General features: G+C 61.9%; 101 protein-coding genes and 1 riboswitch (2 of these 102 cut by a window edge). Of the genes, 66 read left to right on the plus strand and 35 right to left on the minus strand.

What is annotated here, in order from left to right:
- Positions 1 to 667 carry the 3' end of a histidine ammonia-lyase gene (hutH, locus tag GTP58_RS00830; protein WP_161075907.1) on the plus strand. It extends 872 nt beyond the left edge of the window, so the window shows 667 of its 1,539 coding nt (coding positions 873-1,539); the start codon falls outside the window, past its left edge; the stop codon is at positions 665 to 667.
- Here hutH and GTP58_RS00835 read toward each other — a convergent pair.
- The gene (locus GTP58_RS00835) at positions 627 to 2,246 is read right to left on the minus strand and encodes a sensor domain-containing diguanylate cyclase (protein WP_161075908.1); all 1,620 of its coding nucleotides are present in this window, start codon (positions 2,244 to 2,246) and stop codon (positions 627 to 629) included. The two genes, hutH and GTP58_RS00835, sit on opposite strands and share 41 nt — an antisense overlap.
- A 187-nt stretch (positions 2,247 to 2,433) precedes the next feature.
- On the opposite strand from GTP58_RS00835, the gene GTP58_RS00840 reads away from it, so the two are divergent.
- On the plus strand, positions 2,434 to 4,146 hold the full coding sequence (locus GTP58_RS00840; RefSeq protein ID WP_161075909.1) for a methyl-accepting chemotaxis protein: 1,713 nt from the start codon (positions 2,434 to 2,436) through the stop codon (positions 4,144 to 4,146).
- Positions 4,147 to 4,149: 3 nt separating this feature from the next.
- Here the strand turns inward: GTP58_RS00840 and GTP58_RS00845 are convergent, their stop codons facing one another.
- From GTP58_RS00845 to GTP58_RS00865, 5 genes are all read right to left on the minus strand, one after another.
- Positions 4,150 to 5,613: an aldehyde dehydrogenase family protein gene (locus tag GTP58_RS00845; protein ID WP_161075910.1), complete on the minus strand. Its 1,464-nt coding sequence runs from the start codon at positions 5,611 to 5,613 to the stop codon at positions 4,150 to 4,152.
- Between the two features lie 74 nt (positions 5,614 to 5,687).
- Positions 5,688 to 6,176: a Dps family protein gene (locus GTP58_RS00850; RefSeq protein ID WP_072781134.1), complete on the minus strand. Its 489-nt coding sequence runs from the start codon at positions 6,174 to 6,176 to the stop codon at positions 5,688 to 5,690.
- A gap of 80 nt (positions 6,177 to 6,256) precedes the next feature.
- Entirely contained in the window at positions 6,257 to 7,660 is a 1,404-nt protein-coding gene (locus GTP58_RS00855; protein ID WP_161075911.1) for an efflux transporter outer membrane subunit, read from the minus strand.
- Entirely contained in the window at positions 7,657 to 8,811 is a 1,155-nt protein-coding gene (locus GTP58_RS00860; protein ID WP_072781131.1) for an efflux RND transporter periplasmic adaptor subunit, read from the minus strand. The genes GTP58_RS00855 and GTP58_RS00860 overlap by 4 nt, the downstream gene beginning before the upstream one ends.
- Positions 8,801 to 12,040, minus strand: coding sequence for an efflux RND transporter permease subunit (locus GTP58_RS00865; RefSeq protein ID WP_161075912.1), 3,240 nt, complete (start codon positions 12,038 to 12,040; stop codon positions 8,801 to 8,803). The genes GTP58_RS00860 and GTP58_RS00865 overlap by 11 nt, the downstream gene beginning before the upstream one ends.
- A 296-nt stretch (positions 12,041 to 12,336) precedes the next feature.
- Between GTP58_RS00865 and GTP58_RS00870 the strand changes: the two genes are divergently transcribed.
- Positions 12,337 to 13,071 carry an alpha/beta fold hydrolase gene (locus tag GTP58_RS00870; RefSeq protein WP_161075913.1) on the plus strand — a complete coding sequence of 245 codons (735 nt, stop codon included), beginning with the start codon at positions 12,337 to 12,339 and terminating at the stop codon, positions 13,069 to 13,071.
- A gap of 84 nt (positions 13,072 to 13,155) precedes the next feature.
- Here GTP58_RS00870 and GTP58_RS00875 read toward each other — a convergent pair whose 3' ends face one another.
- The 3 genes from GTP58_RS00875 to GTP58_RS00885 are packed head-to-tail and all read right to left on the minus strand — an operon-like array spanning position 13,156 to position 15,240.
- Positions 13,156 to 14,511 carry a YncE family protein gene (locus tag GTP58_RS00875; RefSeq protein WP_161075914.1) on the minus strand — a complete coding sequence of 452 codons (1,356 nt, stop codon included), beginning with the start codon at positions 14,509 to 14,511 and terminating at the stop codon, positions 13,156 to 13,158.
- Positions 14,508 to 14,903, minus strand: coding sequence for a DUF305 domain-containing protein (locus tag GTP58_RS00880; RefSeq protein ID WP_161075915.1), 396 nt, complete (start codon positions 14,901 to 14,903; stop codon positions 14,508 to 14,510). The genes GTP58_RS00875 and GTP58_RS00880 overlap by 4 nt, the downstream gene beginning before the upstream one ends.
- Before the next feature lie 4 nt (positions 14,904 to 14,907).
- Positions 14,908 to 15,240, minus strand: a complete 333-nt coding sequence (locus tag GTP58_RS00885) for a CzcE family metal-binding protein (protein WP_161075916.1) — start codon at positions 15,238 to 15,240, stop codon at positions 14,908 to 14,910.
- Between the two features lie 128 nt (positions 15,241 to 15,368).
- Here GTP58_RS00885 and GTP58_RS00890 point away from each other — a divergent pair, with 128 nt between their 5' ends.
- The 6 genes from GTP58_RS00890 to GTP58_RS00915 all read left to right on the plus strand — a co-directional run bounded on the left by GTP58_RS00890 (position 15,369) and on the right by GTP58_RS00915 (position 20,518).
- On the plus strand, positions 15,369 to 16,040 hold the full coding sequence (locus GTP58_RS00890; protein WP_072781123.1) for a heavy metal response regulator transcription factor: 672 nt from the start codon (positions 15,369 to 15,371) through the stop codon (positions 16,038 to 16,040).
- Positions 16,040 to 17,431, plus strand: a complete 1,392-nt coding sequence (locus tag GTP58_RS00895) for a heavy metal sensor histidine kinase (RefSeq protein ID WP_161075917.1) — start codon at positions 16,040 to 16,042, stop codon at positions 17,429 to 17,431. Before GTP58_RS00890 ends, GTP58_RS00895 begins: the two co-directional genes overlap by 1 nt.
- 76 nt (positions 17,432 to 17,507) lie before the next feature.
- Positions 17,508 to 17,981, plus strand: coding sequence for a VOC family protein (locus tag GTP58_RS00900; RefSeq protein ID WP_072781120.1), 474 nt, complete (start codon positions 17,508 to 17,510; stop codon positions 17,979 to 17,981).
- Between the two features lie 13 nt (positions 17,982 to 17,994).
- On the plus strand, positions 17,995 to 18,408 hold the full coding sequence (locus GTP58_RS00905; RefSeq protein ID WP_072781118.1) for a YciI family protein: 414 nt from the start codon (positions 17,995 to 17,997) through the stop codon (positions 18,406 to 18,408).
- Between the two features lie 33 nt (positions 18,409 to 18,441).
- The gene (locus tag GTP58_RS00910; protein ID WP_161075918.1) at positions 18,442 to 19,254 is read left to right on the plus strand and encodes a YciI family protein; all 813 of its coding nucleotides are present in this window, start codon (positions 18,442 to 18,444) and stop codon (positions 19,252 to 19,254) included.
- Positions 19,255 to 19,285: 31 nt separating this feature from the next.
- Positions 19,286 to 20,518: an RNA polymerase sigma factor gene (locus GTP58_RS00915; protein WP_161077221.1), complete on the plus strand. Its 1,233-nt coding sequence runs from the start codon at positions 19,286 to 19,288 to the stop codon at positions 20,516 to 20,518.
- Between the two features lie 75 nt (positions 20,519 to 20,593).
- On the opposite strand, the gene GTP58_RS00920 is transcribed toward GTP58_RS00915, so the two are convergent.
- Positions 20,594 to 23,248, minus strand: coding sequence for a TonB-dependent receptor (locus GTP58_RS00920; protein ID WP_161075919.1), 2,655 nt, complete (start codon positions 23,246 to 23,248; stop codon positions 20,594 to 20,596).
- 260 nt (positions 23,249 to 23,508) lie between these two features.
- Here GTP58_RS00920 and GTP58_RS00925 point away from each other — a divergent pair, with 260 nt between their 5' ends.
- On the plus strand, positions 23,509 to 24,252 hold the full coding sequence (locus GTP58_RS00925; protein WP_161075920.1) for a GntR family transcriptional regulator: 744 nt from the start codon (positions 23,509 to 23,511) through the stop codon (positions 24,250 to 24,252).
- Here the strand turns inward: GTP58_RS00925 and GTP58_RS00930 are convergent.
- Positions 24,249 to 24,755, minus strand: coding sequence for a GAF domain-containing protein (locus GTP58_RS00930; RefSeq protein WP_161075921.1), 507 nt, complete (start codon positions 24,753 to 24,755; stop codon positions 24,249 to 24,251). The genes GTP58_RS00925 and GTP58_RS00930 overlap by 4 nt on opposite strands.
- Before the next feature lie 135 nt (positions 24,756 to 24,890).
- Here GTP58_RS00930 and GTP58_RS00935 point away from each other — a divergent pair, with 135 nt between their 5' ends.
- The 6 genes from GTP58_RS00935 to GTP58_RS00960 all read left to right on the plus strand — a co-directional run bounded on the left by GTP58_RS00935 (position 24,891) and on the right by GTP58_RS00960 (position 31,336).
- Positions 24,891 to 25,058: a hypothetical protein gene (locus tag GTP58_RS00935; RefSeq protein ID WP_161075922.1), complete on the plus strand. Its 168-nt coding sequence runs from the start codon at positions 24,891 to 24,893 to the stop codon at positions 25,056 to 25,058.
- A 79-nt stretch (positions 25,059 to 25,137) separates the two neighbouring features.
- A complete protein-coding gene (locus GTP58_RS00940) occupies positions 25,138 to 26,151 on the plus strand; it encodes a ligase-associated DNA damage response exonuclease (protein WP_161075923.1) in 1,014 nt (337 codons plus the stop codon).
- The gene (locus tag GTP58_RS00945; RefSeq protein ID WP_161075924.1) at positions 26,144 to 27,763 is read left to right on the plus strand and encodes an ATP-dependent DNA ligase; all 1,620 of its coding nucleotides are present in this window, start codon (positions 26,144 to 26,146) and stop codon (positions 27,761 to 27,763) included. Before GTP58_RS00940 ends, GTP58_RS00945 begins: the two co-directional genes overlap by 8 nt.
- Entirely contained in the window at positions 27,760 to 30,177 is a 2,418-nt protein-coding gene (locus GTP58_RS00950) for a ligase-associated DNA damage response DEXH box helicase (protein ID WP_161075925.1), read from the plus strand. The genes GTP58_RS00945 and GTP58_RS00950 overlap by 4 nt, the downstream gene beginning before the upstream one ends.
- Entirely contained in the window at positions 30,174 to 30,827 is a 654-nt protein-coding gene (pdeM, locus tag GTP58_RS00955; protein ID WP_072781103.1) for a ligase-associated DNA damage response endonuclease PdeM, read from the plus strand. The genes GTP58_RS00950 and pdeM overlap by 4 nt, the downstream gene beginning before the upstream one ends.
- Before the next feature lie 125 nt (positions 30,828 to 30,952).
- The gene (locus GTP58_RS00960) at positions 30,953 to 31,336 is read left to right on the plus strand and encodes a KGG domain-containing protein (protein WP_161075926.1); all 384 of its coding nucleotides are present in this window, start codon (positions 30,953 to 30,955) and stop codon (positions 31,334 to 31,336) included.
- Positions 31,337 to 31,387: 51 nt separating this feature from the next.
- On the opposite strand, the gene GTP58_RS00965 is transcribed toward GTP58_RS00960, so the two are convergent.
- A complete protein-coding gene (locus GTP58_RS00965; RefSeq protein ID WP_161075927.1) occupies positions 31,388 to 31,885 on the minus strand; it encodes a pyridoxamine 5'-phosphate oxidase family protein in 498 nt (165 codons plus the stop codon).
- A 156-nt stretch (positions 31,886 to 32,041) separates the two neighbouring features.
- Here GTP58_RS00965 and GTP58_RS00970 point away from each other — a divergent pair, with 156 nt between their 5' ends.
- From GTP58_RS00970 to GTP58_RS00990, 5 genes are read left to right on the plus strand one after another with little or no spacing between them, the layout of a single operon-like run.
- Complete coding sequence (locus tag GTP58_RS00970) at positions 32,042 to 32,689, plus strand: PepSY-associated TM helix domain-containing protein (protein WP_161075928.1); 648 nt, start codon at positions 32,042 to 32,044, stop codon at positions 32,687 to 32,689.
- An 18-nt stretch (positions 32,690 to 32,707) separates the two neighbouring features.
- The gene (locus GTP58_RS00975) at positions 32,708 to 33,217 is read left to right on the plus strand and encodes a DUF2271 domain-containing protein (protein ID WP_072781097.1); all 510 of its coding nucleotides are present in this window, start codon (positions 32,708 to 32,710) and stop codon (positions 33,215 to 33,217) included.
- A 9-nt stretch (positions 33,218 to 33,226) separates the two neighbouring features.
- Positions 33,227 to 34,066, plus strand: a complete 840-nt coding sequence (locus tag GTP58_RS00980; RefSeq protein WP_161075929.1) for a DUF4198 domain-containing protein — start codon at positions 33,227 to 33,229, stop codon at positions 34,064 to 34,066.
- A 7-nt stretch (positions 34,067 to 34,073) separates the two neighbouring features.
- Complete coding sequence (locus tag GTP58_RS00985) at positions 34,074 to 35,099, plus strand: FAD:protein FMN transferase (protein WP_161075930.1); 1,026 nt, start codon at positions 34,074 to 34,076, stop codon at positions 35,097 to 35,099.
- Positions 35,096 to 36,460: a sulfite reductase subunit alpha gene (locus GTP58_RS00990; RefSeq protein WP_161075931.1), complete on the plus strand. Its 1,365-nt coding sequence runs from the start codon at positions 35,096 to 35,098 to the stop codon at positions 36,458 to 36,460. Before GTP58_RS00985 ends, GTP58_RS00990 begins: the two co-directional genes overlap by 4 nt.
- A 96-nt stretch (positions 36,461 to 36,556) precedes the next feature.
- Here GTP58_RS00990 and GTP58_RS00995 read toward each other — a convergent pair whose 3' ends face one another.
- From GTP58_RS00995 to GTP58_RS01020, 6 genes are all read right to left on the minus strand, one after another.
- Positions 36,557 to 37,858, minus strand: coding sequence for a DUF2325 domain-containing protein (locus GTP58_RS00995; protein WP_161075932.1), 1,302 nt, complete (start codon positions 37,856 to 37,858; stop codon positions 36,557 to 36,559).
- A 14-nt stretch (positions 37,859 to 37,872) separates the two neighbouring features.
- On the minus strand, positions 37,873 to 38,205 hold the full coding sequence (locus GTP58_RS01000) for a hypothetical protein (RefSeq protein ID WP_072781091.1): 333 nt from the start codon (positions 38,203 to 38,205) through the stop codon (positions 37,873 to 37,875).
- 106 nt (positions 38,206 to 38,311) lie between these two features.
- On the minus strand, positions 38,312 to 38,512 hold the full coding sequence (gene hemP, locus GTP58_RS01005; protein ID WP_072781554.1) for a hemin uptake protein HemP: 201 nt from the start codon (positions 38,510 to 38,512) through the stop codon (positions 38,312 to 38,314).
- Between the two features lie 179 nt (positions 38,513 to 38,691).
- Complete coding sequence (locus tag GTP58_RS01010; RefSeq protein WP_072781552.1) at positions 38,692 to 39,483, minus strand: Crp/Fnr family transcriptional regulator; 792 nt, start codon at positions 39,481 to 39,483, stop codon at positions 38,692 to 38,694.
- Between the two features lie 205 nt (positions 39,484 to 39,688).
- The gene (locus tag GTP58_RS01015; RefSeq protein WP_072781089.1) at positions 39,689 to 40,333 is read right to left on the minus strand and encodes a response regulator transcription factor; all 645 of its coding nucleotides are present in this window, start codon (positions 40,331 to 40,333) and stop codon (positions 39,689 to 39,691) included.
- Between the two features lie 79 nt (positions 40,334 to 40,412).
- A complete protein-coding gene (locus GTP58_RS01020) occupies positions 40,413 to 40,880 on the minus strand; it encodes a universal stress protein (protein WP_161075933.1) in 468 nt (155 codons plus the stop codon).
- A gap of 267 nt (positions 40,881 to 41,147) precedes the next feature.
- Between GTP58_RS01020 and GTP58_RS01025 the strand changes: the two genes are divergently transcribed.
- The 20 genes from GTP58_RS01025 to GTP58_RS01120 all read left to right on the plus strand — a co-directional run bounded on the left by GTP58_RS01025 (position 41,148) and on the right by GTP58_RS01120 (position 62,655).
- Entirely contained in the window at positions 41,148 to 41,984 is an 837-nt protein-coding gene (locus tag GTP58_RS01025; protein ID WP_161075934.1) for a protein phosphatase CheZ, read from the plus strand.
- Positions 41,984 to 43,891, plus strand: a complete 1,908-nt coding sequence (locus GTP58_RS01030; protein WP_161075935.1) for a chemotaxis protein CheA — start codon at positions 41,984 to 41,986, stop codon at positions 43,889 to 43,891. The genes GTP58_RS01025 and GTP58_RS01030 overlap by 1 nt, the downstream gene beginning before the upstream one ends.
- Before the next feature lie 197 nt (positions 43,892 to 44,088).
- Positions 44,089 to 45,492 (plus strand): 3-isopropylmalate dehydratase large subunit, encoded by a 1,404-nt coding sequence (gene leuC / locus GTP58_RS01035; RefSeq protein WP_161077222.1) that lies wholly within the window; start codon positions 44,089 to 44,091, stop codon positions 45,490 to 45,492.
- Positions 45,493 to 45,537: 45 nt separating this feature from the next.
- A complete protein-coding gene (locus tag GTP58_RS01040; protein ID WP_161012757.1) occupies positions 45,538 to 45,663 on the plus strand; it encodes an entericidin A/B family lipoprotein in 126 nt (41 codons plus the stop codon).
- Between the two features lie 39 nt (positions 45,664 to 45,702).
- Positions 45,703 to 46,350, plus strand: coding sequence for a 3-isopropylmalate dehydratase small subunit (gene leuD / locus GTP58_RS01045; protein WP_072781079.1), 648 nt, complete (start codon positions 45,703 to 45,705; stop codon positions 46,348 to 46,350).
- Positions 46,351 to 46,362: 12 nt separating this feature from the next.
- A complete protein-coding gene (gene leuB, locus GTP58_RS01050) occupies positions 46,363 to 47,430 on the plus strand; it encodes a 3-isopropylmalate dehydrogenase (protein ID WP_161075936.1) in 1,068 nt (355 codons plus the stop codon).
- Positions 47,431 to 47,454: 24 nt separating this feature from the next.
- Positions 47,455 to 48,582: an aspartate-semialdehyde dehydrogenase gene (gene asd, locus GTP58_RS01055; protein WP_072781076.1), complete on the plus strand. Its 1,128-nt coding sequence runs from the start codon at positions 47,455 to 47,457 to the stop codon at positions 48,580 to 48,582.
- A 196-nt stretch (positions 48,583 to 48,778) separates the two neighbouring features.
- Positions 48,779 to 51,475, plus strand: a complete 2,697-nt coding sequence (locus tag GTP58_RS01060; protein ID WP_161075937.1) for a FimV/HubP family polar landmark protein — start codon at positions 48,779 to 48,781, stop codon at positions 51,473 to 51,475.
- Positions 51,476 to 51,526: 51 nt separating this feature from the next.
- The gene (truA, locus tag GTP58_RS01065; protein ID WP_161075938.1) at positions 51,527 to 52,330 is read left to right on the plus strand and encodes a tRNA pseudouridine(38-40) synthase TruA; all 804 of its coding nucleotides are present in this window, start codon (positions 51,527 to 51,529) and stop codon (positions 52,328 to 52,330) included.
- Positions 52,331 to 52,340: 10 nt separating this feature from the next.
- Positions 52,341 to 53,039 carry a phosphoribosylanthranilate isomerase gene (locus GTP58_RS01070; protein WP_161075939.1) on the plus strand — a complete coding sequence of 233 codons (699 nt, stop codon included), beginning with the start codon at positions 52,341 to 52,343 and terminating at the stop codon, positions 53,037 to 53,039.
- Positions 53,017 to 54,237: a tryptophan synthase subunit beta gene (gene trpB / locus GTP58_RS01075; protein ID WP_072781070.1), complete on the plus strand. Its 1,221-nt coding sequence runs from the start codon at positions 53,017 to 53,019 to the stop codon at positions 54,235 to 54,237. The genes GTP58_RS01070 and trpB overlap by 23 nt, the downstream gene beginning before the upstream one ends.
- 10 nt (positions 54,238 to 54,247) lie before the next feature.
- Entirely contained in the window at positions 54,248 to 55,045 is a 798-nt protein-coding gene (gene trpA / locus GTP58_RS01080) for a tryptophan synthase subunit alpha (protein ID WP_161075940.1), read from the plus strand.
- Between the two features lie 69 nt (positions 55,046 to 55,114).
- Positions 55,115 to 55,498 carry a BrnT family toxin gene (locus tag GTP58_RS01085; protein ID WP_161075941.1) on the plus strand — a complete coding sequence of 128 codons (384 nt, stop codon included), beginning with the start codon at positions 55,115 to 55,117 and terminating at the stop codon, positions 55,496 to 55,498.
- A 123-nt stretch (positions 55,499 to 55,621) separates the two neighbouring features.
- A complete protein-coding gene (gene accD / locus GTP58_RS01090; protein WP_072781064.1) occupies positions 55,622 to 56,494 on the plus strand; it encodes an acetyl-CoA carboxylase, carboxyltransferase subunit beta in 873 nt (290 codons plus the stop codon).
- Positions 56,495 to 56,575: 81 nt separating this feature from the next.
- Positions 56,576 to 57,865, plus strand: a complete 1,290-nt coding sequence (gene folC / locus GTP58_RS01095; RefSeq protein ID WP_161075942.1) for a bifunctional tetrahydrofolate synthase/dihydrofolate synthase — start codon at positions 56,576 to 56,578, stop codon at positions 57,863 to 57,865.
- A 22-nt stretch (positions 57,866 to 57,887) separates the two neighbouring features.
- The gene (locus GTP58_RS01100) at positions 57,888 to 58,886 is read left to right on the plus strand and encodes an SPOR domain-containing protein (protein WP_161075943.1); all 999 of its coding nucleotides are present in this window, start codon (positions 57,888 to 57,890) and stop codon (positions 58,884 to 58,886) included.
- Between the two features lie 14 nt (positions 58,887 to 58,900).
- Positions 58,901 to 59,389: a CvpA family protein gene (locus GTP58_RS01105; RefSeq protein ID WP_072781059.1), complete on the plus strand. Its 489-nt coding sequence runs from the start codon at positions 58,901 to 58,903 to the stop codon at positions 59,387 to 59,389.
- Between the two features lie 40 nt (positions 59,390 to 59,429).
- Positions 59,430 to 60,956: an amidophosphoribosyltransferase gene (gene purF, locus GTP58_RS01110; protein WP_161075944.1), complete on the plus strand. Its 1,527-nt coding sequence runs from the start codon at positions 59,430 to 59,432 to the stop codon at positions 60,954 to 60,956.
- Positions 60,957 to 60,958: 2 nt separating this feature from the next.
- Positions 60,959 to 62,203 carry a cystathionine gamma-synthase family protein gene (locus tag GTP58_RS01115; RefSeq protein WP_161075945.1) on the plus strand — a complete coding sequence of 415 codons (1,245 nt, stop codon included), beginning with the start codon at positions 60,959 to 60,961 and terminating at the stop codon, positions 62,201 to 62,203.
- A 2-nt stretch (positions 62,204 to 62,205) separates the two neighbouring features.
- Complete coding sequence (locus GTP58_RS01120; protein WP_161075946.1) at positions 62,206 to 62,655, plus strand: hypothetical protein; 450 nt, start codon at positions 62,206 to 62,208, stop codon at positions 62,653 to 62,655.
- Here GTP58_RS01120 and lexA read toward each other — a convergent pair.
- Both lexA and GTP58_RS01130 read right to left on the minus strand, forming a co-directional pair.
- Positions 62,582 to 63,220, minus strand: a complete 639-nt coding sequence (lexA, locus tag GTP58_RS01125; protein ID WP_072781051.1) for a transcriptional repressor LexA — start codon at positions 63,218 to 63,220, stop codon at positions 62,582 to 62,584. The two genes, GTP58_RS01120 and lexA, sit on opposite strands and share 74 nt — an antisense overlap.
- Positions 63,221 to 63,322: 102 nt before the next feature.
- Positions 63,323 to 64,042: a DUF5695 domain-containing protein gene (locus GTP58_RS01130; protein WP_161075947.1), complete on the minus strand. Its 720-nt coding sequence runs from the start codon at positions 64,040 to 64,042 to the stop codon at positions 63,323 to 63,325.
- 157 nt (positions 64,043 to 64,199) lie between these two features.
- Here GTP58_RS01130 and rpsF point away from each other — a divergent pair, with 157 nt between their 5' ends.
- The 7 genes from rpsF (at position 64,200) to GTP58_RS01165 (ending at position 68,922) form a co-directional block, all read left to right on the plus strand.
- A complete protein-coding gene (gene rpsF / locus GTP58_RS01135; RefSeq protein ID WP_072781047.1) occupies positions 64,200 to 64,580 on the plus strand; it encodes a 30S ribosomal protein S6 in 381 nt (126 codons plus the stop codon).
- A 21-nt stretch (positions 64,581 to 64,601) separates the two neighbouring features.
- Positions 64,602 to 64,907, plus strand: coding sequence for a primosomal replication protein N (priB, locus tag GTP58_RS01140; protein ID WP_161077223.1), 306 nt, complete (start codon positions 64,602 to 64,604; stop codon positions 64,905 to 64,907).
- A 15-nt stretch (positions 64,908 to 64,922) separates the two neighbouring features.
- The gene (gene rpsR / locus GTP58_RS01145; RefSeq protein WP_072781043.1) at positions 64,923 to 65,213 is read left to right on the plus strand and encodes a 30S ribosomal protein S18; all 291 of its coding nucleotides are present in this window, start codon (positions 64,923 to 64,925) and stop codon (positions 65,211 to 65,213) included.
- Positions 65,214 to 65,240: 27 nt separating this feature from the next.
- Positions 65,241 to 65,693, plus strand: coding sequence for a 50S ribosomal protein L9 (gene rplI, locus GTP58_RS01150; RefSeq protein ID WP_072781041.1), 453 nt, complete (start codon positions 65,241 to 65,243; stop codon positions 65,691 to 65,693).
- 122 nt (positions 65,694 to 65,815) lie between these two features.
- Complete coding sequence (locus GTP58_RS01155) at positions 65,816 to 67,201, plus strand: replicative DNA helicase (protein WP_161075948.1); 1,386 nt, start codon at positions 65,816 to 65,818, stop codon at positions 67,199 to 67,201.
- 62 nt (positions 67,202 to 67,263) lie between these two features.
- Entirely contained in the window at positions 67,264 to 67,890 is a 627-nt protein-coding gene (locus GTP58_RS01160) for a DUF47 domain-containing protein (RefSeq protein ID WP_161075949.1), read from the plus strand.
- A 21-nt stretch (positions 67,891 to 67,911) separates the two neighbouring features.
- Complete coding sequence (locus tag GTP58_RS01165; RefSeq protein WP_161075950.1) at positions 67,912 to 68,922, plus strand: inorganic phosphate transporter; 1,011 nt, start codon at positions 67,912 to 67,914, stop codon at positions 68,920 to 68,922.
- Positions 68,923 to 68,948: 26 nt separating this feature from the next.
- Here the strand turns inward: GTP58_RS01165 and GTP58_RS01170 are convergent, their stop codons facing one another.
- Together GTP58_RS01170 and GTP58_RS01175 are read right to left on the minus strand one after the other, a co-directional pair.
- The gene (locus tag GTP58_RS01170) at positions 68,949 to 69,401 is read right to left on the minus strand and encodes a hypothetical protein (protein WP_161075951.1); all 453 of its coding nucleotides are present in this window, start codon (positions 69,399 to 69,401) and stop codon (positions 68,949 to 68,951) included.
- Positions 69,398 to 69,814 (minus strand): hypothetical protein, encoded by a 417-nt coding sequence (locus tag GTP58_RS01175; RefSeq protein WP_161075952.1) that lies wholly within the window; start codon positions 69,812 to 69,814, stop codon positions 69,398 to 69,400. Before GTP58_RS01175 ends, GTP58_RS01170 begins: the two co-directional genes overlap by 4 nt.
- A 103-nt stretch (positions 69,815 to 69,917) precedes the next feature.
- Between GTP58_RS01175 and GTP58_RS01180 the strand changes: the two genes are divergently transcribed.
- On the plus strand, positions 69,918 to 70,295 hold the full coding sequence (locus tag GTP58_RS01180; RefSeq protein WP_161075953.1) for a hypothetical protein: 378 nt from the start codon (positions 69,918 to 69,920) through the stop codon (positions 70,293 to 70,295).
- Positions 70,296 to 70,670: 375 nt separating this feature from the next.
- Here the strand turns inward: GTP58_RS01180 and GTP58_RS01185 are convergent, their stop codons facing one another.
- From GTP58_RS01185 to GTP58_RS01205, 5 genes are all read right to left on the minus strand, one after another.
- Positions 70,671 to 71,405 (minus strand): immunity 52 family protein, encoded by a 735-nt coding sequence (locus GTP58_RS01185; protein ID WP_161075954.1) that lies wholly within the window; start codon positions 71,403 to 71,405, stop codon positions 70,671 to 70,673.
- Between the two features lie 4 nt (positions 71,406 to 71,409).
- A complete protein-coding gene (locus GTP58_RS01190) occupies positions 71,410 to 71,997 on the minus strand; it encodes a restriction endonuclease fold toxin 5 domain-containing protein (RefSeq protein ID WP_161075955.1) in 588 nt (195 codons plus the stop codon).
- Between the two features lie 4 nt (positions 71,998 to 72,001).
- Positions 72,002 to 72,202, minus strand: a complete 201-nt coding sequence (locus GTP58_RS31195; protein ID WP_229215389.1) for a hypothetical protein — start codon at positions 72,200 to 72,202, stop codon at positions 72,002 to 72,004.
- 124 nt (positions 72,203 to 72,326) lie between these two features.
- On the minus strand, positions 72,327 to 72,836 hold the full coding sequence (locus GTP58_RS01200; protein ID WP_229215390.1) for a DUF4123 domain-containing protein: 510 nt from the start codon (positions 72,834 to 72,836) through the stop codon (positions 72,327 to 72,329).
- Positions 72,833 to 73,252, minus strand: a complete 420-nt coding sequence (locus GTP58_RS01205; RefSeq protein ID WP_161075957.1) for a PAAR domain-containing protein — start codon at positions 73,250 to 73,252, stop codon at positions 72,833 to 72,835. Before GTP58_RS01205 ends, GTP58_RS01200 begins: the two co-directional genes overlap by 4 nt.
- Positions 73,253 to 73,903: 651 nt before the next feature.
- Here GTP58_RS01205 and GTP58_RS01210 point away from each other — a divergent pair.
- The 3 genes from GTP58_RS01210 to GTP58_RS01220 all read left to right on the plus strand — a co-directional run bounded on the left by GTP58_RS01210 (position 73,904) and on the right by GTP58_RS01220 (position 75,886).
- Positions 73,904 to 74,755, plus strand: coding sequence for a metallophosphoesterase (locus GTP58_RS01210; protein WP_161075958.1), 852 nt, complete (start codon positions 73,904 to 73,906; stop codon positions 74,753 to 74,755).
- A gap of 10 nt (positions 74,756 to 74,765) precedes the next feature.
- Positions 74,766 to 75,221: a GNAT family N-acetyltransferase gene (locus GTP58_RS01215; RefSeq protein WP_161075959.1), complete on the plus strand. Its 456-nt coding sequence runs from the start codon at positions 74,766 to 74,768 to the stop codon at positions 75,219 to 75,221.
- A gap of 89 nt (positions 75,222 to 75,310) precedes the next feature.
- On the plus strand, positions 75,311 to 75,886 hold the full coding sequence (locus GTP58_RS01220) for a hypothetical protein (RefSeq protein ID WP_139260328.1): 576 nt from the start codon (positions 75,311 to 75,313) through the stop codon (positions 75,884 to 75,886).
- On the opposite strand, the gene GTP58_RS01225 is transcribed toward GTP58_RS01220, so the two are convergent.
- Both GTP58_RS01225 and GTP58_RS01230 read right to left on the minus strand, forming a co-directional pair.
- Positions 75,769 to 78,093 (minus strand): GspE/PulE family protein, encoded by a 2,325-nt coding sequence (locus GTP58_RS01225; RefSeq protein ID WP_161075960.1) that lies wholly within the window; start codon positions 78,091 to 78,093, stop codon positions 75,769 to 75,771. The genes GTP58_RS01220 and GTP58_RS01225 overlap by 118 nt on opposite strands.
- Before the next feature lie 10 nt (positions 78,094 to 78,103).
- Positions 78,104 to 79,000: an MBL fold metallo-hydrolase gene (locus GTP58_RS01230; protein ID WP_161075961.1), complete on the minus strand. Its 897-nt coding sequence runs from the start codon at positions 78,998 to 79,000 to the stop codon at positions 78,104 to 78,106.
- A gap of 220 nt (positions 79,001 to 79,220) precedes the next feature.
- Here GTP58_RS01230 and GTP58_RS01235 point away from each other — a divergent pair, with 220 nt between their 5' ends.
- The 13 genes from GTP58_RS01235 (at position 79,221) to GTP58_RS01295 (ending at position 108,945) form a co-directional block, all read left to right on the plus strand.
- Entirely contained in the window at positions 79,221 to 80,840 is a 1,620-nt protein-coding gene (locus GTP58_RS01235) for an HD family phosphohydrolase (RefSeq protein WP_161075962.1), read from the plus strand.
- Positions 80,841 to 80,849: 9 nt separating this feature from the next.
- A complete protein-coding gene (locus GTP58_RS01240) occupies positions 80,850 to 83,129 on the plus strand; it encodes an adenylate/guanylate cyclase domain-containing protein (protein WP_161075963.1) in 2,280 nt (759 codons plus the stop codon).
- Between the two features lie 258 nt (positions 83,130 to 83,387).
- On the plus strand, positions 83,388 to 90,374 hold the full coding sequence (locus GTP58_RS01245) for a YDG domain-containing protein (RefSeq protein WP_161075964.1): 6,987 nt from the start codon (positions 83,388 to 83,390) through the stop codon (positions 90,372 to 90,374).
- A gap of 155 nt (positions 90,375 to 90,529) precedes the next feature.
- Positions 90,530 to 92,113: a ShlB/FhaC/HecB family hemolysin secretion/activation protein gene (locus tag GTP58_RS01250; protein ID WP_161075965.1), complete on the plus strand. Its 1,584-nt coding sequence runs from the start codon at positions 90,530 to 90,532 to the stop codon at positions 92,111 to 92,113.
- A gap of 15 nt (positions 92,114 to 92,128) precedes the next feature.
- Positions 92,129 to 97,279, plus strand: a complete 5,151-nt coding sequence (locus GTP58_RS31200) for a filamentous hemagglutinin N-terminal domain-containing protein (RefSeq protein WP_229215391.1) — start codon at positions 92,129 to 92,131, stop codon at positions 97,277 to 97,279.
- Positions 97,248 to 98,087 carry a FecR domain-containing protein gene (locus GTP58_RS01260; RefSeq protein WP_229215392.1) on the plus strand — a complete coding sequence of 280 codons (840 nt, stop codon included), beginning with the start codon at positions 97,248 to 97,250 and terminating at the stop codon, positions 98,085 to 98,087. Before GTP58_RS31200 ends, GTP58_RS01260 begins: the two co-directional genes overlap by 32 nt.
- 68 nt (positions 98,088 to 98,155) lie before the next feature.
- Positions 98,156 to 100,378, plus strand: a complete 2,223-nt coding sequence (locus GTP58_RS01265; protein ID WP_229215393.1) for a cation-translocating P-type ATPase — start codon at positions 98,156 to 98,158, stop codon at positions 100,376 to 100,378.
- The gene (cueR, locus tag GTP58_RS01270) at positions 100,375 to 100,761 is read left to right on the plus strand and encodes a Cu(I)-responsive transcriptional regulator (RefSeq protein ID WP_072781015.1); all 387 of its coding nucleotides are present in this window, start codon (positions 100,375 to 100,377) and stop codon (positions 100,759 to 100,761) included. The genes GTP58_RS01265 and cueR overlap by 4 nt, the downstream gene beginning before the upstream one ends.
- Before the next feature lie 52 nt (positions 100,762 to 100,813).
- A riboswitch (cobalamin riboswitch) is annotated at positions 100,814 to 101,035 on the plus strand.
- A 166-nt stretch (positions 101,036 to 101,201) separates the two neighbouring features.
- A complete protein-coding gene (locus tag GTP58_RS01275; RefSeq protein WP_161075966.1) occupies positions 101,202 to 101,798 on the plus strand; it encodes a MotA/TolQ/ExbB proton channel family protein in 597 nt (198 codons plus the stop codon).
- Position 101,799: 1 nt separating this feature from the next.
- Positions 101,800 to 102,135, plus strand: coding sequence for a DUF2149 domain-containing protein (locus tag GTP58_RS01280; protein ID WP_161075967.1), 336 nt, complete (start codon positions 101,800 to 101,802; stop codon positions 102,133 to 102,135).
- Positions 102,122 to 106,147 carry a cobaltochelatase subunit CobN gene (locus GTP58_RS01285; RefSeq protein ID WP_161075968.1) on the plus strand — a complete coding sequence of 1,342 codons (4,026 nt, stop codon included), beginning with the start codon at positions 102,122 to 102,124 and terminating at the stop codon, positions 106,145 to 106,147. The genes GTP58_RS01280 and GTP58_RS01285 overlap by 14 nt, the downstream gene beginning before the upstream one ends.
- Entirely contained in the window at positions 106,144 to 108,183 is a 2,040-nt protein-coding gene (locus GTP58_RS01290; protein WP_161075969.1) for a TonB-dependent receptor, read from the plus strand. Before GTP58_RS01285 ends, GTP58_RS01290 begins: the two co-directional genes overlap by 4 nt.
- A gap of 39 nt (positions 108,184 to 108,222) precedes the next feature.
- Positions 108,223 to 108,945 carry a glutathione S-transferase gene (locus GTP58_RS01295; protein ID WP_161075970.1) on the plus strand — a complete coding sequence of 241 codons (723 nt, stop codon included), beginning with the start codon at positions 108,223 to 108,225 and terminating at the stop codon, positions 108,943 to 108,945.
- Here the strand turns inward: GTP58_RS01295 and GTP58_RS01300 are convergent, their stop codons facing one another.
- From GTP58_RS01300 to GTP58_RS01310, 3 genes are all read right to left on the minus strand, one after another.
- Positions 108,946 to 109,146 (minus strand): heavy-metal-associated domain-containing protein, encoded by a 201-nt coding sequence (locus tag GTP58_RS01300; protein WP_161075971.1) that lies wholly within the window; start codon positions 109,144 to 109,146, stop codon positions 108,946 to 108,948.
- A 198-nt stretch (positions 109,147 to 109,344) separates the two neighbouring features.
- Positions 109,345 to 109,905, minus strand: coding sequence for a PEP-CTERM sorting domain-containing protein (locus GTP58_RS01305; RefSeq protein ID WP_161075972.1), 561 nt, complete (start codon positions 109,903 to 109,905; stop codon positions 109,345 to 109,347).
- Positions 109,906 to 110,019: 114 nt separating this feature from the next.
- Positions 110,020 to 110,307 (minus strand): type II toxin-antitoxin system HicB family antitoxin, encoded by a 288-nt coding sequence (locus tag GTP58_RS01310; RefSeq protein WP_161075973.1) that lies wholly within the window; start codon positions 110,305 to 110,307, stop codon positions 110,020 to 110,022.
- 280 nt (positions 110,308 to 110,587) lie between these two features.
- On the opposite strand from GTP58_RS01310, the gene GTP58_RS01315 reads away from it, so the two are divergent.
- A complete protein-coding gene (locus tag GTP58_RS01315; RefSeq protein WP_161075974.1) occupies positions 110,588 to 111,235 on the plus strand; it encodes a CCXG family PEP-CTERM protein in 648 nt (215 codons plus the stop codon).
- A 73-nt stretch (positions 111,236 to 111,308) separates the two neighbouring features.
- Here the strand turns inward: GTP58_RS01315 and GTP58_RS01320 are convergent, their stop codons facing one another.
- From GTP58_RS01320 to GTP58_RS01330, 3 genes are all read right to left on the minus strand, one after another.
- The gene (locus GTP58_RS01320; protein ID WP_161075975.1) at positions 111,309 to 113,120 is read right to left on the minus strand and encodes a PhoH family protein; all 1,812 of its coding nucleotides are present in this window, start codon (positions 113,118 to 113,120) and stop codon (positions 111,309 to 111,311) included.
- 256 nt (positions 113,121 to 113,376) lie between these two features.
- Positions 113,377 to 113,832 (minus strand): peroxiredoxin, encoded by a 456-nt coding sequence (locus GTP58_RS01325; RefSeq protein WP_161075976.1) that lies wholly within the window; start codon positions 113,830 to 113,832, stop codon positions 113,377 to 113,379.
- A gap of 21 nt (positions 113,833 to 113,853) precedes the next feature.
- Positions 113,854 to 114,691, minus strand: the 3' portion of a protein-coding gene (locus GTP58_RS01330) for a polysaccharide deacetylase family protein (protein ID WP_373924672.1). The gene runs 137 nt beyond the window's last position; the window shows 838 of its 975 coding nt (coding positions 138-975); its start codon lies beyond the right edge, outside the window; its stop codon occupies positions 113,854 to 113,856.

Below are 114,691 nucleotides of genomic sequence, written 5' to 3' on the forward strand. Positions count from 1 at the left end.
TGTGGCCAGGCAGGTCAACATCGAACTGGCTTCCGCCACCGACAACCCGCTGGTGACGGGAACGCCGGACAATTACCGTGTGATGTCGCAAGCGAATCCGCATGGCCAGTCGCTGGCGTTTGCAGCAGACTTGTTGACTATCGCGCTGGCGGAACTGGGCGGTATCGCCGAGCGCCGCATCGACCGTCTGGTGAATCCGCTGGTCAGCGGCCTGCCAGCCTTCCTGGTCGAGGACAGCGGCGTCAATTCCGGCCTGATGATCGTGCAGTATGTCGCCGCATCGCTGGTGGCGGAAAACAAGGTGCTGTCGCAGCCGATGGTGGTCGATAACTATGTCACGTCGGCGCTGCAGGAGGACCATCTGAGCCTGGCCACGCCAGCCGCGCTGAAGGCCTTGCAAGTCATCGAAAACAGTGAGCGCATACTGGCATTGGAATATCTGACAGCAGGGCAGGCATTGTCGTTTCATGCGCCGGAATCGCTGGCCCGTGGCACCCGTGCCGCATTGTCGCTGCTGCGCGAGCATGTGGAGGTGTACACGGAGGACCGCATCCTGGCGCCGGATATCGCTGCCGTCACTGCCATCATCCAGAGCGAAGAGGGCATAGGCCGCGTCGAAGCCCGGCTCACCGTACCCGGACAATCCGCTCCGCACCGACTGGATTGATGGCGTAGCCGTTGCGGCCTGCGGCCTTCACGCCGTACAAGGCCTGGTCGGCGGCGCGCATCAGGTCTTCGCTGGTCGCCATCGAATTGCCGCAGATGGCAATGCCGATGCTGGCGCGTACCTCGCGCTGTACGGTGCTGATGAAGAACGGCGGCTGCATGGCGTCGATGATGCGCTTGCCCAGTACATCCATTTCCAGGGTTGAAGACAGCTGCTCAAACACGATCACGAATTCGTCGCCGGCCAGCCGTGCCACCGTATCCGTGGTGCGTACCGTGGCTGTCAGGCGCCGCGCGAACTCGATCAGCACCTGGTCGCCACCGGCGTGGCCCAGCGTGTCGTTGATGTCCTTGAACTGGTCAATGTCCAGCATCGCCAGTGCCACCGGCTGGCCCGAGCGCGCAGCGCGTGCCAGCGCCTGCGGCAGAAACGCATCGAACATGCGGCGGTTATTCAAACCGGTCAGCACGTCGGTAGTCGCCAGCCGGCGCAATTCCTGCTCCGCCTCCGCGCGCCGTTGCGACAAGCCATAGAACGCCCGGCTCAAATGGCCGAATTCATCGCGGCGCGCGACGTCAAATACGGCGATATCGGCACGGCCGGCGCTGATGTCTTCCACATGGCGGTGCAGCCGCCGCAATGGACGCAGCAAGCCTTTGGTGATCGCCCAGCCGAACAGGCCTGCAATGACGGTCAGCATGGCAGCGCCCATCAGTGCGCGCAGACGCACGCTGAGCATGGACGAAAACGCACTGCGTACCGGATAAGACAAACCGATGACCCAGTCCACCTCGCGCAAGCGCTTGTGCACCAGCAGTACCGGCACGCCTTCATCCAGCACGCCGTCTTCCCAGCCTTCGTCGTTGCGTAGCACGGCTTCCAGCAGCGAGCCTGGCGCATCGTCGCTGGTCTCGAGTATGCGTGCCTTGTCCGGGTGGTGCACCATGACGCCTTTGCTGGTGACGATGAACAGATAGCCATCCGCACCGGCGCGCAGTGCATCCAGCTGTGCCGAAAATGAAGGCCGCAGCAGATCGATGGCGCCGAGGATGATGCCGATGACCTTACCGTTCGCGTCATGCAGCGGCTGCGTCAGTACCACTACCGGCTGTCCGGAAAGCGTGCTTTTGAAGGGCGCCGAAATCACGCCTTCATGCAGCTTGAGGGTGTCGCGAAAATATTCGCGTTCGGCGATGTTGATTTGCCGCGTCTGGCGATTGCGCAGGCTGGCGACAAGGTTGCCAGAGAGGTCGAAGGCGGTGACGTTGAAGAAGGCATCGCGCAGCGTCTCATGCGCTTCCAGCAGCGGCTGGAGTTGATCCACCGGCAGGCCGCGCGCGTCGATTTCTTCGCTGATGGCCTTGAGCAGCTCGTGTTTATCCTGCAGGTCGTTGTCGATGAACGCGGCGGCCCCGGTCAGCAGGGATAGCTCCTGACGGCCGATCACCTGCCGCAGTTCGGATTCGGCAATCAGCAGCGAGACGCCGCCAGCGCCTATGCCGGCAAACAACACCAGCGCAATCACCAGAGCGCTGATCTTGAATTTGAAGCTGTAAAAGAAACCGGGAATAGGCCGCATGCTCGCTCCTGACTTGCACGTCTATGGCTGGTAAAAACCAGTATATCGCTTTGCCGCGCCACCTAGCGCCGTGGTGGGCGCGGCGTTGCCGACAAATCTTCAACTAGTTTATTGATCTTGTTATATGGAAATTATTGGTTTAAGCTGGTTAAATGTTACACAACGCTTAAAACGATAGGAAACAATTATGTTTGCCAATTTGACCATTCGCACCCGCTTGATCGCCACCATGGCTTTGCTGGGAATTCTGATCATTTTCATTGGCACCCGTGGCGTGCTGGCGCTGCACACGTCGAACAATGTGCTGAAAGACGTGTATGCCAATTCCATGGTGTCGATGAAAGCCATTTACGAAGCGCAGATCCAGATTGACCGCGCCCGTTTGTCGCTGGACCGCGTGGCGCTGAAGCCGGATGCGGCCAACGCGCAGGAAACGCTGAAGCGCGCGCAGGACTTCATCGACGGGAATGAAAAATTCTGGAAGAGCTATCTGGCCCTGCCGTTCGGCGATGGCGAGAAGGCGCTGGCCGACCAGGTCGAGTCCACGCGCCAGGCCTTGCTCAAGGATGGCCTGCAAGCTGCCATCAAGGCGCTCGGCGACAAGAACCAGACTGAGATCGACCGCCTGATGCTGGGCGAGGTGACGCGCCTGTTCCGCCTGTATACGGATGCCTCCGAAAAGCTGACGACCTACCAGCTCAAGGCGACCGCCGAGCAGTATGACGAAAGCCAGGCCTCCTATGAGCGCAATATGATGCTGGCGATCGGCGCCATCGTGGTGGGGATTGTGCTGGCGGCCATCTCCGGCGGGCTGCTGCTGCGCGCGGTGATGGGGCCTCTGGACCAGGTGCGTTCGCACTTCCACGCCATGGCTGACGGTAATCTGTCCAACCATATCGAACAAGGCCGCAAGGATGAAATGGGCGAGATGATGGAAGGGCTGTCGCAGATGCAGGAGCGCCTGGCCGGCACGGTGCGCAGCGTGCGCGAAGGCAGCGATGCGATTGCGACTGCCAGCAGCGAGATCGCCGCCGGTAATCTGGACCTGTCGCGCCGCACCGAGCAGCAGGCCGCCAATCTGGAAGAGACGGCATCGTCGCTGGAAGAACTGACGTCCACCGTGCGCCAGAATTCCGAGAATGCGCGGCAGGCCAATGCGCTGGCGGTATCGGCGTCCGACATCGCCGTCAAAGGCGGTGAACTGGTGACGCGCGTGATTGACACCATGGGTTCCATCACCCAATCGTCCGACAAGATTGCCGACATCATTGGTGTGATTGACGGTATCGCCTTCCAGACCAACATCCTGGCGCTGAATGCCGCGGTGGAAGCAGCGCGCGCCGGTGAGCAGGGCCGTGGCTTCGCCGTGGTGGCAACCGAGGTGCGCAACCTGGCGCAGCGTTCGGCCGCAGCGGCCAAGGACATCAAGGCGCTGATTACGGATTCGGTGGAGAAGGTGGGCAGCGGCAGTGCGCTGGTCAACGAGGCTGGCGAAACCATGCACGACATCGTCAACAGCGTGCGCCGCGTGACCGATATCATCAGCGAGATCAGCCAGGCCGGCCGCGAACAGGAAACCGGCATCGAGCAAATCAATATTGCGGTGGCCGAGATGGATACGGTCACGCAGCAGAATGCCGCACTGGTGGAAGAAGCGGCGGCCGCATCGCAGGCCATGCAGGAGCAGGCCGTCAAGCTGGCAGAGATGGTGGCGGTGTTCCAGGTGGCGGGCAGCAGCGCGGTGGCACGCCGTCAACCGGCTGCGGCACGTTCTACTGCGGTTGCCACCACCCAGCCGCTGCGCCGTCCTGCACCGAAGGCCGCAGCGAAACCGGAGGCAAAGCCGGCCGCCAAGCCTGCATCCAAAGCGGCGGCAGCGGATGAGTGGGAAGAGTTCTGATCCCTACAGCATCGGCAGGCGCAGCATGTCCACCGTTTTACGGATGATGAAGTTGCGCTTGCTGGTGTAGGGCGGGAAGAACAGTTTGATCGTCATGATTGGCGACGACTTCAACACCGCCCGTTCGTGCGAGAAGGCCTTGAAACCATACTCGCCATGGGCGTTGCCGATGCCCGAGTTATTCACCCCGCCAAACGGCAGGTTCCCGTGCGCGAAATGCGCCACGCAGTGATTGACGCAGGCGCCACCTGAGCTGGTGCGCTGCAGTACCCGGTCGATATTGCCCTGGTCGCGGCTCCAGATGTACAACGCCAGCGGCTTCGGAGCGGCGTTGATGGTGGCGATGACCTGATCCAGATCTGTGTACGGGATGATCGGCAGCAGTGGCCCGAAAATCTCTTCCGACATGATCTCCGCATCGGCTGGCACATGCTCCAGCAGGGTTGGCGCCACATAGTGCGCGGCTTCATCGACCACGCCGCCGCAGCTGACTTTCGCGCCGCGCTGCACCGCATCCTGGAGCAGGCCCGCTACGCGCTGTGTGTGGCGCAGGTTGACCACGCGTGCGAGGTCCGGGCTCTGTTTCTGCTGCGCGTCCGTTTCGCCGTAGCGCGCTTGCAGCACTGCGCGGCAGGCGCTGACGAAAGCGTCTTTCACGGCTTCGTGCACATACACATGGTCGGGCGCCACGCAGGTCTGGCCGTTGTTGATGAACTTACCCCACATGACGGTTTCCGCCGCCAGTTTGAGGTTGGCCGTCTGGTCAACGATGGTGGGCGACTTGCCGCCCAGTTCCAGCGTCACGCTGGTCAGGTGTCTGGCAGCGGCAGCCATCACCAGTTTGCCGACGGCGGGTGATCCGGTGAAGAAGATGTGATCGAAGGGCAGGGCCAGCAGCGCTTGCGAGGTCTCCGCCGCGCCTTCAAAGATCGCAACTTCGTTTGACGGGAACACGTCCGCCATCAGCTCCACCAGCAAGGCCGATACGGCCGGCGTCATTTCGGAAGGCTTGATGATGGCCGTATTGCCTGCCGCGATGGCAGAGACCAGCGGGCCAAGGCAAAGGCTGAACGGGTAATTCCACGGCGCGACAATCAGTACGCGGCCGCGCGGCTGGTACTGCACCTTGGCCGAGGTGCCCAGCATGGTGCTGGTCGGCCAGACCTTGTGCGGTTTCATCCAGCGTTTGAGGCGGCCCAGCACGTGGCGGATTTCATCCAGCACCGGCAGCAGTTCGGACGCTTCCACCTCGGCGGGCGGCTTGCGGAAGTCTTTTTCAAAGGCGGTGTAGATTGCCTCGCGGCGGGCGAGGATGGCGTCGCGCAGGCGCTTGACGCGGGCCAGGCGTTCGGCCGCGGTGGACTCGCGCCAGCGTAATGCAGTAGCGAGTTGCGCGTCGAACGCGGTGGTGATGGTCTCCAGATTGGCGTTGGCCGTTGCAGCAAACGAGTCGCGTGGCTGGTTCATGCAAGCTCTCCTTATTATTGGAAGAGCAAGCGTAGCATGATTGCCACGCGCCAGACTGGCAGAAACCCTCTAAATTACTCTTCGAGCAGGCTACGCAACATCCATGCGGTTTTCTCGTGGACGTCCAGGCGCTGGGTCAGCAGGTCAGCGGTCGGCTGGTCGTCAGCCTTGCCGACGACAGGCAGCAGCTTGCGCGCGGTGCGGGCCGTGGCTTCCTGCGCGGCGACCAGGTGGCGCACCATGTCCAGCGCAGCCGGCACGCCTTCCACTTCCTTGATCGTGGCCAGCTTGGCGAATTGGGCGTAAGTGCCCGGCGCCGGGTAGCCCAGTGCGCGGATGCGTTCCGCAATCTGGTCCAGCGCTGCCCATTGTTCGGTGTACTGCGTCATGAACATCTGGTGCAGGGAGTTGAACATCGGACCCTTCACGTTCCAGTGGAAGTTGTGGGTCATCAGGTACAGCGTGTAGCTGTCGGCCAGCAGGCCAGACAGACCATCGGCGATGGTGGCGCGGCTTTTCTCGGAAAGGCCAATATCAATCTTGATCGCTTTAACACCCATCATGTAGCTCCTTGGTTGGTTACTGACCCAGCCATTGTAGCGCTATGCCGCCTTGTCTGCCTGTCCCGCTGGTCATAGCCTTCTCAGGCTGACCAGCCGCCACCGACGGCCTTCACCAGCTGCACGCCGGCCTGGCGGTAGCGCGTGGTCAGATCCAGTTCGCTGCGGCGCGCCTGCAGGTACGCCGTTTGTGCCGTCACCACCTCCAGGTAGCTGGCGGCGCCCTGGTCGTAGCGTTTCTTGGCCAGGTCCAGCGCGCGGCGCGCGGCATCGGCTGCTGAGTGGTCAAACTTGGCGGCTTCATCGTAGTTGTTGAGCAGCGCGAGCTGGTCTTCCACTTGCTGGAAGGCGGTCAGCACGACAGCGCGGTAACGCTGGCCCGCTTCGTCCAGCACCGCTTCGGCGCTGGCGATTTGCGCTTTGCGGCGGCCGCCGTCCAGCAGGCTGACAGCGATGGTCGGGCCGACTGCCCAGAACAGGTTGGACGCGCGCGCGAACTGGTCGAAATCGCTCGACTGCAGGCCGGCCTGCACGCCCAGCGTCAACGACGGGAACAGCGCAGTGCGCGCCACGCCTACCTGGTCGCTGGCGGCCGCCACGCGCAGTGCGGCGGCGGCGATGTCGGCGCGGCGCTGCAGCAGTTGCGATGGCAGGCCTACCGGCACCACAGGCGCGGTGAAACTGGCGTCGGGCGCGGGCGCCACCGTAAAGCTGGCCGCATTGGCGCCCACCAGCGCGGCAACCGCATGTTCCTGTACGCTGCGCTGCGCCTGGCGCTGGCGCAGCAGGGAGCGGGTGGACTCGAGCTGCGTTTCTGCGCGCGCCAGATCGAGGCCGGAAGCGGTGCCGCCGTCATGCCGCTGGGTCATGAGGTCGGCCTGGCGCTTGTAGGCGGCTTCGGTTTCGCGCAGCAGCTTGATGTCGGCATCGGCGCCGCGCAGTGCCAGCAGCGTATCGGCCAGCTGGATCTGCAGCGACAGGCGCGCTGCCGCGAGGTCCGCGTTGGCAGCACGTTCCTGCGCTTCGCCAGCGCTGACCTGCTTGCTGATGCGGCCCCAAAGATCGACTTCGTAGCCGAAGTCCAGCGTCAACGTGCCGCTGTTGTATTCAGCAGGCGAGGTGGCGCCACGCAGCGGCTTGAGATCGGACTGGCGGATGCGCTGGCCATTCAGCGAGGCGCCCAGCTGCGGCGATTCGGCCGAACGCAGTACGCCCGTTGCGGCCTGCGCCTGCTTGTAGCGCGCCAAGGCGCTGGCCAGGTCCGGGCTGTTGGCGATGAGCTGCTGCTCCAGCGCATCCAGCTGCGGGTCCTGGTACATGGTCCACCAGTCGGCTGGCATCAATGGCGTTTTGGCGTTGGCATCGGCCCAGCCTGCGGGAATGTCGCGGAAGCTGTCGGCCATCGGTACGGCAGGCGGCTGCTGCACCGGCGCTTGCGCACAGGCGGCCAGCGCCAGGGCTAAGGTAGTAGCGTAAATAATCTTCACAGCTTGGCCTTCGTCGTCGTGGCGGCGGCAGCCACGCGGACAGCGTCGCCGGTGGATACGCCATCTGGCGGATTGGCGATGACGCGGTCATTGCGGTCGATGCCGGAAGCGATTTCCAGCGCGCTGCCCAGGTCACGGCCGACGGTAATCTGCTTCATCACCACGCGGTTGTCATTGCCTACCGTCGCCACCTGCGTGCCGGCCTTGTTGAAGATCAGCGCACTTGGCGGGATGCTCAGGGCACTGCCGGCCACCGGCGCGTCGAAGTGGATGGAGGCGTAACCGCCTGGCAGCAGCTCGCGGTTGTCGTTTTGCACGGTCAGCTGCACCAGCATGGCGCCGGAGCTGGCATTGATCGATTGCGACAGCGACTGCACGGTGGCGGTGAAGACTTTGCCCGCGCGTTCAGGCACGCTCAGTTCCGCCTTGTCGCCGACCTTGATCGCAGCGACCTGGCGCTGCGGCACGTTGACGTACACGCGCAGGCGGCTGATGTCGGACACTACGAACAATTCGCTGCCCGGTACGCCGCCGACGCTGATCAGCGCGCCCACATCGGTATTGCGTGCAGTGACCACGCCATCAAATGGCGCCACCAGGCGGGTGTAGCGCTGCAGGGCCTGCACGCGGTCCACGTTGGCCTGCATGGCGTTGACGGCGGACTGTTTGGCAGCCAGGTCGCCAGCTTTTTCATCGGCTTCCTGATGCGAGACGGCGTCCGCCGCCAGCAGGCCTTGCCAGCGCTTGGCGGTGCTGGTGGCCAGCGTCAGGTTGCTGCGCGCGGTGGCCAGTTCGGCCTTGGCTTGCAGCAGTTGCTGGTCGAGGTCCGGCGTTTCAATGTCGGCCAGCGTCTGGCCCGATTTCACGGGCGCGCCGATGTCGACATTCCAGTTTTTCAGATAGCCGCTGACGCGGGCATAGATCGGTGCACGCGCCCATGGCTCAATGCGTGCCGACAGTTCCAGCGGCGCGCCGGTGACCTGGCCCACGGTGAGGATGCTGACGGTAGGGATCACCGGGGCATTGGCTTCCTTGACCTGCTCCGCTTGCGAGCGGCGGCTCAGGATGCCGGCCGACACCAGCGCGGCAGCGAGGACGATCAGACCCAGGGCCAGCGGCTTGTGACCCATACGAGAAGTTTTAGTTTGCATGGACAGGTGCTCCGGAAATAGGTTGGTCGTTGGATTTGGTATCAGGTGCCGTACCCGGTGCGGCTTTCTTCTTGTGCACGATGCTGAACAGCACAGGCACGAACAGCAGCGTCGCGGTGGTGGCGAAAATCAGGCCGCCGATCACCGCGCGGCCCAGTGGTGCATTCTGCTCGCCGCCGTCGCCCAGGCCCAGCGCCATCGGCAGCATGCCGATGATCATGGACAGGGCGGTCATCAGCACGGGACGGAAGCGCACCGAACCCGCTTCCAGCGCGGCGGCGGTAGCGTCGCCCAGTTCGTCCAGGCGTTCACGCGCAAATGAGATCACCAGCACCGAGTTGGCGGTGGCCACACCCATGCACATGATGGCGCCCGTCAGGGCAGGCACGGACAGCGTGGTATTGGTTGCGAACAGCATCCAGACGATGCCGGCCAGCGCGGCAGGCAGCGCCGAGACGATCACCGCCGGGTCCAGCCACGACTGGAAGTTCACCACGATCAGGAAGTAGATCAGCACCACGGCGCCCAGCAGACCAAACAGCAGGCCGGCAAACGCGCGGTCCATGGTCTTGACCTGGCCCAGCATCTGCACGGTGGTGCCTTTCGGCAGATCGGCCTTGGTTTCTTCCAGCACCTTGTTGATGTCCTTGGCGACAGAGCCAAGGTCGCGGTCCTGGGTGGTGGCGTAGATCTGCACCATCGGCGCGATATCGTACTGGCTCACGATCGCCGGTGCGGTACCGCGTTCGAAGCGTGCCACGCCGCCCAGCGTCGCATTGCCGGTATTGGCGCCGTTACCGACCGGCAGATTGGCCAGCGACGACAGCGAATCCAGCTGCGGCTGCGGGGTCTGCATGACGATCGGGTAGCTCACGCCATTGGCCGGGTTCAGCCAGAAGGTTGGTGCGACCTGCGAGGAGCCGGCCAGGTTGACCACCATACTGTTGGTGATGTCGCGCGTGGTCAGGCCCAGTTGCTGCGCCTGCGTGCGGTCGACATCGACCTTGAACACTGGCGCTTTGTTGGACTGCTGGATGCGCGCGTCCGCCACGCCAGGGATGGCGCGGATGCGCTTGAGCAGTTTGTCGGCGTAGACGTAGTTGTCGTCGATCTTGGCGCCGCGGATCTGGATATCAATCGGCGCTGGCGAGCCAAAGTTCAGAATCTGGCTGACGATGTCCGCTGGCGGGAACGAGAAGGTGGTGTCCGGGAATTCTTCCGGCAGCACGCGGCGCAGCTTGCGCACATATTCCGCCGTCGGCGCGTGTTCTTCGCCGAGGGCGATCTGGAAGTCGCCGTCCTGCGTGCCCATCATGCCGGTGTTGTTATACACGGTGTTGATCGAGCTGGCCGGCATGCCGATGTTGTCGGTCATGGTGACGATTTCCTTGGCCGGAATCACGCGGCGGATGGCCTGCTCGATTTTGGCGAAGCGCGCTGCGGTTTCTTCGATACGGGTACCGACCGGCACGCGCACGTGGATCAGCACCTGGCCCGAGTCGACCGACGGGAAGAAATTACTGCCCAGGAAAGGCACCATCGAGAACGACGCCACCACCACCACCAGGAAGCCGATGATGAATTTCGGACGGTGGGCGATGGCGTATTGCAGCAGGCCCATATAGCCTGCGCGTACGCGCTCGAAGCGTGCCTCAAAGGCGCGCTGGAAGCGTACCAGCGGATTGCTTGATGGCGCAGGCTTGCCATGGCCGCCGTGTCCGTGGGCGTGGCCTTCGCCCAGGTCGTGCGGCTTGAGCAGGTAGTTGGCCATGGTCGGCACCAGGGTGCGCGACAGGATGAAGGAGCAGACCATGGCGAAGATCACCGCTTCCGCCATCGGTACGAACAGGAAGCGCGAGACGCCGTCCAGGAAGAACATCGGTACAAACACGATACAGATACACAGCAGCGACACGAAGGCCGGGGTGGTGATCTGCGCCGCGCCGTCAAGGATGGCGGCTTCCACCGGCTTGCCGTGTTCAAGGTGCCAGTTGATGTTTTCAATGGTGACGGTTGCATCGTCCACCAGGATACCCACGGCCAGCGCCAGGCCGCCCAGCGTCATCAGGTTGAGCGATTCGCCAATCGCGGACAAGGCGATGATGGAACCCAGGATGGACAGCGGAATCGAGACCGCGATGATGATGGTCGAGCGCCAGCTGCCCAGGAACAGCAGGATCATGAGACTGGTCAGCACGGCGGCGATCACGCCTTCCGATGCCACGCCTTTGATGGCGGCGCGCACGAATACGGATTGGTCATTGATCGGCGTGGCGTTCAATGCTTCCGGCCAGCCCGGTTTGAGCGCCTCTATCTTGGCGCGGATGCCGTCCACAATCGCCAGCGTGGAGGCGGAGCCGTTCTTCAGCACCGACATCAGCACCGAGCGGCTGCCGTCGACGTGCACGATGTTGGTCTGCGGCGCGTTACCGTCGTGGACATTGGCGATGTCGCCCAGGTAGATGGTGGCGCCGTTGACCACCTTCACTGGCAGGCGGGCCAGGTCGGCGATGGCCGATGGTGCGCTATTGAGCTGGATGGTGTATTCCAGGCTGTCGATTTTCTGCGTACCCACTGGGGTCAGCACGTTCTGTGCGGCCAGTGCGTTGGCGATATCCTGCGCCGACAGGCCGCGCGCCTGCAGTAGCGCCGGATCGACGTCAATCTGCACCTGGCGCTGTTTGCCGCCGTATGGCAGCGGGATCGCGGCGCCAGGTACGCTGACCAGCGGCGTCCGCACGGTGTTGGTACCCAGGTCGGACAGCTGCTGTTCGGACAGGCCTTTGCCAGATAGCGCTACCTGCAGAATCGGCACCGTCGCAGCGTTGTAGTTGATGATCAGCGGCGGCGTAATCCCGGCCGGCATCTGCTTCAGCAAGGCTTGCGAGATCGCCGTCACCTGGGCATTGGCCACGGCCACGTTGACGCCAGGCTGGAAGAAGATCTTGACGATGCTGACACCGGTGAAGGTATTGGCCTCAATGTGTTCGATGTCGTTGACGGTGGTGGTCAGCGCGCGCTGGAACAGCGTGGAAATGCGGCCTGCCATCTGGTCGGGCGGCTGGCCGGTGTACTGCCACGCCACCGCAATCACCGGGATTTTGATGTCGGGGAAAATGTCGGTCGGCGTGCGCAAGGCGGCCAACGGACCAGCGATCAGCAGCAGCAAAGCCATGACCACAAATGTATAGGGGCGCCGAAGCGCCACGCGGACGATATCAATTAACACAAGGTTTCCCCCAGGGACGGACTAGCCGCGCAACATGGCGCGGTACTCTTTTTTGATTAATGCGGCGGAATCGCATGACCTTATGAGCCAGGCTAATGAATGCGATATTGCAGTAAAGTAAGTTACTACATTACTGAAATTTTAGCTGCTTAATGGTTACGGCTGACTTAAGAATTGTTTCTGTAATGTATCGTTGTGTATCTGCTGGAATGTAATCTGTTTGTAATCCGGGCGTCATCTTGTAGTCAGAGGGAGATTTCTATACTGGACTCGCTCTCAACCAACAAGGAACATACATGAAAAAGCTGATATTTGCTGGCGCCCTCTCGGCGCTGCTTTCCGGCGGCGCGACGGCGGCCGTCAACAACATCGTGCTGGTGCATGGCGCCTATGCCGATGGCTCGTGCTGGAACGATGTGATCGCGCGCTTGCAGAAGGCGGGCAAGCATGTGACCTCGGTGCAGAATCCCCTGACGTCGCTGGCCGACGATGCTGACGCAACCCGCCGTGCGCTGGCGCAGCAGGATGGTCCGGTGATTCTGGTCGGCCACTCGTGGGCGGGGACCGTCATCAGCGAAGCGGGCACGGATGCCAAGGTGGCGGCACTGGTGTATGTGGCCGCGCGCGCTCCGGATGCTGGCGAGGACTATGCGGCGTTGGCCGCGACCTTCCCGGCGGCTCCGGCGAGCAAGGGACTGATCAAGACGCCGGACGGCTTTGCGCAATTGAGCGAGGAGGCGTTTGTGCGCGACTTCGCGGGGGACCTGGAGCCGGCGCGCGCGCGTGTGCTGTATGCAGGGCAGGGACGGATTTCGCAGACGCTGTTCGCTTCGCGCACCACGGCGGCGGCGTGGAAGGTCAAGCCGACGTACTACGCGGTGTCGGCCAATGACCGTACCACCTCGCCGGAACTGGAACGCTTCCTGGCCAGGCGCATGGGCGCCAAGACCATCGAGCTGCAATCCAGCCACCTCTCGATGATCTCGCACGCCGACGAGATTGCGAACCTTATCCTGGACGCGGCCAAATAACCCCGCAACCTTAAGCGATACGCCAGCCTTACCACTTAAGGGTCTGACCCCGTACGGGGTCAGACCCTGTGTGGCGGTGCGGGTTCAGCGCACGCTAACCAGCACCGCCGCGCCGCCGGCCTCTTTCACCGTGATGGTGGAGGGGGTATCGCTGGCGGCGGTTGAACGCACCGGACCGATCATGGTGCCGTTGGCCATGCCCATGGCGTTGGTGCGGAAGCTGCCGATCGGCGCGGTCTGGTCGCTGATGTAGACGTCGTATTGCGCGTCCGGCTTCAGCTTGTACAGGAAGGCTTCGATGGCATCCGTCACGCCCAGGTTGCGCACGACGATAAAGCCTTTGCCAGCATCGCCGGTCGGCTTGAGCTGGATGTTGTGCGCGTCCTGATTCACGCGTGGCACCAGGTTGGCCCGGTCGTCGGCGCTGGCCGCGACGTTGGACAGGTAGATCAGCGCTTGCGGCGCCTGTCCACCACCCATGGTAGCGATGATCTGGTTGGTGGCAGTGTCGATGACCTGCACGCCATCGCCGTTTTCCAGTCCGACGTAGACGCGGGTATTGTCGTCCGAGGTCCAGGCGCCATGCGGCAGCGCGCCAGTGGCAATGGTCGCCAGCAGCCTGGCTTCCTTGCCGGTGCTGTAGACCTTGACCGCGTTCTCGCCACCCACCGTGACATAGGCGCGCACCTCGCCGCCCACTTTGGCAAACGCCAGGTGGTTGGTGATAAAGCCGGTGTCGATCACGCCCGTGACTTCCAGCGTCGTGGTGCTGATGCGCGTGACCTTGCCGACGTCCTTGTGTGTCATCCAGATTTCGCTGTAGTCCGGCGTAAACTGCAGGAACGGCGAGAACGGGCTGGCCACGCTGATGCGCTTGATGACGGCATGCGACGCCACATCGATGATATCCACTGTCGGCGTAAAGCTGGATACCACGAACGCCAGCTTGCCATCTGGATGGAACTGCACCATGCCCGGTCCCAGGTCGGTCTGGATACGGCGCGTCTCCTTGAATGTGACGGGATCGATGACGGAGATGTAGTCTTCGCCGCGCACCACCACCCATACCTCCTTGCCATTAGCGGTGAAGAAGCCTTCATGCGGCGAGCGGCCGACATAGGTTTTGCCTTTGACCTTGTTGGTGGCGGTGTCGATGAAGGTCACCGAATTGGAGCCGTTGGCAATCGCGATCAGGGTTTTGTGATCGGGCGAAAAGCCCAGGCCATGGACATTGATCTCGCCGCGGTACAACGGCGACAGCACGTCTGGCCGCGCGTTGCCCAGTTTGATCTGGCCAAGCAGCGTATTGCTGGCGGGGTTGAACACCGAGATGGTGTTGGTATTCTGGTCGGCGGTGTAGACGCGGTCCAGCGGCGAAGGCGCTGCGGCGGCGCAGGTACAGCATAGCGCGGCAGCTGCGGCAAGTGCAAGTTGCTTCATTGGGTAGTCTCCTTGTGACGTTGCAGCCAGGCCTGCATGACGTTGATCTCGTTCTGCTGCTCGGCGATGATGCCGAGCGCCAGATTGCGGATTTCCGGGTCCTGGGTGTGTAGCAGCACGGCTTTGGCCATATCGACGGCGCCCTGGTGATGCGGCATCATCATGGTAACGAAGTCGTGCTCCGCCACGCCGTTCATTGGCGCCTGCTGCATGCCGGCGTCCATCACGGCCATGGCGTCGTCCATCAGCGCGCTGAACGGCTTGGCGCTGCTGGCAACGAAGGCGGCGGGCGGCGCTACCTCGGCGGCGCCGCTGCCGTGATGGTGGTGCTCCTGCGCTTGCGCTCCGGCCGCCACCAGCGGCAGGAGGACTGCGATGATTGCGGCGCGCACGGGATCAGCCGCGGTACAAGGGGTTGCTGCCGACGTACACCGTCACCATGCCAGCCGGGATGGCGTCGGGCGCGATTTTCGACAGGTCGAACGCTTCTTCGCTGTGCAGCGTGTCAAAATGCCAGGTGACGCTTTTGCCGTTGATGTCGAAGGTGACGGTGTCGCCGTTGTTTACGTTGACCCATTTGGTGGAAGGATTGATAGTGATGCGCTGATCCGCATTGGCAGCGGCGGTGCGCATGCCGAATTCCGGATGCGGGTTGACGGCAGCGTGGGCGGCGCCAGCGCTGGCGGCGATGGCAGCGGCGATCAAGGTGGTGCGCAGTGCGTTGAACATGGTGCTTCCTTTCGTGGTTGAGTGAAGATGGAGGCCAGTCTAAGGAGCGGGCGCTGACAGGAAGATGACGTCCAAATGACAGATTTGTAATCCCTGCGGCCCTGTAAAAGGCCGACAATGAGGGCATCATGAAGATACTGATTGTTGAAGACGAGCCGAAGGCGGGCGACTATCTGGTCAAGGGCCTGCACGAATCCGGCTATGTGGCGGACCTGGCGCGCAATGGCGTCGATGGCCTGGCGCTGGCGCTCGAGCATGACTATGAACTGATCGTGCTGGACGTGATGCTGCCGCAGATGGACGGCTGGACGGTGCTCGGCAAGCTGCGCGAGCGGAAGGAAACGCCGGTGCTGTTCCTCACCGCGCGCGATGATGTGGTGGACCGCGTCAAGGGCCTGGAACTGGGCGCGGACGATTACCTGGTCAAGCCGTTCGCGTTTGCCGAACTGCTGGCCCGCATCAAGACGCTGATGCGGCGCGGGCCGGTGCGCGAAGCGGAAGTGATACGCGTGGCCGATCTGGAAATCGATGTGCTGCGCCGCCGTGTGATGCGCGGCGGCCAGCGCATCGAGCTCACGGCCAAGGAATTCGCCCTGCTGCACCTGCTGGCCAAGCGCCAGGGCGAGGTGCTGTCGCGCACGCAGATCGCCTCCATGGTGTGGGACATGAACTTTGATTCCGACACCAATGTGGTCGATGTGGCGATCCGCCGCCTGCGCGCCAAGGTGGACGATCCGTTCCCGCGCAAACTGGTGCAGACGGTGCGCGGCATGGGCTATCTGCTGGAGGAGCGTGCCTGATGCGCCGGCCGATGTCGTTGACGCTGCGCGTGGCCATGCTGCTGTCAGCGGTGGTGGTGACCAGCTTTGTGGCGGTGGGCGCGTATCTGTACCTGACCTTGCAGCAGCAGATGGCCAACCGCGACGACGCGGAGCTCATTGCCAAGGCCGGGCAGTTGCGCCGCATCGTCGCCGGCCTGCCATCGGCGGACGCCATCGCGCGGGATGGCAAGCCGCTTACCGATACGCTGTTTGGCCACCATGACTTCATGCTCAGGGTGAATGCCGCCGATGGCCGCCAACTGCTGCAAACCTCGGTGACTTCGCGTCCGCTGCCGCAGGTGGACAGCGTGCCGGCCCAGCGCGTGCTGACGCTGGCGGATATCCATGACTGGCAGCCCGCCACGGGCATCGGCCGCATGGTGCGCGCGGCGGGCGTGGCGGGCGCCGATCCGGTACAGATTACGCTGGCGCGCGAGCGCTCCGACCGGCTCAAGCTGCTCAGCACTTATTCCATCGATCTGCTGGTGGCGCTGTGCGGAGGCGCGCTGCTGGCCACGCTGCTGGGTTATGTGGCGGTGCGACACAGCATGCGGCGGCTGCGTTCCGTGGTCGCCAAGGCCAACGACATCAGCACCAGCCGCATGAACACGCGGCTGTCGGTCAAGGACGCGCCGGTCGAACTGCGCGAACTGGGCGAGGCCTATAACGCCATGCTGAACCGGCTCGAGGATGGCGTGCAGCGCCTGTCCGGCTTTGCCGCCGACCTGGCGCATGATATGCGTACGCCGGTCAACACGCTGATGCTGGAAACGCAGGTGGCGCTGTCGCGCCCGCGCACGCCGGAAGAGTACCAGCAACTGCTGGCGTCCAATCTGGAAGAGTACGAACGGCTGGCGCGCATGATCGAGAACACGCTGTTCCTCGCGCGCGTCGATAACGCCCAGCTGGCGCTGCAGCGCGAAACGCTGGACCTGCAGGTGGAGCTGCGGCGCATCCACGACTATTTTGAGATCCTCGCGGACGATGTGGGTGTGCGCCTGAGCGTCGATGCCGCGCCGCTGCGGGCGGAGGTCGATCCGGTGCTGCTGCGCCGCGCCGTGAACAACCTGGTGTCGAACGCCATCCGCTACACGCCGGCCGGCGGCACGGTGACGCTGGCGGCGCGCGCTGTCGCGGATGGCGTCGCGCTGACGGTGAGCAATTCCGGCCCCGGCATCGCACCCGAACATCTGCCCCATGTATTCGACCGCTATTACCGCGCTGACCAGGCGCGTTCCGACCAGTCCCATTCCGCCGGCCTCGGCCTGTCCATCGTGCGCGCCATCATGGAATTGCATGGTGGAAAGATTTCGTTGGACAGCCAGCCGGGCGAGTGCACAGTATTTACGCTGTTCTTCAAAAAAAACTAAAAAAGCGTGTCGAATTCTGCGATGCTGCTTCGTCGTAGGGATAGAAGCACCGATCGACTCAACCAAGGAGACTGACATGAATGCGAAAGTAAATCCTATTCCTCAGGGTATGTACACCATCACGCCGCACCTGGCGTGCGAAGGCGCGGCCAACGCGATTGAATTCTATAAAAAGGCGTTCAACGCCGTGGAAATCATGCGGATGCCCGGCCCCAACGGCAAGCTGATGCACGCTGCGCTCAAAATCGGCGATTCCACCGTCATGCTGGCGGATGACTTTCCGGAGTACGAAGGCGGCAAGGGGCCGAAGGCGCTGGGCGGCAGCCCGGTCACGCTGCATATGTACGTGGCCGATACCGACGCCGCGTTCCAGCAGGCGGTGCAGGCCGGCGCCACGGTGCGGATGCCGCCCACGGACATGTTCTGGGGCGACCGCTACAGCCAGGTGACTGACCCGTTCGGCCACCACTGGGCGATTGCCACCCACATCAAGGACATGACGCCGGAAGAAATGGCGGCTGCGATGAAACAGCAAATGCCACCGTGCTAAGAAAGGGACAGCCATGCGTTTCATGATTATTGTGAAGGCGACCGCGGATTCGGAAGCCGGCAAGCTGCCCAGTACCGAGCTGTTGACGGCCATGGGCAAGTTCAACGAGGAGCTGGTCAATGCCGGCGTGCTGCTGGCGGGCGAGGGCCTGCATCCGAGCGCGAAAGGCGCGCGCATCCACTACGACGGCAAGACCCGCACCGTCACCGATGGACCGTTCACCGAAGTCAAGGAGCTGATTGCGGGCTTCTGGCTGATTCAGGTGAAGTCGAAGGAAGAGGCGATTGAATGGATGAAGCGTTGTCCGAATCCGTTCGATGGACCGTCCGACATTGAAATCCGCCAGGTGTTTGAGATGAGCGATTTCGGTGAGGCCGTGACGCCGGAACTGGCAGCGCAGGAAGAAGCTTTACGCGCCCGCCTGTGATACCTTATACCTGAGTCTAGTCAGGAGTTTGCAATGGAATTCATGGTATTGCGCCGTGCAAATCAGAGCACGGAACGAGGGATACAGCCGCCGGCGCTGGAGCCAGGCACGTTTCTGCGCCCCAGTGCGGAAGCCGTGCGGCTGTTGCGCCGCGATGGCGAGTGGAGCGAGGTTCACGGCCCATTCCCGCCGAGGGAGCTGGTGGCCGGCTTCGTGCAGCTGGAAGCGGAATCGCGCGAAGATATTGTGGAGCAGGTGCGCTGGTGGCCCCTGTTCGACAGCGGCGCAGTCTATGAAATCCGCGATGCGGGCTGCCCCGGCGCCTGCCTCGGCTTTGATGAACGGGGCACGGCGGCCGGCACCATCCCGGACCGCAAGCAGGAGTTGACGCGCTACGTGGTGTTCCTGCGTTCGGATGCGGAGCTGGAGTCTGATCTGGCGCCGCCGCCCGAAGTCATCGATGTGATGAACGCGGCCAATGAGGCGGGCGTGCAGCAGGGCGTGCTGCTGGCGGGCGAGGGCCTGATGGGCAGCAGCTCCGCGGTGCGGGTCCACTATGCCAACTCGAAAACCTCGGTGGTTGATGGCCCGTTCACGGAAATCAAGGAACTCATCGCGGGCTACTGGATGCTGCAGGCGGCTTCGCGCGAGGCGGCGATTGCCTGGGCCAAGGCCTATCCCTATCCGATGCCGGGCGACCTGATCCTGGAAATCCGTGAAGCCTGCGAGCGCAAGTCGCATGCGGAGTTCACGCCGGAGATGGTGGCGGCGGAAGAACGCCTGCGCGCCGAATTGCTGGAGGCCGGCCTGCGCAACGCTTTCAGCAAAGCAGCCCGTGGCGGCTGACGTTCATAAAATCATCGAGGCGGTGTGGCGCATGGAGTCGGCCAAGATCATCGCCGTGCTGGCGCGCATGCTGCGCGATGTCGGGCCGGCCGAAGAACTGGCGCAAGATGCGCTGGTGCAGGCGCTGGAGCGCTGGCCGGATACCGGCGTGCCCGACCAGCCGGCCGCCTGGCTCATGGCGGTGGCCAAAAACCGTGCGCTGGACCTGCTGCGCCATCGCCAGATGCATCTGGAAAAAGAATCACAGATCAGTTACGAGATCGACCTGCAATTGCAGGCCGCCGCACCGGACCTGGAGGTGGCGGTGGAAAACGCGCTGGACAACGATATTGGCGACGATCTGCTGCGGCTGGTGTTTGTAGCCTGCCATCCGGTGCTGCCCACCGATGGCCGCGTGGCGCTGACCTTGCGCTTGCTGGGCGGCCTCAGCACCGACGAAATCGCGCGCGCCTTCCTGGTGCCGGAAAAGACGGTGGCGCAGCGCATCGTGCGTGCCAAGCGCACCCTGTCCGAGGCCAAGGTGCCGTTTGAGGCGCCGCGCGCGCACGAGCTGGGCGAGCGCCTGGCCTCGGTGCTGCAAGTACTCTACCTGATTTACAACGAAGGCTATTCCGCCAGCGCCGGCGCCGACTGGATGCGTCCGGCGCTGTGCGAAGAGGCGCTGCGGCTGGGGCGCATCCTGGCCGAGCTGACGCCGGACGAACCGGAGGTGCACGGCCTGGTGGCGCTGATGGAAATTCAGTCCTCGCGCGCCCGCGCCCGCGTCGGCCCGAAAGGCGAGCCGATACTGCTGATGGAACAGGACCGCACGCGCTGGGACCAGCTGCTGATACGGCGCGGCCTGGCGGCGCTGGCGCGTGCCGAACGCACCGGCCGGGGCCTGGGGCCATACGGTCTGCAAGCCGCGATCGCCGCCTGCCATGCGCGGGCGCGCCGTGGCGCCGATACCGACTGGCAGCGCATCGCCGCGCTGTATGACGCGCTGGCGCAGCTGTCGCCGTCGCCGATCGTCGAGTTGAACCGTGCCGTGGCGTTATCCATGGCGTATGGACCGCAGGCGGGACTGGAGGTAGTGGATGGCTTGATGGATGCGCCCGCATTGAAGAGCTACCATCTGCTGCCCAGCGTGCGTGGCGACCTGCTGGCCAGGCTGGGGAGAACAGCGGAGGCGCGCCTCGAATTCGAGCGCGCCGCCGCACTGACACACAACGAACGCGAACGCCAGCTGCTGCTGGCGCGCGCAAAAAACGGGGTCAGTTCTTGAATTCATACACGGCCCCAGCTGTAGCAGCTACTACAGCTGGGGCCGTGTTGGATTGCAAGAACTGACCCCGGATGGTTACATCTTGGCGCGCAGACCGAGGTAGAACGTGCGGCCGTTCGAGTAGAACGCACGTGGCTGGTCGGTGTTTTCTGCGTACATCTTGATGGTGGTGTTGGTCAGGTTCAGGGCATCGAACGTGACGGTCAGCTGTTCGTTGATCTTGTAGTTCAACGATGCCGCCAGGTTGCCGGCGCCTTTCACGTGCTGGCTGGCACCACGGTCCACGCCGGCCTTGTAGGCCGAACGGTAGTTCCACGCCAGACGCGCGCTGAACTTGTCGTCTTCGTAGTAGCCGGTGACGTTGTAGGTGCTCTTCGACGAGTTGACCAGCTCGCTGCCGTCGGCCTGTTTGCCGTCAGCATAGGTGTAGTTGATCAGGCTGCCGAAGTTGCCGAACAGCGGCTGCTGGTAGCTCAGCTCCACGCCCTTGTTCTTGCCCGTGGTGTTGTACGGCTGGGTGATCTGGTACACGGCCTGCTTGCCCAGCTTGTTGTTGTAGTAGGTGCCGGTGAAGGTACCCAGTGCAACCACCGAGGTCAGGTCCATGTAGAACAGGCCCGCAGTCAGCGAGGATTTCGGCGCGAAGTACCATTCGGTGCTGATTTCCGCGTTGTTGGAACGGATCGGATCCAGCTGGGCGTTGCCGCCGTTGCCGCTCAGCGCGTCGTCGTTCAGCGATACTGAACCACCGAGCGCGCTGTAGTCAGGGCGCGAAATGGCGCGGGCAATCGCCGCGCGCACCACCAGGTCCTTGTTCACGTCGAACTTGACGTTGGCGCTAGGCAGCACGTCGTTGTAGGTACGTTCGAAGGTGGTCTGGCTGTATGGACCCCAGTCGGAACCGGTGATTGGCGTGACACCGCCCGACTGGTTGACGATCGAGGTCTGCTTGGTGCGGACGCCGCGCACACCGAAGTTGCCGCTCCAGCTGTCGCCGGTCAGGTTGGCCATGCCGTAGACGGCGCTGGTTTTCTCGTTGACCTTGAATTCGTCGGTCCAGTTGTGGCGACGTACATAGTCAAACAGGCGGTTGCCGGCGGCCGCACCCCACGCGCCCAGCGCTGCACCATCGTACTTGAAGTAGTTGGTGGACAGGTTGCCGCCCAGGTTGGAGGCGAAGTCGCTCGGGTACATCTCGCCGTTCCAGGCCGGGCCTGGGTTGCTGAAGCCCAGCGCGCCCGGACGGGTTTCAAACGGGTGCTCGGCACTGCGTTTGTGGTCGGTGAAACGGGCGCCGAATTTGACCGAATCCCAGATGCCTTCGCTGATGCGCAGGTCGCCGTCCAGCTGGACGTAGCGTTCCTTGTCCACCGATTGCGATTCGCCGCCGCCGGCCCAGGCGGTGCTGCCCGGCTTGTTGGTGACGCCGCCCGGGTAGGAGACGTCGGCGGGCGACAGGCCGTTAAGCTTGTAGGTCATGCCGCCGCTGACGTTGTTCTGATAGTAGACGTCGTCACGGTCCCAGCCCACGCCGTAGGTACGGCCGGCCTTGCCGGAGAAGGTCAGGTCCGAGGTGGCGCGCCATTTGAAGTTGAAGTCCAGGTACCAGGACTTGCCGCCCGCATCAGGACGGTAGATGTTGTCCACTTCGCCCGAGTTGGTGGCAAAGCTGGCCGAGGTCACGGTGCCGTTGCTGATGTTGTAGGCGGTCGGGATGGTGCCGTCGCGGTTGATCTGGTTGCCAGGCGCGGCCAGCCAGTTGGTGTTCTGGTGCGGTGCGCTCAGTTTGGAGTAGAAGCCGTTGAGGTCCAGCGTCAGTTCTTTGGACGGCTTGAATTCGACGTCGAAAGCGCCGCCTTCACGTTTTTTCTTTTGTTCGAACAGCGTGGCGCCGATGAAGGTCGGAATGCGCAGGCCGGCCAGCGCGGGAATCGCTTTGGCGGCCTTGCTGTCGGCGGCGATGGTCGAGTAGCCCAGGACTTCCTGGCCGTCACGGCGCACCGTGGTTTTTTCCGAGAACGCTTGCAGCAGCACGCCTGCGGTGTTGGTGTCGTTCTTCCAGCCGAGCAGGGCGGAGAACTGGGGTTCGGTCTTGCCGGCCAGGTCGTTGTAGGCGCCCTGGACCGAAGCTTCCAGCGTCAGCTGTTTTTTGAAGTCCAGCGGACGGCGGGTGATGACGTTGATGGCGCCGGAAACGCCGCCTTCCACCAGGTCGGCGGTCTGCGATTTCTGCACCACGATGGAGCCCACCAGTTCCGACGGCAGCAGGGAGAAGCTGCTGGAACGGCCGACGCTGCCGCCAACCTGGTTCAGCACGAACCAGTCGCCGGTCGAAATCGCGTGACCGTTGAACAGGGTTTGCTGCAGCGATGGGCTGGTGCCGCGCAGGCTGACGCGGTCGTTTTCGCCAAAGCCGCCTTCACCACCGGCCGACGATTGAATGTTCACGCCCGGCAGACGCTGGATGGCGTCGGCGACGTTTTTGTCAGGCATCTTGCCGATGTCTTCGGCGGTCACCACTTCGACCACGGCATCGGCATTGCGTTTTTGCTTCAGCGACTGCTCCAGCGCGGCGCGGACGCCGGAGACGGTCACGATCGCAGCGGTGTCAACAGGCTGCGTATCCTGTTGCGCGAAGGCTGGGCTGGCGGCCAGGACGATCATCATGCCGACTGCGGCAGCAATCGGTGTCAGGCCGGTGGGCTTGTTACTTCCGTACTGTTCAGACATTTATTTCAATCTCCATATTCACTTCTTGTCATGAATCCCTCGCGAGACTCCCCTTGTAAACCTCGTCGTAGAACCAATTTGAGGCCAATATACGGTAAAACTTCATACCAAACTACTACCAGTTTATAGAAAATTTTGCAGTTGTGGTGTTTTATGAACAAAAAATAGCCTAATATTCACCAATACAGTGCAATTAATTATAAATTACTCAATACAACTAGGGATATTCGGTACTGAATTGGTACTAATATGAGGGAATTATGCTGACGTTGGCAAATATCATGAAAGTAGTGGGGGAGAGCGGCAGCTTGCCCCTGTATCAGCAATTGCAGCGGACGCTGCGGGAGGCAATCGCCCAGCGCCTGCTGCAGCCGGACGATGCCTTGCCGCCCGAGCGCAAGCTGGCGGCAGATCTGAGCGTGTCGCGGCTGACGGTGCGCAAGGCGCTCGATGGCCTGGTGGCGGAAGGGCTGCTGGTGCGGCGTCCCGGTTCCGGCAATTTCATCAACCACACCCGCATCGAGCAGAATTTTTCCCGGCTGAGCTCGTTTTCCGAGGACATGCACGCGCGCGGCCGGCGCCCGCACAGCGAATGGCTGCACCGCAGCGCGGGCACGGCAACACCGGATGAGGCGCTGCGTTTGCGCCTGAGTCCGGGCGAAACCGTGTACCGCTTCAACCGCGTGCGCTTTGCCGATGAGCGGCCGATGTGCCTGGAATATGCGACCGTGGCCGGCCATTGCCTGCCGTCGCTGGAGGCAGTCGATAAATCCATGTATGAAGCCTTGCAGCGCAGCGGCAACCGGCCGGTGCGGGCCTTGCAGCGGCTGTCGGCGCTGCTGCTGAACGCGGAGCAGGCGCGCTTGCTGGATGCGAAGGAGGGCGATGCGGGGCTGGCCGTCGAACGGCTGGGCTTTCTGTCCGACGGCCGGGTGGTGGAGTTTTGCCGCTCCTACTTCCGCGGCGATGCCTACGATTTCGTGGCCGAGCTGAGCGCGGTTTAGGCCAGCGTGGCTTCCAGCAGTTTGACCAGCGACTCGATGCCGTCGGCGTCGGTCTGGTCAAAACGGTTGGGCAGCGGGCTGTCGAGGTCGAACACGCCGGCGATGGCGCCGTCCGGGCCGCGTACCGGCACCACGAGTTCGGAGCGTGAGTTGACGTCGCACGCGATGTGGCCCGGGAACGCATGCACGTCGGGCACGACGATGGATTTGCCTTCCACTACGGTGGTGCCGCACACGCCGCGGCCTTTCTTGATGCGGATGCAGGCTGGCTTGCCCTGGAACGGCCCCAGCACCAGCTCATCGCCCTTGAGGAAGTAGAAGCCGGCCCAGTTCAGGCCGGGCATGCTGTTGAAAACCAGCGCGCTGAAGTTGGCGGTATTGGCGATCAGGTCGGTTTCGCCATGCAGCAGACCTTGCAGTTGCGGGCGCAGGTCGTTGTACATGGCGTTTTTGGCATCGGCGCTGTCGGTGCCGTAGGTGGTGTCGCTGAGAGTGAAAGTCATGATCTGGTCAGGGATTAAAAAAGCAGGGCTATATCCTACCCCATTTGTAGGCAGTATCCGATAGCGCAAGCGGGAGCCAGCGATTATCCTGTTTGGCAGCGCATGCCATCTACGTGCCATCCACAGGGAGCAGCCATGTCTTCCAAAAAGAAAAAAGCCAAACCGCCCGAGCCCCGGCCCGAGCTTCCCCCGCCACGTATCGATCTCGATGCCTTGCTCATGATCGGCGACGAACGCATCATCATTGATCGCGAAGAAAACGATAACGTCGGCTTTATGGCGGAGCTGATCGATAGCATGTGACCGACATCGGTGCGCTGACTGACAGACGGCAGCGCGTGCGGACGCAAGAATCAGCCATCGTTCATCAGAAAGCTGCTTTATGCCCGCAGACATGGTAGTCGTGCGCAAGGAAGGGTTGTACTGCGTACCCGGTCAGTTTTACATCGACCCGTGGCGGCCGGTGGAGCGCGCCGTCATCACCCACGCCCACGGCGACCACGCACGCGGCGGCCACCAGCACTACCTGGCGGCGACCCCGGGCGTGAACGTGATGAAGTCGCGGCTGGGGCAGATCAACGTCACCGGCCTGGCGTATGGCGAAAAGCTGGTGCATAACGGCGTCAGCATTTCGCTGCATCCAGCCGGTCATGTGCTGGGCTCGGCCCAGGTACGCATGGAGCACCGCGGCGAAGTGTGGGTGGCATCCGGCGACTACAAGGTGGAAGCCGACGCCACCTGCACGCCGTTCGAACCAGTGCGCTGCGATACCTTCATCACTGAATCGACCTTTGGCCTGCCGATTTACCGCTGGCAGCCGCAGCAGGAAATCTTCGACGACATCAACCGCTGGTGGCGCGCCAACGCGGCGCAGGGCCGCGCCAGCGTCCTGCTGGGCTACAGCTTCGGCAAGGCGCAGCGCATCCTCAGCGGGCTGGACCCTACGGTCGGCCCCATCATCTGCCACGGCGCGGTGCAGGCGCTCAACCAGGTGTATCGCGATGGCGGCGTGCGCCTGCCGCCGACCGTGATGGTGGGCGATGTGGCCAAGCCGGACATCGGCCGTTCGCTGGTGATTGCGCCGCCGTCGGCGGCTGGCTCGCCGTGGATCAAGCGCTTTGGCGATTTCAGCGATGCGTTTGCCAGCGGCTGGATGCAGCTGCGCGGCGCGCGCCGGCGGCGTGGCGTGGACCGGGGTTTCGTGCTGTCCGACCACGCGGACTGGCCGGGGCTGCTGGAGGCGATCTCGGCCACCGGTGCGCAGCGCGTGATCGTGACGCATGGCTCGATTGCCGTGCTGGTGCGCTGGTTGCAGCAGCATGGCTTGCAGGCCAGCGGTTTCGACACCGAATACGGCGATGACGAAGCGGAAGATGCGGGAGCCGCCCATGCGTGACTTCGCCCATCTCTACGCCGAACTGGACGAGACCACCTCCACCAGCCGCAAGCTGGCGGCGCTGCAAGCGTATTTCAGCAGCGCGCCAGCGTCCGATGCGGCCTGGGCGGTGTACTTCCTCGCCGGCGGCAAGCCGCGCCAGGCGGTGCCGACCAAGCTGCTGCGCCAGTACGCGATGGAGTATGCGGGCCTGGAGGAGTGGCTGTTTGACGAGTGCTATCACGCCGTGGGCGACCTGGCGGAAACCATCGCGCATATTTTGCCGCCGCCACGGCATGCGGTGGAAACCAGCCTGGCCGACTGGGTGGAACTGGGTATTGCCCCCTTGCGCGGCGCCGCACCGGAAGCGGTGCGCGCCGCGCTGTTTTCTTTCTGGGACCAGATCGATACGCGCGAACGCTTTTTGCTCATCAAGCTGATCGGCGGCGGCTTTCGGGTCGGCGTCTCGCGTTTGCTGGTCACGCGCGCGCTGAGCGCCGTGGCCGGCCTTGACAGTAAACTCATCGCGCAGCGCCTCATGGGCTGGACCGATGGCAGTGTCAGTCCGACGGCCAGCGGCTTTGCGCAGCTGATTGCGGAGCACGCCCCGGAGGAGCGGGCGCAGCGCGGCGGTCAGCCGTATCCGTTTTTCCTCGCGCATCCGCTCGAACGCGATCCGGCCACGCTGGGTGAGCTGGAAGACTGGCAGGTCGAATGGAAATACGACGGCATGCGCGCCCAGCTGGTGCGGCGCGAGGGCAAGAACTGGCTGTGGTCGCGCGGCGAGGACTTGATTACCGAACGCTTTCCGGAACTCGCGGCCTTGCGCCTGCCGGACGGCGTGGTGCTGGATGGCGAAATCCTGATCTGGTCCGGTGGCGCGGCGCCGGCGCCGTTTGCCGCGCTGCAAAAGCGCATGGGCCGCAAGCAGGTCTCGGCGCGCTTGCTGGGTGAACTGCCGGCCGTGATGGTGGCTTACGACCTGCTGGAGCTGGATGGGCGCGATCTGCGCGATCTGCCGCAGTCCGAGCGGCGCATGCTGCTGGAGGAATTGATCGGCAGCCTGCAAGGTGCGCCGCAGCTGCGCCTGTCGCCGCTGATTGTGGCGGACAGCTGGGAGCAGCTGGCCGTGATCCGCCACGAATCGCGTGAACGCGGCGTGGAAGGCATGATGCTGAAAGCGGTGGATGCGCGCTACGGTGTAGGCCGCACCAAGAATGCCGGCACGTGGTGGAAGTGGAAGATCGATCCGTTCAGCGTGGATGCGGTGCTGATTTACGCGCAGGCCGGCCACGGCCGCCGCGCCTCGCTGTACACGGACTACACCTTTGCAGTGTGGGATGACGAGCGCAGGCTGGTGCCGTTTGCCAAGGCTTATTCCGGCCTGACCGACGTGGAAATCGCGCAAGTCGACCAGGCCATCCGCAAGACCACGATCGAGAAATTCGGCCCGGTGCGCAGCGTCACGCCCAGCATGGTGTTTGAAATCGGCTTTGAGGGCATCGCCAGTTCGCCGCGCCACAAGTCCGGCATCGCGGTGCGCTTTCCGCGCATCCTGCGGCGGCGCGAGGACAAATCCATCGATGAGGCGGATACGCTGGAATCGCTGAAGAATTTATTGCTGACACCATGAACGCTGAAGCCTGGTTTGATGCGCGCGGCTGGACGGCATTTCCGTTTCAGCGCGCGGTGTGGGACGCTGCCGCCGCCGGCCGCTCTGGGCTGCTGCACGCTACCACCGGTGCGGGCAAGACCTATGCCGTGTGGTTCGCGGCGATGCAACGGGCAGCAGCGGCGCCTGCCGGGCGCGGCTTGCGCGTGCTGTGGATTACGCCCATGCGCGCCCTGGCGGCCGACACCTTGCGTGCGCTGCAGGACGCCGCGCCACAGTGGCAGGTCGAGGCCCGCACCGGCGATACCAGCTCGGCCCAGCGCGCCCGCCAGAACAAGCGCCTGCCCGATGCGCTCATCACCACGCCGGAAAGCCTGACCTTGATGCTGAGCCATCCCGACGCGGCCAGCCGCATGGCGCAGCTGGTGATGGTGGTCATCGATGAGTGGCATGAGTTGATGGGCAATAAGCGCGGCGTGCAGACCCAGCTGGCGCTGGCCCGCTTGCGGCGCTGGAATCCGGCGCTGCTGGTGTGGGGATTGTCGGCCACGCTGGGCAATCTGGCGCAGGCGCGCGATGTGCTCGCGCCGGACGGCGTCATTGTCAAAGGCCATGTGGCCAAGGACATCGTGGTGGATACCTTGATTCCCGAGCATCCGTCGCGCTTTCCATGGGGCGGTCATCTGGGCATGCAGATGCTGCTGCCGGTGGTGGCCGAAATCGAGCGGCATGCCACCACGCTGGTGTTCACCAACACGCGTTCGCAGGCGGAGTTGTGGTATCAGCACCTGCTGGATGTGCGGCCGGAATGGGCCGGCCTGATTGCCTTGCACCACGGTTCGCTGGACAAGGAAGTGCGTGAGTGGGTGGAGCAGGGCCTCAAGCAGGGTCAGCTGAAAGCGGTGGTGTGCACGTCCAGCCTGGACCTGGGCGTGGATTTTCTGCCGGTCGAGCGCGTGCTGCAGATCGGCAGCGCCAAAGGCATTGCGCGCCTGCTGCAACGCGCGGGGCGCAGTGGCCATGCGCCGGGACGCGTGTCGCGCCTGACGCTGGTGCCGACGCAAAGCCTGGAGTTGCTGGAGGCGGCCGGCGCGATCCAGGCGGTGGCGGCGCGCGATATCGAGGCGCGGCCGGTGCCGGAGAAACCGCTGGATGTGCTGGTCCAGCATCTGGTGACGATCGCGCTGGGCGGCGGCTTCCGCGCCGGGGAGTTGCTGGCCGAGGTGCGCAGCGCCTGGTCCTATCGTCTGCTCACTGACGAGGAGTGGCAATGGGCGCTGGATTTTGTCGCGCGCGGCGGGCAGTCGCTGACCGCCTATCCCGAATATCGCCGTGTGCTGCCGGACGAGCAGGGCGTGTACCGCGTGCCGGATGTGGCGCTGGGGCGGCGTCACCGCATGGGCATTGGCACCATCGTGTCCGACGCGTCATTGCAGGTGAAGTACGTCAGCGGCGGACGGCTGGGCAGCGTGGAGGAATCGTTCATCTCGCGCCTGCGCAAGGGCGATCATTTTTTGTTTGCCGGGCGGATTCTGGAGTTTGTGCGGCTGCATGAGATGACGGCCTATGTGCGCCGCGCCACCGGTGCACGTGGCGCCGTGCCGCGCTGGCAGGGCGGGCGCATGCCGATGTCGTCGGAACTCGCGCACGCGTCGCTGGCGCAATTGCAGTTGGCCACGCAGGGCCGCTATGACGGGCCGGAAATGCAGGCGATCCGGCCGCTGCTGGAGATCCAGCAGCGCTGGTCGTCGCTGCCGACCGAAGCCAGTACCGTGGTCGAAACCATGCACAGCCGCGAAGGGCGGCATGTGTTCATGTTTCCGTTTGCCGGGCGCTCGGTGCACGTCGGGCTGGCGTCACTGCTGGCTTACCGTGTCGGACGCATGACGCCGGTGACGTTTTCGATTGCCGTCAACGATTATGGTTTTGAGCTGCTGTCGGCGCAGGAGGTCGACTGGGGCGCACTGCTGGACCAGCAGCACGGTGCAGCGGTCGGGCTGTTCAGCACCGATCATCTGCTGGAAGATGTGCTGGCCAGTCTGAATGCGACCGAGCTGTCGCAACGGCGTTTCCGCGAGATTGCGCGCATTGCCGGACTGGTGTTTCAGGGCTATCCGGGACAGCACAAGAGCGCGCGCCAGTTGCAGGCCTCGTCGTCGCTGTTCTTTGCCGTGTTCAGCCAGCACGATGCCAGCAATCTGCTGCTGACGCAGGCGCAACGCGAAGTGCTGGAACAGGAGCTGGAACTGGGGCGCCTGCGCGCAACGCTGCTGGCGTTGCAGGCGCGCAGCGTGCGCTTCCATACGATCCGCCGGGCGACGCCGTTTGGCTTTGCGCTAATGGTGGAACGTTTCCGCGAAAAACTCAGCACCGAGAAGCTGTCAGACCGCGTAGCGCGCCTGGTGCGCGAACTGGACAAGGCGGCCGGACCATGAGCCTGATGCTGACCATCGCCAATGAACGCTTGCTGCTGTTGCCGCAAAAAGCGGTGTATTGGCCGCGTGAAGACATGCTGATCGTGGCCGACATCCACTTCGGCAAGGCGGCCTCGTTCCGCGCGCTGGGCGTGCCGGTGCCGGCCGGCACTACCACGGCCAATCTGCGCGCGCTGGACGTCTTGCTGGAACAATATGGCGCGCGCCACGTGCTGTTTCTGGGCGACTTTCTGCATGCGCGTGCAGCCCATGCGCCCGCCACGCTGGCGGCCATGCAGGCGTGGCGCGAGCGCCATCACGGTGTGCGTTTGACGGTGGTGCGCGGCAACCATGACGCGCACGCGGGCGATCCACCTGCCCAGCTCGGCATCCACATGGTGGACGAGCCGCATGCGGTGGGGCCGTTTGCGTTCTGCCATCACCCGGATGTGCTGGTGCCAGCGTTTGTGATGGCCGGCCACGTGCATCCGGTCTACCGTTTGCGTTCTGGCTGGGAATCCTTGTTGCTGCCGTGCTTTCTGATGGCGCAACAGCAGCTGGTGCTGCCCTCGTTTGGCGCTTTTACTGGCGGGCATCCAGTGATGCCCCAGGCGCAAGAACGGGTGTTTGTGACCAGCGGGGAGGCGGTACTGGAAGTACCACTATCTTGACTTACCGTTAGCCGGAGAGTTCCTACATGGCTTGCTGCGCCAGTCCTATATTGTGTGGCTGAACAGTGAACTAGGATGGGTGCTCCTGTGATGCAAACAGGGGCAACTACTATCAGGAGATCATCATGGCAAGCAACGACCAGAATAAACAGGGCGGCAAATCAGGCAGCCAGCAGAGCGATACCAGCAAACGCGGGTTCGCATCCATGGATCCGGCCCAGCAGCGCGAGATCGCTGCCGAAGGTGGCCGCGCGGCGCATGCCAAGGGCACGGCGCATGAATTCACGTCGGAAGAAGCACGCCGTGCCGGTGCCATGAGCCACAAGAATGATGCTGGCCGTAGCCGTCAAAGTGCCGCGTCGCCGGGCAGCGCAGCGCGCACCAGTGCGGGCAACAGCAGCGCGGGCGCCAACGCTGCCAAGGACGAAGATCTCGAGCTGGGTAGCCGCGACAGCCCTGCCGTCGCCGGCGGTGGTAGCCGCTCTGGCGGTTCGTCCTCCGACACCTGAGCCGCTTGATACTCGATAAAACCGCAGGCCTGCGCCTGCGGTTTTTTGGGTTTACAGGCAGATGGTGGTGTGCTTGCCCATGTCCACCGCCGCGCGGCCCGTGATGGCGGCCTTGGCCAGCTGCACCAGCTGTTTCATCTTGCTGGCGTTGGCGTCCCAGTATTCGGCGGACTGGATGCGTACCCGTATCATGGCCAGGTGCGGGTCGTCCAGACCGCCAGGGAACCAGGCGCGCACCAGTGGATTCCACAGCTCGCGCGCCTTGGCGCGGTCCTTGAGCAGGTAGGCCTGGCCGGTGACGGACAGGTAAAGGTGGTCGTCGGGATTGGAAAAGCTGACGTTGACATCCGGATGGTGTTCCAGATGGTGCGTGAACGGCGCTTCGTCCGAGGTAAAGAACCACATATTCCCCTCGTTATCGATTTGCTGGCTGGTCAGCGGGCGGCTGGTCAGCACATTGTCGTCGTCCACCGTGGTGAACATGCCGAAGCGCACGTCTTTAATCTTGGCGGCGATGGTGTGGATCTGGTCTTGCGAGTACAGCGGCATGGTGCGCCTCCATGATAAAAAGTGGGGGATGGCTCCACCTTAGCGCCCGCGCCCGGCTTTCACTGTGCGTAACTTTACATAATAGATACACAAAGTTGGATTGACTCATCAAATGATAATCATTATCATTTGTCTTTTTCACCGAAGGAAATATCAGTGAGCGTACAAAGCGCCAGCTCCACCCGCAATGCCAGCCGCGCAGTCTGGCTGAAGCATTTGCACCAGTGGCATTGGATCAGCTCGGCGATGTGCTTGCTTGGGATGTTTCTGTTCGCGATTACCGGCATCACGCTGAACCACGCGTCGCAGATCGAAGCCAAGCCCAGCATCGTGCGCAAGCAGGCGCAACTGCCGGCAGCGCTGACCACCGAGCTGCGCGCCTACGCCGAGCAGCATGACGGCGCCAAGGAGCCGCTGCCAGCCAAGGCCGAGCAGTGGCTGGCCAGCACGTTTAACGTCCAGCCCGGCGGCCGGATTGCCGAGTGGGCGGCCGATGAGGTCTATTTGCCCCTGCCCAAGGCTGGCGGCGATGCCTGGGTACGCATCGGCCTGGAAGATGGCGCGACAGAATTCGAAAATACCGACCGCGGCTGGATTTCCTGGCTCAACGACGTGCACAAGGGCCGCAATACCGGCCCCGCATGGAACTGGTTCATTGATATTTTTGCCGTCACCTGCCTGGTGTTTTGCATCACCGGCCTGCTGATCCTGAAATTCCACGCGGCGAACCGCCCGTTCACCTGGCCGATGGTGGGCCTGGGTGTGCTGATTCCCGTTGTGATTGCACTGCTGTTCATCCATTAATCTCACCACAGGTATTCCATGAAATTACGCTACTCCATCGCGCTTAGTCTGCCACTTGCCAGTGCTTCGGCCATGGCCGCCGATCTGGCGCTCAAACTCGACGTGCCGCAGCTGAACGTGGCTGAATACCATCGTCCTTACATCGCTGCCTGGCTGGAAAATGCCGACCAGCAGGTGGTGGCCAACCTGGCGGTGCTGTACGACACCAAGAAAAAGGACAATGCGGGCACCAAGTGGCTCAAGGACATGCGCCAGTGGTGGCGCAAGAGCGGCCGTGAGCTGACCATGCCGGTGGATGGCGTGTCCGGCGCCACCAAGGCCCCCGGCGAGCTGACGCTGAATGCCCCGAAAGGCGCGCTGGACAAGCTGCCGGCCGGCCAGTACACGGTGCTGGTGGAAGCGGCGCGTGAAGCGGGTGGCCGTGAAGTGGTCAAGGTGCCGCTGGTGTGGCCGCAAAAATCGGCCGTGACCGTGACCGGTCAGGGCAAAGAGGAGCTGGGTACCGTCGTCGTGCAAGTCAAACCATAAGGCTGAGAGATGAACCTGCAAAAAACGTTGATCGCGCTGGCGCTGGCCGGCATGTCCCTGGTGTCGCTGAGCGCGCAGGCGCACAAGCCGTGGCTGCTGCCGTCGTCGACCCAGGTGGAAGCGGGCCGTGACGGCAACGCCTGGGTGACCGTGGATGCGGCCATTTCCGAAGGCCTGTTTGACATCGACCACCAGCCGCTCAAGCTGGACGGCATCGACATCACCGGCCCGGATGGCGCCAAGCTGGCGCCCGAGAACGTCAACAACGGCAAGCTGCGCAATACCTTCGATCTGAAGCTGGTAAAGACCGGCACCTACAAGATTGCGCTGGTATCGCAAAGCGTGTTTGGCAGCTACAAGGACAAGGAAGGCAACGTCAAACGCTTCCGCGGCACTGAAGAATCGCTGGCCAAGGATGTGCCGGCCGATGCGAGCGAGGTGAAGCTGTCGCGCACCGAAAGCCGTCTGGAGACGTTCGTGTCGAATGGCGACGCCAGCAAGGAAGTGCTGAAGCCAACGGGCAAGGGCCTGGAGCTGGTGGCGGTCACCCATCCGACCGAGCTGCGCGCTGGCGAAAAGGCCACCTTCCGCTTCCTGCTGGACGGCAAGCCAGCGGCAAACCAGGGCGTCAGCCTGATTCCGGGCGGCGTGAAGTACCGTGGCACGCTGGGCGAGATCCGCAAGACCACCGATGCCAACGGCGAACTGACGTTGGTGCTGCCGGCGGCGGGCGCGTACATGGTCAGCAGCAGCTGGCCGGCAGCGGCGCCGCAAGCGCCGGGCCAGCCGCCGCAGATGCCACCGCGCCGCGCGACCTACGCGGCGATCGTGGACATCCTGCCGGAATAAGGCTGGCATGCGCCGGGTTTTACTGCCTCACGCAATTTCCGACGACCCGGCGCCAGCAGGCGGCGTGCTCCGCGAGTATGCGGGGCAAAGTATGGGCACCAGCTGGTCGGTGCGGCTGGTGGCTGCACCAGCGGCTGCCTGCGACCATCTGCAAGACGGCTTGCAGCAACAGCTCGACAGCATTGTGGCGCAGATGAGCCACTGGGAAGCCGAATCCGACCTGGGTCGCTTCAACCGCGCGGCGGCCGAGAGCTGGCAACTGCTGCCGCCGGCGTTTTTTGACGTGCTGTCGTATGCGATGGGCGTGGCGCGCGACTCGGGCGGCGCTTACGATCCGTGCGCCGGTTCGCTGGTCAACCTGTGGGGCTTCGGGCCGTATGGGCGCTTTGACCAGCCGGATTTTGTGCCGCCATCTGCGGACGAAGTGACGGTGGCGCGTGCGCAACTGGCGGCGCGTCCCGTGCAGCTGGAGCGCAATGGCCGCCGCGCCTTGCAGCCGGGCGGAGTGCAGCTGGATCTGTCGGCCGTGGCCAAGGGCTATAGCGTGGACCGCTTATCCTGGTATCTGAAAACGCAGGGCTTTGCGCATCACCTGGTCGAAGTCGGCGGTGAACTGCGCGGCGCCGGCGTCAAGCCGGACGGCCAGCCGTGGTGGGTGATGCTGGAGCAGGTGACTGACATTGCGCCTGGCGTGGCCGCGCCGGACGAACTGGTGCTGGCGCTGCATGGCCTGGCGGTCGCCACCTCGGGCGACTACCGGCGCTATTTTGAAATCCACGGCCAGCGCTATTCCCACACCATCGACCCGCGCAGCGGCATGCCGATTGCCAACGACCTGGCCTCGGTCACCGTGGTGCACGCGCAGTGCATGGCGGCCGATGCATGGTCAACCGCGCTGACCGTGCTCGGCAGCCGCGACGGCCTGCAACTGGCCGAACTGCAAGGCCTGGCCGCGCGCTTCGTCGTACGCCAGGCGGACGGCAGTTTTACCGAATACCTGAGTTCCCATTTACGCAGCATGTTAGACGAATGATCTGGACCAACGACCCCACACGATGGATGCTGGTGGCAGGCATGGGCGTGGGCTACGCGCTGGTGTGCCTGGCGCCTTACCTGCGCACGCGCCGCAAGCGGCAAGCAGCCGCGCGCGCCAAAGCAGAAGCGGCGGCCGCGCCCGGCTGGATCATCGCGTACGCCAGCCAGACCGGCAATGCCGAAGAGCTGGCGCAGCAAACGCTGGCCACACTGAAGCTGGCCGGCATTCCCGCGCAACTGAGCGAGCTGTCCGACCTGAGCGCCGCCGACCTGCAGCAGGCTGAACGCATCCTGTTCCTGGTCAGCACCTACGGCGAAGGCGATGCGCCCGATGCGGCCGCCGCGTTTGCGGGCCGTCTGATGACCACCACCTTGCCGCTGCCGCAACTGCACTACGCGGTGCTGGCGCTGGGCGACAGCGCCTATGTGCACTACTGCGGCTTCGGCCGTGCGCTGGACCAGTGGCTGCAGGCGCAGGGTGCGCAAAGCCTGTTCCCGCGTGTCGAAGTCAACCGCAGTTCCGCCGAAGCGATCGCACAATGGCGCCAGCACCTGAGCCACCTGGCCGGCACCAGCGATGCGCCGGACTGGAGCGCACCAGCGTTTGACGCCTGGCGCCTGATCGAGCGCGTGCAACTGAATGCGGGCAGCGCAGGCGCGCCCATCTACCACCTCGAACTCATGCCCGAGCAAGGCGCGTTGCCGGCGTGGCAGTCGGGCGACCTGGTGCAGATTGCCGCACCGGCCGATCCTGCCAACGCGCGCGACTACTCGATCGCCTCGATTCCGGCCGACGGCAGCGTGCAGTTGCTGGTACGTCTGCACACGCATGAAGATGGCAGCCACGGCATCGCCTCCGGCTGGCTGACGCAGCAAGCGCCGCTGGGCGCGGCCGTACAGCTGCGGCTGCGCCAGCACAAGCGCTTCCGCCTGGAGGCGAATGCCGAACGGCCGCTGATCCTGATTGGCAACGGCAGTGGCATCGCCGGCCTGCGTGGCCATCTGAAAGCGCGCGCAATGACGGGGCAGGGCCGCAACTGGCTGCTGTTTGGCGAACGCAATGCCGCCCACGACTACCACTACCGCGCCGAGCTGGACGGCTGGCAGCGTGACGGCATGCTGGAAAAACTGGACATGGTGTTCTCGCGCGACCAGGCAGAGCGCCTGTACGTCCAGGACCGCCTGGCGGCCCAGGCCGCCGACGTGCGCGCCTGGATAGAGCAAGGCGCCGCCATCTACATCTGCGGCAGCCTGGACGGCATGGCCGGCGGCGTCGACGCCGCACTCGAAGCCGCGCTGGGCCGTGAAGCGCTGGACCAGCTCACCGCGACCGGCCGCTACCGCCGCGACGTCTACTAAAACAATCCGGGGTCAGGTCCGTCATTTCTACACGACCTCTGCCGTAGCGTGCGCTACGGCAGAGGTCGTGTAGAAATGACGGACCTGACCCCGGAGTTATTCGGCGCCGGCTTGTTCCAGGCCGCGCGCCAGGCTGGAGATGGAGGGGTTGTCGATGAAGACGCAGCGCTTGCCGTTGCGCTTGCAGTAGTCTTTGACGCGCCAATACGCGCTGTGGCTGATGCAGCCGGTCTGGCAGATGACGAGGTCGGCTGCAGCCAGGCTCGCTTCCAGGCGGTTGGCGTTGTCTTCGAGGCCGCCGTCGTGGTGCGCAAATTGCGCGCCTTCGCGTTCGATGAGTTCGCGATAGCTGGCGACGTTGCCGTTGCGCCCGCCCACGCACAGGACGGCGCGGTCGCTCAGGCGCAAGGGCATTTTCATGACGTGTTCGACGACCTGGCGCGCTGCTTCCTGTACCGGCGCCGGCGCTGCCGGCTGTTCGGCGGCACGCGCCAGTTCCAGCTTCAGTTCGGCAATCTGGTTGCGCATCGCGCGTTCGCGTTCTTCCATCTGGCCCAGACGCTCGGCCAGCTTGGCGCGCGATTCCAGGCCGGGGATCGATTCTCTTAGCTGCTCCAGTTCGACCTTGAGCGAGTCGACCATGCTGTCTTTGCCAACCACTTGCGCGCGCATCTGCATGAGCTGGGCGGCGTGTTTTTCGGCCTCGGCGGCTTTTTCGGCCATCAGCGCGGTGTTGCGTTGCTGGGCTTTGTTGAGGTCGTGCGTGAGGCGCTTGTTTTCTTCGAGCGTGGCGTTGAATTTGGTGATGTCGGCACGCACGCAAGCGCCGGCCTGGTGCTGCACCATGTGCAGGTCGCGGCACATCTGCTCTTCCAGTTCGGCGGTGCAGCGCGGATGCGTGAGGCCGGCCCAGAAGGCGCCCGCCACATCGCCATTGGCGACGGCGCTACGCCACAGTTCGGCGACCTGGTCGGTTGTCTTGGCGTTGCGGAAGCGTAGCAGCACGGGCGCGTAGCGGCGCTCCAGTTCTTTTTGCAGCGCTTCGGACAAACGGTTGCGCGTTGAGCATTCGGTCACGGCGCCAACGTGGACTTCGTAGTCATCGGCCACCACTTTGCCATTGGTGACTTTGTCGACCAGCTTGCGCAGCACGCCCAGCGGGAAGCCGACGCCCACCAGCGGGCAGTGGCAGGCGTGGCCCAGTTCCCACAGCCGGCGGCGGCGCGAGGCCTGCGCTTCCGGCTCTTTGGCCAGCACGCTCATGATGTTGTTGATGACGGGTTTGATGACTTGCTGCTTGCTGATCTGTTCGGTGGGGCGCGCGGCGCCGACCGGTCCCGCCACCTGCGGCATGGCGGCGGCTATGATGGCCGCCAGTGGATCGTGTTTCTCGCACATAAGGCTAGGTCCTCTCAGGCCACCGATGGCGCCGTGCGTGCGCGGGCCATGATGCGGCTCAGGAAGTTGGTTTTTTCCTGTTCGTGCATGTTGCGCTCGACCTCGCTTGCCCACTGTTCGGAGAGTTGCTGGCATGTCGCGCTCAGTACCGGCGCCAGGTCTGGCAGGCTGGCCAGCGCTTTCAGATGGCGCTCGATCACCGAGGCCAGCTTGACGCAGCCGCCAGCCGCTTCGCTGCCGGCCGTGTAGTGCGACATCAGATGCAGCACGGCGGACAGCATGAGTTCGGGATTGTTGCCGCCATGCGATGGGGCGAGGAAAATCGGGTTGCTATGTTCGATGGCCATCAGACGCTCCTGGTCGGGAAAGAGAGTGTGGCTGGCAGGAGGGCTGGCTACTCAAGGGGGAGAGTGGGCGCGGCGGCGCCCTTTAACGCACAGTTAATCGGGGCGGTTATGCGGTCAGGATCAGCTTGTTCAGCTGGGTGATGCGCAGGCGGTAGACGCGTCCGCCATGTTCGATTTCCATTTCGCGGCCGCCATCCATGAGGCTGGCGCTGCTGACGCGCTTGACCGGCTTGATTGCCTGGGCAGCGGCGGTGGCAACTGGGTGGGCAGCGATGGCTGGTGGCATTGCAGGGGTAGTGGTAATCATCGTCTGGTTCTCCATAAATAAGAATGATTCGTATTTGCATTCATTATTGTAGAAGCCGGGACGGAATGCAAGCCTTTTTCTGTGCTTTGAGTTATAAAATCGTTAAAAAAAGGGCCCGGTCAGTGACCGGGCCCAAGGCTGGGTAAAACGGGAGGTTTCTTGCGAAGTACTGCAGGGTGCTACAAAGCCGCCAGCAACTGGCCGGACGGTACGGTTTCGCCGTTCTTGCCGCGCGCGGCGGGTTTGCCGCGGGAGCGCGAGGGGGGCAGGCGGCGCAAAGTCTTGAGGGCTTCCGGGTCTTTGATGCCGATGGTGCGCTGGTCGACGCTGATCAGGCCGATTTCATTGAAGGCCGATAGCGTGCGGCTCACGGTTTCCAGCGTCAGGCCCAGGTAGCTGCCGATTTCATGGCGTGTCATGCGCAGGTTGAACAGCTTGCTCGAGTAGCCCATCTGGGCGAAGCGGTCGGCCAGCGCGACCAGGAAGCGGGCCACGCGCGCTTCGGCGCTCAGCGCGCCCAGCATGCCGATCATGGCTTGCTCGCGCACCAGTTCGCGGCTCATGACGCCGTACATCATGTTTTCCAGCTCCAGGTGCACGCGCCCCAGTGCGGTCAGCTTTTTGAACGGCAGCAGGATCAGGTCGCAATCGGACAGCGCCACCGCTTCGGACGAGTACTGGCGGGCGTGGATGCCGTCCACGCCCAGCAGGTCGCCTTTCATGGGAAAGCTCAGCACCTGTTCGTTGCCGTATTCGTCGATGAGGACGGTTTTGAGGAAGCCGGAGTTGACGATGTAGAGCGTGTCGAAGGTCTGGCCGATGGTGTGGATGCGTTGCCCGGTTTTGAACTGCACGTGCTGGAACAGCAGTTCTTCGGTGGCCATGGAGTTGGCTGAAGGAATGTGCAGGATGTCGCACACTTCCTTGAGGTTGGACCAGAGCCGTCCCTGACGCTGGCGGCCAGCTTCCATCGACGACGATTGCAGCGTCGTCGCGGCTGGGCGTATATCAGACGTTTGCGTAGACAGCATGGTGAGTTCTCCTGTGGGCTAGGGTGCTGTGCGGTATGGTTTCAGTATGCCAACACAGGCGTAGCTTAGATATCAGCAATGGCTGAATCTGACCGTAGGAGCTCGGCCCTGCTTTGTAGGAGCATTCCTACTCAGCAGCGTGAAATCAGGTCTTGAACGGCGACAGCAGGCGATGGGCGACGGCGTACTGCACCATTTCCGACAGCGAGGCCATGCCCATCTTTTGCATGATGCGGGTCTTGTGGGTGCTGACGGTTTTGACGCTCAGGTGCAGGCTGTTGGCGATTTCGGTGATCGAGCGGCCGGCCACCAGCAGCGAAAATACTTCAAATTCGCGGTCCGACAGCTGTTTATGCAGCAGCGATTCGTGCGGCATCATGATGTTGAGCGCCAGTTGCTCGGCCACTTCGGTGCTGATGTAGGGCCGGCCGGAAGCCACCTTGCGGATCGCGCCCACCAGCTGGGTGCCAGCGCTTTCCTTGGTCAGATAGCCCTGGGCGCCGGCGCGGATTGCGCGCACCGCGTATTGTTCCTCTTCGTGCATGGTGAGGATCAGGATGGCCAGCTTGGGCGCCTCGGCCTTGATCTGGCGGATCAGGTCGACGCCGCTGCGGCCGGGCATGGACAAGTCCAGCAGCAGCAGATCGAAGCCGCCCTGGCGCACGTGGCCCAGCACCTCAAAGCCATCGATGGCCTCACCGACGATGTCGATATCCGGCGCGCCGTCGAGGATGCGCTTGAGACCCTCACGCATGATGGTGTGGTCGTCTGCAATGACTATCCGAATCATGTAGGGGCCGTTTAAAGTGAATAGTTATTATGATTAAAACAAGCTTGCAAGCTTACTATAAAAGGCGGCCCCGCACCGGCTATTTGCTACCGGGCTCCTTAATCAGCCGGTGAACCAGCACCGGTATCCTGGAATGCTGCAACACTTTGTTGGTCACGCTGCCCAGCAAGAGCTGGCCCCAGCCGCTGCGGCCATGCGAGCCCATGAAAATCAGGTCGCAGCCGTTCTGTTGCGCGACATCGACGATTTTCGCCGCAGCGCTTTCGTGGAACGCGGCCATGGCTTCGCAGCGCACGCCCCGTTTGGCGCAGGAATCGACCACATCCTGCGTGTGCTCGCGGCCCGCGCGCTGCATGGCGGCGCGGTATTCGTCTTCGCTGGGGTAGCTGGGCGGAATGATTTCCACGTAAATCGGGTATTGGTACTCGGGCGCCACAAACAGTACCAGCACTTCCGCGCCCAGCTGTTCGGCAAACTGCACGCCGGCGCAGGCGGTCTTGCTGGAGACGGCCGAACCGTCGGTGGTGATCAGGATTTTGCGGTACATAATGGACCTCCTTGCTGAATCAACGCACTACTTTATTGTAGTCCCGATTTACATTATTGATACTATGGAAAGACTTGATGTTTATCAAATAAAAGCGCTTTAGCTGGGGACACAGGTGTGGGCTTTTATCCTTTTTACAGGATTTTTTTGCACCAAAGCACTACTTTTGTGTCGCGCGGCTTACTTCCTTGTTCTATCCAATGTTAGTATCTCCAAATACAGCTAGTTTAGGGCAGCAAATTTACCAAATATGGAGAAGCAGGGATTATGACTAACGCCGCTGACGATTTCGACGCATTATTTGAAGAAGTGTCCGCTCAGAGCAAAGCAGCTGCGCCCGCTCCAGCGCCAGCACCCGCGCCGGCCGCCGCTGCGGAAGATGATCTGGAAAGTCTGTTTGAAGAAGTCGCTGCGGCCCGCCCGCCCGATGCGGCCGCTGCCGAGCCCGCGCCGGCGCCCGCCGCTGCCGCCGAAGCCGGTGGCGAGGAAGACGATGGCAATGTCGACAAGGGCCAGATGTTCGAACGTCTGGGCGGCATTGTGCGCCTGCTGCACGATTCGTTGCGTGAACTGGGCTACGACAAGGCGCTGACCGAAGCCGCCACCCAGATCAGCGACGCCCAGGACCGCCTCGAATACGTGGCCTCGCTGACCGAACAGGCCGCCAACAAGGTGCTCAATACTCTGGACGAAGGCATGCCGGAACAGGACGTGCTGTCCAAACAATCCAAAGACATGGAAAACCGCTGGGCCGACCTGTTCGCCGGCAAGCTCAGCCTGGAACAGTTCAAGCAGCTGGCCGGCGATTCGCAGAAGTTCGCGGTAGCTGTCTCGGCGGCCACGGAAGCGGAAAAAGCCCGCCTGCTGGACATCATGATGGCGCAGGACTTCCAGGACATCACGGGCCAGCTGATCAAGAAAGTGGTGCACATCACCAAAACGGTGGAATCCGAGCTGGCGCAGCTGCTGAAAGACAATGCGCCGCCTAGCGTCAAGGAAAAAATTGCGCAAAAAGAAGTATCTCTGATGCAGGGCCCCTCGGCGCCGACCGTTGCGCTGAGCCAGGATAGTGTTGACGACCTTCTTGCCGATCTGGGGTTCTAATGGACGATATGCTGAGGGATTTCGTCGTCGAGGCGATGGATCTGGCGGTCAATGTAGAAGAGCATCTGCTGCGGCTCGAACGTGACCCGGACAATAAAGAGACACTCAATGCAGTGTTCCGTTCGTTCCACACCATCAAGGGCGGCGCCGGTTTCATGGGCCTGCCAGCGATGGTGACGGCTTGTCACCTGACCGAAAACCTGTTTGACGCGCTGCGTACCGGCGCCGCACCGGTGACGCCGCTGTCGATCGAGGCCGCGCTGCAAGCATCGGGCTTTGTTGCCGACCAGCTGGCTGAACTGAACAACGGCGCCGAGCCGGACAGCCTGCCCGCGCTGCCCAAAGACCTGGAAACCCTGCTCAACGACGCCATCGCCGGCAAGACCGACACCGCGCCAGCCAAGGCCGCCGCACCAGCACCGGCCCCGGCAGCTGCTGCACCGGCGCCGGCGCCAGCCGCTGCGGCAACGCCGGCTGCCGTGTCCTCGCCGGATGGCCTGGACTGGGAAGGCATGTACGAAGCCGTGATGCCGGCGGGCAGCTACACCCGTTCCGCGCCAGCACCGGTTGCCGCTGCTGCGCCAGCACCGGTCGCCGCCGCACCGGCAACGGTCGCGCCGAGCTCGGCCGAGATTGCCGCCGTCGCTGCGGAAGTCAAAGTAGCGCCGTCTGCCAAGCGCGAAGTGGCCGAGAAAAGGGAAGAACGTCCACAATCCGCACCCGCCAAGGAAGAATCGATCCGTATCGACGCCGTCAAGCTCGATGCGCTGCTGGAAGTGGCGGGCGAGTCCGTGCAGGCCGCTAACCAGGCTGCCGTGCTGCTGGAACGCCTGATGCAGTTCAAGTTTGAAGGCCAGGCGCAGACGCTGATGTCGACGCTGGCGGAAACGCTGGAACGCGCCTCGCGCTACTCCACCGAACTGCAGCGCGCCACGCTGGCGACCCGCATGCAGCCAGTTGGCCGCCTGTTCCAGAAGTTCCCGCGCCTGGTGCGCGAACTGGCCAAGGATCTGGGTAAGGAAGTCGATCTGAACATCGAAGGTGCGGAGACCGAAGTCGACCGCGTGGTGGTCGATTCGCTGTACGATCCGCTGGTGCACATGCTGCGCAACTCGCTGGACCATGGCGTCGAAACGCCGGAAGAGCGCGCGATTGCCGGCAAGCCGATCAAGTCCTTCATCCAGCTCAAGGCATGGCAGGAAGCCAACAGCGTCATGATCGTGCTGCAGGATGACGGCAAGGGCATGGACCCGGTCAAGCTGCGCGCGAAGGCGCTGCAGAAAGGCCTGATCTCCGAATCGGCGCAGTTATCCACCGACGATTGCCTGCAGCTGGTATTCTTGCCGGGGTTCTCGACCAAGGAAGTGGCATCCAGCGTGTCCGGCCGCGGTGTCGGCATGGACGTGGTGAAGACCGCCGTGGAGAAAAACCGTGGCGCCATCCAGATCGAGTCCGAGCTGGGCAAGGGCACCAAGTTCTCCATCCGCCTGCCGATCGAGCTGTCGATCGTGCCGACCATGCTGGTCTCGACCTCGGGCGCTGCACTGGCGCTGCCGATGGCCGTGGTACAGCGCGTGGTCGAGCTGCCGGAAGTGTTCATGGAAGTCGGCGGCGCGCCAGTGCTGAAAGACCAGGGCCGTCCGCTGCCAGTCCGTTCGCTGGCCGATTCGCTGGGCTACGAGAGCTGCCGCGAGAAGGTGGGCATTGTTGTCTCGGCACCACAGCCGTACATCCTGGCCGTGGAAGCGGTCGATGGCACTGCTGACCTGGTAATTAAACCGATGACCGCGATTACCGTCGAAGGCATTACCGGCACGGCGCGCTCTGCAGAGGGCGAGCTGGTGCTAGTGGTAGGCCTATCGTTCCTAATGGACGGTTGTCGAGGTAGTGTACGCATGGCGGCCTGAGTCGGTAGACTCGGGTCAGAAGACCAAAAAGCCTGCGTTCACGCAGGCTTTTTTTTCGCAGTAAAGAACAAGGGGTCATACCAAGTGAATCGGTATGCAGAAGGCGTCGGGCTCATGAGGCTGGACCGCGGTGGCTGCTATTGCATTGCACAATATGGCATAATCAAGTTGGATAATAGTAGCAGTACGTAAAAAACATCATGAAGACGCTTTACGACAAACTCTGGGAATCCCACGTGGTCCGTACCGAAGAAGACGGCACGACCATCCTCTACATTGATCGCCACCTGGTGCATGAAGTGACCAGCCCGCAGGCATTTGACGGCCTGCGCGCCGCCAATCGCCAGCCATGGCGGCTGTCCGCCAACCTGGCGGTGGCCGACCATAATGTGCCAACCACCTCGCGCGCCGAAGGCATTGCCGATCCGGTTTCGCGCCTGCAGGTCGAAACGCTGGACAAGAACGCCAAGTCCTACGGCCTGACCTATTTCAACATGAACGACAAGCGCCAGGGCATCGTCCATGTGATCGGCCCTGAGCAGGGCGCGACCTTGCCGGGCATGACCGTGGTCTGCGGCGACTCGCACACTTCGACCCATGGCGCGTTCGGCGCGCTGGCGCACGGCATCGGCACCTCGGAAGTGGAGCATGTGCTGGCCACCCAGACCCTGCTGCAAAAGAAATCCAAGGCCATGCTGGTACAGGTCGACGGCGTGCTGCCGGACGGCGTCACCGCGAAAGACATCGTGCTGGCCATTATCGGCAAGATCGGCACGGCGGGCGGCACCGGCTACTGTATGGAATTCGGCGGTTCGGCCATCCGTGCGCTGTCGATGGAAGGCCGTATGACGGTCTGCAATATGGCGATTGAAGCGGGCGCCCGCGCCGGCATCATCGGCGTCGACGACACCACCATCAACTACGTCAAAGGCCGTCCGTTTTCGCCGGCTGGTCCGCACTGGGATCTGGCCGTCAACTACTGGCGCACGCTGCACACCGACGCGGGCGCCAAGTTCGACCTCGTCGTCACGCTCAACGCTGCCGACATCAAGCCGCAGGTCACCTGGGGCACGTCGCCTGAAATGGTGCTGCCGGTCGACGGCCGCGTGCCGGACCCGGACCACGAAAAGGACAGCGTCAAGCGCAGCGCCATCGAGAAGGCACTGGTGTATATGGACCTGAAGCCCAACACCGCCATCGAAGACATTCGCATCGACAAGGTGTTCATCGGTTCCTGCACCAACTCGCGCATCGAGGACTTGCGTGCCGCCGCCGCCGTGGTGCGTGGCAAGCAGCGCGCCTCCAACGTCAAGCTGGCGCTGGTGGTCCCGGGCTCGGGCCTGGTGAAAGAGCAGGCGGAACGCGAAGGTCTGGACCAGATCTTCAAGGCCGCCGGCTTCGAATGGCGCGAGCCGGGCTGCTCGATGTGCCTGGCCATGAACGCCGACCGTCTGGAGCCGGGCGAGCGCTGCGCGTCGACCTCCAACCGTAACTTCGAAGGCCGTCAAGGCCAGGGCGGCCGCACCCATCTGGTGTCGCCGGCCATGGCAGCAGCAGCCGGTATCGCCGGCCACTTCGTCGACGTCCGCGCACTGCACTGAATTTTAAAAGCGGCTGAGGCGCCGCACTGAAACTAGGAAAACATCATGAAAAAGATCTTCGCACTGACCATTATCGCTACCTTCGTCCTGACCGGCTGCAACACCATTTCCGGCATGGGCAAGGACATCCAAAAAGCGGGGCAGGCAGTGCAGGGCGCCTCAGGCCATTAAAGAACCGGCGGGCCAGGCGCCCGTCCACAAAATACGATCATGGAAAAATTTACCATTTACGAAGGTTTGGTTGCGCCGCTGGATCGCGCGAATGTCGACACCGACGCCATCATCCCGAAGCAGTTCCTGAAGTCCATCCACCGCACCGGCTTTGGCCCCAACCTGTTTGACGAGTGGCGCTATCTCGACCACGGCGAACCGGGCATGGACAATAGCAATCGTCCACTGAATCCAGACTTCGTGCTGAACGAGCCGCGCTATCAGGGCGCCTCGATCCTGCTGACCCGCAAGAACTTCGGCTGCGGCTCCTCGCGCGAGCATGCGCCCTGGGCACTGGACCAGTACGGCTTCCGCGCCATCGTTGCGCCATCGTTTGCCGACATCTTCTTCAACAACTGTTTCAAGAGCGGCTTGCTGCCCATCGTATTAACTGAAGCGCAGATCGATCATCTGTTCAATGAAGTCAAGGCCTTCCCCGGATACAAACTGGTGGTGGATCTTGAGCAGCAGCGCATTTCCACCAGCAACGGCAGTCTCTCCTACCCATTCGAGATCGACGCCTTCCGCAAATACTGCCTGATGAACGGGCTTGACGATATCGGCCTGACGCTGCGCCACGCCGACACCATCCGTGGTTTCGAAGAGCGCCATCTGGCAAACCAACCCTGGTTGGCTAACGTCATCTAAAGAAAACAACTCATGAAAATTGCAATCCTCCCGGGCGATGGCATCGGTCCGGAAATCGTCACCCAAGCGGTCAAGGTACTGAACGCGCTGGGCGAAAAGTTTGAGATGGAAACCGCCCCGGTCGGCGGCGCCGGCTACGAAGCCAGCGGCCATCCGCTGCCGGACGCCACGCTCAAGCTGGCCAAGGACGCGGACGCCGTGCTGTTTGGCGCCGTCGGCGACTGGAAGTACGACACGCTGGACCGTCCGCTGCGTCCTGAGCAGGCGATCCTGGGCCTGCGCAAGAACCTGGGCCTATTTGGCAATCTGCGTCCGGCCATCCTGTACCCGGAACTGGCGGGCGCCTCGACGCTGAAGCCGGAAGTGGTGTCTGGCCTGGACATCCTGATCGTGCGCGAACTGACTGGCGACATTTACTTCGGCCAGCCGCGCGGCGTGCGCGAGTGCCCGGACGGTCCGTTCAAGGGCCAGCGCGAAGGCTTCGACACCATGCGCTATGCGGAAGGCGAAATCCGCCGCATCGCCCACGTGGCGTTCCAGGCAGCGCAAAAGCGCGGCAAGCGCCTGACCTCGGTCGACAAGGCCAATGTGCTGGAGACTTTCCAGTTCTGGAAAGACATCGTCACCGACGTCCACAAGGAATACCCGGACGTGGCGCTGGACCATATGTACGTCGACAACGCCGCGATGCAGCTGGTGCGCGCGCCGAAGAAGTTTGACGTCATCGTCACCGGCAATATGTTTGGCGACATCCTGTCGGACGCGGCGGCCATGCTGACCGGTTCGATCGGCATGCTGCCATCGGCATCGCTGGATGCCAACAACAAGGGCCTGTACGAACCATCGCACGGCTCGGCACCGGACATCGCCGGCAAAGGCATCGCCAACCCGCTGGCCACCATTCTGTCGGCCGCCATGATGCTGCGCTTCTCGCTGAACAAGGTTGAGCAGGCAGACCGCATCGAAAGCGCCGTCAAGACAGTTCTGGCCCAAGGCCTGCGCACCGCCGACATCTATGAAGCGGGCACCACCAAGGTCGGTACCGAAGAGATGGGCAACGCGGTCGTCGCGGCACTGTAACGCATTACACACAAAGGAAGAAAAATGAAACTCGTAGGTCTGGTAGGTTGGCGCGGTATGGTGGGTTCGGTCCTGATGCAACGCATGCAGGAAGAGGGCGATTTCGCTCACATCGAGCCAGTGTTCTTCACCACTTCTAATCCGGGCGGCAATGCGCCAGCCATGGCCAAGAATGAAACCAAGCTGAAAAGCGCCACCGATATCGACGAACTCAAGAAGTGCGAAATCATCATTTCGTGCCAGGGCGGCGACTACACCACCGAAGTGTTCCCGAAGCTGCGCGCGGCCGGCTGGAACGGCTACTGGATCGATGCGGCGTCGACGCTGCGCATGGAGAAAGACGCGGTCATCGTGCTGGACCCGGTCAATATGCACGTCATCAAGGACGCGCTGGGCAAGGGCGTGAAGAATTTCATCGGTGGTAACTGCACCGTGTCGTGCATGCTGATCGGCCTGGGCGGCCTGTTCCAGCAAGGCCTGGTCGAGTGGATGACCTCGATGACCTACCAGGCAGCCTCGGGCGGCGGCGCGCAGCATATGCGTGAACTGCTGACCCAGTTCGGCACCATCAACGGCGCCGTCAAGCCGCTGCTGGATGATCCTGCTTCGGCCATCCTGGAAATCGACCGCCAGGTGCTGGCGACCCAGCATGGCCTGTCGGCGGAAGAGATCAAGCAGTTCGGCGCGCCGCTGGCGGGCAACCTGATCCCGTGGATCGACAAGGATCTGGGCAATGGCCAGTCGAAGGAAGAGTGGAAAGCTGGCGCCGAGACCAACAAGATCCTGGGTCTGGGCGCCGACTTCGGCTCGAAATCGATTCCGGTCGATGGCCTGTGCGTGCGTATCGGCGCCATGCGCTGCCACTCGCAGGCGCTGACCATCAAGCTGACCAAGGACGTGCCGCTGGATGAAATCACCGACATCATTGCGTCGGCCAATCAATGGTCGAAAGTGGTGCCGAATACGCGTGAAGCGTCGGTCAAGGATCTGTCGCCAGCGGCCGTGACCGGCAGCCTGACGATCCCGGTGGGCCGTCTGCGCAAGATGAGCATGGGGCCGGATTACCTGTCCGCCTTTACTGTCGGCGACCAGCTGCTGTGGGGCGCGGCCGAACCGCTGCGCCGCATGCTGCGTATCGTACTGGACCAGTAAACCCGCAAAACGTGGTACGGCCGTTCAGGCTGCTCCATCGTGGTAAGAGAAGGGGTTTTTCCTATGTGTTCTCATAGGGGAAACCCCTTTTGTTGGTTTACAGTGGTGCAAAGCTTGCATGCTCCTAAGCATGATGTTATGTTGGTATATCCGGGAAAGTAACATTTTCTCTCTGACAATCATAAAAACACCCACTATGCCTGTACAAAATCGCCCCATTGTTTCGTTCGCGCTGAAGACACTCACCAGCGCGGTTGCCAGCGCCGTGTTGTTGGCCGCGTCAGCAAATGCGGCGGGACTGGGCAAGCTGACTGTCCTGTCGTCGCTGGGCCAGCCACTGCGGGCGGAAATCGAACTGACTGCAGTGACCCCGGAGGAAGCCAGCGCGCTGGTTGCCAAGCTGGCGCCGGCCGATGCCTTCCGCTCGGCCAATATCGATTTCAACCCGGCGCTGATGTCGCTGCGTTTTGAAGTCGAGCCGCGCAACGGCAAACAGGTCATCAAAGTCAGCTCCAGCCAGCCGATCAACGAGCCGTTCGTTGACATGCTGCTGGAACTGAACTGGAACGGCGGCCGCATGGTCCGCGAATACACCTTCCTGCTGGATCCGCCAGATCTGCGCGCCACGCAAGCGCCACAAGTGACGGCGCCGGTCGATGTCGCCAACCGCGCCGCAGCGCCCGCTGCTGGCGCATCGGCTGCAAACCCGGCAGCGCCACAGGCGCAAGCGCCGGCTGCTGCGCCATCGCGCAAGCCAGCGGCGCCGGTCAAGCAGGCGGCCAGTGAGTACACCGTCAAGCAGGGCGATAACCTGACCCGCATCGCCAACCAGGTCAAGCCGGTCGATGTGTCGCTGGACATGATGCTGGTGGCGCTGTACCGCGCCAATCCGGAAGCCTTTAGCGGCAACAATATGAACCGCCTGAAATCGGGCCAGATCCTTGCCGTGCCGGACGCGGAGGCCATCCGCGCTGTGGGCGGCGACGAAGCGCGCGGCGTGGTCGTCGCGCATGCCGCTGATTTCAACGCCTACCGCGCCAAGCTGGCTGGCCAGGTCGCTGCCAGCACGCCGGCCAAGGAAGCGGATGCGTCGCAGAACGTCTCGGGCAAGATCACCGCCAAGGTAGAAGAGAAACCGAATGCCGCCAACACCGCCAAGGACAAGCTGACGCTGTCCAAGGCCACCACGGCCACGCCTCAGCAAGGCAAGACCGGCCAGGCAGCGGAAGAGGACAAGATCGCCAAGCAGAAGCAGGTGGACGAAGCGGCCGCTCGCGTCAAGGAGCTGGAAAAGAACGTCAGCGACCTCGAGAAGCTGATGACCGTCAAGAACAAAGCCGCTACCGAGGTCAAGCCGCCGCCAGCTTCGGCATCGGCTTCGGCATCAGCGTCGGCTTCGATGGCGGTGGAAGCGCCGCCTGCCGAACACAAGCCCAAGCGCACGCTGGTACTGCCGCCGAAGAAGCTGGTCGAGCCAAGCTTCTTTGAAATCCTGATGGACAACATCACCTACGTGGGCGCGGCTGCTGCGGCCGTGCTGCTGGGCGCGGTGGGCATCATGGCGTCGCGTCGTCGCAAGAAATTCGTTGTGCCGCCTGATGAGGCGTCGATTCTCGGCGATACCGCGTTGCCGCCACCACAGCCGCTGATCGCCGATGCCGGTGGCCAGAGCGTGGACACCAACAACAGCGTCTTCAATTCCAATTTCGCGCCATCGGCCAGCCAGCTGGACACCAATGAGGTGGATCCCGTGGCGGAAGCCGACGTCTACATCGCCTACGGCCGCGATGCGCAGGCGGAAGAGATTCTCAAAGAAGCACTGCGCACCCATCCGGAGCGCCATGCTGTGCGCCTGAAACTGCTGGAAATCTACGTCGCCCGCAAAGACGCGCGCGCGTTTGAAACCCAGGCCTCCGAACTGTACTCGCTGACCCGTGGACAGGGCGATGAGTGGGCGCAGGTCGCCGCCATGGGGCAGGCGCTGGATCCTGCCAACCCGCTGTACACCGAGGGCAAGGACGGCGGCAATACGGCGTTTGATACGGCCCCGGTCACCACGGCAGCCGTGGCGGGCGCTGCTGCGGCCGCTGCGGCGTCGGACTTCGGCACTGATTTCAATACCTACACGCCAGCGGAAGCCGCTGCACCGTCGGCACTGGATCTGGACCTGAGCCAGGATGCTGCTCCAGCTCCAGCCCCGGCTGCGGAGCCGCTGGACTTTGGCGCCGATCTGGACACCGCGCTGCCGCAGGCGGCCGATGCCTCTGTATCGCCAGCTTCGGTGGCGGCGGAGTCGGACAATCTGATGGACTTCGACTTGGGCGGTTTGAACTTCGAGCCGGTCGAAGCGCCCGCGCCTGCGATTGAAATGCCAGCCCCACCTGTGCCGGCGCCGGTGAATGACATGGACCTGGACTTCGGCCTGGATCTGCCTGCGAGCCCGGCAGCGGAAGCCGCCAAGCCTGCGGAAGTGTCCGATCCGCTGGATCTGGACCTGGCCGGCTTTGACATCCCGGAAGTGCCAGCCTTCACTGAGCCACCGAAAGTGGACACGCCAGCGATGGACTTCGACACCGCGCTGGATCTGCCGGGCGAGGTGGAGCACATCACGCCAGCGCCTGCCCCGGCGGCGCCGGACTTCGACCTGTCCAGCATCGATCTGGACCTCAGTGACGCGCTGGGCGGCGATACCGCTGCGGCGCCGGAAGCCCCCGCCAACAACGAGCCGCTGTCCGCCCATCACATGGAAATGGATACCAAGCTGGACCTGGCCATCGCCTATCAGGAAATCGGCGACAAGGAAGGTGCGCGCGAGCTGCTCGATGAAGTGCTGCGCGGCGGTAACCCCGACCAGGTCGTCAAGGCCAACGATATGAAGGCCAAGCTGGGCTGAAAGCGCGCCGTTATATAATGGCTGACTCAGACATTATAAGATTGGGCAGTAGTGAAACGGATCGCAATAGGGCTCCAGTACGACGGCCAGGCCTGGCACGGCTACCAGAAGCAGGAACACGGCCTCACCGTACAAGATAAACTGGAGCAGGCACTGCTGGAGTTTGCGACAGTGCCGCTGGCCACCACGTGCGCCGGCCGTACGGACGCTGGGGTCCACGCCGCCGAACAGGTGGTGCATTTCGATACCGACTTGAACCGCCTGCCGCATGCCTGGATACGCGGCGTGAATGCCTTCCTGCCGCCATCGATCGGCGTACGCTGGGCCAAGGTGCTGGACGGTGACCCGGCCGTCGAGAACTTCTTCCATGCCCGCTTCAGCGCCCAGGCGCGTACCTATCACTACGTGCTGCACAACCACCAGGTGCGCTCGGCGCTGCTCAATGGCCGTGCCGGTTTCTACCACCACCCGCTGGATGTGGAGCGCATGCAGGAGGCGGTCAAGCCGCTGATCGGCATGCATGACTTCACCAGCTTCCGCGCGGCGTATTGCCAGGCCAAGTCGCCGGTCAAGCTGATGCACGACATCCAGATCCGCCGCCAGGGCGACCTGATCATCTTTACGCTGAAAGCCAACGCCTTCCTGCACCACATGGTGCGCAACCTGGTGGGCTCGCTGGTCTACATCGGCCAGGGGCGTGAAGATGTCAACTGGATGGGCGAGTTGCTGGCAGCGAAAAACCGCCAGGTGGCCGCGCCGACCTTCATGCCGGACGGCTTGTACCTCGCCAAAATTGACTATGATGAAAAATGGGGCCTGCCGCAGGAAGCGGTGAGCCAGATGCCCTGGTTCTAAAGGATAGACGATGCCACGTACCCGTATCAAAATCTGCGGCCTGACCCGTGAGGAAGACATCCAGGCCGTGGTGGCCGCAGGCGCCGATGCGATCGGTTTCGTGTTCTATCCCAAAAGCCCGCGCTATGTGACGCCAGAGCGCGCCGCCGAGCTGATCCGCATTGTGCCGCCATTCATCAGCACGGTGGGCCTGTTTGTGAATGCCTCGCCGGAAGAAGTGGCGGCTGCCGTGCGCATCGCGCCCTTGTCTTTGCTGCAACTGCACGGCGATGAAACCGTGGAGCAGGCTGCGGCTATCGGCGCGGCGGCCGGACGACAGTTCATGAAGGTGTTCCGCGTCAAAACTGACACGCGCCCGGATGAACTGCTAGAATACGAGCAGGCAAACCGCGCCGCCAGTCCATTCTTTACCAGCCTGTTGCTGGATACTTATGTGGACGCCTACGGTGGCGCAGGAAAGGGTTTTGATTGGTCTCTCGTTCCAAAAGATCTCGCGCCTCGGGTCGTTTTAAGTGGTGGCTTGAGCGTACACAACGCGACTGACGCGGTGGTCGCTGTACGTCCCTACGCGGTAGACATCAGCTCTGGTGTTGAAGCGTCCAAGGGAATCAAGGATGCGCGCAAGATCGCCGACTTTGTCGCGGCGGTGCGCGCAGGAGATACCATTTTAGAAAGCGAAACCCATCATGAAAGCGCTGTTCCACGCTAAAGATTACGCATTACCTGACGCCAAAGGCCACTTTGGCCCTTACGGCGGCAGCTTTGTCGCCGAGACCCTCACGTACGCGCTGGCTGAGCTCAACGAAGCTTATGCACGCTACAGCAAAGATCCCGAATTCCTCGACGAGTTCCGTTACGAGCTCAAGCACTTCGTCGGCCGTCCGTCGCCGATTTATCACGCCAAGCGCTGGTCCGAGCTGGCCGGTGGCGCGCAGATTTACTTCAAGCGCGAAGACCTGAACCATACGGGCGCACACAAGATCAACAATGTGATCGGCCAGGCCTTGCTGGCCAAGCGCATGGGCAAGCCGCGCATCATCGCCGAGACCGGCGCTGGCCAGCACGGCGTCGCGACCGCGACCATCTGTGCGCGCTTTGGCCTCGAGTGCGTGGTGTACATGGGCAGCGAAGACGTCAAGCGCCAGGCGCAGAACGTCTACCGCATGAAGCTGCTGGGCGCCACGGTGGTGCCGGTGGAATCGGGCTCCAAGACGCTGAAGGACGCGCTGAACGAAGCGATGCGCGACTGGGTCACCAATATCGAAAACACCTTCTACATCATCGGCACGGTAGCCGGCCCGCATCCTTACCCGATGCTGGTGCGCGACTTCCAGTCGGTGATCGGTGAAGAGTGCCTGGTACAGATGCCGGAAATGACGGGCCGCCAGCCGGATTACGTGGTCGCCTGTATCGGTGGCGGTTCCAACGCCATGGGTATTTTTTATCCCTACATCGACGAGACCGGCACGCGCCTGGTCGGCGTGGAAGCGGCGGGCGAGGGGCTGGATGGCGACAAGCATGCCGCGTCGCTGACCAAGGGCTACCCGGGTGTTTTGCACGGCAACCGCACCTATCTGCTGCAGGACGAGAACGGCCAGATCATCGAGACGCATTCGGTCTCGGCGGGCCTGGATTATCCGGGTGTCGGCCCGGAGCACGCCTACCTGAAGGATAGTGGCCGTGCCGAGTACGTCTCGATCACGGATGAGGAAGCGCTGCAAGCCTTCCACGATTGCTGCCATATCGAGGGCATCATTCCTGCGCTGGAGTCGTCGCACGCGCTGGCCTACGCGGCCAAGCTGGCGGCCACGCTGCCGAAGGATAAAATTGTGTTGGCCAACCTGTCGGGCCGGGGTGACAAGGACATGCATACGGTCGCAGAGCGTATGGGTCTGAACTTCAACTAAGGAAACCGACATGTCCAAAATCGCAGCAACCTTCAGCGCCTTGAAAGCGCAAAACAAAACCGCGCTCGTCACCTTTATCACGGCCGGCGATCCTGCGCCTGAGCTGACCGTGCCGCTGATGCATGCACTGGTCGCCGGCGGCGCCGATATCCTGGAACTGGGCGTGCCGTTTTCCGATCCGATGGCGGAAGGCCCGGTGATCCAGCGCGCATGCGAGCGGGCGCTGGCCCATGGCGTCGGCATCAAGGATGTGTTTGGCTATGTCGCGGAATTCCGCAAGACCAACCAGACTACGCCGGTGGTACTGATGGGCTATGCCAATCCGATCGAGCGTATCGGCCCGGAAGCTTTCATCGAGCAGTCGAAGGCGGTGGGTGCGGATGGCGCCATCGTGGTCGACTATCCGCCGGAAGAGTGCGAAGCGTTTGCCGCCGCCATGCGCGCGGCCGAGCTTGACCTGATCTTCCTGCTGGCGCCGACCTCGACCGAGCAGCGCATCGAGCAGGTCGCCAAGGTTGGTGGCGGCTTCAGCTACTATGTCTCGCTGAAAGGCGTGACGGGGGCGGGCAATATCGACACCGTCGACGTGGCCAACCGCCTGCAAGCGATCCGCAAGCATGTGAAGCTGCCGATCGGCGTTGGCTTTGGCATCCGCGACGGCGCCACCGCGCGCGCCGTGGCCGAAGTGGCCGATGCGGTCGTGATCGGCAGCCGCATCATCCAGGAAATCGAAACCGCCGGCAAAGACCACGCCGTCGCTGCCGTTCAAGCCTTCACCACCACCATCCGCACCGCCCTCGACGCCTGACGTCACGCAAATCCCGACTGCTCACCTTGATACATAGTCAAGTACTCGCTATGTTGAAAGGGAGCGGTCGTGCGCTTCGAATGGGATCCCCGTAAAGCTAGATTCAACTTGCGCACTCATGGCGTAAGCTTTGAAGAAGCTTCAACGGTCTTTGATGACCCGCGTGAGGTGACTAAAATGCGTAAAGAGGAGCAGCAGGGCGGATGGATGCCGAATCCATATTTTGAGCAGTTGAGTGAGGAAATTACTTTCAGGCTGGATTTCCGCTCCATCGAGTATTTTGAAGCGCTGGGCCGGCCGTACGGCTTGCCGGCGCAAGATATGATAGGCATGTACTTGCGGCACATGGCTGGATCTGGCTATAAAGCCAACCTTGGTATTCTAACCTTGAAAGAACGCGAAGAGCTCAGGAAAACGCTGGAGGCTGAGGGCAAGCTCCCTCGGACGGCGTAGTGGTTTCCCTCTAAACGCCCCGGTTGGTCATGACGAATGCTCAAAATTATTGTAAGGCAATGTTCGACAGGGCGGCGGGAAACGGCTACACTTCGGCCCACGAGATAGCTGCAAGGAGAATTTATGAGTTGGTTGGAAAAACTGCTGCCCCCACGTATCCAGCGTTCCGACGCCGGCGCCCGCAAGACCATGCCAGAAGGCCTGTGGGTCAAATGCCCGTCGTGCGAAGCCGTGCTGTACCGCACCGACCTGGAGTCGAACCTGCACGTTTGCCCTAAATGCGACCACCACATGCGCATCCGCGCCCGCGAGCGCCTCGACAGCCTGTTCGATGCCGGCGGCCGTTATGAAATTGGCATGGATACCCTGCCAGTCGATACGCTGAAGTTCAAAGACAGCAAAAAATACCCAGACCGCCTCAAGCAAGCGATGGAAGCCACCGGCGAGACCGATGCGCTGATCGTCATGGGCGGCTCCATCATGAGCCTGCCGGCCGTGGTGGCGTGCTTCGAATTCGAATTCATGGGCGGCTCCATGGGCTCCGTGGTGGGTGAGCGCTTCGTGCGCGGCGCCCAGGTCGCCTTGGAACAGAAAGTACCGTTCATTTGCATTACCGCCACCGGCGGCGCCCGTATGCAGGAAGGTCTGCTGTCGCTGATGCAGATGGCCAAGACCACCGCCATGCTGACCAAGCTGTCGGACAAGAAGCTGCCGTTCATCAGCGTGCTGACCGACCCGACCATGGGTGGCGTGTCCGCCTCGTTCGCGTTCATGGGCGACGTCGTGATCGCTGAGCCGAAAGCGCTGATCGGCTTCGCCGGCCCGCGCGTGATCGAGAACACCGTGCGTGAAAAGCTGCCGGAAGGCTTCCAGCGCGCCGAGTTCCTGGTGCAGAAGGGCGCTGTCGACATGATCGTTGACCGCCGCAAGATGCGCGAAGAAATCGCCCGCCTGCTGGCATTGCTGCAAAATCAACCTGTGGAAGTGCTTGCCTAAAAACGGCTAACGCTCTCACGCGACGGCGCGCAATCGGATATCATCCGGCCTGCGCGCCGTTTTCATTTCAGAGTCACCATCATGTCGAACCTCCCAACTACTTTGCCCGCCTGGCTTGCGCTGCTTGAATCGCGCCACGCCGAAACCGTCATCAACATGGGCCTCGACCGTGTTCTCGCCGTCAAGGAGCGCTTGCAGCTGAGCTTTAGCTGCCCCGTCATCATGGTGGCTGGCACCAATGGCAAGGGGTCGACCTGCTCCATGCTGGAATCGGTGCTGATGCGCGCTGGTTACAAGGTGGGCCTGTACATCAAGCCGCACTTCCTCGACTTCAACGAGCGTGCCCGCGTGAATGGCGACATGGCCAGCGATGACACGCTGGTGACGGCCTTCAATGCGGTCGAGGCCGCGCGCGGCGATACCACGCTGACGTACTTCGAATTCACCACGCTGGCCATCATGAAGCTACTGTCGGAAGCTGGCATGGATGTGGTGATCCTGGAAGTAGGCCTGGGCGGCCGCCTGGACGCGGTCAACATCGTCGATGCTGACGTTTCCATCGTGACCAGCGTGGACATCGACCACACCGACTACCTGGGCGATACCCGCGAAAAGATCGGCTTCGAGAAGGCTGGCATTTTCCGCGCCGGTAAAACCGCGATCTGCTCCGACCCGGTACCGCCGCAATCGCTGATCGACCATGCCGAAGCCATCGGCGCCGACCTGTGGCTCATGGGCCGTGATTTCAATTACTCGGGCGACAAGCAGCAGTGGAGCTACGGCGGCCGCAACCAGCGCCGCAATTCGCTGGCCTATCCGAGCCTGCGTGGCGCCAACCAGATCCTCAACGCCTGCGCCGCACTGGCCGCGCTGGAAGCGTTGAAGCTGGAGCTGCCAGTCGGCGCGCAGGAAGTGCGCACCGGTCTGGTGACGGTGGAACTGCCGGGCCGCTTCCAGGTGCTGCCTGGTCGCCCGACCACCATCCTTGACGTGGCGCACAACCCGCACGCTGCCGCAGCGCTGAACCAGAACCTGGGCAATATGGGTTTCCACCGCTACACCTACGCTGTGTTCGGTTCCATGCACGACAAGGATATCGATGGCGTGATTGCCGCCATGTCCGAGCACGTGGACCACTGGTGCCTGGCGACGCTGCCATCGCCACGCTCGGCGACCGCCTCGGAACTGGCCGCCAAGGTGCTGGCCGTGCAGCCTGAGCGTGACGAACGCACCATTAATGTGTTCGATGATCCGGGCGCGGCATACGCAAATGCCGTCAGCCGAGCCGGTGAGGATGATAGAATTGTGGTCTTTGGATCTTTCCTGACCGTCGCCGGTGTCATGGCGGCGCGAAAATCCTCACTCCATTGAACGCACAGGACTGAAATCACGCATGGGCTTGTTCTCGAAACTCGGTAAAAACAAGCAAGACTCAGCTGGCGCTGGTCAAGACAGCGGCTATTACACCAGCCCAGATGATCGCGCAGCAACGGAGCGTGCCCGCGCCAAGCGCGCCTCATCTGCCGACGGCGGTGGCGCCACCAGGCGCCGCACGCGCGAGCGTGAAGAAGATGACGCCGTGTTGCCGGAAAAGAAACGCGCACGCCGCCGCCTGGTCGGCGCGATTGCACTGGCATTGACGGTTGCCGTGGTGCTGCCGATGGTGCTCGACTCCGAGCCCAAGCCGCTGTCGTCCGACATCGATATCAAAATTCCATCCAAAGAGAAAACGGTAGACGCCGTGCCCGCACCGGCGCCGGTCGCGGCATCGGCCTCGCTGGACAGCAAGGAAGAAATTGTCGAGGACGTGAAGCCTGCCGCCAAACCAGCCGCTGCTGCTCCGACGCCGGCCCTGGCCCCGGCCCCGGCGCCCGCCGTGGCTGCCGTCGATACCACCAAACAGGAAGCCGAGGCCAAAGCCAAGGCGCAGGCCAAAGCGGAAGCTCAGGCCAAGCTGCTGGCAGATGCCAAAGCCGAGCGTGAACTGAAAGCCCGCCAGGAGGCGGACGCCAAAGCAGAAGCCAAACTGAAAGCGGAAAAGGACGCCGAACGCAAACTCGCCGAAGCCAAAGCCAAGGCGGCTGAAAAGCCAGCCGCAGCGCCGGTCAAGACTGAAGATGCGCGCGCACTGGCCATCCTGGAAGGCAAGCCAGCCGCTGCACCGTCGTCTGAAAAATTCGTACTGCAAGTTGCTGCACTGAGCGACCAGGCCAAGGTTGATGAACTGCGCGCCAAACTGAAAAGCGCCGGCATCAGCTCCTTCACGCAAAAAACGCCGTCGGGCGACATCACCCGCGTGCGCGTGGGGCCGTTTAGCAGCAAGGAAGAAGCAGAAAAGGTGAAAGCCAAGCTGAGCAGCATGGGCCTGAACGGCCGCCTGGAAACCGTCTGAGCTAGCGCCGCGCCGTGACGATTTTTGATTACCTGGTGATCTTCGTGCTGGCGGCGTCGGTCATCATTGGCGTGGTGCGCGGCCTGGTGAAGGAAGTGCTGTCGCTGCTGAGCTGGGTGATTGCGTTTGTTGCCGCCAACGCCTATGCGGCACCGCTGGCGCAGATGCTGCCACCGGCGGTGCCGGGTGATGTGTTGCGGCTCATCATTGCCTTTCTCGCACTGTTTATCGGTGCCCGGATTTTAATGGGCCTGTTGTCGCTGGCGCTGGACGCCTTGATCGACGCAGGCGGCCTGAGCCTGATCGACCGTACGCTGGGTATGGTGTTCGGTGCGGCGCGCGGGCTTGTAATTGTGTTGGCAGCCGTCATCTTGTGTGAGATGACCTCATTGCCCAAGCAGGATTTTTGGAAGCATGCAGTCTTGAGTCCATACGCCGAAACCGGCGCGCGCATGGTCCTGCCGTATCTTCCCGCTGCGATGACGCAGCATATGAATTTTTGAAAATTCTTTAAATCTGTAGTACCAGTCCAGGAGCACCATCATGTGTGGCATTGTCGGCGTCGTTTCCCATCAACCTGTCAACCAAATGCTGTATGACGCCTTGCTGCTGTTGCAGCACCGCGGCCAGGATGCGGCAGGTATCGCGACCAATCACAGCAGCATGTTCGCCATGCACAAGGCCAACGGCCTGGTGCGCGACGTTTTCCGTACCCGTAATATGCGTACGCTGCAAGGCAACTCCGGTATCGGCCACTGCCGCTACCCAACTGCCGGCTCGTCGAGCGAGGAAGAGGCGCAGCCGTTCTACGTCAACGCACCGTTCGGCATCACGCTGGCCCACAACGGCAACCTGACCAACTGGGAACAGCTCAAGCTCGAGATGTTCAAGAACGACCGCCGCCACATCAACACCGATTCCGATTCGGAAGTGCTGCTGAACGTGCTGGCGCACGAAATCGAGAAAGCCACGGTTGGCATCTCGATTGATGCCGACACCATCTTCAAGGCTGTGGCCGTGCTGCACCGCCGTGTGCGCGGCGGCTACGCTGCTGTGGCGCAGATCGCTGGCGTCGGCCTGCTGGCGTTCCGCGATCCGTTCGGTATCCGTCCGCTGTGCCTGGGCATCAATGAAAGCCCGGACGGCGTGGAATACCTGATCGCTTCCGAGTCGGTGGCGCTGGAAGGCATGGGCTTCCGTTTCGTGCGCGACATCGCGCCGGGCGAAGCCATCTTCATCGACAACGACAAGCAGCTGCATTCGCGCCAGTGCGCCGACAATCCATCGCTGAACCCGTGCGTGTTCGAGTATGTATACCTGGCCCGTCCTGACTCGGTCATCGACGGCGCTTCGGTCTATAACACCCGCCTGAAAATGGGCGAATACCTGGCCGAGAAAATCAAGCGCGAAGGTCTGGCCGAGGATATCGATGTGGTGATGCCGATTCCGGATTCCTCGCGTCCTGCCGCGATCCAGCTGGCGCTGGCGCTGAAGAAGGAATACCGCGAAGGCTTCATCAAGAACCGCTACATCGGCCGTACCTTCATCATGCCGGGCCAGGCTGCGCGTAAGAAATCCGTGCGCCAGAAGCTGAACGCGATTCCGGACGAGTTCAAGGACAAGGTCGTGCTGCTGGTGGATGACTCCATCGTGCGCGGCACCACCAGCCGCGAGATCGTGCAGATGGCGCGCGACTCCGGCGCCAAGAAAGTGATCTTCGCTTCGGCGGCGCCACCGGTGATCTACCCGAACGTGTACGGCATCGATATGCCAACCCGCGACGAACTGATCGCCCATGGCCGCACCGTGGAAGAAGTCTGCCGCGAGATCACTGCGGACGCACTGGTGTACCAGGATCTTGACGCACTCAAGCGCGCCATCTCGGACGTTAATCCGGCGCTGACCAATTTCGAGGCCTCGTGCTTTGACGGTGTGTACGTGACCGGCGACGTGACGCGCGAGTATCTGGATAAACTGGAATACGAACGCCACCATCCGAGCAAGGCCGCCGCACCGGAAGATGCTGGCCGTTCGCAGCTGAACCTGAACCTGGCGGCGACCGAAGCGTAACCATGGGCGACAAGAAGAACTACGGTTTCACCACCACCATTCTGCACGGCGACCGTCAGAAGGGCATCGAGCACGGTTCGCTGCACAAGCCTATCCACACCTCGGTGGCCTTTGGCTACGCCGATGCGCGCCAGCTGGCGTCGGTGTTCCAGGGCAAAGAGCCGGGCTTCCGTTATGGCCGCCAAGGCAACCCGACCATCTCGGCGCTGGAAGAGAAGGTCAACAAGATGGAGCAGGGCGTCGGTACGATCTGTTTCGCCACTGGCATGGGCGCGATCGGCGCCGTGGTGCAGGCGCTGCTGCGCACGGGCGATCACGTGGTGTCGTCGTCCTTCTTGTTCGGTAACACCAACAGCCTGTGGCAGACCGCCATGAGCCAGGGCATCAGCGTGTCCTTCGTAGACGCGACCGAGATGGCCAATGTGGAAGCGGCCATCACCGAGAACACCCGCGTGGTGTTCGTGGAAACCATCGCCAACCCGCGCACGCAAGTGGCGGACCTCAAGCGCATCGGCGAACTGTGCAAGGCGCGCGGGATTCTGTACGTGGTGGACAACACCATGACCACGCCTTACCTGTTCCAGCCGAAGTCGGTGCATGCGGGCCTGGTGGTCAACGCGCTGACCAAATCGATCGGCGGCCACGGCAATGCGCTGGGCGGCAGCCTGACCGATACCGGCGCCTACGACTGGACCCGCTTCCCGAACATCTACGAGAACTACAAGAAAGCCGCACCGCTGCAGTGGGGCCTGGCGCAGATCCGCGCCAAGGCACTGCGTGACTTCGGTTCCTCGCTGGCGCCGGACGCCGCGCACCATATCGCAGTCGGCGCCGAAACGCTGGCCTTGCGCATGCAGCGCACCACCACCAACGCGCTGGCGCTGGCGGAAATGCTGGAAAAGGATGAGCGCGTCGCCGCAGTCTACTATCCGGGCCTGAAGTCGCACCCGCAGCACGGCATCAGTGCCGAGCTGTTCCGCGCGCACGGTTCGCTGCTGAGCTTTGAGCTCAAGGATGGCCTGGACTGCTTCGACTTCCTGAACCGCCTGAAGCTGGCGATTCCGGCATCGAACCTGGGCGACAACCGCACGCTGATTATCCCGGTGGCGCACACCATCTTCTACGAGATGGGCGCCGAGCGCCGCGCCTCGATGGGGATTGCGGAATCGCTGATCCGCGTCTCGGTCGGCATCGAGGATACCGACGATCTGCTGGACGACTTCTGCACGGCACTGGAAGGCTGCTGACGATGAGGGCGCTGATCGCAACCGGCCTGATCGTGGCAGCTGCCACGGCCCGGGCGGGCGATCACCGCGCTGACATTGACTACTACATGCATCACTACGACGGCGCCGACATCGCGCTGTCGCGCTTTCAGTGCGGCGAGCCGGGCGCCATGCTCACGCGCGCCGACCGCAGCGCCTGGCTAATCTGCTATGGCCGCTTTGCCGCCAACTACCAGGCCGCGCTGCCGGTAGGACGCAACATTCCCGCCGAGGTGGCCGACGCCATGAACGAAGCCGAATTGGCGGCTGCGCAGCAATTGATGAACCAGGTATTTGTGCAGATCGCACAAGAGGCACGCCAGCAAGCCGATCTGGTCTTGCTGGCGCAGGGGGAGTGGCTTAGTGCCAGGTCCGCATCAGGCCTACTGCCAGACCTTCCAGTGCAAACTCATCGGCTTCCGGATCGACCGTAATCACGTTGAAGTCCGGGTTTTCCGGCAGCAGTTCGATGGTCGAACCGGTCTTGCGGTAACGCTTGACGGTCACTTCGCTGCCAATGCGGGCCACGACGATCTGGCCATTCTTGGCGCTATCCACTTTTTTCACGGCCAGCAGATCGCCGTCCATGATGCCGGCGTCGCGCATCGACTCGCCGCGCACTTTCAGCAGGTAGTCCGGGCGCGCCGCAAACATGGCGGGATCGACGCTGTAGCTGGTTTCCAGGTTTTCCTGCGCCAGGATAGGCGAGCCGGCGGCCACGCGGCCGATCAGCGGCAGCGACATCATGAGCGCAGCAGGCACTTTTGAGGATGGCGTTTCAGCGTGTACACCCAGCAGGCGGATGCCGCGCGATGTACCGGCGGCGATTTCGATGGCGCCCTTGCGGGCCAGCGCCTGCAGATGTTCCTCGGCGGCGTTGGCGGATTTAAAGCCCAGTTCGTTGGCGATTTCGGCGCGGGTCGGCGGGAAGCCGGTGTTTTCAATCGCGTCCTTGATCAGATTCAGGATTTGTTCCTGGCGTGCGGTGAGCTTAAGCATGGAGTACGGTAGCCTGTTTATATAGACAGTCTGTATTTTTGTACAGTATGGCTGCTAATGCAAGGGAAATTCTTGCTTTCAGCGAAATAAAGTGAAAAAACTTCACTTCTGTACGAGGAAGCGGACCCCGATGGAGCGTTGGGCGCCGGGCGCCAGTGTGAAGCCGTCCGTGACCCAGGCGGAAAACTCCCGGTCGCTTGCGGTCAGCGGTGCCCAGTGGGTCAGCGGCGTCTTGGCGTCCGGCTCCAGGCGCAGCGCGGGCGGCTGCTGGTCCTGGCGCGTGACCAGCACCGAGCTGTTATCGCCGACGCGCGGGCGCACGGCCACCACGCTGCCGTCAAACACCATGGGCATGCCCGGTTCGGCCACCTCGACCGGCTGCTTGCCGCGGTTGGTCAGCGTGAAACGCAGCACCAGCGCGCCGCGCTCGTACAGCCAGCGGCGTTCGATCTTCAACGGCAACCCGGCGCCCATGGTGGGTGTGATGTCGGCCGCGGCCAGGGTGCGCGTGATGAGTGCCGGCTTGACCGGTTTGCGGGCGGCGTAGGACGACCAGCTTTGCCAGTCGCCGCCGGCCACGCGGGTTTTCAGCGACAGGTCGCCCAGGTGGCTGTAGCCGTCGGCTTGCCGTTCCTCCTCGCGCGGACCGGGCGTAAAATCGAAGCTGGGGTCGAGCACCGGCACCATGCGCGCCAGCGTTTGCGTGTCGGTGCGCAGCGCGAACAGCAACTGGGGCGTGCTGTAAGCCTTGGTCCTGATCGGCGCTGCGCCGGCCGGCAAGGCGAGGGCGGCCAGCAGGGGCAGGGCAAGCAGTAATTTCATGGCAATCCTGTTGTAAAGGCAATTGCGCCACTGTAGCAGCTGCCACGCCATGCTGGCGTTCCGCTGGAAAAGCTGATATAGTCGCGGGCTTACCTCTTCCCACACCTGTCTTGACGCCAGGGTGGGCTATATCATCAAGTCCTTAAGGGAGTTATACATGCGTCACTACGAAATCGTATTTATCGTCCACCCGGACCAGAGCGAGCAAGTGCCCGCCATGATCGAGCGTTACAAAACCACCGTAACGACCCGCGGCGGCAACGTTCACCGTGTTGAAGATTGGGGCCGCCGTCAAATGGCTTACTCGATCCAGAAACTGGCTAAAGCTCACTACATCTGCCTGAACATCGAAGCAGACAACGAGACCCTGGTTGAGCTGGAAACCGCATTCAAATTCAATGATGCCGTTCTGCGTCACCTGACCGTCAAGATGAAGAAAGCGGAAACCGCTCCTTCGCCGATGATGAAGTCGGTACAACGCGAAGATGCAGCGAAATCGCATCGCGCAGAAGCTGCCGCTGCTGCTCCAGCTGCTTAATTGTTCTGAGAAGGAACCGCGCTGAACCAGCTCCAGTTCATCGCCCTCATCGCCGAACGGGATGCAATCCGTTACACCCCGGCAGGCATGCCGATCGTGAATGCTGTACTCCAGCACCGGTCGCAGCAGATGGAGGCGGGCATCGCCCGATTGTCCGAGTTTGAAGTGTCCGCAGTTGCTGCGGGCGAGATTTCAGGCCGTTTCAGTCAGACGCCGCTGGGAGGCTTGTACCAGTTCTCCGGTTTCCTCAACAAGAAAAGCCGCAATAGCAAAAGCCTGGTGTTTCACATCATTGATTTTAGTGCTGTCCCTGACAGCTCAATTTAAATACAGGAGCCTAAAATGGCATTCGGTAAAAAGTTCGACAAAAACAAGCTCAAGCTGAAAGAAAAGCGTAAGCAACAAAACCCACTGTTCAAGCGTAAGAAGTTCTGCCGCTTCACCGCCGCTGGCGTAGAACAAGTGGACTACAAAGACGTAGACACCCTGAAAGACTTCATCCAGGAAAACGGCAAAATCATGCCAGCACGTCTGACCGGCACCAAAGCTCACTACCAGCGTCAAGTTGACACCGCGATCAAACGCGCACGTTACCTGGCCCTGCTGCCGTACACCGATCTGCACAACGCTTAATCGCGGCAGAGTAACTGGAGAAGAACTATGCAAATCATTCTGTTGGAAAAAGTTGTCAACCTGGGCAACCTGGGTGAAGTCGTTAAAGTTAAAGACGGCTACGCACGTAACTTCCTGATCCCGCAAAAAATGGCTCGCCGCGCTACCGCATCGGCCATCGCGGAATTCGAAGCCAAACGCGCTGAACTGGAAAAAGCTGCTGCTGCCAAGCTGGCTGTGGCTCAAGGCCAAGGCGAGAAACTGAACGGCATGACCGTGACCGTTTCGCAAAAAGCCGGCGTTGATGGCCGTCTGTTCGGTTCGGTAACCAACTTCGACATCGCTGAAGCCCTGTCGAAAGTCGGTTTCGCTGTTGAAAAATCGGCTGTTCGTCTGCCAACCGGTCCGCTGAAGACCACTGGCGAGTTCCCAGTAGCCGTTGCTCTGCACACCGACGTGGTGGTAGAAGTGACCGTTGCTGTTGTGGGCGAAGCTGCCTAAGATTCGACCGGGCGGCAACGCCTGTCGAATATGCAATACCATGAAAAAGCCGGGCTTTGCCCCGGCTTTTTTCTCGTCATAAATATGTAATCTGGCACAAGCAAGCAGGTATAATTCGCGCCATGAACGCCCCCTCCGATCCGCAAGTCGATTCGCTTCGCGTCCCGCCGCACTCTATTGAGGCAGAACAGTCCGTCATCGGCGGCCTGCTGCGCGATAACGCCGCGTTCGACCGCATTGCCGACATGATGCAGCCGGAAGACTTTTACCGCTACGATCACCGCATTATCTTTGAACAGATTGTGCGGATGATTAACGCGTCCAGGCCGGCCGACGTCATCACCGTCTACGAGAACCTGACCCAGCTGGGCAAGGCTGAAGACGTTGGTGGCCTGACCTACCTGAACGCCATGGCGCAAAACACGCCATCTGCCGCCAACATCCGCCGCTATGCCGAGATCGTGCGCGACCGCTCGGTCTTACGCCAGTTGATTACCGTGGCCGACGACATTTCCGGCCAGGCCTTCAGCCCGCAAGGCAAGGAAACCAAAGAGATCCTCGACGAAGCCGAATCGCGCATCTTTGCGATTGCCGAGCAGGGCTCGCGCGGCGCCGCTGGCTGGCTGGCGGTGCAGCCGCTGCTGACCCAGGTGGTCGAGCGTATCGATGAACTGTACTCGCGCGACAACCAGTCTGAAATTACCGGTGTACCAACCGGCTTTATCGACCTCGACCGCATGACCTCGGGCTTGCAGGGCGGCGACCTGGTGATTGTGGCCGGCCGTCCGTCCATGGGTAAAACCGCATTCTCGGTCAACATCGGCGAAAACGTCGCGATTGAAGCCGGTTTGCCGGTGGCGATCTTCTCGATGGAGATGGGCGGCGCCCAGCTGGCGATGCGTATGCTGGGTTCGGTTGGCCAGCTGGATCAGCACCGCCTGCGGACCGGCCGCCTCAACGACGAAGACTGGCCGCGCCTGACGCACGCGATCCAGAAGATGAACGACGCCCAGGTCTTCATCGATGAAACCCCGGCACTGAATCCGATCGAGATGCGCGCGCGTGCGCGCCGCCTGGCCCGCCAATGCGGCAAGCTGGGCCTGATCATTGTCGACTACCTGCAGCTGATGCAGGGTTCCAAGGCCGGTGACAACCGCGCCTCCGAGATCTCGGAGATCTCGCGTTCGCTGAAAGGCCTGGCCAAAGAGCTGGGCTGCCCGGTGATCGCGCTGTCGCAGCTGAACCGCTCGCTGGAACAACGTCCCAATAAACGTCCCGTCATGTCCGACTTGCGCGAATCCGGCGCTATCGAGCAGGATGCGGACGTCATCATCTTCCTGTACCGCGACGAGGTGTACAACGCCGACTCGCCGGACAAGGGCACCGCTGAAATCATTATCGGTAAACAGCGTAACGGTCCAATCGGCGCAGTGCGTCTGACCTGGATCGGCGCTTATACCAAGTTTGGCAATTACTCTGGTAGTTTGGGTGTTTACCAGGGCGACTAATCCTAACGCTGGCCGGCTACCAGCTGGCTAGCGATCTGCAGTAGTAATAAACGGAGAAAAATATGTTTGGACGTTTGATGCCCACCGAGGGCAAATTCTTTGACCTGTTCAATCAGCACGCTGAGCTGTGTGTCAAAGGCGCAAAAGAAATGGTGGGCCTGATGTCCAATTTCGATGACCTGGAAAACCGCGTACACGCGATTGAAAGCATCGAAAAGCAAGCCGACAAGATCACCTACCAGACCGTCGACCTGCTGCACAAAACCTTCATCACGCCGATCGACCGCGACGACATCCACAAGCTGATCACGCGCCAGGACGACATCCTCGACCTGCTGGAAGATGCTGCGCAAACCGTGTCGCTGTACGACCTGCACTCGGTGACCCCGGAAGCCAAGCGCCTGGCCGAACTGGTGCTGGCCTGCGCCGAGAAGGTCAAGGAAGCGGTCGCGCTGCTGCACAATATGGACAACTCGCGCCAGATCGTCGCCATCTGCGAAGAGATCGACCGCCTGGAATCGGACGCCGACCACGTGATGCGCGCTGCCATGTCCAAGCTGTTCCGCGATGAACCGGACGTGCGCAACCTGATCAAGATGAAGGCCATCTACGAAATCCTGGAAACCGTGACCGACCGTTGCGAAGATGTGGCCAACATCATCGAAGGCATCATCGTCGAAAACGCCTGATTACAAGAAGAATAATCCAACATGCATACCCTACAAATCAGTGTCTACGTCCTGGTGCTGCTGATCGGCCTGGCGTTGATATTTGACTTCATGAATGGCTTCCATGACGCCGCCAATGCGATCGCGACCGTGGTCTCGACCGGCGTGCTGAAACCGCAAACTGCGGTGGCCATGGCGGCGCTGTTCAACTTCGTGGCAATCTTTGTGGTCGGCCTGCACGTGGCCGGCACGGTGGGCAAGGGCACCATCGATCCTGGCATTGTCGACCAGTACGTGATCTTTGGCGCGCTGGTCGGCGCCATCGTGTGGAACCTGTTCACCTGGTACTACGGCATTCCCTCGTCGTCCTCGCACGCGCTGATCGGCGGCCTGGTCGGTGCAGCAGTGGCCAAGTCCGGCACCAGCGCACTGGTCGGCGGCGGCTTGTGGAAGACGGTCCAGTGGATCCTGATTTCGCCGCTGATGGGCTTTGTGTTCGGCTCCATCATCATGCTGATCGTGTCATGGATTTTCGTGCGCTCGACGCCGCGCCGCGTCGACAAATGGTTCCGCCGCCTGCAACTGGTATCGGCTGCTTCGTACAGCTTGGGCCACGGCGGCAATGACGCGCAAAAAACCATCGGCATCATCTGGATGCTGCTGATCGCGGTCGGCCAGGTGCCAGCTGGCGGCGCCGAGCCACCGCTGTGGGTGATCGTGTCGTGCTATGGCGCGATTTCGTTCGGCACGCTGTTTGGCGGCTGGCGCATCGTCAAGACCATGGGCCAGAAGATCACCAAGCTGAAACCGGTGGGTGGCTTCTGCGCCGAGAGCGGCGGCGCCATCACGCTGCTGATCGCCTCGCACTTCGGCGTACCGGTCTCGACCACGCACACCATCACCGGCGCGATCGTCGGTGTGGGCTCGGCGCAGAAAATGTCGGCAGTGCGCTGGGGCGTGGCTGGCAACATCGTCTGGGCCTGGGTCTTCACGATTCCAGCGTCCGCCTTCGTGGCGGCGATTGCCTGGTGGGTGGGACACCACATCATGTAAAGCAAAGGGAGCTTCGGCTCCCTTTTTTATTGCACTGGCTGCCGGGGGCGAATGCGCAATTCGTCGCCGACGCGTTGGATGTCCAGTTCGATATCTGGGCGCGTATAGGCGATTTCAGAAGGAATGGCGATCGCTTGCGCGTTGTCGCTTTGAACGAGACGGGTAGTGTGGCGGCGCATCTTCCATAAACTTGCGCTGTCATCTGGCATTGGGACGGCGTAATGAGATTGTGGCGGCAGGCTCAGTTGCGAATAGGCTCTCCGCATCAGCTCCTGTTGCTCTGTCTCGGGCATATCCGGCGGCATGACGACGATGGTTTTTTTGCCACCCTGGGCTTGAATAAGATACGTGTATTCACTCTCTGGCTTGTGCGGGAAAAAATGGTCGCGAATGGCCGGTAATGCAATACTTAGCACTACAGTGACAAGCAGGCCGGCAGCCAGCATGCCGAGAGCCTGCCCTAATATCTGCCAGCTCATAGTTTTCCTCCGCGTAGAAAATCGACACTAACCGCGCATAGCCAAAGTATAAGTCCAATCAAAATGGATGTCCGCACGCCATCTACTTGAGGAAAATACAGGCTGCCGTGATTGATGCCCAAGTACAGGCTGACAGCCCATGCGGCAAGCCCTATCCACAATAGAACATGAATGCTTTGTGCCCAATGATGATCGCTGATATGGACTTTCCCAATATCTGCATGAGGATTTTTGACTCTGGACTCAACTGAAATTGTGGTACGTGTAAGTGGTAAAACCATCCCTAGTGCTGCGCCGCCAATTGTCGGCCCGATGAACTCCCATGGATCTTCACCATTTGCACTGGCGCGTAGCAAGAATTCGAGTACTGCCATCAGCAGTGGAAATAACCAGGTCAGGATGCGTAGTTCCATTTGCTTGACGCCGAGTGATTTGCCGTCAATGTAGTCTCTTCTGCCGAGAACGGATTGATTTGGATTGCAGTAAAATCAAAAACCTTCTTGAAGAGTGAATGTGATGGCGATTGATTTTGCGGAACTGAAACAACTGGCGGCGGTATCGGAGGCGGTGGCCGTACCTTGCAGTTGCCATGATGCGGCACTTTTTGCGTGGCAGACGGTGCCGTATTCTCTGACGCTGGAACAGTTTGAAGAAGTGGCGACACTGGTTGAAGATCCGTATGCGGAGCCGACCTTTGCCGAATACCACCCCAACGGCACGCGCTACGACAGCGCCGACGCGCCCATCGCGCCGCGCTATTATCCCGCCAACCTGAGCCAGGTACTGCGCTGCGTAAAATGCAACCGCCACTACCTGCGCTATACCGAGGGCGGCGGCTACTTCACAGAACAGCGCATCCGCGCACTGCGCCCTCAGGTGCTTGAGGACGCCTAGACTTGATTCTTAAAAAGCTGCTGCGTGCCTTTTTTTGATTCGCGCTAAGTAGGACTCTGAACTCAAGCTCGGCCAATCTGATTGCGGACATGATGAGTGTGGTTCTCTCGCAGCGGTGGCTTTCGCCTCTTGGATGAGGTTCCACTTGCCGAATACTGCACTGGCGAGGATTTTCCATCTCGCTACCGGGTGCTTGAGGTATTTGATGGCGGATGAGGCCCTCACACGCCAAGATTATTACTTCCTCATGGTCTATTCGACACAATTTAAACCTTGGAATCTGCCGCTGCATCCTTCATTGATGCGCTCATCATAATTCCAGCAGACAAGGAATTTCTTGTGGAGGAGAGCCGATTTTGATAAGGACGGTGCACCTCAGAGTTCCGCGAACGTGGGTATTAAGTCCTGATCGACTAAACGGATTTCGATGGCGTTCGATACCTTAACGTGCTCGGGGTTCTCATCGGAGAATATCTCATCGGTGAGGCTGACGATGACGGTTCCGATCTGATTATCCTTACCCTTTTCGTCTTTAACCATAACCGGGAAAAGAGAGCGGGCCTCCGGCACTTGCTTAGCCGTTAACACACGTGGAAGGTAAAGCATCCAGCCAACGCCCGGCCTATCTTGGAAAACTTGTTTTTCAAAATACTCATTGCGCGCAACAGTGACGTAGGCTGGGCGAAGACTATTGACAATAGTTGACAGCAGCCCCAAGACATCATCTAGCCCCCCTAAACGTTGGATACTCTCGCCATAATTGATCCGAAGATTCCAGGCCGGCCAGTCCTCGTTGTGAAACATTAGATTAAAACTGGCTCCCTCGCTCTCCTCTAATTTGCCATTCCATACAGCGAGATAACGGACATTGTCGCCCTCGAATTTTGTTTCAAGAACGGCTTCAGCTGCGGGGGTGAGCTGTCCCGTACCGTCGAAAGCCGAATATAGAAGCGACTCCGCCTCGGTATCTCCCATCAGAAACCATTCTTTTCCAAGGGGGTCGATTTGTTGTAAGTAACGGACGATCGGTCCGATCTGTTCGACGATAGGGCGGAAGGCGAGCGATCCGCCGGGTTTGGGATTTTTGAAGTCGGCTGTAATTATCGTCATAATATTATGGAGTGTGAAAAACCGTTATCCCCATACGGACGAGGACTGGTCTCATGTAGTTGCAGGCTATAGGGGTTTGGAAGTACCAGGTTAATGCGGCTGGCTTGTTGCTTCTAACGATCATTGACTGTGCCAAAGCCTGTTTTTGCATTTTAAGAAAAAGCTCTTCTTGGAAAAGGTACCTTAGCTTGCCCTTTTCATTAAAAAACTGGTCGTAATCCGCTTTGGCTTCTTGCAACAAGCACATGCTGGATTTGAAACCGTCAAAATCCTTGCCTGCAAAAAGCCATTCCATCCCTGGAGGAAATCCCGTAATTTTAGCCTGATACTCCCTTGAGTTTTCGGACATGTGGTGGTTAACAGGCACCAGGGCGCCGCTATCCGGAGGGCACTCCTTGCACTTTTCTTTTTCTTTCGTTGTAGATTCCGCGCGCGCGATCGGCGCGACTTTAGCCTTATCGGCCTCCTCCTGCCGCTTGCGCGCCTGCTTAAGCGCCTCTTCACCAGCGGCGCCAGCGACAAGACCAACGCCCAGCCAGGCCAGCACACGCACGGCTGCAGCTTCAACAACGGGAACTAAAATTGCGGCCATCAGTTTATCCTTGTAATTTGTTTCGCATGACCGCATCCAGTTCATCCAGGCGCCGTTCCGGACTGGCGCCACGCTTGCGCAGGTAGCCGTCGACCAGCGGCTCGCCAAGGATGCCGGCAGCGTCGACGGACAGATACATGAGCCGTACGATGTGGGGTGTGCTGGTGAACCCGACCTGTGCCGCGTAGCTGTGTGCGCCACGCATTCGCGCAAGGACTGCGTCCCGGCCGGGTTGGTGGCGCATGTCAGGCCTCTGCGTGAGGAACTCATCACAAACGGCCGCGATGAATTGACTCGCCTCCGCCCGAAGCAAAGCGGTCCATTGGACGTCAGAAAGCTGAAGCATTTGGTCTCCCGATCATTACGCGCCGTCCGTCGAGCAGCAGATGCCACTCGTGAATATGGTTGAAAAATTCGCCGCGCTGCTCTTCATCGAGCGTCCGGGCAAGCACGGCCAAGACGCGCGGGTCCCAAAATCGCAATAGAGCATTACGTCCATCGGGCAAGCGCGCATCCAAGCGTAGTTGCAGCAGTTGTGCGAGACCGACCAGATCTTGCGGCGCGATCAGCCAGGTCACGGATGGCAGTTCGCTCTCAAGCGCAACCAGATCATCGGCGACACTCTCGCCGCCATTGGCAATATCGATCAGCCAAGGGCCGGCATGGCTGAGCGCGGCATCCGGTGTTCCCGCGAACAGCGGGAAAAAGCCGTCGGCCGTCACGAGTGGCTTGTGGAACCTGGCCTGGTATTGCGCTCCGTCGACTAGCGCGTACAGCCGCAGTTCAGGCATCTCGGCATGCAAATGCTCCAAGCGGTTGTTGACGTCGAACATCATCATCCTCGGATCACCACCGGACTGCCGCTTTGGGCCGCCTTCAACAAGCAGTCGAGGCAGACTCCAGACTTGGTGACGGCGGCGATCGGGGCAGCTGCCACCAGCGGGACGTCGGCCTGTTCAGCGCCAAGTGCCTCACCGGTCGAGGATTGATCAGACCAAGTGGTCGTGATCTGACTGGATATCAACTTCGCACCACAGGCGGTCGAATCCAAATGCCTGGCGTAGCCGCTTCCACTACCATCGACCAGATCCCCCGCACCCGATTTGATCGGAAATACGCCCTTGCACTTGGGGCAGACCGTCATGTCGCCAATACGGGCAACACACTTTCCATTGATGTCGAATGTCATGTCGGCTGAAATAACCGTTCCCCCGTGGGTCGTCTTGTCTCCTATTACGATCAAAGGTAGATTCACTTGCCTCTCCTGTCTTCACCCACGTGGATTTAATTACAAAATTATAAACGTATCCGAAGTATTCGAGGAATTGGCACGACACTTCGGTTTTTCCCTACGAGTTTGTGAATTTTTCGATTTGCAGTTTTATTTTGGCAAAACTTGCTCACTTTTGCTCGTAGGGTTCACAGTCGCAACGGGGCGACTTCGGCGTGCCTGGCGTGAAATGCGTATCTTCCCTGAGCGAGATGCTATCCTTGGCGCCATCGGCCGAGTTCGGCCAGATGCCGACGGAATTGTTGAAGGTGCGACAGTTAGAATTTGGGACTCTGAGATGACACTTCCCGAAGACTCGTTGAAGGGGAGAGGCTGCATCGAGCGGCACGTGGAGGCAACCTAAAGTGGCCCCGTCAGTCAAGACACTCAGCCGGCTTAATTTAAGCTGAGCCCATTTCTATTTCTACAGCTGCCGGCGCTGTCCCGTTCCACTTATTTTTCTTCTTGGTCCGCATCGCTGAATTTATCGACGATCAGCGTACAGCCGCATGAGAGCCCCGTTCTTGGTTAGACCTGTGACTTCAATCCAGGCGGGAAGTCCCTGGATGCAAATGCATCGCTATACAGCGTTTGATCTGGATGCACTATCATGCGGGTTTTTATTTCTTGAATCCCATGCCTTCTCCCCGTAGCAAACGTTACTCCCGCATTCATCACGGCCTGGAGGCCTTGCTGGATTTGGCGACGCTCGGCGGGCTGGTGAGTGCGCTGAGCTATCATTGCGGCCTGCACGGTCGTCTTGGCGTCATGCGCTACAGTGTCGCGCTGCCGGCGGAACGGCGCTTGTACCGGCCGTTGAAAATTGCGTTTGCATCGGACTTTCATGCAGGGCGGCCTACCCACAAAGCGATTTTTGATGATCTGTTTGCCGCTATCGCTGCCGAGCAGCCGGACGTGCTGCTGCTGGGCGGCGACTATGTGACCGGGCCTGCGCGCCACGCGGCCGTGCTGTGCCCCGGCCTGGCGGCGTGCAAGCCGCCGCTGGGCAAGTTTGCCGTGTTCGGTAATCATGACCTGTCCACCGACGATCAGCACATCGCGCAGTTATTTGAAGGCGCTGGCGTAACGATGCTGGTCAACCGCGCGGTGACGTTGCCTGCGCCGTTCGATACGGTCTCGGTCTGCGGCATGGACGATCCCTGGACCGGTGAGGCGGACGGCAATGCCGCGTTTGCTGGCGCCGCAGCTACCCGCATCCTGCTGGTCCACGCACCCGACGGTTTGCTGATGCTGCAAGGCCAGCGCTACGATATCGGCTTCGCCGGTCACACGCATGGCGGCCAGATCGCCATGCCCGACGGCACTCCGCTGGTGATGCCGCAAGGACCGCTGTCGAGGCCGTTTTACTATGGCCGCTTCCCAGTGCGCGATAATGGGGATCTGATTGTGAGTCGCGGCGTTGGTTGTAGCGGCATTCCCGTGCGCATCAACGCCGATCCGGAACTGGTCATTTGCACTATGCAATAATCTACCCACCATGAACACTATCCACCTGAGTGAAGAAGATCCGACTGCGCCTGAGTCCGTTCTGCTGATGGCGGAATTGTCGACCGCGCTGGAAGCGATCACCGGCGACAGCGGCAAGGCATCGTTTGATGTCGATGACGTGCGCGGGCCGATGGCGTGCTTTGTCGTCGCCCGCAATGACGACGGCACCGCGCTCGGCTGTGGCGCCTTCCGGCCCATCGAACCGGGCGTGGCGGAGATCAAGCGCATGTATGCGCGGCATGGCACCAGCGGGGTCGGCAGCGCTGTGCTGCGCTTCCTGGAGGACGAGGCGCTGGCGTTGGGCTACCAGGCGCTCTGGCTCGAGACGCGGCTGGTTAATCGCCGCGCGATGGATTTCTACGAGGCACGCGGCTATACACGAATTGCCAACTACGGCAAATACATCGGCAACCCGCTGGCGGTGTGTTTCGAGAAGCAGCTATAACCCAAGGCTCTGCTTGTAGGTCTGATCCCACAGCAGGTCGCGGCGGGCACTGCTTACGTGCACGTCACGTACGCGGCACAATGCTCGGCATGAAAATCATTGATCAACGTTACCTGGACAGCGACAACCGCTATTCCACCCAGCCATGTCTCCTGAGTATCCTGGAGCTGGACCCTGTCACACCTGAAGCAACTGAAAAACTGCAAGAGCGCCTGTACGCTGCCTTGCCGGGACTGAGCCGTTTCCGTGGTCTGGTCGGCAAGCGTGCCGATGAAGTGCCGGCGATTGTCGAGCTGGTCCAACAGGCCGCCATCGAATTGCGCCGTCTGGCGCTGAATGAAGTGACGATCGGCTTTGTCGGCGTGGTGCCGCGCATGCAGGGGCGCTATCGCCTGGTGTTGCCGTACACCGTACAAACCGCCGCCGCGCCGGCGCTGGCGATGGCCACGCAAATGGTCAGCGCGCTGCTGGCAGGCCGTTCGTTCAACGTCAAGGCCGGCCTCGCACGCCTGCGCGCACTGGCGGACCGCCGCCGTACCCCGCGCGGCTATTTGATGCAGACTGCGCGCACCATCTTGATGTCGGTAATCCCGAGAAGGACTTTCTCGATGCCGTCCATCTTCAGGGTCAGCATGCCGTCTTCCAGCGCGGCCGCCAGCAGCTGAGCGACGCGCGCATGCTCCTGTAGCAGTTTCTTGACCTTGTCGGAACCGGTCATCAGCTCGTGCAGGCCGATACGGCCTTTGTAACCCTTGTTGCATTCATCGCAGCCCACCGCGCGGTAGAGCGTGAACTTGCCGTCCTTGGCATAGCGCTGGCGCAGGCCCGTCACCGCCGCAGCGCGGGCGCCGTCGGGTAGCTCCTCGCAGTATTCGTTTAGCAGCGCCTGCAGCTCGGATTCGGGCGGCTCATATGCCTGTTTGCATTTGCCGCACAGGCGTTTGGCCAGGCGTTGCGCCAGTATGCCCAGCAGCGCATCGGAAAAGTTGAACGGATCCATGCCCATGTCCAGCAGGCGCACGATGGATTCCGGCGCGCTGTTGGTGTGCAGCGTGGAGAACACCAGGTGGCCGGTCAGCGAGGCTTCTATGCCCATGGCGACGGTTTCCTTGTCGCGCATCTCGCCCACCATGATGATGTCGGGATCGGCGCGCAGGAAGGCGCGCATCACGGTGGCGAAGTCCAGGCCCGCTTTGCGGTTGACCTGCACCTGGCGCAAGCCTTTCTGGGTGATCTCGACCGGATCTTCTGCGGTCCAGATCTTGGTGTCCGGCGTGTTGAGGTAATTCAGCACCGAGTGCAGCGTGGTGGTCTTGCCGGAGCCGGTGGGGCCGCAGACAAAGAACAGGCCATACGGCTTCTCAATCGTCGCGCGCAGGCGCTCCAGATTAAATGGCAGTACGCCCAGCTTATCGAGCGGTATCGGCTCGCCTGCCGCCAGTATCCGCATCACGATGTCTTCCACGCCGCCGGCGGACGGAATGGTGGCCACGCGCAGTTCGATGTCCAGCGGGCCGTATTTCTTGAACTTGATCTTGCCGTCCTGCGGCTTGCGGCGCTCGGAGATATCGAGGTCGCACATGATCTTCACACGCGCCACCAGGGCGCTGCGGTAGCTGGCGGGAATTTCGATATACGGCACCAGCGTGCCATCCTTGCGGAAGCGGATGCCGGTCTTGCCCTTGCCCGGCAGCGGCTCGATATGGATGTCCGACACACCCTGGCGGTACGCATCGATGATGATTTTGTTGAGCAGCTTGACCAGCTCATTTTCCACCGCCTCGGAGACTTCGCCGGACGCTTCGCCATCCTCGTCGTAGGCGTCGTCCATGCCGGACAGCAGATCGCCCACGCTGCCGCTGTCGCCATGGCCGAAGAACAGCTCCACCATCTGCCGGAATTCGCGGTGCGAGGTGACGCGGTACACCGGTTTGGCGCGCGGGAAGATCTGGTTGACGATGTGGGTGTGCGCCACGCGTTCCGGATCCAGCGCCGCGACCAGCAGGCCGTCCTTGCTTTCTTCCAGCGGTATCCAGCCTGATTCCTCCACATACTGGCGCTTGAGATTTTTCAGCAGGTCGACCGGCTTGATGCGGTCGGCGCGAAAGTGCTCGTAGGGCACGGCAAAGTGCTTTTCCAGCGACACGCCAATGGCGGCCGGCTTGATCTCATACTCGTCGATGAGCACATCCTCGATATCCACTTCGCGTGCGCGCGCGGTGCGCGTGGCCTGCTCCAGCTCCTGCGCCGAAATCATCGCCTCCGTCACCAGACCGTCATATTTGGTGCGTACCATTTGCGGAGGTTTGAGGCGCTGCGAAAACGCCACCGACAAGGTCTCGCACAGCTCCTTGACGCCGTCTTCAGCGATGCTGGAGAAGGGCACGCGGTCACGGTTGTTGATGAACTGGACCACGCCCAGCAGCTCGCGCGATTGCACCGCGATCAGCGGCGCCACCAGCATCTGTTTGGTGCGGTAGCCGGTACGCTGGTCCACGCCCTGCTGGAAGCGCAGCTCGGGCGAGTAGCGTTCCAGCTCCGCGTGGTCGTAGACGTCGGCGAGGTTGACGGTCTTGCGCGTCAGCGCCACATAGCCGGCAATGCTGGCCGGCGTGATCGCCAGTTTGAGGTCGCGAAACGAGGTCAGGCCGGTCTTCACCTTGGAGACGATGTAGTCCTTCTGGTGATCCATCGCGTACAGCGTGAAGCGGTCGCAGTTGAACAGGTCGCAGAACTCCATGCCCAGGTCGAGCATGATCTCATCGAGATTGCTGGTGGCGTGGATTTTGGTGGTGACGGCTTGCAGCTTCTGGAAAAAGGCCAGCCGCAGATCGACATCGCTAGGTCGTGCACTGGGCTGGCCGGCATTCATGAGCGCTCCGCTATGTCAGATTAACTTCCATGCCTTCGTATGCGAGGAGTACTTTGAGATCGCCTAGCAGCGGGGCGTGGCGCGCCATGACTTCGGCGAACACGGCTTCCAGCTCGTCGTCGCTGCGCGTTGGTTCGTGGTGGGTGCAGTATAGCGCTTTGGCGCCGGTGCGCAGCGCCAGTGCGAACGCCGAGTCAAACGTGCCGTGGCCCCAGCCCTGCTTGGCCGGGTACTCTTCGCGCGTGTACGAGCAATCGACGATGAGCGCATCGACGCCGCGCACGGTGGCGTCAATCGCTGCGTTGCGCTCTTCTATCCAACGCGCATAGGCGTCGTGTTCGGGATGGCCGGGTGGATGGATGTTGTAGTGCGGTTCGTGGTCGCCGGTGAAGAACAGCGAACGGCCATTGCAGTCGATGCGGTAGCCGAGATCGATGACGGGGTGGTTCATCACCACATTGCTGACGCTGGCGTCGCCGACCAGGGTTGGCTGGCCCACCTCCAGCGTCTGGTATTCGATGGTGGCGTCCATCTGCGTTTCGCTGACGGGGAAATAGCTGTTCTGCAGCTGCACGCCCATCACGTGTTCGATGCCGTTGCCGGTGTCGGGATCGGTCACGCCATGCAGCCGCACGCGGCTGTCGTGGATGAACAGCGGCGTAAAGAACGGCAGGCCGTGGATGTGGTCCCAATGGCTGTGGGTGATGAAGATGTTGGCGTGGATGGGTTTGGTTTTATTCTGGATCAGCGACTGCGCGAGGGCGAACAGGCCGGTGCCGCCATCGAGAATAATCAGGGTGTCGTTGTCGGTACGTACTTCAATACAAGTGGTATTGCCGCCATAACGCGCTGTACGCGGACCGGGGGAGGGGATAGAGCCACGCACTCCCCAAAATGTGAATTTCATACGCAATCCCTGGTAATCGCTGTTTTTGTTGTGTGTTGTTGCCTCATTGCCTGCGGTCGATAATAGCTTTTTTTTCCAGCCATAGGGAAACCCGATGCAAATTCGTCGCATCGATGATTTCCCGATGTACAACAGCTTGCGCTAGAGCTACACTCCCACACTGCGCTTGCAACTTGGGCGTCGCCGCGCCTTGTCTAAACGGGTATAAAAAAGAGCAACCATGCAAGAGTTGAATCAAACGCAAATCGCCGAACGCCTGGATCAGCTGACCGAACTCAGCGTCCAGCTGGGCAGCAATCACGATACCGACTCTTTACTGGAGCGTATACTCATTGTCGCCAAAAGCATGACCAATGCTGACGGTGGCACGCTGTACCGTCCCAGCGAGGACAAGCAGTTCCTGAATTTCCACATCCTCATCAACGACACGCTCAAGACCCACCAGGGCGGCTCCAGCGGTCAGCCTGTGACGGCGGGCAGCGTGCCGCTGTACGATGGCAGCGGCGAGAAAAACCTGTCGGCTGTGGCCGCCTATGCGGCGCACTTCGGCCTGTCGGTCAACATCGAGGATGTGTACAAGGCCGACGTGTTCAACTTCTCCGGCATGGTGAAGTTCGACCAAATGCGCAACTATCATTCGAAATCCTTCCTCACGGTGCCGATGAGCGACCATGAAGGCGAACTGGTAGGCGTGCTGCAGCTGATTAACGCCAAGGACAGCGAGACGGGCGAGATCCGCGCGTTCACCCAGACCGACCAGCGTTTCATCGAGGCGCTGGCCGCGCAGGCGGCCGTGGCGCTGACCCACCAGCGCCTGATCGCCCAGTTGGAAGAACTGCTGGAATCCCTGGTCAACCTCATCAATATCGGCATCGACGAGAAATCGCCGTACACGGGCCGCCATTGCCAGTTTGTGCCTGAACTGACGATGATGCTGGCCGAAGCCGTGCACAACACGGAAAGCGGCCCGCTGGCCGATTTCTACATGAACGATGCCGACCGCAAGGAACTGTGGCTGGCTGGCCTGCTGCACGACTGCGGCAAGATCACCACGCCAGTGCACGTGGTCGACAAGGCCACCAAGCTGGAGACGATTTTCGACCGTATCGGCATGATCGATACCCGCTTTGAAGTGCTGCTGCGCGACGCTGAAATCGCCGCACTCAAACGCCAGCTGGCGCCGGGTGCGGACATCGCCGCCATCGACGCCGAACTGGCCGCACAGCAGGCCGCGCTGCGCGCCGACCGCGACTTCATCCGCTTTGCCAACGTCGGCGGCGAGGGCATGAAGCCGGAAGACCAGGAGCGTGTGCGCGAGATCGGCAAACGCCGCTGGGTTGGCCCGGATGGCGTCGAGCGCGATTTCTTCGACGACAATGAACTGATGAACCTGACCATCAAGTTCGGCACGCTGACCGAGGGCGAGCGCAAGGAAATCAACAACCACATCGTCATGACCATCAAGATGCTGGAGGCGCTGCCGTGGCCCAAGCATCTGAAAAACGTGCCGGAATACGCGGGCGGCCACCACGAGCGCATGGACGGCAAAGGCTACCCGCGCGGCCTGACCAAGGAACAGATGTCGGTGCAGGCGCGCGTGATGGCGATTGCCGATATCTTTGAAGCGCTGACCGCCAAGGACCGCCCGTACAAGAAGGGCAAGATGCTGTCGGAGTCGCTGCGCATCCTGGGCAATTTCTCGCTCAATGGCCATATCGACCCGGACCTGTTCGACATCTTCATCCGCAACAGGATCTACATGGAGTTCGCCCATAAAAACATGGACGCCAAGCAGATCGACGACATCGACGAATCCAGGATTCCCGGCTACACCCCGTAAGGACAGCGCGTGCGCCTGCTTCCCGTCAAATTTTCCAAGACACTGGCCAAGTACGGCCCGCGCTGGCTGCTGGGCATCCTCATTACCATGGCGGGGGTGTTTTACGCGCTGGGCTGGTACAGCAACGACACCGTGGCGCGGCTGGACAATCTGTGGTCCGGCGAGCGCATGAAACTGGAAAAGCCGGTGCTGGACAAGCGCATCGTGATTGTCGATATCGACGGCAAGTCGCTCACCGAATTCGGCCGCTTCCCGTGGAGCCGCAATGTACAGGGCACGCTGATCTCGCAGCTGGTCAACCACTACCAGGCCAAGGCGGTCGGCTACGATATTTCCTTCCCCGAGCCGGACACCTCGTCCGGCTACAGCGTGCTGGAAAAACTGTCCAGGACTGAGCTCAAGGACGTGCCGGTGCTGCGCCAGCGCCTGGAAGAACTGAAGCCGATGATGGACTACGACGGCGTGTTTGCCTCCGCGCTCAAAGAGAAACCCGTCATCCTCGGCTTCAACCTGTCGCCCGACCAGATCAAGGGTGCGCTGCCCAAGCCATTGTTCACCGAGGCGGACCTCAACGGCCGCGAACTGACCGCCTATAACGCCCCCGGCTTCGAGGCCAACGTGCCGGTGCTGACGCAGGCGGCGGCCGGCGCCGGCAGCTTCTCGGTGGTGACCGACCCGGATGGTATTGTCCGCACGGCCTACCTGATCCAGCAGGTGGGCGACAGCTACTACCCGTCGCTGTCGCTGGCCACGGCGTCGCTGTATCTGAATGCGCTGGCGGTCAAGCCACTGCTGGACCAGAACGTTGACAAGATGTCGGACCTGCAGCGCGAAAGCGGCGGCTACGACTACCTGACCATCATCATGCCCGGCGGCGTGCAGCGCCTGATACCGGTCGGCGACGGCATGAGCACCGTGGTGCAGTACCGCGGCGTTGGCGGTCCGCGCGGCGGCTCGTTCCGCTATGTGTCGGCGGCCGATGTGCTGACGGGCCGCGCGCCGGTCGAGCTGCTGAAAGGCACGGTGGTGCTGATCGGTACCACGGCGCCGGGGCTGGTCGACTTGCGGGCGACGCCGGTCAATCCCGAATATCCCGGCGTGGAAATCCACGCCAACCTGATCCGCTCCATGCTGGACAACCGCTTCAAGCAGCGGCCGTATTACTCGTTCATCGCGGAAGCCGCCTCGGTGCTGCTGGTGGGCCTGGCCCTGAGCTTTGGCCTGGCGGCGCTGTCGCCGCTGCGCGCGATCCTGTCCGGCGTGCTGGTGCTGGCCGCTGCCCTGGCGGCCAACTATTATCTGTACCGCGAGATGGACCTGATCTTCGATCTGGCCATGCTGGTGATTGTGATTGTCAGCGTGTTCGTGATGAACGTCGCCTGGGGCTACTTCTTCGAGGTGCGCAAAGGGGCGGCGCTGGTGTCGCGCTTTGGCGAGTACGTGGCGCCCGAGCTGGTGGCCGAGATGGCGGAAGATCCTGAAAAATACAATATGGATGGCGAGAGCCGCGAGCTGACCGTGATGTTTGTCGATGTGCGCGGCTTCACCACCATCTCCGAAGGGCTGACGCCCAAGCAGCTGCGCGAATACATCAACCTGTACCTGACGGCGATGTCGGAAGACATCCGCAGCGCCCACCAGGGCACGCTGGACAAATACATCGGTGACGCGGTGATGGCGTTCTGGGGGGCGCCGGTGGCGTTCAGCGACCACGCCAGCCGTGGCGTCGCCACCTCGCTGCTGATGCAGGCCAGTGCCAAGCGCCTCAACCAGGACTTCATCGCGCGCGGCTGGCCGGAGCTGAAAATCGGCATCGGCCTCAACTCCGGTCTGATGCACGTGGGCGACATGGGCTCCAACATCCGCCGCGCCTATACGGTGATGGGCGATGCAGTGAACCTGGGCTCACGCCTGGAGGGCATCACCAAAGTGTATGGCGTCGGCATCACGGTGGGCGAGGCCACGCGCGCGGCCGCGACGGAATTCACCTATCGCGAGCTGGATCTGGTGCGTGTCAAAGGCAAAAACGAACCGGTGGCCATCTTTGAACCGATTGCGCTGGACAAGGATACAGACGAAGCCACCCGGCGCGAAGTCGCGCGCTGGCATGAAGCACTGGCCGCCGTGCGCGCCCAGCGCTGGGATGACGCCAGCGCCATCATCGCGGAACTGCAGGCGCTGTCGCCAGACCGCGGCCTGTACCATTTGTACGTGGAGCGGATCGCCTATTACCGCGCCCATCCGCCCGGCGCGGACTGGGACGGCGTGACCACCTTCGAGACCAAATAATAGAAAATCGTCAATGATGTTGGGGCACTAATGCAGCCACAGTTTTCCAACAAAATCCAGCCGCAGCGCACAAAAAAGGGTGGCGAACTCGGCAAACGGGATTAGACTTTAAAAAACATAAGTTTCCTACTGGCTAAATTCAGCCCCTCGGCACCCCGCCCCTGTGCCCGCACCTTACAAATCAGAACTCACAGCCGCTTGTGGCGACTATTCGGACACGGGCGGAACCGAAATCCGCCCCTGCTAGAGGATGTCGTCATGAAAGCTAGTGTCCCTTCCCACAAGCTGCGCCGCAAGGCCATTGCTGTGCTGGTGGCTGCCTGCTATGGCAGCGCGTATGCCGCGCCGGTGAATCCTACCGTCATCGCCGGGCAGGCCAGCTTCAATCAGCAAGGCAAGACTTACACGATCACCAACACGCCAAATGCCATCATCAACTGGCAGGGTTTTTCGATCGGCGCCGATGAGGTCGCGCGCTTTGTGCAGCAGAATACGGACAGCAAGGTGCTTAACCGCATCACCGGGCAAGACCCCAGCGTGATCCTCGGTTCGCTGCAATCGAACGGCAAGGTGTTCCTGATTAATCCCAACGGCGTGGTGTTTGGCGCGGGTTCGCGGGTGGATGTGGCAGGGCTGGTGGCCTCCAGCCTGAATCTCTCGAATGCCGATTTCCTGGCTGGTAAAAACAACTTCAACGGCGCCGCCAATGCGGGCAAGGTCAGCAACCAGGGTACGATTACCACGCCATCCGGCGGGCAGATCTTCCTGATCGCACCTGCTGTCGAAAACAGCGGCATCATCTCCACGCAGAACGGCGAGGTGGTGCTGGCGGCGGGCCATAGCGTACAGCTATTTGATTCCAGCGATCCCAATGTGCAGGTGGTGGTGTCGTCATCGTCCGACCAGGCGCTGAACCTGGGCAGCATCGTGGCGCAGGGCGGGCGTGTGGGCGTGTATGGCGCGCTGGTCAGTCAGCACGGCGTCATCAACGCCAACAGCGCAGTGCGCGGTGAGAACGGCAAGATCGTGCTCAAGGCCAGCGGTACCACGCTGGTGGAAACGGGCAGCACGACCACGGCCGTGGGCAGCAACCTGAACACGGGTGGCGACATCCAGCTGCTGGGCGAGAAGGTAGGCGTGACGGGCAATGCGGTGGTGGATGCCAGCGGCGCAGCTGGCGGCGGCACGGTGCTGGTGGGCGGCGATTATCAAGGCAAGAATGCGGCCGTGATGAATGCGCAGCAGTCATACGTGGGCAAGGACGCCGTGCTGCGCGCCGATGCGACCGTGCAGGGCAAGGGCGGCAAGGTTGTCGTCTGGGGCGACAAGACCACGCAGATGTATGGCGCGATTTCCGCGCGCGGCGGTACGCAGGGCGGCAATGGCGGCATGGTGGAAACCTCGGGCCATTATCTGGACATGCAGGGCACGGTGGACACCCGTGCGTCCCGAGGCGCCAATGGTTCGCTGCTGCTGGACCCGAGCGATGTCTATATTGCGGCCGACCTGAGTACCGCGATGACGGCTGGCCTGAGCGGCAGCAGCACGCTGAGCGGCACGGGCCTGTTTGTTGAAAGCTCGGCTGTCGCCGGTTCGCTGCTGCAGACCGGTGTGCTGACGACCGCGCTGCTGACCAATGATGTCACCGTCAGCACCAGCAATGCCAGCGGTACCGGCATCGGCCAGATCAAGGTGGTCAGCCCGTTGCTGTGGACTTCCAACCATGGCCTGACGCTACAGGCAGACAGCGATATCCGTCTCAACGCTCCCGTCACCGCGCTGAGTGGCGCGCTGCATATGAGTTCGGTTGGCGCCATCGTGCAGGACACCAGCCCGATCAGCGCGCTGGCCGTCAGCAGCATCGATGCCATCGCGGCCGGCGCCATCCTGCTGGATAACAACGCCAATACCATCGGCGGCACCGCCACGCTCACTTCGCAAGGCAGCAATGTCACCTTGACTGCGGTGAATGTGCATCTGGGCGCCAGTTCAGCATTTGGCTCGCTGACGGCGACTGCCTTTAACGGCGACGTCACGGTGAGCGGCAATGTCAGCGCCGGGGGCAACCTTCAGCTCCAGTCCAGCAAGGCCGGCGGCACGCTGACCATCGACAGCGGCAACACCGTATCCACCACCGCCGGCAATATCGCGCTGGTAGCGGACAAGATGAACCTGAATGGCGTCATTCAAGGCGTCACCCAGCACCAGGTGAGCCTGACGCCGTACCAGGATGCGACCAATGTGCTGATCGGCGGCAGCTCGGCCGATAGCAGCGGCACGCTGGGCCTGAGCGAGAGCGAACTGCAGAACATCAGCGTGCCGGTCAACGGCCTGCTGTCGATCGGCCCGTCGCTGACCAACACGGCTGCTACCGGCATGCTGACTGTTGACGGCAGCCTCAACCTGTCCAGCTCGCTGGGCGGTGGCGGCGTGCTGCTGCAGGGACAGGCCAACGGGCTGACCATCAATAGCGGCGCGGTGCTGTCCGTGCCTGGCGTGCTGAGTTTGCAGACGGTGCCGCAGGGCGATCACCGCGTAACGAATGCGGGTACGGTGAGCTCCAGTTCCGGTATCAACATCTTTGCCGGCAAGATGACCTTGGCTGGCGGTACGCTGAACGCGCCGAGCATCAGCCTGAGCACCGGCAACCAGGTTGACCTGGGCGCAACGGGCAACCCGACTGATACGCTGGCGCTGACCAATGCTGACCTGAACAGCGCAACGGCCACCAGCCTCAATGTGTCGATCAATTCAGTCCACACGGGCACGGGCGATATTGTCGTCAGCGCGCCAATGACGATAGGCAGCAGCCTGGCGCTGACGGCGCAGCGCAATATCGACATGCAGTCTGCGATGACCACGACCGGTGGTCTGTCGCTGAGTACAGTCGGCACCATTTCTGCCGATGCGGTGTCGGTGGGCGGGCGATTTGAAATGCTGGGCGGCCAGTGGATACAGAACAGTGTCACCTTGCCCGGCTTTAGCGCGGCGGATTTCAAGCTGACGGGCGGCAGCTTTGTGCGCGTGCTTGGCGGCCTGGGCACGCTGCAATCACCGTACCAGCTGGCCGATGTCTATGGCTTGCAGGGCGCGGCAACGTTGAACAACTCGCGCTCCTACGTGCTGGCCAACGATATCGATGCAAGCGCCACGGCAGGCTGGTCCGCCAACTTCAAGCCGATCGCCAGTGCGGGCGTGTTCACGGGGGTATTTGATGGCGCCAACCATGCCATCTCGAATCTGAAAATTAACCGGCCCGGCGAGGATGCGGTAGGGATGTTCTCGGCGCTGGCGAGCGGCACGATTAAAAATCTCACGCTAAGCAATGTGAATGTCACTGGCAGTAGCAATGTCGGCGGTCTGGTGGGCTTTGTTACCGACGGTATCGGCTTCATGGACAACCTCGCGGTCAGTGGCACGGTGACCGGCATCAGCAATGTGGGCGGGCTGCTTGGCACCAATGGCGGCCTGCTGAGCAATGCCAGCAGCAGCGGTACGGTGACGGGCCAGGCTGGCGCCAACGCCTCCAATATCGGCGGCCTGATCGGCCGTAACGTCGGCCAGGTCAGTACTTCGTCGTCCAGCGCCAATGTGAGCAGTACCGGCTTTGGCTACACGGGCGGCCTGATCGGCAGCAATGCCAAGGAAGGCAACTTTGTTGGCAGTGTGACGCAGTCGTTTGCAACCGGCACGGTGTACAGCTCGGGCGAAATTGTCGGCGGCCTCATCGGCGATAACAACGGCGGCGCGCTGACCTTGTCCTACGCAACCGGCAATGTGAATGGCGGCCGCAATGTCGGCGGCCTGGTGGGACGTAACACCAACAACAGCAGCATCAATAACGCCTATGCTTCGGGCAATGTCAGCGGCAATACCGCTGACAACACGGTCAGCCATGGCAATATCGGCGGCCTGGCGGGCGACCTGTTCGCAGGCAGCATCAGCAATGTGTTCAGCAGCGGTACAGTGAGTTCGTCCGGCTTCTATGGCTATAACGGCCTGGTCGGTTCGTATGAGGGCGGCACGCTGACTCACGGCTACTTTAACCAGGTGACTGCGGGCACGCCTTCGGACGCAGCTGGTGGCGTGGGCCTGACGACGGCGCAGATGAAGCAGCAAGGCAGTTTCAGCGGCATGGACTTCAGCAATACATGGCGTATCTATGAAGGCCATACGGTGCCGCTGTTGAAAACCTTCCTCACGCCCTACACGGTGAATGTGACGGGTGGCAGCAGCGTGAGCAAAGTCTACGATGGACAATCGGCGGCCTTCGCCGGCACGGCGGACCCGGTCCCGACCGGCATTGCTGGCGCACTGGGTTTTGACGGTGCGTCCAACGCCGGTACTTACGAGGTCGGCGGCTTTTATTCCACCAAATACGACATCAGCTATAGCGGTACAACTGCCCAGCTGGAGATCACGCCGCGTCCGGTGACGGCGGTGTTCACGGCTGAAAAAGTCTATGATGGCGGCACCGGTTTCTTCAGTGGCACGCTGAACTCGGTAGTGAGTAATCTGGTCGGCTCGGATACGGTGGGGCTGACCGGCGGCGTGCATTTCAGCGACAAGAATGTCGGCACCAACAAGCCGGTCAGCCTGATCGATGCCGTGCTGACCGGCAACTCCCACGGCAATTACACCCTCACGGGCGTTAGCGGCACCGGCACCGTGACGCCCGCCAGCCTGAGCGTGGATGGCCTCAGCGCCCAGACCCGCAGTTACAACGGCCAGGTGGACGCGACGCTGAATGGCACGCCTGGCGTGAGCGCTCTCGGCAACGACGTGGTATCCATCAGCGGCACGGGCACGGCGACGTTTGATAACAAGAATGTCGGCAGCGGCAAGCTGGTCACGGTCAACACCAATGGCTATACCTTGTCCGGCGCCGATGCGGGCAATTACGTGCTGGTGGCGCCTAGCGGCCTGACCGGCGAAATCACGCCTGCCATGCTGACGATTAACGGCATGACTGCCAACAGCCGCGTCTACAACGTCGATTACGATGCGGTGTCCGACAGCTATGGCCGCAAGGCCGCCGTGACGGGCGGTACGCTTGCCGGCGTGTTTGGCAACGACCAGGTCAGCATCGCCGGTACCAATGCGACGTTTGCCGATAAAAACGTCGGCGTTGCCAAGAGTGTGACCGTCAATGGCGTGACGCTGGCTGGCAGCGATGCCGGCAACTATACCGTGGTGAATTATCCAGCCGGTCTGACCGCGGACATTACCCCGGCCATGCTGGCGGTATCGCTGGCCAGCCGCGAATACAACAACACGGCCACCGGCACCTTCGGCGGTGCGACATTGAGTGGTGTGCTAGCGAACGACGATGTGTCGCTCATGAGCAGCGGTGCTACCGCCACCTATGCTGACAAGAATGTGGGCCTGGCCAAGACGGTCACGGTGGGCGGCTCGGCGCTGAGCCTGGGTGGATACGATGGCGGCAACTATGTGATTTCCGGCGTCAGCGGCGACATCACGGCCCGCGCACTGGCCACCTGGACCGCGACCGGCGCCGGCCTGTGGAGCGCCTCCGGCAACTGGGCTGACGGCATTGCACCGGATGGCGCCAATGTGCTGGCGGCCTCGCTGGGCAATAGCGCTGGCCTGGTCACCTACGATGCGTCGGCTGGCAATACCACGCTGGTCACGCTGTCGTCCAATGGCACGGCGCTGACACTGACGGGCGGCAAGCTGACGCTGACCGGCAGCGGCAGCGATACTTCCAATTTCTATGGCGCGCTGACGCAAAGCGGCGGCGCGCTTGAACTGCAGGGACGGCTGAGCGCCAGCAACCTGGTGCTGAGTAGCGGCGCGCTGAATGCCGTGGGCAGCAATAGCCGGCTGGATGTGAACAGCCTGACGCAGACCGGCGGCCTGATCAGCAGCGATGGCACGGTCAACGTCAACAGTGGCAGCAACATCGCGGTGGGCAATATCCGCGCGCACTCGCTGACGCTGAATGCGGGCGAGGGCGGTGTGGTCACGCAGAACAGCGGCACCCAGCTGGTGGCGGATATGTTGAATGCAAGCGCCAACGGCGGCATTACGCTGACCAATACCAGCAACCATGTGGGCGCGTTTTCCGCCACGGTGTACGGCCAGGGCAATATCGCGCTCACCAATATCGTGACCAGCGGCGAGCTGGCGCTGGGGCCATTGACCACGCACGGCAACATCATCATCGACAACCATGGCGGGATTCATACGGCAGGCGCCATCACCGCCTACAACAGCGGCGCTGGCACCGGGCAGGTATCGATTACCGCGCACAGCCCGGTGACCATCAACAACAGCATCAGCGGCACCGATATCACGCTGGCCGCCAGCACCGACATCACCTTGGGGAGCGGCTCCGCGCTGAGCTCCACCCACAGCATCGGCCTGACGGCCGGCACCAACATCGTGCTGGGCGGGACCTTGTCGGTGCCGTCCGGCGGCAGTATTTCTGCGGTGGCCACCAATGGCAGCATCTCTGCCAGTAGCGGCACCATGATTAGCAGCGGCGGCTCGCCCGTGACGCTGTCGGCGCCAAATGGCTCGGTCAGCACCACGGGCAGTACGTTTGGCAGTGGTACGGTGCCGGCGATTAATGATGGCTCGGCGCAGGCAGCAGCAGCGGCTGCCGCCAAGGCAGCTGCAGACGCCGCCGCCGCCAAAGCCGCCGCCGATGCGGCCGCCAAGGCAGCGTCGGACGCGGCGGCCAAGGCGGCTGCCGATGCCGCTGCCAAAGCTGCCGCGGATGCCGCCAGCAAGGCCGCTGCGGACGCCGCCGCCAAAGCAGCAGCAGATGCAGCGGCCAAGGCTGCCGCCGACGCTGCTGCGGCCGCAGCAGCATCCGATGCGGCCGCGAAAGCCGCCGCCGATGCCGCCGCCAAAGCAGCTGCTGAAACCGCCGCCAAGGCGGCCGCCGACGCTGCTGCCAAAGCGGCCGCCGATGCCGCCGCCAAGGCTGCTGCGGATGCGGCCGCCAAAGCCACTGCGGATGCGCAAAACCAGAATAGCCAGCCGGTAACGCAGGCGATCAATTCGACGGTGAACATCATCAACAGTTCCATTGTCAGCGGCGGTACCACGAGCAGTACGCCATCGGTACCGGATACCAAGGTTGCCAGTTCCAGCGGCTCCAGCGGTGGCACCAGCGCCCCGGACGACAAAGTACCTGGCGATAAGAAAGGCGACGCGAACGCCAAGACCAGTGTGGCGTCGATGAAAGAGCAAACCAAGAAAATGTATTGCAACTAAATCTAGGCGGGAATCCAACACTTGTGGCGGCTCGGGGAAAATCGCCGCGCAGCGTGGGACGGCTATGCTAGCATCGAGGAAAGATTGTTATTGCAAAATATCAAAAAGACAAAATTGACAGTTTCAACTGCCAGATAACACCACGAGTCCACAACATGAGATATAGCCTAACGCGCCTGCTTGCAGGGTCCTTACTTGCTGCCGCCGTTGCCTCGGCATGGGCGGCCGATACGGCAGACGACAGCGCCATCCGGTTTGAGATTTCCCATTTTGAAGTCAAAGGCAATACCTTGTTGCCACCTGCCGAAATCGATGCCCTGCTGAGCAAGTACAGCGGCAAGCAGCGCGACTTCGGCGACGTGCAGCGCGCGCTGGAGGCACTGGAGGCGGTCTACCATGAGCGCGGCTTCAATGTGGTCACCATCGAATTGCCGGAGCAGGAACTGAATGGCGGCGTGGTGGTGCTGCGTGTGGTGGAAACCAAAATAGGCCGGGTCTCGGTCAAGAATAACCAGTACTTTGACGAAGCCAATATCCGCCGCAGCCTGCCGGCGCTCCAGGAGGGGCAGTCGCCAAATCTGAAGACCATATCGGCCAACCTGAAGCAGGGTAACGAGAGCCCGTCCAAGCAGGTGACGATGAAGCTGCAAAGTGGCGAGAAGGACGATGAAGTCGATGCCGTGCTGGACGTCAAAGACGAATCGCCGTGGAAGGTGATGGCCAATGCCGACAACACCGGCACCGAAGCCACCGGCAAGACCCACCTGGGCGTGATCCTGCAAAACGCCAATCTGTTTGGCCGCGACCATCTGGCGTCGCTGCAGTACACCACCTCGGCCGAAGAGCCGGGCCGCGTCAAGGTATATGGCGCGGGCTACCATATTCCGCTGTACGGACTGGGCGACTCGCTGGATTTCTTTGCCAGCTATTCCAACGTCGATTCCGGCACCGTTAGCGCAGGCGCATTGAACCTGGCGGTCAGCGGCAAGGGCGCCGTGTATGGCGCACGCTACAACCAGGCGCTGGTCAAGCGCGGCGAGATCGAGTCGCGCCTGTCCTATGGCGTGGACGTGAAAGCCTTCAAGAACAGCGTGCAGTACCAGGGGACTGAGCTGGGCAACAATGTGACGGTACACCCGCTCAGCATCAGCTACCAGGCCAATGCGCCCATCGCGCTGGGTGAGGTCGGCGGCCAGATCACTTTGCTGCGCAATATTTCCGGTGGGTCGAATGGCGGCCCGGCTTCCTTCAACCTGGCGCGCGTCAATTCCAAGCCTGACTACACCCTGCTGCGTTTTGGCGGCAGTATCACCCGCGCGCTGGAGAACCAGTGGCAGCTGCGTGCCATTGTCAACGGCCAGTACACCAGCGACGCGCTGATCCCGGGCGAGCAGTTCGGGATCGGCGGTGCGACGTCGGTGCGTGGTTTCATCGAGCGCGAAATCGCCAACGATACCGGCGCCAGCCTCAACCTGGAGGCGTACACGCCCAACCTGTGCTCGCGCGCAGGCTGGAACTGCCGCCTGCTGGGCTTCTACGACAGCGCCTACGTGCACCGCAACAAGGCCCAGCCAGGCGAGATCGTTAGCACCTCGATTGCCAGTGCCGGTATAGGCGCGCGCTTTGTGCTGTCGACCTATGTGAACCTGCAACTCGATTACGGCCATGTACTGCGTGCTGGCGCCACCACCCGCGCCGACGCCAACCGCTTGCACCTGCGTCTGGGCCTGGCCTACTGATTCAAGATAAATACGATGAAACCGCATACTCCATTCAATTTGCGCCGCAAGGCGCTGGCCATGGTGGTGGCCGCTGCCTTCAGTACCGCGCAGGCCAATCCGGTGGCGCCAACCGTGGTGCACGGCATGGCCACCTTCAACCAGCAAGGCAGCCTGTATTCGATCACCAATACGCCCAACACCATCATCGACTGGCGCAGCTTCTCGATCGCGCCGGGCGAGATCACTCGCTTCATCCAGCAGAGCAGCGACAGCAAGGTGCTGAACCGCGTCAGCGGCGTGGACCCGAGCCAGATTCTCGGTTCGCTGCAGTCGAACGGCAAGGTGTTCCTGATTAATCCCAACGGCGTGGTGTTTGGCGCCGGTTCGCGCGTGGATGTGGCGGGGCTGGTGGCTTCCAGCCTGAATCTCTCGAACGCGGATTTCCTGGCGGGTAAAAACAATTTCAATGGTGATGCCAGCGCGGGCAAGGTCAGCAATCAGGGCACGATCACCACGCCGTCCGGCGGCCAGATTTTCCTGGTCGCGCCTGCAGTGGAAAACAGTGGCGTGATCTCGTCGCCCAATGGCGATGTGGTGCTGGCGGCGGGCAAGAGCGTGCAGCTGTTCGACTCCAGCGATCCGAATGTGCAGGTGGTGGTGTCGGCGCCGTCTGACCAGGCGATTAACCTGGGCAGCATTGTGGCGCAGGGTGGCCGCGTGGGCGTGTTTGGTGCACTGGTCAACCAGCGCGGCGTGATTAATGCAAACAGCGCGGTGCGCGGTGAGAACGGCCAGATCGTGCTCAAGGCCAGCGGCACCACGCTGGTGGAAGCGGGCAGTACCACGACTGCCACCGGCAGCAATCTGAACACGGGCGGCGACATCATGCTGTTGGGCCGGCAAGTGGGCGTGACCGGCAATGCCGTGGTCGATGCCAGCGGCGCGGCAGGCGGCGGCAAGGTGCTGGTGGGCGGCGATTACCAGGGCAAGAATGCTGCAGTGATGAACGCCGATGCCACCTATGTGGGCAAGGATGCGGTCATCAGCGCGGATGCGACCCAGCGTGGCAATGGCGGCACGGTGGTGGTGTGGAGCCAGGAGGCGACGCGCATGCATGGCATGCTGTCGGCCCGTGGCGGCGCCAGCGGCGGCAATGGCGGGCAGATAGAAACTTCGGCCAATTATCTCGATGTGGCAGGTGCGCGCGTGAGCACCCGCGCCGCCAAAGGAGAGACCGGCACCTGGCTGCTGGATCCGTACGATATTGAAGTGGTCAGCGGCCGGCCTGGCAGCCTGACGGACGTCGCCACGTTTGGCGCTGGCCCGTCCACGGGGACCACCTCGATTGGCGCTGACCTGATTTCGGAGTCCACCGCCAATGTGGTGCTGCAAGCGAAACATGACATCACGTTCAGCAGCGCCATCACCAATACGTCCAGCGCAACGCTGACAGCGCAGGCCGGCAATGACATCAAGGTCAATGCACCGCTGTACATGACCGGCGGCGTCACGCTGAGCGCCAATGATGCTGCCAGCGGCAGCGCTTCCGGCATGGGCGGCGTCACGCTGGCGGACAATAGCGGCACGGACATCCTGCGCACCTATGGCGCGGACGCGACGCTCAAAGGCAGTTATGTCACCATCAATGGCACGGTCGCCCTGGCTGGCGGCAGCCTGGACGCGCGCGCCACGGTGGCCGATGGCTACATCACGCTGGGCAGCAATAGCGCTGTGCGTACCGGCAGCAGCGGCTCGCCCCTGTTGTCGTTTGTCGCCGATAACATCAACCTCAATGGCGCTGCTGGCACCATCGGCGGTGGCGCCAGCGACGGCTCTGACACGGTATCGTTGTCCACCTACACGGCCAACCGCGAGACGGTGCTGGGCGGTTCGGCCAGCGGCAAGCTGGGTCTGAGCGCTGCGGGCCTGGGGTCGATCTCCGGCGGCAGCCTGGCGATCGGTCATAGCGCGGCCGGTAATATCACAACCAGCGGCGATGTCGTCCTGAGTGGCGTCGGCACCTTGCTGCTGGAGAGCGGCGGCGACATCACGCTGAGCAAGGCGCTGAGCGGCGCCCGCAACGTGCGCGTCAGCGTGGATGGCAGCGGCACGCTGACCGCGACCAGTAGCGCCAATGTATCCGCGACAACGAAGGTCGCGCTGGTCGGCGATAGCATGGCGCTTGGTGGCGTTAATGGCAGTATCAGTGCGCAAAGCATCTGGTTGGACACGTACGGCAGCGCCACCAATATCAGCCTGGGCGCGGTGGCCAGCGGCAAGCTGAGCCTGAGCGAGGCGGAATTGAAAACGCTGAGTTCGGGCACGCTCAAAATTGGCTGGGCCGACGGATTTACCGGTACCGTCACGATTGATGGCAGCACAGATCTGAGCAGCGTCACTACCGCTGTGTCCCAGCTTTACCTGAAAGGCGGTGCGATTGCTGCAACCGGTACGCTCAAGACGCAAGGCCAATTGAGTTTGAACGCTGGCACCGGCGCCATCAGCGGGGCTGGTGCGCTCACAGCGGGCCAGTTGACGGCCGAGGGCAATTCGGTATCGCTGACTGGCGCCAACCAGGTGACGGACCTGAGTGGCAACGCCAACAGCGGCAGTTTTGTGTTCAATGCCGCAGGCGGTTTCAACATCAACAGCAATATCAGCGGCAGCACGGGCATTACCTTGTCGGCTGGCGGCAATATCGAACAGGATAACTATGCGCAGCTGATCACGCCGACCTTGAGCGTGACCACACCGCAGGCGGCCCGCCTGGATGGCATGTCCAACCAGATCGGCGCGCTGAGTGCGAGCAATATCGGTTCATTGGTGGTCAAGAATAATGGTGCGTTGACGCTGAACGCGATTTCCCTCTCCGGCACGTTTGGCGACGGGGTGGTCAACGCCAATGCGGTGGGCAACCTGACGGTGTCAGGCGCCTTGAATGCGGGAACGCAGAGCGTGACGCTGCAAGGCAGCAACGTGACCGGTACGGGCGTGATCACTGCGGCCAACCTGACCGCCGTCGCCAGTAGCGCAGTCTCGCTGACCGGCGCCAACCTGGCGGCCAATGTCGGCGGCTCGGCAAGCGGTGGCAGCTTTACCTACAACTCGGCAGCGGCCAATGTCAGCCTGAATAGCACCTCGGCCAGCGTAGGCATCGTGCTGAGCAGCACCGGCAATATCAGCGAGGGAGTCTCCAGCACGCTGCTGTCGCCGTCGCTGAGCGTGACGACACCGGGCCTGGTCGATTTGTCCGGTACGGATAACCAGATCGGCGCGCTGAGCGCGGGCAGCGTCGGATCGCTTGATTTCAAAGGCAAGAATAATCTGACGCTCAATAGCGTTACGCTGACCGGCGCCCAGACTGGTGGACAGCTTGCAATTGAGGCGCCCACCGTGACTGTAGCGGGGGCCATCGACGGCAAGACGCAGAAGGTAACACTGGAAGGCAACACGGTTACCGTCAATACGGCCAGCTCGGCGGGCCTGTTTGACATCGGCGCCAATACGCTGACGCTGGCGGCGGATGTGACGGCCTCGGTAGCCAGCGTGCGGCCGTATAGTGCCGGCTACAGCATGAAGATCGGTGCTGTGACCTGCGGCACCGGCAGCTGTGTGGCGGTGAATGACTTCTCGCACCTGGTGGCGCCTACGCTGGGACTGGGTTCCAGCGACAGTGCGCTGAACGTGGGCGATATCGCTGTGGTGAGCCTGTCGCCGGCGAATTACAACGCCATCACCAACCGCATCGGCTTACTGAGCTACAGCGGCAATATCACGCAGACTGGTGTCATCAATGTCCGCGACTTGGGCATCGAAACCGGTGGCACAGGCAATATCACGCTGACTAATGCTGGCAATACCATCACCAATCTGGCGGTGTCGCAGAGCGGCACCGGCAACCTGAGTTTCGCCAATACCGGCACGCTGGCGATTAGCCGCTTACAAGGCGGCACTGGGACTTATACCCAGCTGTATGACATCAATGGTGTCAGCAGCGACGGCACTGTAACGCTGGATGTGCTGAGCGGCGGCATTGTGACCGGCAGCGGCACGGCGACTGGCGGTACGCTGAGCGCCAATGCGCTGGCCATGACAGCCAGTGGCGGTATCGGCGGCATCGGCAGCAGCAATGCGCTGGTAACGCATGTGTCTTCGCTCAACGCGCTCAATACGGCGGGTAGCGGCAGCACGGCCGCCATCAATATCGCCAACACCAATAACACCTTGCATAGCTCGGTGCTCACAGTGCACAAGGTTCAGCAGGTCGATGCGGGCGGCGGCAACGGCGGCGCCATCATCATCGATAACCAGGGCGGCATGACGATTGCCGATCTGTCGCCGAATGGCGTGCAGACGACTTCCGGCTCGATCACGCTGCAAACGCACAGTCCACTGGTGATTAATGGTTCGGTGACATCGACCTCTGGTTCGATCACGCTGGCTGCGGGCACGGGCTACGATCCAAGCAATACCATCACCATCGGCAGTAACGGCACGGTGACGTCGACCAACGGCACGGTATCGATCACGGCGACCCAGTACCAGGTTAATAATACGAATCCGAACAGTGTGCACGACAAGAACGGCAGCGTGACGCCGAATTACCAGCAGCCGCCAACCCCGACGCCGGCACCGACGCCCACGCCGACACCAACGCCAGTGCCGACGCCGGTGCCGACTCCAACACCCGTACCAACGCCAGTGCCGACTCCGACGCCGGTACCGACCCCAGTGCCAACGCCTGTGCCAACGCCAGTTCCTACACCAGTGCCAACGCCTACGCCGGTACCGACACCGGTGCCAACGCCAGTACCGACGCCGACGCCAGTGCCTACACCGGTACCGACGCCAACGCCGACACCGCCGCCATCGGCAGACATTTGCACCATCGCGCCGAATTCGGCACTGTGCCAGGTGCTGTCGCCACCGACGGCAAGTGAACCCGTCAAGCCGATACAGCAGGCAAGCAACCAGGTCATCACCATGCTGGCATCGGCGGCGTCAACGGGCAGCACTACCTCGAGCAGCGGCAGTGCATCCGGCGGCGCCACGTCGGGCGGCACTTCGCCATCGCCGACACCAGACGACAAGAAGGATAAGGCGACTGACAAATCGGCCGATGACGCATCCAAAGACAAGAGCGGGATTAAAAATGAATCAGTTAAAAAAATGTACTGCAATTAAAGCGCTGATGCTGCTGGTGCTGTTCTGGATGGCCGGCGCCAGTTGGGCCGCCCAGGTGGCAGGCACCGTGGTGCAACTGAGCGGCCCACTAATGGCAAAGAAAGCCGATGGGGCAGTGCGAATCCTCTCGATGAAATCAGAAGTGGAGAGCGGCGACACGCTGGTGACGGAGAAGAACACCTACGCCATGGTGAAATTCATCGACAACAGCGAGATCACACTCAAGCCATCGACCACGTTCAAGGTGGAGAACTTCAGCTTTGAGGCGGGCAACCCCAACGCCGACAGTGCGTCCTTCAACCTGGTCAAGGGTGGCCTGCGCTCTGTGACTGGCCTGCTGGGCAAGCGTAACAAGGAAAAGTTCGCGATGAAGACGCCGACCGCCACCATCGGTATTCGCGGCACCACCTTCATTGCCGAATGGGTGGAGCCATCGGCGGAGGCCGTGGCCGCGCGTGAGGCCTATCTGCTGGCCAGCACTGCTGCGCTGGACCCGCTCGCCGCGCCCGTGCAGCCGCTGATGCTGGCGCAGGGGCCTGTACCGAATATGCCCCCTACCATTAAACCGGGTCTGTATGTGCAGGTCATCGATGGCATTATCAATCTGAGCAACTCGGGCGGCTCGCAGACGTTTAACGCAGGCCAGTTTGGCTTTACGCCCAACGTTACGACGCAGGCGGTCGTGATTCCGCAGAATCCGGGCCTGAGGTTCTCGCCGCCGCCCGTATTTAACCCTACCTCTTCCCAGCCGGGCGCCAATACGGCCGCACCGCCCAAGTCCAACTCCGTGGATTGCGAAGTCCGCTAAAAAAAACCTTGACCTTCCAATCGTGGGATACTTGATGCTGTAGGTGTACAAACAGCATCGGGTGTCCCATGAATCAGCAAGCGATCAAAATTGACGGCATGAGCTGCGCCTCCTGCGTGGGCAGGGTGGAGCGCGTACTGGCTGCCGTGCCGGGCGTCGACAAGGTCAGTGTCAACCTGGCCACCGAAATGGCGAGGGTGGAATCGGCCCAACCGCTGGACTTTTCGGTACTCAAGCAAGCGGTGGACAAGGCCGGCTATGAAGCATCGCTGCCGGCCGACGCGGCGCCCGCAACGGCTGCTGATGCTGATGCTGATGCCCAGACCCCGGCCGCAGCACCTTCCGCCCATCGCCGTTATGCGCCCACGGGCGGCCTTGCCGTCGTGCTGGCCGCGCTGTTCTCCTTGCCGCTGGTGCTGCCCATGGTGCTGGAACTGGCCGGCATTGAGTGGATGCTGGATGGCCGCATTCAATGGCTGCTCGCCACGCCGGTGCAGTTCTGGCTGGGCGCGCGCTTTTATCGCGCCGGCTGGCTGGCCGCCCGCGCCCGCAGCGGCAATATGGACTTGCTGGTCGCACTGGGCACCAGCGCCGCGTATGGCCTGAGCATCTACCAGTTGCTGGCGGGCGGCGACATGCCGCATCTGTACTTTGAAGCGTCGGCCGTGGTCATCACGCTGGTCTTGCTGGGCAAGTGGCTGGAGGCACGCGCCAAGCGCCAGACCGCCGCCGCCATCCGCGCGCTGCAAACGCTGCGCCCGGAGTCCGCGCGCGTGCGCCGTGGCGGGCAGGATGTGGATGTCGCCATTCATGAAGTGCGTGTGGACGACATCATCGTGGTGCGCCCCGGCGAACGGATTGCCGCCGATGGCGTGGTCACGGAGGGCGCCAGCCATGTTGACGAAGCGCTCATCACAGGGGAGAGTCTGCCCGTTGCGCGTCATGCGGGCGAACGTGTTACGGGTGGCGCCATCAATGGCGAAGGCCTGTTGCTGGTGCGGGTAAGTGCGATTGGCGCGGAGAGCACGCTGTCGCGCATTATCCGCCTGGTGGAGGATGCGCAGGCGGCCAAGGCGCCGGTGCAGCATCTGGTGGACCGCGTCAGCGCGGTCTTTGTGCCGATGGTGCTGGTGCTGGCGCTGCTGACCCTTGCCGGCTGGTGGCTGTATGGCGGCGATGCCGGGCAGGCCATCATCAACGCCGTGGCGGTGCTGGTGATTGCGTGTCCGTGTGCTTTGGGCCTGGCGACGCCTGCCGCGATCATGGCCGGCACCGGCGTCGCGGCGCGCCATGGCATCCTGATTAAAGATGCCGAGGCGCTGGAACTGGCCCACCGCATCACCACCGTGGCTTTCGACAAAACTGGTACGCTGACCGAAGGTCGGCCATCGCTGGCGGTGCTGGCGCCGGCACCGGGCGTGGACGAGACACGCTTGCTGTCGCTGGCCGCCGCCGTCCAGCGCGGCAGCGAACATGCGCTGGCCCGTGCCGTGCAGCAGGTTGCTGAAGCCCGCGCTGTGCCCGCGCCAGTGGCGACCGGCATCAGCGCCTTGCCCGGGCGCGGTGTCGCAGCGACGGTGGACGGCGTGCAGCTCATCCTCGGCAGCACGCGTCTGATGCGTGAACAGGCCATCTCGCTGCAGGCACTGTCGGCCCGCGCTGAAGAACTGGAGCGCCAGGGGCATACCGTCTCTTGGCTGGCAGCGCCCGGCGCTGACGGCCTGCTTGGCCTGCTGGCTTTCGGCGACCGCATCAAGCCGCAGGCGCAGGCTGCCGTGCAGGCGCTGCATGCCATGCAGATCCAGACTATCCTGCTGACCGGCGATAACCAGGGCAGCGCCGATGCCGTCGGCAAGCAGCTCGGTGTGAAGCGCGTGATCGCCAACATGCTGCCAGCCGACAAAGCCGCCACCATCGGCACGCTGAAGACCGACGGCGCCACCATCGCCATGGTTGGTGACGGCATCAACGACGCACCGGCGCTGGCGGCGGCGGATGTCGGCATTGCCATGTCCAGCGGCACGGACGTTGCCATGAACGCTGCCGGCATCACCCTGATGCGCGGCGATCCGGCATTGGTGGCTGCCGCCATCTCGATCTCGCGCCGTAGCTACAGCAAGATCCGCCAGAACCTGTTCTGGGCCTTTATCTATAATCTGATCGGCATACCGCTGGCGGCCTTCGGCCTGCTCAACCCGATGGTGGCAGGCGGCGCGATGGCGCTGAGTTCCGTCAGTGTCATCAGCAATGCGCTGCTGCTGCGCCGCTGGAAACCGGAGAATCAAGCATGAACATTGGACAAGCCGCCACTGCCAGCGGGGTCTCCGCCAAAATGATCCGCTACTACGAGAGCATCAACCTGATCCCGGCCGGCAAGCGCACCGACGCCGGTTACCGCATCTATGGCGACAACGATGTGCACACGCTGCGCTTCGTCAAGCGTGCGCGCTCGCTGGGCTTTTCGCTGGAGCAGATCGCCGGCCTGCTGTCGCTATGGCAGGACAAGGCGCGCGCCAGCGCCGATGTGAAAGCCATCGCGCTGGGGCATGTCAATGCGCTCAATCAGCGCATCGCCGAACTGACCGAAATGCGCGACACGCTGCAATCGCTGGCCAGCTGCTGCCACGGCGACGACCGCGCCGATTGCCCGATCCTGCAAAGCCTGGCGCAGTGAAACGCCGTCTGCTGTGCTGTAAATGGTTTGAGACGCGTCAGGCGCTTCGCGTATAATCTCGCCACGTTTTGGTGCTCGCGCCTCTGTCCAGAGGTGCAGTTAAACGGGAAACAGGGAGCCCTCCAGGGCCAACCTGTGCTGCCCCCGCAACGGTAAACAAGCGTCGTCCCCGCGTCGACTATCCGCCTCGTATATGCCACTGTGCCTCGTGCATGGGAAGGCCAGGCGGATTCGCTTGCCAGCCCGGATACCGGCCAAACAGGGGGATGCGCCATCGGCGCTTCTATTCAATCCGCTCACGGGGAGGTGAGCTGATTGCATCTGTAGTCCATTCATTTTTATGCATTTATACAGCGCGCCGCGGCAGTGCCGGCTGGTGGCCATGTCTTGTGCATGCGTCGCCGGCGTATCTTTGCGCGCTGATTTTTCGGGACACCTCCATGTTTACTCTGCCTGTTGACGCGGCGATCCATGCGATCGAGACGCTGCTGTACTCCATCTCCAACGTGCTTTACCTCCCCGTTTTGCTCGGCATTGCCGCGCTGGTGCTGCATATGCTGTTCTGCTTCGGCAGCTTTGGCGCCGAATGGCTGGAACGCCGCCGTGGCGTGCGGATGCTGGTCGCCACTGCGAAGCAGGAGATGTCTGCCGTGCTGACTGCGCAGGAAGGCGATCCTGCACTGGATGCGCGCCTGGAACGCATCGTGCAGCGCGCCGATGCCAGTGGCGTGCGCCGTCTGGATGGCGTGCGTTTCGTGGTGCGCGTCGGCCCCGCGCTGGGCCTGATGGGCACCCTGATCCCGATGGGTATTTCGCTGGCCGGTCTGGCGCAAGGCAATCTGCCGAAGATGGCGGAATCGATGACTACTGCGTTCACCGCCACCGTGGTCGGCCTGGCCTGCAGCGTGGGCGCCTACGTGCTGACGCTGGTGCGCGAGCACTGGCTGCGCAGCGATCTGACCGAGATTGCGTTTGCCGCCGAAGCGCTGCTGGCATCGCACGGCGCCAAGCCGCATCTGGTCCGCGCGGAGGCCTGAGATGCGCTATCTGAACAAGCACCGCTACAGTAAGCTGGGCGAACATGGCGAAGATCCCTTGTCCGGCGTCGCCAATCTGTTTGATGCCAGTATCGTGTTCATCGTGGCGATGATGCTGGCGCTGTTCTCGGCCTGGAACATGATGGATTTGCTGGACCCGAACTCCGAAGTCACCATCGCCAAAAAATCGGCGGACGGCCATGTCGAGGTGCTGACCAAGAAGGGCGCTGAAATCAAGGTCAGCAAAGTGAGCGACAAACCGTTGTCGGGTTCCGGCAAGCGTCTGGGTACGGCCTATCAGCTGCCGGACGGGAAGGTGGTCTATGTTCCGGAATAAGCTGTGGACACTGGCCCTGTCGTTGCTATCGTTGCTGTCGCTGGTCGTTGGCGGCCATGTTCATTCGGCACAGTCGCCGCGCACGCTGGCGCTGATGCTGGGCGATATCGAGTCGCGTCCCGCCGTGCTGGCGGTGCGCGGTTTGCAGGCAGAGTTGAAAGAGCTGAACGTCGCGGTACGTATCATCCCGGTCAACAGCCTGACGCCGGCCGACCGCAGTGCGCTGGCTAACGCGGATGTGGCGGTCATCAATGTCAAAGGCCGTCAGGCGATAGCGGGTCTGAGTGGCGAATTGCAGGCATTGCAGAAAGCACGCAAGCCGGTGTATGCGGTCGGCGGCGCACTGGATGACAACCTGCGCGAACTGGGTGTGCGTGACGATAAGCATATCCAGTCATATCAGAGTGAAGGCGGCGTGGAAAACGTCGGCAATATGCTGCGCTACATACTGCGCAGTGATTTCGGCTCTGGAGTCAGCGTCGCGCCAGTGCATGCGATGCCGGAAGCCGGTTTGTACGATGTGACCGCGAATCGCACCGTGGGCAGCTACGATGAATACGTGCGTGGCTATAGCCATCACAAACCGGGGGCGCCGTGGATTGCCGTACCGTTCTATCGCGCCAGCCTGGTAGCCGGACAAACGCTGCCGCTGGCGGCCATCGTCGCGCGCCTGGAAAGCAGCGGCTACAACGTGGTGCCGGTATTCGGCTACCCCTACGAAGTCCCACTCAAGCTGCTGCTGGACGAAAACGGCAAGAGCCGCGTTGACCTGATCGTCGCACTGGGCATGAAGGTGGGCGGTACTTCCAGCGTCGGCGCCATCCTCGACAAGATCGGCGTGCCGGCGATTAATGCGATCACGCTGAGCCAGCAGACGCTGGCGCAATGGCAGGAATCCAAGGTCGGCCTGGATATCATCGAGCGTACCTGGCAACTGGCTGGCGCCGAAGCGGCGGGGCTGATCCAGCCGACCGTGGTTGCCAGCCGTGAGCGCATCAGCGATGCGCAGACCGGCCTGGCCTATGTGGAAGAGACGCCGATCGCCGAACGCATAGAGCGCCTCAATGAACGTGTGGCGGCGTGGCTGACGCTGCGCCAGAAAGCCAATGGCGACAAGCGCATCGCCATGATCTACTTTAACTACCCGCATGGTTCGGAGACTATCGGTGCTGCGTATCTGAACGTGCTGCCGGAAAGCCTGTGGCAGATCGTGCAGCGCCTGAAGCATGACGGCTACCGCACCGGCGAGGCGCTGCCTGGCAACGAAGCGGAGCTGCAAGGCGAAATCCAGCAGTGGGGCAACTATCCCGGCAAGTCCAAAAGCGACTACAGCGCGGGCCTGAAGCATCTGGCGGAAAGCGGCCAGGCCTTGCTGGTGCCGCTGTCGGACTACCAGCAGTGGTTTGCCGCGCTGCCAGCGCCGCTGCGGGCAGCGATAGAGCAGTCGTGGGGCAAGCCGGAAAAGGCGCCGGTCCTGTGGCGTAATGCGAAAGGCGAGGCATTCTTCGTTTATCCGGCGCGCCGCTTTGGCAATGTGCTGATGGCGCCCCAGCCGGGGCGTGCGTGGGAGCAGAACCTGGAGAAGCTGCACAATGAAGTCAGCATGCCGCCATCGCATGAATACATCGCGTTTTATCTGTGGCTGCAAAAAGACTTTCAGGCCCACGCCGTCATGCACATCGGCACCCACGGCACGCAGGAGTGGCTGAGCGGTAAAGAGGCCGGCCTGTCGGAGAGCGACCCGACCGAAGCGCTGATTGGCGCCATGCCCAATAACTACCCCTATGTGATGGATGACGTGGGCGAGGGCATCCAGGCCAAACGTCGTGGCATGGCGACTATCATCGACCATATGACGCCGCCGTTTGATGTGGCGGGCCTGAATCCTGATCTGCGCGAACTGGGCGCGCTGCTCAACGACTACCGTGTCGCCGAGCAGAAAAGCCCGCTGCTGGCGGCCAGCCATCTGAAAGCTATCAACCGCCTCGCTGCGAAAAGTGGCGTGTTGAAGGACATGAAAAAGACCGGGCTGAAGTCGGAGGCGGATATGGAAGGCCTGGAGGAGTATCTCGACGACATCGGCAGCAAGCTGACGCCATTTGGCCTGCATACCTTTGGCGTTGCGCCGAATCGTGAGCAGCGCAATGCCACGGCGCGCGCGGTGGTCAGTCTCGATGACAAGGCCAGCACCGAGCCGAAGGCCACGCGCATCGCGCAGCTGGAAGCGGATATCGAGCAGAGCGCGCAGCTGGAACTGGACCGTCTGATGCAAGCGCTGTCCGGCCGCTATATTCCAACAGGTCCCAGCGCGGACCTGTTACGCAATCCGAATGCGCTGCCGACGGGGCGCAACTTCTTCGGGCTTGATCCGTCGCGTATTCCGGGCAAGACCACCTACGAGGCGGGCGCCAAACTGGCGCAGCAGCTGGTGGAGGATTACCGCAAGCGGCACGGCGCCTATCCGGAAAAGCTCAGCATGAATTTGTGGGGTGTCGAGACCTCGCGCCATGAAGGCGTGATGGAGGCACAGGCGATGGCGCTGATGGGCGTGCGGCCCACCTGGGATGAGCGTGGCCGCGTGACCGGTGTCGAGGCGATCTCGCGCAAGCAGCTGGGACGCCCGCGCGTGGACGTGACGCTGGTGTCGTCCGGCCTGTTCCGCGACCTGTTCCCGAATCTGCTGACGCTCCTGGATCAAGCCGCGCAGCTGGCGCAGAAGCAGGAGGATGAAGGTGGCAATGTGCTGAAACAGCATAGCGCCAAGGTCGCCGCGGCACTGGCCAGGCGTGGTATCACGGCCGAGGAGGCGCAGCGTATGGCCTCGGTACGCATTTTTGGCCTGCCGAGCGGTGCGTATGGCACGCAAATCGAAAAGCTGATCCCGCTCACCAACGCCTGGCAGAACGATAAGGACGTGGCGGATATGTTCATCAACCGCATGAGCCATCCGTTCGGCGCCGGTTACTGGGGCGATGACAAGGCCAGTCCTGAGCAGCGCCGCGAGTTGTTCACGCAGGCGCTGTCCGGCAGCCAGATCGCGCTGCACAGCCGTTCCAGCAATCTGTTCGCGACGCTGGATAACGATGATTTCTTCCAGTATCTGGGCGGTACCGCGATGGCGATTCGCAGTGTGGACGGCAGGACGCCGGAGGTGGTGGTCAGCGACCTGACCAATCCGCACCGCGCCGCGCACAAAACGCTGGAGCAGTACATGGGCCAGGAAATGCAGGCGCGTTACCTGAATCCGCGCTGGGCCGACAACATGCTCAAGGAAGGCTACTCCGGTGCGCGCTATCTCAACCGTGTGGTGGACTACCTGTGGGCCTGGCAGGTGACGGTGCCCGAGGTGGTTGACAGCGGCAAGTGGCAGCGCATGTACGAAACCTATGTCGAAGACCGCCATGGCCTCAAGGTGCGCGAGCGCATCGCCAATGCCGGCAACCTGCGCGCATTCCAGGCGATTACCGACCGTATGCTGAGCGCGATTGAACGCGGTTACTGGAAGCCGGGCGACGCGGTGCGCAACAGGCTGACGCAGATGAATGCGCAGGCCATCAGGGAAGCTGGCGTGTCGTGCAGCGCGGATTCGTGCAGCAAGGCCACGCTGAAGGTGGCGCCGCAGTTCAATGCGGATTTCGTGCCCAACGCCGGCTCCAATATGGCCATCGCACGCGGTGCTGCAGCGGCGGCACGTCCTAGTGGCGCCGCGCCGTCGCCGCAGGTGGCGATGCAGAACGCCGCCGCCGATCTGCAGGCGCTGCAGGCGAAGGCCGAGACGCAGCAGCCACCTCCATCGTCCCCGTCCAAGGCCAGGCCTGCGCCGCAACCGAAGCCCACGCCAGAAGCTGCCGACGCCAAAGTCAGCGGCTTTGAGATGCACACCCTGACCAATCTGACACCGGTGCAGAAGACGGTCGGCACCCTGGTGCTGCTGGCATTAGCCGCCGCGCTGGTCGGTGTGGGCTATGTCAGCCGCCGTAACAAACTCCGTAAATTGAAAGGCTTCTTATGATGCACAAATCCCTCCTCGCGCTGGCGGCGGTTTTACCGCTGGCCGCTTACGCTGATCCTGTGGATACCAGCACCGTGGAAGTGCGCGGCCACTACGATAATGGTGTTGGCACCTCCAATGCCGCCAGCCAGGGCGCGGTGACGGCGGAACTGATCGCCAATCGTCCCGCGCTGCGGCCGGGTGAACTGCTGGAGTTTGTGCCGGGCGTGATCGTGACGCAGCACTCCGGTGACGGCAAGGCCAATCAGTACTTCCTGCGCGGTTTCAATCTGGACCACGGCACGGACTTTGCGACGTTTGTCGACGGCATGCCGGTCAATATGCGCAGCCATGCCCACGGCCAGGGTTACACGGATCTGAACTTCCTGATCCCCGAGCTGGTGGACCGCATCAATTACAAGAAAGGTCCGTATTACGCGGATGAAGGCGACTTCGCTTCCGCTGGCGCCGCGCACATGACGCTGGCGAACAGGCTCAGAGAAAACACCGCCAGCGTGACGCTCGGCGAGAACCGCTACGTGCGCTCGGTGGTGACGGGTTCGGCGCCGCTGGGCGCGGGCAATCTGGTGTACGGCGCCGAGCTGGGACATAACAATGGTCCGTGGGTAGAGCCGGAAGCGTTCCATAAAAGCCTGGGCGTGCTGCGCTATGCGCAAGGCGCCAGCGATGACCAGTTCAGCGTGACCGGCATGTTCTATAAGGGCGCCTGGCGCGCCAGCAATCAGATTCCGCTGCGTGCGGTGCAGAGCGGCGCGCTCGATCCGTATGGCGCCATCGATTCCAGCGACGGTGGCAGGACCTCGCGCTACAGTGTGTCGGCGACGATGCGCAAGCGCAGCAGCGATGCGCTGTTCCAGGCGAACGCTTATCTGGTGCAATCGAGTCTGACGCTGTTCAACAACTTCACGTATTTCCTCGACGATCCTGAGAATGGCGATCAGTCGCGGCAGACGGAGAAACGCCGCATGGGCGGTTTCGACGTGGCGCAGACGTGGTTCAGCCACTGGGGCGGCGTTGATGTCAGCAACAAGGTTGGCGTGCAGGGACGCTACGATTATCTGTCGCCGCTGGCGTTATATGCGACGCACAACCAGCAGACGCTGCGCACCATCACGGAATCCAGGGTGAAGGAGGGCAGCCTGGCTGCCTATCTGGAAAACACCGTGCAGTGGCGCGACTGGCTGCGCACCACGGCGGGCTTGCGCTATGACCGCTATCGCTTTGATGTGAACAGCAATATCGCTGAAAACTCGGGCAAGGTCAGTGCCGGCACCACCTCGCCGAAACTCAGCGTGGTGCTGGGGCCATGGGCCAAGACCGAATTCTTCGTCAACTACGGCGAAGGCTTCCACAGCAACGATGCGCGCGGCACCACGGTGCATCTGACACCGAAGGAGCGCGAACCTATCGATCCGGTCACGCCGCTGGTCAAGACGCGCGGCGCGGAGATTGGTGCGCGCACCGAGTTCCTGCCTGGCTTGCAAAGCTCGGTCGCGGTGTGGAAGCTGCGTTCGGAATCGGAGCTGGTGTTTTCCGGCGATGCTGGCGATACCTCGCCGAGCCGTGGCAGCTACCGTTCCGGCATCGAGTGGAATAACCACTACATCGCCAATGCGTGGCTGCTGTTCGATCTGGACCTGGCCTACTCGCGCGGCCGCTACACGGAGCATGACGAGGTGGGCGACTACATCCCGGGCGCGATTGGCAAGGTGGCGTCGTTTGGCGTGACGGTGATCGATCTGGGACCGTGGTCGGCGGCGTTCCAGATGCGCTACTTCGGTCCGCGTCCGCTGGTTGAAGATAACAGCCAGCGTTCAGCAACGACGGCGATTGCGTATGCGCGGGTTGGCTACAAATTGAACCGCCGCTGGACGGCGCAGCTGGATGCCTTCAACCTGTTTGACCGCCAGGTCAGCGATGTGGACTACTACTACGCTTCGCGCTTGCCGGGCGAACCGGCGGAGGGCGTGAACGACATCCACTACCATCCGGCCGAACGTCGTACGTTCCGCCTGACGCTGAAAGCGGTGTTTTAACGCGCGCCGCCTCGGCCGGGGCGGTGCTAGCATGGTCTGATGACGACTCCATACCAACTTTACTACTGGGACGGCCTGCAAGGCCGCGGTGAATTTGTCCGGCTGGCGCTGGAGGAAGCAGGCGTGCCGTATGTCGATGTGGCGCGGCAGAAGAAGGGCATGCCTGCGCTGATGGCTAGCCTGGATGGCGACAAGGTCGCGCATCCATCGTTCGCACCGCCCGTGCTGCAGGCGGGCGAACTGCTGATCGGGCAGACCACCAACATCCTGCTGTTCCTCGGCGCGAAGCACAAGCTGGCGCCGCGCGCGGAAGCAGGGCGGCTGTGGGCCAACCAGCTGCAGCTGACCATCGCGGATATCGTCGCGGAGGCGCATGATACGCACCACCCGATCTCCACCAGCAAATATTATGAAGACCAGAAAAAAGAAGCCAGGGCGCGCGCCAGGGATTTCCGGGAGCAGCGCATACCCAAGTTCCTGGATTATTTTGAAGGCGTGATACAGCACAATCCTGGCCGTGGCGGCTACGCCGTCGGCGCGCGTCTAAGCTATGTGGATTTGTCGCTGTTCCAGCTGATTGAAGGACTGAGCTACGCGTTCCCGAAAACGATGGCCAAGCTGGCGCCGTCGTATCCAGGCCTGTTCGCCTTGCGCGGCAAGGTGGCGCAGCGGCCCAATATCGCCGCCTATCTGCGCTCGAAGCGGCGGATACCGTTTAACGAAAGCGGCATCTTCCGCCACTATCCCGAGCTGGAAAAATAATCAGCCTGCGCTGGTGACCGGATAGCCGGCATCGGCGATGGCCGATTTCAGCGGCGCCAGTGGCGTGGCGCTGTCGATCCTGACCGACTTGGTGGCCAGGTCAATTTCCACTTTGGCGCCGGCATCGACGGCCTGCACCGCCTTGGTCACCGCACCAACGCAGTGGCCGCAGCTCATGTTTTCGACGTGAAGCTGATACATTGCATACTCCTTGAAACGGTTACGATAGCCACACTGTAAACTTTCCTGCAATGGGAAGGTCAAGCACTTTATGAAGATCAGGCTATCCCAGGCCAAGGGTGGGGAGCGCGCCATCGACCCGGCAATGAACAGGTCAGCGCTGGATGGACAAGGGCGTTCGTATCCCTTGTCCATCTGCGTAGCGGCCGTTAGGGACGGTCAGGATTGCTGCTTGCGGCGGGCTGCGAAGGCCAGCAGGCCCAAACCTGCGCCAAGCATGGCATAAGTGCTTGGCTCCGGTACGGAGGCGATCGCGTGCACGCCGGTGTAGGGGCCATTGCTGATCAGCGCGCCGTCGAGGCGCCAGTTATTCGACGACACGGGGCCGCCGCTGCAATATGCCGAGGAGCCATCCATGCACCAGTAGTTGTGGCTGGAGCCCACAGTCGGGTTCTGAATCAGCGCGATATGGTTGGATGAATAGTTGAACGACAAATCGTGGCTGGAGGCGACAAAGGCGGAGTTGACGTACACCGCAGAGTTGCCGTGGGTCAGGGTGAAGCTGGACGCACCGTCGTTGAGCGAAAGATTCCAGTCCAGCAAATTGGCTGCGCCAATGTAGCCCAGCGTGCCATCGGTGGTGATGGACCCGGTAATCGAGGCGGCGCCTTGGGTAATGTTGACGAAATACTGGATATTGCTTGCCTGAGCGGTACCGGCTAATGCCAGCACGGCAGCAGCGCCCAGCAGGGCGCGCGAAACGGCGATACGGATGGTCATGATTTATCCCCTTTGTTTTGAATTTTTAAAATGCAAATACAACAATACTGTTGCTATTATTTCAGCGCTTGCATTTTAAAAGGTTGCAACAAGGAGACATGCTAAAAAATTAATTTAGTCGTCGGGCGGATCGTCCAGGCGCGCCAGGTCCAGGCTGACCAGCGCCCAGATGCCGCCCGCATAATCGGGTTCCTGCGACAGGGTTTCGACCTCGGAAGGGCGGATTTCGAACGGTTTGCCCTGCTCAACCAGCTGACCGACATGGCCGTAGATGGCCTTGGTGGCATTGCTCATGGCCTTGCCCACTGTGTCACCGGTTGTCACACAGCCAGGAATGTCCGGTACCGTCACGCCGTATTTCTTGGCGCCCACCGTCTTCTGGATCAGGATAGGGATGTCCATGATGTCTAACCTCTGCTGAGAGCAAACACGGGCAAAATCAACGACTTGGAAATCTAGTGTCATACAGGTTGCCACCGGTTTCAAGCACTTTCGTATCCACGGAATCATCCCGCTGTTTGACGTTTTGAGTGATTGACATGGATTATTGCCTCAGATAATATTCTAACCATGCTCCATTGCATTTAAAGTATCTTTAGAGAAATATTCTCAAGCTAGGTCCCCCATCCCCGTACCTGGTCAAGCGCAACGCTTTATTTACCTAACCTCCACGGGGATCAATATGAAATTCGTCAAACTCGCCGCACTGGCCGTTGCTATGGTTTATGGCAGCTCGGAAGCTGCCGTCATCACTTTCCAGACTGGTTACTCGAACGCGGGCGTGCAAGCCACCGCCAACGATTACCGTGACGTCGTCAACGCGGCTGTTGCCAGTTCGCCATACGGCTCGACCGTGTTGAGCAGCTACGACAATGTGTCGAACAATGCCATCTTTGGTGCTGGCTCGACCAATATTGCGTTCAAGTCCACGATCAATTTCGGTGTTGGCTCCGGCGGCACGTATTCGTTCCGCGCCGGTGTTGACTTCGGCAATGGCGGCGCCGTGTTCCTGGACGGCCAGTCGGTCGCGCTGACCACCAGCGATATGTGGTGGGCTGGCAGCTACAGCAACACTGGCGGCATCTTCGCGGTCAATAACCAGGCGCTGTCGGCCGGCAATCACACGCTCACCATCTACGGCCTGGAAGGCTGCTGCGATGGCGGCCAGCAGGTGCAGTACGCGGTGAATGGCGGTGCATTCCAGAGCTTCAACAATAGCTCGCTGCAGCTGGCTGCCGCCGTGCCTGAGCCGGAAACCTATGCCATGCTGCTGGGTGGCCTGGGCGTGGTTGGCGCGGTTAGCCGTCGCCGCCGCAAACAGCAGGCTTAAGCGGGCTCCAAAAAAACAGCCCCGCCGGCATTGCTGCGGGCGGGGCTGAAAACTATCTAAACGATTTACGTCATTACAGCACTTCGCTGGCGTGGTCCGCCAGGCGCGAGCGTTCGCCGCGCGCCAGCGTCACATGGCCGCTGTGCGACCAGCCCTTGAAGCGGTCCACCACATAGGTCAGGCCGCTCGAACCTTCGGTCAGGTACGGCGTATCGATCTGCGCGATGTTACCCAGGCAGATGATCTTGGTACCCGGGCCCGCACGCGTCACCAGCGTCTTGACCTGTTTTGGCGTCAGATTTTGCGCTTCGTCGATAATCAGGAACTTGTTGACGAAGGTACGGCCGCGCATGAAGTTGAGCGACTTGATCTTGATGCGCGAACGGATCAGGTCCTGCGTTGCCGCACGGCCCCATTCGCCGCCATCCGAGTCGGACTTGTTCAGCACTTCCAGGTTGTCGTCAAACGCGCCCATCCACGGCGACATTTTCTCTTCTTCCGTCCCTGGCAGGAAACCGATGTCTTCACCGACCGGCACCGTCACGCGGGTGACGATGATTTCGTTGTAGAGTTTGGTTTCCAGCACTTGCGCCAGGCCGGCCGCCAGGGCCAGCAGGGTTTTACCCGTGCCCGCCTGGCCCAGCAGCGTGACGAAGTCGCATTCCGGATTCATGAGCAGGTTCAGTGCAAAGTTCTGCTCGCGGTTGCGCGCGGTGACGCCCCAGACGTTGTTCTTGTTGTGGCTGAAGTCGCGCAGGGTCTGGATCACGGCGGTCTTGCCGTTGATCTGCTTGACCTGGCCATAGAACGGCGCTTCGCCATTTTTCGGCTCCAGGAACACGAACTGGTTGACCAGCATCGACGGTACGAACGGCCCGGTGACGCGGTAGAACGTGGCGCTCTGGCCGTTCTTGTTTTCCTGCCAGGACTCCAGGTCCTTGCCGTGCTTGGTCCAGAAGTCGTCCGGCAGCTGGACGATGCCCGAGTACAGCAGGTCGGTGTCTTCCAGCACGTGGTCGTTGAAGTAGTCTTCCGCCGGCAGGCCCAGCGCGCGCGCCTTGATACGCATGTTGATGTCTTTCGACACCAGCACGATGGCGCGGCCTTCCTGCTCCGCTTCCAGCGACCGCACCACGGACAGGATCTGGTTGTCGGCCTTGCCGGAAGGCAGACCCACTGGCAGCTCCGCCGTTTGCAGGCGGGTCTGGAAGTACAGGCGGCCCTTGGCGTCCTTGTTGCCCAGTTTGGACAGCGGGATGCCGTTTTCGATGGCGTCGTCATCGGTATTGGACACCAGCGCGTCGAGCGTGCGCGATACCTGGCGGGCGTTGCGCGCCACTTCGGTCATGCCCTTCTTGTGGTTGTCCAGCTCTTCCAGCGTCATCATCGGCAGGTAGACATCGTGTTCCTCAAAGCGGAACAGCGACGATGGATCGTGCATGAGCACGTTGGTATCCAGTACAAACATCTTGGTGGTGCCGGTCTTGTCCGCATGGCGGCTGGTGGACGACTTGATCGCCACTTCGTTCGGCTTGTGCTTGGCGGGATGTGGCGCCTCGGCCGTAATCGGCGTGACTTTGCTACGCGGCGACGATTTGCCTTTGGCTTCGATGGTGTCGGCAGCGGCTTGCAGCACCGCTGGTGCGGCTTTCAGTACAGCGGCCACAGCTTTGCCTTTGACCGGGGCAGGGGCTTTGGCAACGACGGGTTTCTTTGCTGCGGGAACGGCTTTAACGGTTGCCGCCTTCTTCGGCGCTGGTGCAGGCTCAGGCGCGATGTCGGCTACTGCTGCGAGGGCAGGAGACGGACGTGGGCCGCTGGCCTTAGGGTAATCTTTTGCCAGCAGTATAGTCGCTGGCTTACTTGGTAATTTTGGCAGTGGCATCAGGATCTCAATCGAAAATTAACTGGAGGAATCCGCCCATAGGCGCGCGCCGCCAAGCGTACAGCTGCGCGGAAACCGGATGGGGTGGATGCTTTAGGGGAAAACAGGTGAAAGACTGCCGATGGGCATGGTTGCAGCCCGGTGAGTACCGCAGGGTGGCCGGATGGCCACCGAGGAGGGTAAGAGGTACAGTGCTGACTCAAAATGTGGTTACGTTCCTGCTGGTTGAGTAAACCGGAAGCTGCAACGCTACAACTCAAGCCTGATGCGCTACAAATTCCAGCACTTCATCGACGTGACCTGCTACCTTCACGCCTCTCCATTCTTTCACCAATTGGCCTTGAGCGTCAATCACAAACGTACTGCGCTCAATGCCGCGTACAGTCTTACCATACATTTGCTTCATCTTCATGACACCGAACTGCTGGCACAGCGCTTCTTCCGGATCAGAGATGAGTTCGAACGGCAGGCCCAGCTTGGCCTTGAAGCCCTCGTGCGAGCGGATCGAATCGCGGCTGATGCCGTAGATTTCGGTGCCGGCCGCCTGGAACTGCTCGTGCAGGTCGCGGAACGCCATGTTTTCGGTGGTGCAGCCAGGCGTGTTGTCCTTCGGGTAGAAGAACAGCACGGTGTAACGTGCCGGCCGGCCGGACAGCTCGAAGGTCTGGCCGCTGGTCATCGGTGCGGAAAAATTGCTTACTGCGTCAGCCACTGGCGTCTCCTGGAGGGGTTATTAAGCTTGGGCAGCGCCCTGGATAATCAACTGGCCAGAACGTCCCGGCAGCTCGCCCCAGGTGATGGGGCAAACCGGCATCGGCAGATGCTGGATCTTCTGATAGTAGTCGGCCATGGACGCCAACTGGTATCCCTGTGCTTGCCAACCTGCCAATAACTGCCCGAATATGGGGGCAAGTTTCTGTCCTTCAAGCTCTGCGTGCAAAGTATAAACATGGTCGCGTGTGGCGCCTTCGGTCAGCTTGAGCAGGAAGGCGGCGATATTGCCGGTGCCGATGGTGATGCCGTCGATCTCGCAACCGAGCAGCTCGTCCAGCGTCGGCAGCGTGGTCGGCATCTGGATGTGCTGCAGCACCTGGCCGCCGTCGGACAGGCGGTGCGGGCCATCGGCCGGATTGGCCAGCGTGCCATTGGCGTTCAGCACGCAGCGGCCGTCGGAGGCGTAGCCATAGCCGGCTGTGTCATGCTCATGGAAGGCGCCGTTGTTCATCTGCCAGCCGGCCGCGCCATGGGTGCGCGGCGCCACGCCAAACACTTGCGTGAAACGGGCGGCGGCCTTGCGCATCATACTGGTCGACCAGTTGGCGTCGCGGTTGGCGACGTTGTCCTGCCACAGCACGTGGTCCCAGGTGTGGATGCCGCATTCAAAGCCGGCGTCCTGCACCGCGCGCATCTCGGCCGCGCATTGCTTGCCGATGTCCGGGCCGGGCAGCAGGGTGCCGTACATCAGGGTCTTGAAACCGTAATGTTCAACCACCGAGGTGCGCGAGACTTTGCTGAAGAAACCTGGACGCAGCGCGCGGCGCAGCGCCCAGCCGGTGTGATCCGGACCCAGC

It is taken from the genome of Duganella sp. CY15W, from assembly GCF_009857555.1.
Classification (GTDB): Bacteria; Pseudomonadota; Gammaproteobacteria; order Burkholderiales; family Burkholderiaceae_D; genus Rugamonas; species Rugamonas sacchari.

Excerpts from the sequence above, each read along its gene's own strand:
- GTP58_RS00835 (WP_161075908.1), bottom strand. The coding sequence starts at position 2,246 with ATGCGGCCTATTCCCGGTTTCTTTTACAGCTTCAAATTCAAGATCAGC.
- GTP58_RS00840 (WP_161075909.1), top strand. The coding sequence starts at position 2,434 with ATGTTTGCCAATTTGACCATTCGCACCCGCTTGATCGCCACCATGGCT.
- GTP58_RS00845 (WP_161075910.1), bottom strand. The coding sequence starts at position 5,613 with ATGAACCAGCCACGCGACTCGTTTGCTGCAACGGCCAACGCCAATCTG.
- GTP58_RS00850 (WP_072781134.1), bottom strand. The coding sequence starts at position 6,176 with ATGATGGGTGTTAAAGCGATCAAGATTGATATTGGCCTTTCCGAGAAA.
- GTP58_RS00860 (WP_072781131.1), bottom strand. The coding sequence starts at position 8,811 with ATGCAAACTAAAACTTCTCGTATGGGTCACAAGCCGCTGGCCCTGGGT.
- GTP58_RS00870 (WP_161075913.1), top strand. The coding sequence starts at position 12,337 with ATGAAAAAGCTGATATTTGCTGGCGCCCTCTCGGCGCTGCTTTCCGGC.
- GTP58_RS00875 (WP_161075914.1), bottom strand. The coding sequence starts at position 14,511 with ATGAAGCAACTTGCACTTGCCGCAGCTGCCGCGCTATGCTGTACCTGC.
- GTP58_RS00885 (WP_161075916.1), bottom strand. The coding sequence starts at position 15,240 with ATGTTCAACGCACTGCGCACCACCTTGATCGCCGCTGCCATCGCCGCC.
- GTP58_RS00890 (WP_072781123.1), top strand. The coding sequence starts at position 15,369 with ATGAAGATACTGATTGTTGAAGACGAGCCGAAGGCGGGCGACTATCTG.
- GTP58_RS00895 (WP_161075917.1), top strand. The coding sequence starts at position 16,040 with ATGCGCCGGCCGATGTCGTTGACGCTGCGCGTGGCCATGCTGCTGTCA.
- GTP58_RS00900 (WP_072781120.1), top strand. The coding sequence starts at position 17,508 with ATGAATGCGAAAGTAAATCCTATTCCTCAGGGTATGTACACCATCACG.
- GTP58_RS00905 (WP_072781118.1), top strand. The coding sequence starts at position 17,995 with ATGCGTTTCATGATTATTGTGAAGGCGACCGCGGATTCGGAAGCCGGC.
- GTP58_RS00910 (WP_161075918.1), top strand. The coding sequence starts at position 18,442 with ATGGAATTCATGGTATTGCGCCGTGCAAATCAGAGCACGGAACGAGGG.
- GTP58_RS00915 (WP_161077221.1), top strand. The coding sequence starts at position 19,286 with ATGGAGTCGGCCAAGATCATCGCCGTGCTGGCGCGCATGCTGCGCGAT.
- GTP58_RS00920 (WP_161075919.1), bottom strand. The coding sequence starts at position 23,248 with ATGTCTGAACAGTACGGAAGTAACAAGCCCACCGGCCTGACACCGATT.
- GTP58_RS00925 (WP_161075920.1), top strand. The coding sequence starts at position 23,509 with ATGCTGACGTTGGCAAATATCATGAAAGTAGTGGGGGAGAGCGGCAGC.
- GTP58_RS00930 (WP_161075921.1), bottom strand. The coding sequence starts at position 24,755 with ATGACTTTCACTCTCAGCGACACCACCTACGGCACCGACAGCGCCGAT.
- GTP58_RS00935 (WP_161075922.1), top strand. The coding sequence starts at position 24,891 with ATGTCTTCCAAAAAGAAAAAAGCCAAACCGCCCGAGCCCCGGCCCGAG.
- GTP58_RS00940 (WP_161075923.1), top strand. The coding sequence starts at position 25,138 with ATGCCCGCAGACATGGTAGTCGTGCGCAAGGAAGGGTTGTACTGCGTA.
- GTP58_RS00945 (WP_161075924.1), top strand. The coding sequence starts at position 26,144 with ATGCGTGACTTCGCCCATCTCTACGCCGAACTGGACGAGACCACCTCC.
- GTP58_RS00950 (WP_161075925.1), top strand. The coding sequence starts at position 27,760 with ATGAACGCTGAAGCCTGGTTTGATGCGCGCGGCTGGACGGCATTTCCG.
- pdeM (WP_072781103.1), top strand. The coding sequence starts at position 30,174 with ATGAGCCTGATGCTGACCATCGCCAATGAACGCTTGCTGCTGTTGCCG.
- GTP58_RS00960 (WP_161075926.1), top strand. The coding sequence starts at position 30,953 with ATGGCAAGCAACGACCAGAATAAACAGGGCGGCAAATCAGGCAGCCAG.
- GTP58_RS00965 (WP_161075927.1), bottom strand. The coding sequence starts at position 31,885 with ATGCCGCTGTACTCGCAAGACCAGATCCACACCATCGCCGCCAAGATT.
- GTP58_RS00975 (WP_072781097.1), top strand. The coding sequence starts at position 32,708 with ATGAAATTACGCTACTCCATCGCGCTTAGTCTGCCACTTGCCAGTGCT.
- GTP58_RS00980 (WP_161075929.1), top strand. The coding sequence starts at position 33,227 with ATGAACCTGCAAAAAACGTTGATCGCGCTGGCGCTGGCCGGCATGTCC.
- GTP58_RS00985 (WP_161075930.1), top strand. The coding sequence starts at position 34,074 with ATGCGCCGGGTTTTACTGCCTCACGCAATTTCCGACGACCCGGCGCCA.
- GTP58_RS00990 (WP_161075931.1), top strand. The coding sequence starts at position 35,096 with ATGATCTGGACCAACGACCCCACACGATGGATGCTGGTGGCAGGCATG.
- GTP58_RS00995 (WP_161075932.1), bottom strand. The coding sequence starts at position 37,858 with ATGTGCGAGAAACACGATCCACTGGCGGCCATCATAGCCGCCGCCATG.
- GTP58_RS01000 (WP_072781091.1), bottom strand. The coding sequence starts at position 38,205 with ATGGCCATCGAACATAGCAACCCGATTTTCCTCGCCCCATCGCATGGC.
- hemP (WP_072781554.1), bottom strand. The coding sequence starts at position 38,512 with ATGATTACCACTACCCCTGCAATGCCACCAGCCATCGCTGCCCACCCA.
- GTP58_RS01010 (WP_072781552.1), bottom strand. The coding sequence starts at position 39,483 with ATGGAAGCTGGCCGCCAGCGTCAGGGACGGCTCTGGTCCAACCTCAAG.
- GTP58_RS01015 (WP_072781089.1), bottom strand. The coding sequence starts at position 40,333 with ATGATTCGGATAGTCATTGCAGACGACCACACCATCATGCGTGAGGGT.
- GTP58_RS01020 (WP_161075933.1), bottom strand. The coding sequence starts at position 40,880 with ATGTACCGCAAAATCCTGATCACCACCGACGGTTCGGCCGTCTCCAGC.
- GTP58_RS01025 (WP_161075934.1), top strand. The coding sequence starts at position 41,148 with ATGACTAACGCCGCTGACGATTTCGACGCATTATTTGAAGAAGTGTCC.
- GTP58_RS01030 (WP_161075935.1), top strand. The coding sequence starts at position 41,984 with ATGGACGATATGCTGAGGGATTTCGTCGTCGAGGCGATGGATCTGGCG.
- GTP58_RS01040 (WP_161012757.1), top strand. The coding sequence starts at position 45,538 with ATGAAAAAGATCTTCGCACTGACCATTATCGCTACCTTCGTCCTGACC.
- leuD (WP_072781079.1), top strand. The coding sequence starts at position 45,703 with ATGGAAAAATTTACCATTTACGAAGGTTTGGTTGCGCCGCTGGATCGC.
- leuB (WP_161075936.1), top strand. The coding sequence starts at position 46,363 with ATGAAAATTGCAATCCTCCCGGGCGATGGCATCGGTCCGGAAATCGTC.
- asd (WP_072781076.1), top strand. The coding sequence starts at position 47,455 with ATGAAACTCGTAGGTCTGGTAGGTTGGCGCGGTATGGTGGGTTCGGTC.
- GTP58_RS01060 (WP_161075937.1), top strand. The coding sequence starts at position 48,779 with ATGCCTGTACAAAATCGCCCCATTGTTTCGTTCGCGCTGAAGACACTC.
- GTP58_RS01070 (WP_161075939.1), top strand. The coding sequence starts at position 52,341 with ATGCCACGTACCCGTATCAAAATCTGCGGCCTGACCCGTGAGGAAGAC.
- trpB (WP_072781070.1), top strand. The coding sequence starts at position 53,017 with ATGAAAGCGCTGTTCCACGCTAAAGATTACGCATTACCTGACGCCAAA.
- trpA (WP_161075940.1), top strand. The coding sequence starts at position 54,248 with ATGTCCAAAATCGCAGCAACCTTCAGCGCCTTGAAAGCGCAAAACAAA.
- accD (WP_072781064.1), top strand. The coding sequence starts at position 55,622 with ATGAGTTGGTTGGAAAAACTGCTGCCCCCACGTATCCAGCGTTCCGAC.
- folC (WP_161075942.1), top strand. The coding sequence starts at position 56,576 with ATGTCGAACCTCCCAACTACTTTGCCCGCCTGGCTTGCGCTGCTTGAA.
- GTP58_RS01100 (WP_161075943.1), top strand. The coding sequence starts at position 57,888 with ATGGGCTTGTTCTCGAAACTCGGTAAAAACAAGCAAGACTCAGCTGGC.
- purF (WP_161075944.1), top strand. The coding sequence starts at position 59,430 with ATGTGTGGCATTGTCGGCGTCGTTTCCCATCAACCTGTCAACCAAATG.
- GTP58_RS01115 (WP_161075945.1), top strand. The coding sequence starts at position 60,959 with ATGGGCGACAAGAAGAACTACGGTTTCACCACCACCATTCTGCACGGC.
- GTP58_RS01120 (WP_161075946.1), top strand. The coding sequence starts at position 62,206 with ATGAGGGCGCTGATCGCAACCGGCCTGATCGTGGCAGCTGCCACGGCC.
- lexA (WP_072781051.1), bottom strand. The coding sequence starts at position 63,220 with ATGCTTAAGCTCACCGCACGCCAGGAACAAATCCTGAATCTGATCAAG.
- GTP58_RS01130 (WP_161075947.1), bottom strand. The coding sequence starts at position 64,042 with ATGAAATTACTGCTTGCCCTGCCCCTGCTGGCCGCCCTCGCCTTGCCG.
- rpsF (WP_072781047.1), top strand. The coding sequence starts at position 64,200 with ATGCGTCACTACGAAATCGTATTTATCGTCCACCCGGACCAGAGCGAG.
- rpsR (WP_072781043.1), top strand. The coding sequence starts at position 64,923 with ATGGCATTCGGTAAAAAGTTCGACAAAAACAAGCTCAAGCTGAAAGAA.
- rplI (WP_072781041.1), top strand. The coding sequence starts at position 65,241 with ATGCAAATCATTCTGTTGGAAAAAGTTGTCAACCTGGGCAACCTGGGT.
- GTP58_RS01155 (WP_161075948.1), top strand. The coding sequence starts at position 65,816 with ATGAACGCCCCCTCCGATCCGCAAGTCGATTCGCTTCGCGTCCCGCCG.
- GTP58_RS01160 (WP_161075949.1), top strand. The coding sequence starts at position 67,264 with ATGTTTGGACGTTTGATGCCCACCGAGGGCAAATTCTTTGACCTGTTC.
- GTP58_RS01165 (WP_161075950.1), top strand. The coding sequence starts at position 67,912 with ATGCATACCCTACAAATCAGTGTCTACGTCCTGGTGCTGCTGATCGGC.
- GTP58_RS01170 (WP_161075951.1), bottom strand. The coding sequence starts at position 69,401 with ATGAGCTGGCAGATATTAGGGCAGGCTCTCGGCATGCTGGCTGCCGGC.
- GTP58_RS01175 (WP_161075952.1), bottom strand. The coding sequence starts at position 69,814 with ATGGAACTACGCATCCTGACCTGGTTATTTCCACTGCTGATGGCAGTA.
- GTP58_RS01180 (WP_161075953.1), top strand. The coding sequence starts at position 69,918 with ATGGCGATTGATTTTGCGGAACTGAAACAACTGGCGGCGGTATCGGAG.
- GTP58_RS01185 (WP_161075954.1), bottom strand. The coding sequence starts at position 71,405 with ATGACGATAATTACAGCCGACTTCAAAAATCCCAAACCCGGCGGATCG.
- GTP58_RS01190 (WP_161075955.1), bottom strand. The coding sequence starts at position 71,997 with ATGGCCGCAATTTTAGTTCCCGTTGTTGAAGCTGCAGCCGTGCGTGTG.
- GTP58_RS31195 (WP_229215389.1), bottom strand. The coding sequence starts at position 72,202 with ATGCGTGGCGCACACAGCTACGCGGCACAGGTCGGGTTCACCAGCACA.
- GTP58_RS01200 (WP_229215390.1), bottom strand. The coding sequence starts at position 72,836 with ATGATGATGTTCGACGTCAACAACCGCTTGGAGCATTTGCATGCCGAG.
- GTP58_RS01210 (WP_161075958.1), top strand. The coding sequence starts at position 73,904 with ATGCCTTCTCCCCGTAGCAAACGTTACTCCCGCATTCATCACGGCCTG.
- GTP58_RS01215 (WP_161075959.1), top strand. The coding sequence starts at position 74,766 with ATGAACACTATCCACCTGAGTGAAGAAGATCCGACTGCGCCTGAGTCC.
- GTP58_RS01220 (WP_139260328.1), top strand. The coding sequence starts at position 75,311 with ATGAAAATCATTGATCAACGTTACCTGGACAGCGACAACCGCTATTCC.
- GTP58_RS01225 (WP_161075960.1), bottom strand. The coding sequence starts at position 78,093 with ATGAATGCCGGCCAGCCCAGTGCACGACCTAGCGATGTCGATCTGCGG.
- GTP58_RS01230 (WP_161075961.1), bottom strand. The coding sequence starts at position 79,000 with ATGAAATTCACATTTTGGGGAGTGCGTGGCTCTATCCCCTCCCCCGGT.
- GTP58_RS01235 (WP_161075962.1), top strand. The coding sequence starts at position 79,221 with ATGCAAGAGTTGAATCAAACGCAAATCGCCGAACGCCTGGATCAGCTG.
- GTP58_RS01245 (WP_161075964.1), top strand. The coding sequence starts at position 83,388 with ATGAAAGCTAGTGTCCCTTCCCACAAGCTGCGCCGCAAGGCCATTGCT.
- GTP58_RS01250 (WP_161075965.1), top strand. The coding sequence starts at position 90,530 with ATGAGATATAGCCTAACGCGCCTGCTTGCAGGGTCCTTACTTGCTGCC.
- GTP58_RS31200 (WP_229215391.1), top strand. The coding sequence starts at position 92,129 with ATGAAACCGCATACTCCATTCAATTTGCGCCGCAAGGCGCTGGCCATG.
- GTP58_RS01260 (WP_229215392.1), top strand. The coding sequence starts at position 97,248 with ATGAATCAGTTAAAAAAATGTACTGCAATTAAAGCGCTGATGCTGCTG.
- GTP58_RS01265 (WP_229215393.1), top strand. The coding sequence starts at position 98,156 with ATGAATCAGCAAGCGATCAAAATTGACGGCATGAGCTGCGCCTCCTGC.
- cueR (WP_072781015.1), top strand. The coding sequence starts at position 100,375 with ATGAACATTGGACAAGCCGCCACTGCCAGCGGGGTCTCCGCCAAAATG.
- GTP58_RS01275 (WP_161075966.1), top strand. The coding sequence starts at position 101,202 with ATGTTTACTCTGCCTGTTGACGCGGCGATCCATGCGATCGAGACGCTG.
- GTP58_RS01280 (WP_161075967.1), top strand. The coding sequence starts at position 101,800 with ATGCGCTATCTGAACAAGCACCGCTACAGTAAGCTGGGCGAACATGGC.
- GTP58_RS01285 (WP_161075968.1), top strand. The coding sequence starts at position 102,122 with ATGTTCCGGAATAAGCTGTGGACACTGGCCCTGTCGTTGCTATCGTTG.
- GTP58_RS01290 (WP_161075969.1), top strand. The coding sequence starts at position 106,144 with ATGATGCACAAATCCCTCCTCGCGCTGGCGGCGGTTTTACCGCTGGCC.
- GTP58_RS01295 (WP_161075970.1), top strand. The coding sequence starts at position 108,223 with ATGACGACTCCATACCAACTTTACTACTGGGACGGCCTGCAAGGCCGC.
- GTP58_RS01300 (WP_161075971.1), bottom strand. The coding sequence starts at position 109,146 with ATGTATCAGCTTCACGTCGAAAACATGAGCTGCGGCCACTGCGTTGGT.
- GTP58_RS01305 (WP_161075972.1), bottom strand. The coding sequence starts at position 109,905 with ATGACCATCCGTATCGCCGTTTCGCGCGCCCTGCTGGGCGCTGCTGCC.
- GTP58_RS01310 (WP_161075973.1), bottom strand. The coding sequence starts at position 110,307 with ATGGACATCCCTATCCTGATCCAGAAGACGGTGGGCGCCAAGAAATAC.
- GTP58_RS01315 (WP_161075974.1), top strand. The coding sequence starts at position 110,588 with ATGAAATTCGTCAAACTCGCCGCACTGGCCGTTGCTATGGTTTATGGC.
- GTP58_RS01320 (WP_161075975.1), bottom strand. The coding sequence starts at position 113,120 with ATGCCACTGCCAAAATTACCAAGTAAGCCAGCGACTATACTGCTGGCA.